We start from the raw sequence: 115,343 nt of genomic DNA on the forward strand, positions 1-115,343 counted from the left end.
CCAATCCAGCGACCGATTCCCCCGGAGCCAACAACAGATGAACATGATTGGTCATCAGGCAATAGGCGTAGACCTTTACGCCAAATGCATCCTTAAGCTCACGCAGGTCCGTGAGGTAGCGTTGATAGTCCTCAGCGACGGCAAACACCACTTGACGGTTATGACCACGTTGTACGATATGGTGTGGGTAATTCGGTAAAACAATACGTCCCATCCTGGGCATATGTGATTCCTCCTCCGTGGAAGCTTTCAGCGTAGCAAAGAATCAATAAATAAATCTGTCCCCTTTTTTTTACTTTTTTTAATACTCAGATCAATTGGTTAGCGGCTAAGTCAGTGCCATTCAAATCTGTCCCCTTTTTTATTGATGAGAAAACGGGTACGACGGGTTCAACCGAGCAGGTTGAGACAAAGGGGAACCCTACAGTTAAAAGCTGCAGGGCGAGTTGGCTTTTAGCCTTGACTTGAGACCGGCTAATGGGTGTCCCCTTTTATTCGTTATCTTTTCAGCAATTTTTCAAATCTTTATAGCACCGTGCAAAGCGGGTTTGAACCCATTGGGCCAAACAGTCTCGCTGTCATACTGAGCACCAGATAAGTCAGACTCTTCTATTTGTTCGACTAAAAAATTAGCACCACATAGATTAGCTCCTTTAAAACAAGCCCCTCGCACATCTACATTCTTTAGATTAGACATCGAAAGATTTGCACCAGCAAAAACCGCACCAACAGCAATAGCGCCCGAAAGATCTACACCTTCCATTTTTGCACAAGTCAATGTGGCATTCATTAATGCTGCATTGCTCATGCAGGAGCCACTCAAGATAGCAAAGTCAAAAATAGCATTTCTTAGATTTGCATTGGCAAAATTTGCATTACTGACATCCAGCCCTTGAAATATAGCACGATGCAAGCTGGCCCCATTAAAATTCAAACCAACAAAACTGTCACATGAATACTGCACAGCCTCACCGGTTTCAAAATACAAAGTAATCATTTATTACCCCAATCAGCCAAATCAACTTTGACATCAAATATAGGCTTAGTCATGCCCACTTTGTTAGGTGGTAGCACCCAAGGTACCACATCAGGCTCTAGCCCCAAAATTTTGGCAGCAATATATCGATGATTTCCATCAACAATTACATTACCGTCCATCTTGATTGCCGGAGCTATATCTCCAGCAAGAAGTCGATCAACGTATCTCTGAATCGCAGGTAGCGACACAAAATTTTGTGCACTAATAGTCGAGTCGCCGTGTAAAGCTTTTTGGATAATTTCAGGAGTTACATCCTCCCCCTTGGAAACCAGAGGCACTTGAACTGTCGCTTTTGCAGCAAGCCGCCTAGCCAGCAACGCCCTTAATACCGCAGGCGCGCCCGTAGCCGCAAGCGCAGCATCCAAATCCCAGGTGACGCTTTCGATCCCACCGCCAACGATGGTTGAAACCCTTTGCACCAAGTCGTTGAACTCGTCCCTGCTACTGGAAACTCCAGCGATTTCCCTCAGGTAAGTGACGGCGTCTCCACCGAATTGCTCCCTCCAAGCCGTGGGAACGATCTCAGGGTCATTGGCCCAGTTGTTGTTGCTGGACCATTGGGAAGCGGTATTGAACAAGGTGGGGTCAACGAACTGAGTCGTCGTCGCCTGAAACGCATGCACTTCAGCCCCATTGGCAACGATGGTACGCCCGTCGCTCCAGGTAAGCACAGTGTTCTGAGATGCCAAACCTTGGATACTTTTGGTCGCCGTTAACAAGTCTTGCGCAAGGTGCTGACCTTCAGGGTTGCCCGGGGGGAAGCTCTTCACAAGTGCCTGCAACCGCGCGTTTTCGGTAGCGTCAACTTGAGCATTGGCAGCAAGAAGCAGTACTTCTTCCCAAGACATATCCGACTGAGGCTTGCCCTTCTCTTCAAGAGCCTTGGCCTCATCAGCAAGCGCTTTCTTCTCCGACGAATGCAACAGCCGATTGTAGGAAGTCGCACTACCCGCTACCCATGACCCGGTCTGAAGGCTCTTTGCATCCCCTCCCTGCGCAGCGGCTGCAAGCACGCCTACTATTTGGGAGTTCATTACCAGAAGCCTGTCCTTTTGCTCCTTGGTCATTTTGGTGTACTGCTCGGCCAAGCTATCAATCAACAACTCGTTAGCACCCGCAGCCAGCGCGCCGGTTTTGAAATCACCGCCAGCCGCCTCAGCGGCCAGTCCGCCCATGACCGCGTGCAAGCCAACCTTGGCCAGCCCCCCTTCTTTCAAATCGAATTTTTTGCCAAGATCCCCAACGAGATTGAATCCCGCCGCAGCAAAGGTATTCGCCAAACTGCTACGCAGGGCATTATCGAACTGACTGTCGCCACCCAGCGCTCGGTCCAATAAGGTTGACGTACCGTTCTGCAGCAGTTGGTTAGCGCCGAACCGACCGATGCCTTCCAAACTCCCTAAGCCGCCTTCGGCAATTACCTTGCCTGCGTTAGGCAAGGCGCCCTCCACAGTGGTGGTGGTACTGGTCATCTTGTCGAAGATGCTGGCGGTCAATCCCGCCGTAACCCCCGACACCACATAACCGCGCAAGGCATCCGAAGAAGTTACATCCTTAAATACGGCGCCCAGGTTTCCGCCGTTATTGATAAAGCTGATGGTGGCGTTGCTCGCAGCGCCCGTTGCGATAGCCGTGAGCGCCACGTTCGCCCAACCGGCAGCCACTGTTGACCCGGCTGCAGCGCCGCCGGCTACTGCCGATGCGGTGGCTGTTCCGGCTGCTGCAAAGGCGGTACCTGAACCAGCAGCTGCGGTGCTCCCAGCCATAGTGCCGATCAGACCGCTGGCGGCACCTGCGGTGAAGTACACCACGAGGATCGCAATGATCATCTGCACAGCCGGCCCCATTCCAGAGTGGCTGTACTTATAGGAGTCATGAACTTCCTTGACCTGCCGCCAATCCACGTCACCGCGTTTCTCAGCTTCCGCCAACCAGGCCAGTTGCGGGTCTGCGTCGACCATTGCCTTGATCGACTGGTGGACGGTGTCTTGGTTGACCTGTTTGAGATCAATGTTCAACCCATCGACAGCTTTGATCGTGATGGCACCGGCAGCGACCATCTGTGTCTGACGCAAAGTTTCGTCGGTGTGACCTTTGCCCGACATCGAACTCCAGGCCATGCTGCTTTTGCTTTTTGAATGGTCTTCTTTATGCAGATCCTTCACACCTTCGAAGGTAATCGAGCCACCACTTTGTATCGTCAGGTCATTGCCACTGTTCAACTTGGCTACCTGATAATGCTGATCCTCACCGGAAACCAAGGTCAGATCGCCCCCAGTGGTGATCTCACTGCCCACATGAGTCACCTTGGTCAGCTCATCACGCCGACTCTGTTTTTTCCCCCAACTGCCCTTCTTCTTTTTCTCATACAGCGAATAATCGCTGTCCTGCGCGGCCAGAAGCGCCAGACTTTCTCCTGCCACCAGATAAGCCTCATCACCGGCGCTGATGCGGCTGGAGATAAGTGCCATGTCTTTTCCAGCATCCAACTTCACGTCACCACCAGCACTGATAGCGCTGCCGATCTGTTTGACGTGGTCCTCTTGGGCCGTGACCTTTTTCGACTTGTAGTAAGAGTGGCTTTCGTCGGCGCCGGAGGAGATTGTCATGTTCTCATCGGCGGCCAAGGCTACATTGCGGTCGGCACTGATCTGGCTCGCGATGGCGTTGAAGTCTCGACCTGCGTTCACAATCACGTCGCGACCTGCATCCACCTCCGAGCCCAGTTGAGTGATCGAACTTCTGCGGGTACCACCGGTGTTGGAGGTCTGTTGCTGCGCAGAGACGATATTTACATCCCGCCCTGCATCGATTTGCGTGTCGCGGCCGCTGACCATGACGCTGCCAACGCTGTTGACGTCTCTACCGACGCCCATGGTCAGGTCGTTAGCCGCCTCGATACGCGAGGCGTTATCCGCGTAGTCCTGCCGCTGCGTGTAGCCCTTGTTGCTGATACTTGCGGTGGTCAACGTGCGCTCGTTGATTATGTCGCCAACGATCGCATTCATGCTGATGTCACACCCGGCGATGATGCCGCCGGATTTATTGACAATGGTGTTGCCGGCCAACAGGTCGAGACGGTTGCTGGCTTCAATCAATCCGCTGTTGGTCAGGTTCTCGCCAGCGGATGCGGAGAGGTTTTTCGTAGCCCGAAGCGTGCCGGCATTTTCCAGATCCTTGCCGGCAATCAACGTAACGTTCTGACCGGCAATCAGCGCACCATTTGGCGCCAGGCGGTTATTGGCCTGGGCCATATACAGCACCGGCACCAGCACCTTTTCGCCGTTCACTTCGTGCTCTTCGAGCCAGACGATATCGTGTGTCAGCGCGGCGACTTGTTGGGCGGTGAGGGTGACGCCTACCGACAGGTTGAGGGCGTCCTTGCTGGCGATGGCGTTGTTCATCAGGTACTTGAACATCGCCTCGTCGGAGGTCTGGCCGTCGATGAAGCGTTGGCCGGTGCGGGCGACGACGGCCTGTTGGATCAAACGTTGTTCGAACAGGCCGTCGCCCAGGCGCTTGGCGCTGATGTCGGGGTCGTAGCCGAGGTTCGACAGCAAATAATCCGAGCTCATGAATGGCTTGAGGTCGGTGAGAACCGGATTGGTCTCGATCAGGTATTTTTGCGGTTTGGAAGTCACGGTTGTGCTGGGTAGTCCCGTGACCCGCGCCACCGTTTGGCCGGTGACAGGCACTGGTGCGCTTACCGAGGCATCGGTTGGGCGACTGACGCCGATCGGCGGGGTGCCCGAAGTGTCCAGTGCAATGTCGGCGCCACGGGTGATGGTGCCGTCAAGGGAATGCCCTGGCAGTTGCGGCGTGCCCGTGGATGAGTCCGTTGGGGGGGTGACCTGAATGGCGGACGCGCCGACAGTGACGCCGCCGCTCTCACGATTCAACAATTGCACCTGTCGTTCGGCGGCGGAAACCTGGGTGGCATCGGCGATCTGGATGTCGCGCACATTGGTGGTCGGGGCGGCGGTGGATCGATTCGATGCGCTCACGCTGGCGCCGCCGATTGTCCAGCTCTGCGACACGGCGGGTGTCTGGGAGACTGACGCGTCGCTGGCGCCCTGCCCGCTCAGCCGGAACAGACCGTTTTGCCCGGTGGGGAGGCTGAAGCCGGGGAGTGTCAGGGGGTTTATTTGTTGCTGGGCCAGGTCCGGTGGGAGTTGGCTGTTCAGGGTCACGACCGTGGTTTTGCCTGAACCTGAGGCGGCGGTTGTGGTACTGCGGGCCGAGGTGGCTATCCCAGTGAAATACGGGCGCTCCACACCGTTGGTGATTTTGGTTGTTGCGGTAATGGAAACGTTGCCGCCGGCTTGGATGATGGCGGGGACTAAACTATCGGACGAGGTCGATGAGACAACGACTTGATTGAATGGGGTAGCGTTATTGATGAAGTCCGGCTCCGCCATTCGTGTACCTGTCGAATATTGAGACTCCGTAAACTTGATTTCTGTACGCACCCTTTCCGCAAGCATGCCGATATTTATAGCGATAGGACCAAATCGTTGCCAATATTCCGTTTCACTCGGCTTAGCTCCGTCTCGACCTATTTGGGTATAGGTAGTTGACTCAATACCTGATGCATTCCAGAAATGCATACCCCCATTATAGTTGGCGTCATTGTATATATTGTAGTTTACGAGCGCAGCCATATCCTGATAAGTAGGGTTGGAGTACGTAATAGACCCTCTACTGACATAGTCACCTAAAGCAGATCCCGAATTTTCAAAACTGCCCACAGAAACATCTATATTACCTGCCGCAGAAACCGATGAATTCGAGTTTAAAAATACCCCACCTTTAATGCTCATATTTCCAGAGGCGTTCAACGACGCAGCTTTAGAACTGACATCTCCCGAAACCAATACACGATATCTCTGTTCATATACATAGTATGAGGCAGGTTGCCGCTCATCCATAAAATACTCAGGAAGCGCATCACAGCTGTAGCAACCAAACCCTATCGCCGACGAATACAACTCCGCCTCAGTCTTAAAATCCCCACGCTTATTAATAATCGAATCCGCATTAATAGAGAAATCCCGCCCACTCTCCATGGTGCCCGAGTCATTTTCCATCAACGCCGACTGTCCCCCAAGGTCATTGCGCGCTACATCAATGTTCCCTAACGCATAAACATCCGATTTACGGTTGGTAAAACTCCCCACCCGCAACTTCACATCCCCACCGCTGAACAAGAACCCTCCTTGGTCATTCAGCAAGGTCGAAGCCGTCAGTTTCAATCCATCCGCACCGGCAACCGTCCCATAGTTATTAACGGTGCCCGCATTGATATTCAGAGTACCGGCCGACGTCAGTCGCCCGTAGTTGCTCAGGCTACTCAGGCCGCCACGCCCACCGATCGTCGTGATCCCGCCGCCGGTAATACTCGCTACGTTGCTCAAGTCGATCGCAGCAGTATCTACCGTCATGTCGCCCAGGCTAGTGACCCGGCCATTGCCGCTATACCGTCCGGTCAATTGCAAGCCCAGGCCACCATCGCTGGCGATCAATCCGTTGTTGACCCAGTTCCCACCCTTGCCTTCCAGTTGCGTCGAAGCCAGCAGTTGTCCGATCTCGGTCTGGGTGAAGTTGTTGACGTCGACCGTCAGCCGTCCCGCCTGGATGGCGCTGGTGTTGGTCCAGGTGTCGGCTTTGAGTGTCAGGCCGCCACGGGTGACGATGTCGCCGCCGGCACCGGTGACGTTGGCCAGGGAGATGTCGAACGTGCCTTCGCCCAGGTGCAGCAATTGGCCGCCGCTGTTGAGGAAGCTGTTGGCGGACAGGGTCAGCTGACTGTTGGCGCTTTCCAGCTTGCCGTTGCGGTTGTCGAAGAGGCTGCCGATCTGGAAATCGGTTTTGCCCGTTGCCCCAAGGGCTCGCAGCTGACCGGTCTGGTTATCCAGACTCGCCGCCTTGATCCCCAGGGTGCTGTCACTCTCAATAATCCCCAGCCGGTTATTCAGCGCGCCGGCCAGGTCCAGGTCGATCTGGCTGCCGGCGATCTGGCCGTCGTTGTCGCCACTGTTATCGAAGTCATTACCGGTGACGTTGACCTTGCCTTTGGCATACAGGCCGCCGTTGCGGTTGTCGAAGTTGCGGGTGACGACGATGGCATCACCGCTTTGTGCGGAAATGCGTCCACCATAGTTGTCGAAGCCGCCCCGTGCGGTCAGGTTCAGGCGCTGGGCCTGGGTGATACCGCCTTGGCGGTTGTTGTTCAGGTCGTAGCCGTTTTTCAGCACCCCGGTCAGTTGCGTGGTGAGCAAACCCTGCAGGCTGGCGAGCACTCCGCCACGGTTATCGAGATGGCGACCCGTTACAGTCACATCGCCGGCCTTGGCCTGGATTCGACCGCTCTGGTTATCGATGTCCGTATCGACGGTGAGTTTCAGATCCCCTTGGCTTTGCACCACACCCTTGCCGTTGGTAAGGCTGGTCGCGTCGATTTCCACGCCGCCGTTCTGGCTGTAGATCAACCCATCGGTGTCGTTCTGGACTGCGCCAGAGGTATTCAAGACCAACAAATCATTGGCCGCGACGGTACCGCGGTTGCGGTTGTCCAGGCCATCGGTGAGCAAGGTCAACAAGCCCTGGCTGGCGATCTGGCCGCCCTGGTTATTGATCTGTGTGGCGCGCTCGACCCGCAATGGGCCAACGCTGGCGACTTTGCCATTGGTGTTGGTCAGCACACCAAGCAGGTCCAGAGTCACAGCGCCGTTACCGATCAGCTTGCCGCCGCTGTTGTCCAGCGTGGTGCCGGTAAAGTTCAAGGCTTTTTGCGCGTTGACGGTGCCGCTGGCGTTGCCCAGGGTCATGGCGTTCATGACCAGCAGGGCGCCGCTGTCGATCAAGCCGCCTTGGGCGTTGTTCAGCAAACCGCTGGTGACGGTCAGGGTCTGGTCGCTGCCGCTGGACAGAATCCCGCCGCTGCTGTTGTCCAGGCTGGCGGCGCGGACAGTGAGTTTTTTCTGGCCGACCAGCGCACCGGCAGCGCTGTTTAGCAGTGCCCCGCTGAGGGTGGCGCCGACGTCGCCATTACGACTGGAGAGTGTGCCGTTGTTGCGGTTGTCGAGGCTGCCGCCGTTGACCTGCAAGCCTTGCCAGCCAGAGATCAAGCCGTTCTGGTTGACCATACTGGTGGCGTTGAGGCTGAGCAGGTCGCTGCTGATCAGCTTGCCGCCCGTGTTATCGAGGGTGCGTCCGGCCAGGGTGAAGCTTTGGCTGCTGGAAACTTCACCGCCTTGGTTATTCAAGTCGCGCAGGCCGTTGAGGGTCAACGGACCTTTAGCGGTGATCAGGCCATTACGGTTGTTCAGGTCATGGCCGCCCAGGTTCAGCGTCATGGCCTTTTCGCCCAACAGACGGCCGCTGTTTTGGGTCAGCGCCGCCAGGGTCAGGTCCATATCGCCCTTGGCCGACACTTCGCCGCCATTGCTGGAGTCCAGGGAATCGGCCTCGAGGGTGAGGTCACCTTGGGCATTGATCAGGCCATTGGCGCTGTTGTTCAGAGCCATGGCATTGAGGACCAAAGCACCACCCGCCAGCACGCTACCACCCTGGTTGTTCAGGTCGCCGCTGTCGAGCGTGAGCAATTGCGCGGCGCTGATCAGTCCTTGGGTTTGGTTATCCAGTTGCTGATCGACCGTCAGGACCAGATTGCTATGGCTGGTGAGCGTACCGCCGTTGTTGTTCAGGCTTTGGGCGTGGGCATCGACGCTGACTGCGCCGATCAGGCCTTTGACGTTATTCAGCGCCTGGGCAACGCGCAGGGTCAGGCTCTGGTTGCTGAGCAGTCGGCCGCCATCGTTGTTGAAATTTTTAGCCGTCAGGGTGAGGGCTTGGGCGCTGGAGATTTCGCCGCCCTGGTTGTTCACACCGTTGAGGTTTTTCAGCAGCAACGCGCCGGGGGCGTTGATCAAGCCGCTCTGGTTGTTGAGCTGGCCGTTGTTCATGTCCAGGCTCAACGACGTGTTGCTGAACAATTGACCGCCCTGTTGATCCAGGCCGGCAACCGACGCGGTCAACGCGCCTTGGCTGCCGATGCGACCTCCCTCCTGGTTGTTGACCTGGGCGGCGGTGAGGTTCAGCGTGCTGCCACTGTTGAGCCGTCCTTTCTGGCTGTTGTCGAACGCACCGGTGGTGACGTTTACCGCGCCTTTAGCGCTGATGTTGCCCTGCTGACGATTGTCCAGTGCCGCGCTGGTGAGCAGCAATGCGCCGTCGGTGACCAGTTCGCCGCCCTGGTTGTCGAGACGCCCCAGGCTGTGCACGGTCAGGTCCGCCGCGCTGGACAGGCTGCCGCCAGTGTTGGTCAGGTTGGCGGCGCTGACATTCAGCGTGCCTTCACTGCTGAGCTGGCCTTGGGTGTTGAGCAGATCACGGCTCAGGTTGATGCGCTGGTTCTGCTGGCTGATCAGGTAGCCGCCGCTGTTATCGAGGGAGCCGCCGGCCAGCTCTAACTCGGTCTTGGCACTGAGCAAGCCCTTGGTGCGGTTGAGCAGCTTATCGACCGTCAGTTTCAGCGACTGCCCGGCAAATACCTGGCCGCCGTCGCTGTTGTCGAGATTCTGGCTGATCAGCGTGACGTCTGCGTTGCCCGACAGCTCACCGCCACGGTTGTCGAGATCGTCAACGTCGAGATCCAGCGCTTTTGTCGCGCCGATCAAACCGGCCTGACGGTTGTCGAGGCTGGCCGCCCTCAACGTCAGGGCGTCGGTGCTGATCAGCGTGCCCTGACGGTTATCGAAACTGTCGAGGGTGGCATCGAGCCCGGTCTTGCCGGCGATATTCCCGGCACGGTTGTCCAGGTGATCGGCAACCAGCAGCAGCGCACCGTCGGCAATCAACGAGCCGCGCTGGTTGTCGAGCACGGTTGCAACGTTCAGGTCGAGGCGGTCACGGCTGCTGATTAGGCCATCGCGGTTGTCCAGGCTGTCGCTGTGACTGTCCACCGAGGCCGCCGAGATGGCACCTCGAACGTTGTTCAGCACTTGGGCAACTCTGAGCACCAAGCCCTGGTTACTCAGCAATTTCCCGCCGCTGTTATCCAGGTTTTGTGCCAACAGAGTGAACGCTTGCTGGCTGGAGATTTCCCCGCCCTGGTTGTTGACGTCCTTGAGGTTGCTCAGCAGCAACGCACCCGAGGCGTTGATCAGGCCGCCCTGGTTGTTCAACTGGCCGTGGTTCAGGTCCAGGCTCAGACGGGTGTTGCTGAACAATTCACCTTGCTGTTGATCCAGCCCGGTGACCGATGCGGTCAGGGCTTGGCTGCTGGCAATACGGCCTGCGGCGTTGTTCACCTGCGTGGCGTTGAGCGTGAGCGTAGTGCTCGAGGTCAGGCGCCCGCCCTGGCTATTGTTGAGGACACCCGTGGTGACTTGGGTCGCGGCTTTGCCTGAGATCAGGCCTTTTTGGCTGTTATCCAGACTGGCGCTGTCGAGGGTCAACGCGGCGTCGGTGCTGATAGAGCCCCCCTGGTTGATCAATGCCCCAGCACTGATGATCGACAACAGGGCCGCGCTGCTCAGGCTGCCCGCTGTGTTATCGAGGCTGCCTGCGCCGACACTCAACTCGCCTTCGCTGCTGATCAAACCTTTGCGGTTCAACAGCGCGTGATCGAGGGTGATCACCAGGCCGTTGAGGCTGTTGAGCACGCCTTCGCTGTTGTCCAGCGTGGTGCCGCTCAGGGTCATGTGGCCTTGAGCATGGAGCAGGCCTTTGCTCTGGTTGATCAGCTCAGCGACTTTCACGTCCAGGTCAGTGCCGGCGATGAGTTTGCCGCCCGCGCTGTTGTCCAGGCGCTGGCCGCCCACCTTAAGGCCGAGACCTGCGGAGAGTTCGCCCGCGCGGTTGTCGATCTGCCCGACCTGCAAATCCAGCGCTTTTGTGGTGCCGACCAAACCACCGTTGCGGTTATCCAGCGTGTTGCCGGTCAGGCTCAAATTGCCTTGGGCCACCAACGCACCACCCTGTTGTTGCAAGGTATCGATAACAGCGGTGAGGTCGGTTTGGCTGGAGATACGACCGAGGCCGTTCTGTACTTCAGCGGCCTTCAAGGTCAGCACACCAACGCTGGTCAGCAGCCCGGCGCTGTTGTCCAGGCGCGAGCCTTCGAAGGTGACGCTGCTTTTGCCCGTGATGATGCCGTTATCACGGTTATCCAGTTGATCGACCGTCAATTGCAGCGCCTTGTCGGCGCGGATGTTCCCGCCACGGTTGTCGAGCGAATCGCTGTGCACGGTCAGCAGGTCATTGCCGAGCAGGCGACCACCGCGGTTATCGAGGCTGCCGGTTTGCAGGTCAAGCGCGCCTTTGGCAAGCACTTGGCCTTGGTTCTGATTGTCCAGCAGGCCGCTGATGCGCGCGGTCAGGCTGCCATCACTGATCAATTGGCCGCCGTCGCTGTTGTTCAGGCTGGCCGCCTTGATGTCCACAACCTTGCCCGAGCCGAGCACACCATTGCGGTTGTCCAGCGCGCCGCCGAGGTCAATGTTCAAGTTGCTGTCGCCGAGTACCTGGCCGTTGCTGTTATTCAGGGCCATCGCGTTGAGCCGGGTCAGGCTCGCGCTGGAGATTTCGCCATCGAGGTTGGTCAGCGTGCCGTCGACGTTTATGGTCAGGTCTGCATCGCTGCCCAGCTTGCCGCCGCTGTTGTCCAGGCTGGCTGCACGCACCTCCAGGCCGTTGGCCGAGATCAGGCCTTTGGCGTTATTCAATGCCTGGGCGACGACCAGATTGAGACGCTGCTGGCTGACGATCGAACCGGCGCGGTTGTCCAGGCTCGTGGCATTCAGGCTGAACGCCTGGTCGCTGGAGATTTCGCCGTCGCGGTTGTTCACCGCCGCCAGGTTCTTCAACAACAGACTGCCCGGGGCGTTGATCAGCCCGCCCTGATTATTCAACTGCCCATGGTTGAGGTCGAGGGATAGGCGGGTGTTGCTGAACAATTGGCCGTTCTGTTGATTCAGGCCGGTGACACTGACATTCAGGGCTTTGGTGCTGGCGATGCGACCGCTGGCGTTATTCACTTGGCCGGCCTTCAATAGCAACGTGTCGCTACTGATCACGCTACCGCCGACGTTGCTTAGGGACGCCGCGCTGTCGAGGTTCAACGCACCGATGCTGGAGATCTGGCCGCCGTCGTTATTCATCTCGGCCGCTTTGAGGTTGGCCGTGGTGTCGCTTTTCACGCTGCCCTGGGCGTTGAGCAGTGGTCCGCTCAGGCTCAGATTCAGGCCTTGCTGTGCATAAAGCGAGCCCTGGCGGTTATCCAGTCGTTGCGCGTCGATCGCCAAAGCCGCCCGAGTGGAGATCAATCCCTTGGTCTGGTTGGTCAAGCGTTCGAGGGTCAGGCGCAGGTCGCCATAGGCAATCAGCTTGCCGCTATCGCTGTTGTCCAGTTCGGTGCCGACCAGGGCCAGAACGCCCTGGCTCGACACTTCGCCGCCTCGGTTATCCAGCGTGCCTACGTTGAGGCTCGCTGCTTGGGTGGTGGTGACGACACCGCCCTGGCGGTTGTCCAGACTCGCCGCGTTGAGGGTCAACAGGCCAGCCGATGACAGCAACCCGGCCTGATTGAGCAACTGCGCCGAAATGCTGGAGGTGAGCGCTCCGTCGCTGAGCAATCGGCCTGCGGTATTGTCCAGTGACGCCGTCGTCAATTGAACGCTTTTGCTGGCGGAAAGACGCCCGCTCCGGTTGTTCACCTGGCCGCTGGCGTTGATGTCGAGCATTTGACCCGCCGCCATCAGACCAGCCACGTTATCCAGCGAGGCGACGCGTAACGTGACGTTGCTCAAGCTGTTGAGTTCACCGCTGCCGTTGTTCAACTGCCCGACATTGGCCGCCAGGGTGCCATTGCTGCTGACGAGCCCCTGGGTGTTGATGAGCTTATCGGCGGTGATGTTCAGCGTCGTGCCGCTCAGCACCCTGCCCTTGTTTTGATTGTCCAGGGTCTCGGCTTTGATCGTCGCGGTTTGCCCGGAGCTCAGGGTGCCGGCCTGGTTACTCAACGTCTGCGCAACATTGGCCGTCAGGTTGCGGCTGGCAATCACGCTGCCGCTGTTGCCGAGGCTCTGCGCCGTGAGGCTCACATCCCCCGTCGCATTGCGCGTCGTGTCAGCATTGACTCCCGCTTCAATAATCCCGTTATTTCTCAGTTGCCCAGCCGCATTCAGCGTGATGCTGTCCCGCGCCGCGAGGGTTTGCTGGTTGCTCAAGTTGCCCTGTGTCTGGGCGTTCAGCGTGGTCCCCGCGTAGGCGGCCCCCCGAGCATCGAGGCTGGCAGCCTTGACGTCGATGGCGCCGCTGGCCGAAGTCTCGGCCAGGCTCAAGTGACCATTGGCATCGAGCTGGATGTCGCCGCCGCTGGCGATCAACTTGCCGTCCAGCTTCACGCCGACGCCGGCCTCGGTGCCCACCAACTTGATGGTGCCTGCGTACATACCGCCCAAGGCCGAGGAATCGATAGCCAGTTCGGGTTTCGCACTGCCGTCGTCAGCACGGGCGGTGGCGTTGAGGGTGTCGGCATTGACGTCATTGCGCCCGGCGACGATGGTCAGGTTCTTGGCCTGGATCTCGGCGTTGATCTTGGCGCTGCGGGTGATGATTTCGAAGTGATCGACGTTATTGGCGTTCAGGCCAGCGCCTTCAATCGTGACGCTGCCCTGGTCCACCTGATAGCGACTCAACTGGCCGTTTTCCACCATCGGTTTGCCGGTGCTCAAGGTCACTTTCGGACTGTTGATAAAGCCGCAGCCGTTGCAGGTGATGCCGTAAGGGTTGGCAACGATGACGTGGGCCGACTGCCCCGCCACTTCGGTGTAGCCACGCAACTGGCTGGGGTTGCCGCCGTTGACTTCGTTGAGGATGGTGGTGGCGGCTGAACCCTGGAGGTTCGGGTTGCCGATAATGATCCCGCCCAACTGCGTGGACTGCGTGCGGGCGGTGGCGTTGTTGAGGATCACGCCATTGCTGCCGACGTTGTAGTCGGTGAACTGGTTGTGGGACAGGCCGCTGCCGTTGGGCTTGGCGATATTGACGATGGGCACGCCGTTGCCCGCCCGGTCCAGGCCGGTGCCCGGCGCGCTGACCACAATGCCTTCGGCCTGGGCCCACATGGGCTGCCAGAACATGACGTTGGCCAACAGGAACGCCAGGCCACGCTTGGGCATGCCCCAGAACTGCTCGCGGGTTTGCAGGGCAGCGGAGGGTTGGCGGGCCAGGAAGGCGTGTTGGCGGTCGTCCATGATCAGGTCTCGTTGCAGCAAAAATTAGATGGATACATCCACGCGGAAGTAGATCGGCGCTTCGCGCTCGGGCAGGGCATCCGGACGTTCCAGGGAATGGGCGAAAGTGACGCTGGCGCTCAGGTGCTCACCACGGGCGAACAGCTCCAGCGAGTTGCTCGACATGCGCCCGTGCTGGTCGCCGTTGTAGCGATCGCCACGAATCACGCCCTGGTCATAACCGAGGCTGGTGCCGTATTCACCGAACACCGGGCGCAGCCATTCCAGGGTGACCGGGCGGCTCCAGCGCAGGTCGTTGCGCCAATAGCCGCCGCTGTCGCCGGACAGCGACTGATCCTTGTAGCCACGAATCGACGATTGCCCGCCGAGGCTCATGCGCTGCGGGCTGAACAGCACGTCTTCGCTACGCTGGCCGGTCATCAGGCTGCTGAAGCTGAAGGACTCGCCCCACACCTGGAACGGTTGCAGGTAGCTGGCGGTGGCGGTGTATTTGCGGTAGCGGGCATCGGCCTGGCCGGGGCCCGGATCGTCGTCGCCCTGGGCATCGAAGGCGCCGATACCCTCTTGCATGCCCAGGTCGAGGTTGACGAAAGCATTGCCAACCCGCCGGCCATGGTTGATGCCGAACTGGGCTTCGCTGAGCCGATTGCTGCTCACCGCCAGCTTGCTGTCTTCGATGAAGTTGTTGGTGCGCAGGTACGCCAGGCCCGTGTTGAGGGAGGTCTTGCTCAGGGCGTCGCGATGGATCACCCGCTCGACCCGCAACTGATGGTTCTGGCTGTCGCCGGTCTGCTTGAAGTTGAAACCGTTGGCCGGGATCTGCGAACGGTACTCGCTCTGGCTGTAGGTGTAACTGACGTTCCACCAGCCAAACGGCAGGTTGTAATAGAGCATGGCGTTGCGGGAGGTGTGCTGGTGGTCGGTCATCGCGTCGTGACCGCCGCGCAACATCAACTGATCGGCCAGGCCCAGCGGGCTATCCCACTCGAAACTGCTGCCCCACTGCTGTTCGCCGGTGCTGCGCTGGCCGTCGTTGCTGCGCGACAGTCCGGCGCGCCAAGGCTTTTTCGGTTCATTGGTGACCCGCACCTCACTGCCACCGACGTTTTGGCCGGGGGTCAGCTCCATCTTTGCCTGGTTCGACGGCAGGCGATTGAGCTGATCGACCATCTGCTCGATTTCCCGCAGGTTGACCAATTCGCCGGTCGCACCGGGAAAAGCCATCGCCAATTCACGATCCGACAACTTACTGTCCTCGGCGCCCTTCAAACCCTCCAGCCGCCCCTCGACCACCAGCACTTGCAGGTGACCGCTGGAAAGATCCTGCTGCGGCAGGTAGGCACGACTGGTGACCAGGCCCTTTTCGATGTAGTGATCGGTGATGACTTTGAGCAGCTCGTTAAGCTGCGGCACGCCCAGGCATTGGCCGATGTAGGGCTTGAGCAACTGCTCGCGCTCGCCAGCGGAAAGACTGTCGGCGCCCTTGAGTTCGAGGGTCTTGATGGGGAAGCAACGGGTATCGACAGGTGCGGTGGGCTGGGTCGGCTTCGCCTCCTTGCCGGGCAAGTCCTTGAGTTCCTCCAGGCGACGGCGCTGCTCTTCGAGCAACCGATTCTGGCGCTCGCGGATCAGGTCCGTGTCGCCAGGCGTGGGGGCGGCATGAGCCAGGGTCAGTGGAGAAAGGCACAGCAAAGCCACGCACAACCTCGCCCAAAAGGCGGGTGAGGACATGTTCGATCCCTAGCTAAAAATGACATCAAAATAGTGGCGCGATATTAATGAGCCATCATTTTGACGTCAACTAAATGGATTTGGCTTTGAGGCTATTACCGGAACCATTCATCTGAAATCAGACGGCTCCGGTACGAGGGGGACGAAAGGTCCCGAGGCAGGTCTCGAAACTGGATCGGTGGAAAACTTGGCCTGGTTGGGACTGCTACGCAGCCCAGCGGGAGCAAGCTCCCTCGCCACAAAGGCAGGGCCCAATTCAGGTTGGGATTTCAATAAAAAACCGGACTCAAGGTCCGGTTTTTTATCGAAAGAGCCAGGCATCTGCCTCAGAAAGCAGGGATATCCTGCCTAGCAGAAGTTTGACGACTACTTGCTCGCCTCCTCAACGGCTGCCGCATTCTGAGGACCGAAAGAGTATTTCAGGGCCCGTGCCTTCATGGTCCGCGGATCAGGCAAGCCTACGGTCTCTGGACCCGCAAAGCCGGTGACACCTTTGGCGAACGTGGGATTGATCGCATCGAACAGGAAGCTGAAACCTTGTTTCAGCGAGCTCTGGGCGATGCCGTGACAGCCCATGCAGCCGCCCATGGTCAGGCTTTGAGTACTGTGGGCGTAGTCCGGCACCTTGATGTTCGGTTGGTTGCGCGCATTGGTCAGGGTGTTGTTATTCGGGATGGGGAACACGTTGCTTCCACGAAACAGCTGGATGCCCGGCTGGCTGCTTTCGACCATGATGTTGGCCAGGTAGTAATCCGGGTCGGTTGAGGTGCTCGACGGGATGGCCTGCACCCCCTTGAGCCGATAGTGCTTCCAGACCGAATTGTCGAATTCGCGGTTGCCGTCCATGAGCTGCCTGACCTGGTCGTTCACCGCCTGGACTTCTGAATGGATGGTCAGCGGTTGCACGACCTTGATCGGGCCGGCTTGTCCTTCGGGGATCCCGTTGCTGCCGGAGTAGACCGGCGGATCAAGTTTCGCGTTCGCGACCAGGCCCTCCGTTGGCAGGGAAACCGTATAGGTCTTGTTGCCGTCAGAGAAGGTGGCGGTCGGCGGCGTGGCTGAATCGAGGCCGGGGTAATCGATCTTGTTGTAGTTGGCGATGTAGTAGAGCCCGGTCGGCGATTTACCGTCGGGCAACGTCAGGGCATCTTCGTGCTCGAACGTAGCGAAGATGAAGGTCGGGTAGTTGGCCGTCTTATGGATGATATGCAAGGCGACCAGTGCGTAGTCTTCGTTCTGCGCCTGCGGGTCAGTGTCGGTGCCCGTATAGGTCACCACCGTCGCCGTATGGTAGCGCCCGCGATCCGGCACCGGAATGTCGGCCAGCTTGCGCCATGCCGCCTTGACCTCCACCGCGCCGCCGGGCAGCACAATATGATCCGGATAACGGGTCAGGCCTTTCGCATAGTTGTAAACGACGGGGTTGGCCTTGGCCTCGAACAGGATCTGACTGTCGTTTGAAGGGGCATAGTCCCCCCTTGCGTCTGTTGTCTTCGCCGCATTGGGCGGCTTAACCGGGAAGAAAATTGCGTTTTGTCCTATTTGAGTCGCCTCATCCAGATTGTTGTAAAGGGTAAAATCAGTGCCTGGCGCCATCCGTATCGGCTTCTTGAGGAACTGGGTATAGGTGTAGTTCGGATCAGAACCAAGCGAACGCGTAGGACCTCCAACGGGATTGAACCCTACCGCCGGAAACAACTCGCTGCGGTGGGCGAAGGTTTGCCACAACAAAGGGGTTGGAGACTGCGAGACCTTGCCCGAATCGGCAAAGCTGCTGGTGGGATTACCCATGCCACGGCTAGCCGGTAACGGCGTCATGGCGGTGTTGTTCAGCGCAAAAAAACTCCGCCAGGCAAAGGTCGCATAGTCGGTATGGCTAAGGCCTGTCGCCAGGTCAGCAGGCAATTGGGGGTTGTCCCCTGTCAGATCGTTTGTGGTAATGCCGTAGGAAACGCCCAATCCCGATGGGCCGGTCAAACTGTCAGAGAAAAGCCTTGAATAATAGGGACTCCAGTTGACCCCATCGCTTGAACCAAAAGTGGTAGGGCCACTGCTGATAAAAATGCGGTTACCGGTGATGGTTGCACGGTTCAGGAAAAGTTCGCTCTTTGCTATGCCCGACAGTCTTTGTTCATCTCCCCATTGACCGCCCCGGTCGTAACTGCGCACGGCAAAATTATTAAGATCATAAGAGTAATAGACCAACAGCTCACCATTATAGACCACGGGCACCAGACTCAGCACTCTGAGAGCATTTGCAGTGAACCCAGGATTTTCCTTACTCCACAGCAAGCCATCGTCCGAGGTCACATAGTTAATCGTGTGATCATCCTCCTCGCTATACAGGACAAATAATTTTCCGTTGTACACCACAGGACTGTTAGTCGCGGCGTCGCTGGAGACCGCGATAGGGTTAACATTGGACCAGGTTATGCCGTCCACGGAGCTGATAGTATTTATGTGGTTCTTGTCGGTAAAAGTAAGTACCAGCTTTTGCTGAAATACGGTCGCTGAGACATTACCCACGATGCCAGACACCGGAATGGACTGCGGGGGGGACCAATTACTGCCCTGCGCCGAAGTGGAAAAATAGATAGCGGAATCACTATCGTTGGCCCAAAACATATAAACCTTGCCCTTGAACGATTGCACCGCGGGTGTAGCCAACCCTACCGAGGGAAATGGCACCATGCCCGACGAAGAAGGTATGCCGTTTACGGCATCAGGGCTGTCAAACACATCAACTACGATCCCCTCATCGGGTCGCGACGTGGCGATGATCACACTTTCTGCATAAGCCGATGACAACGCGAATAAACCACACAGGCACAACATCAGCCGACTGAGTATCGCTCTAAGGCTCATAGATTTCATTCCTTGAATTAATAGCTATCGCAGGCCGTGGATACGTCCTGACAGGCGTAGTTGTTCCATTGCTCGAGTGCGAGCGGCACCGGGTGATCTAGAAGTTATTGACTGCATTGCGTCAGACATATTTCTAGCTTCCTGGCTAATAAAGCACTTACGTCCTGTGTGAAGGAGCGACCCGGCATTGCAGGCATAGGGCTACCAGTCACTTTCTCCATGGTAGACGACGGTTTCATATCGGCTAGGGAAACCCTGAAAAAGACTTCAATCCGTGTCTGGGCCCGCGCAGCGACGGAACGCCTGCCAAGCGGCAGGCTAATGAACTTTCCCCCCTGCACGAGCCTCAACCCATTACCTGCCCAACAAGGAATATGAGGCCCTGCCATGAAGACCCTCTTGAAACTCACCCTCGCCGCCGCCCTCACCTGCGCCCTGCCCGCCTGGGCCACTTGCACGCCTGACGAAGCGACCACCAAGCGTGAAGAATTAGCCCAGGAAGTAACCAAGCTCACCGAGCAGAACCCGGCCAAGGCCAAGGAAATCAACGATGAGTTGCAGGCCATGGACCTGGAGACTGCCAGCAAGGATGTGCCGGATAAGTGCCAGTTGATCGATGAACGCCTGAAAGAGCTGAAGAACGCGGAGAAGAAGGCTGGGTGATCAACCAAAGCCGCACAACCCGCTTTTGTGGCGAGGGGATTTGTGGGAGCAAGGCTTGCCCGCGATGAAGGCGACGCGGTCTTTCAGAAACCGAGGCGCCTGTGTCGCGAGCAAGCTTTGCTCCCACAAATGCCCATCGCCACAGGGGCCCTGCGCTGGACTTGAGTTTGAGTACTCACCCATAAAAAAACCGGACCCAAGGTCCGGTTTTTTCATACAACGCTAACGCCGACTCACTCAGCCGCCGGCGCCTCTGGCTTGCGGCGCTTGAGTGGGGCCATGCCGTCCTTGCTGACCAGCGACGGGGCGTCGGTCTTCGGGCGGTTGGCGGTCTTGCGTTTGGTCGGGGCCTTCGCGCCGGCCTTCTTCTTGTCGCCCTTGGCGTCGACCTTTTTCTTCTTCACGCCAACGGCCTTGCCCGAGGCCTTGACCTTCTTCGGTCCGCCGTAGGTGCCTTTGACTTCCTTGATGGTGCGGCGCTCGAAGCTCTGCTTGAGGTAGCGCTCGATGCTCGACATCAGGTTCCAGTCGCCGTGGCAGATCAGCGAGATCGCCAGGCCGTCGTTGCCGGCACGACCGGTACGACCGATGCGATGCACGTACTCATCACCGCTGCGGGGCATGTCGAAGTTGATGACCATGTCCAGGCCTTCCACGTCCAGGCCGCGAGCGGCGACGTCGGTGGCGACGAGGATTTTCACGCCGCCCTGCTTGAGACGGTCGATGGCCAGCTTGCGGTCCTTCTGGTCTTTCTCGCCGTGCAGTACGAACGCCTTGTATTCCTGGGCCACCAGGCGGCCGTAGATGCGGTCGGCCATGGCCCGGGTGTTGGTGAACACGATGGCCTTTTCGTAGGTCTCGTTGGCCAGCAACCAGTTGACGATCTGCTCTTTGTGCTGGTTGTGGTCAGCGGTGATGATCTGCTGGCGGGTGGTGGAGTTCAGCTGGCTGACCGCGTTGAGCTGCAAGTGCTCAGGGTTGTTCAGCACCTTGGCGATCATCTCGCGCAGGCCCGAGCCGCCAGTGGTGGCGGAGAACAGCATGGTCTGCTGACGGTTTGTGCATTCGTCCACCAGACGCTGCACGTCCTCGGCAAAGCCCATGTCCAGCATGCGGTCGGCTTCGTCCAGCACCAGCACTTCGACTTCCTTCAGGTCGAGGTTGCCAGCGTTCAACTGCTCGATCATCCGCCCTGGGGTGCCGATCAGAATGTCCGGCACCTTGCGCAACATGGCGGCCTGGACCTTGAAGTCTTCGCCGCCGGTGATCAGGCCGGACTTGATGAAGGTGAACTGCGAGAAGCGCTCCACTTCCTTCAAAGTCTGCTGGGCCAGTTCACGGGTTGGCAGCAGGATCAGGGTCTTGATGCTGACGCGGACCTTGGCTGGGCCGATCAGGCGGTTGAGGATCGGCAGCACGAACGCGGCGGTCTTGCCGCTGCCGGTTTGCGCCGTCACCCGCAGGTCACGCCCCTGGAGCGCGAGCGGAATAGCCGCTGCCTGCACCGGCGTTGGCTCGACAAATTTAAGCTCGGCCACGGCTTTGAGCAGGCGTTCGTGCAGGGCGAATTGGGAAAACACGGGTGCTACCTCGAAGAAATGCAAAAAAACAGCTGCATAGGGTAACGGTTTCGAGCGCGAAGGCCGAGTTTCTTTATACAAACGGCGGTAAATCAGTGCATTTTTATCAGCCGATATTGCATCAACGGTCACTTGACCGGGCTTAAATGCTCTAATCGCACCGTCGCGTCTTTATAGAAGAACCGTTTCGTCCATGGACATCAAACAACTCTGGGTCAACCTCCAAGACCTCTGGGGTGCCCTTGACCAGCACCCGATCCTGCATTCCAGCCTAGCCCTGATGGTGCTGCTGGTCATCGCCCTGGTGCTTGGCCGTGTGGCGCGCTACCTGATCCTGCACGCTGCCAAGTTGCTGGGGCGCCAACCGGCCTTGAACTGGGTCAATGACCTGCGCCAGAACAAGGTCTTTCATCGCCTGGCGCAGATGACGCCGTCGCTGATCATCCAGTTCGGCCTGCACCTGGTGCCGGAACTGAGCAAGACCAGCATGATTTTCCTGGGCAATGTCGCCCTGGCTTTCACCATCCTGTTCATGGTGTTGAGCCTCAGTGCCCTGCTCAGCGCCATGCTGGATGTCTACGCCCGCACCGAGCATGCACGTACCCGCTCGATCAAAGGCTACGTGCAACTGACGAAGATGGTGCTGTATGTGTTTGGCGCGATCATCATCGTTGCCACCCTGATCGACCGCTCGCCGCTGTTGCTGTTGTCGGGCCTGGGAGCGATGTCGGCGGTGATTCTGTTGGTCTACAAGGACACCCTGCTGTCGTTCGTCGCCAGCGTGCAATTGACCAGCAACGACATGCTGCGGGTCGGCGACTGGATCGAGATGCCCCAGGTCGGCGCCGACGGTGATGTGGTGGACATCACACTGCACACGGTCAAGGTGCAGAACTTCGACAAGACCATCGTCTCGATCCCCACATGGCGCCTGATGTCCGAGTCGTTCAAGAACTGGCGCGGCATGCAGCAGTCCGGCGGGCGGCGGATCAAGCGCAGCCTGTTCATCGACGCCAGCGGCGTGCGATTCCTGCACGACGAGGAAGAACAGCGCCTGACCCAGGTGCGCCTGCTGACCGACTACATCGGCCGCAAGCAGGCCGAACTCAAGGCCTGGAACGAGGCCCAGGGCAACGTCGCGGCGATGTCGGCCAACCGTCGGCGGATGACCAACCTGGGCACCTTCCGCGCTTATGCATTGGCGTATTTGAAAAGCCACGCAGAGATCCAGCCGAACATGACCTGCATGGTCCGGCAGTTGCAGACCACCGCCCAGGGCATCCCGCTGGAAATCTACTGCTTCACCCGCACCACCGCATGGGCCGACTACGAACGTATCCAGGGGGATATTTTCGATTACCTGCTGGCGGTGATGCCGGAGTTCGGGCTGAACCTGTACCAGCAGCCGAGCGGCACGGACCTGCGTTCGGGGCTGCTGCCGGCGGTGCTGGGAGCGAGCCAATTGCCGGAGCCGCAGAAGCAGGTGGTCTAAAGCCAACCCCCATTCCCCTGTGGGAGCGAGCTTGCTCGCGATAGCGGTGTGTCAGAAACATAGATGCTGACTGATACTCCACTATCGTGAGCAAGCTCGCTCCCACAGTGTTCAGGGCGAAGGCTGAGGTTGGCGTACCCCCAACCGGCTGATCCACACCGCCGCCAATATCACCGACCCACCCAGCAGCAACCGCCCCAGTGCCTCGTGCTGGTTCCAGATCAGCAGGTTCACCAGTAGCCCCACCGGCACATGCAGGTTGTTCATCACCGCCAGCGTACCGCCATTGACCAGGCACGCGCCCTTGTTCCACCAGTACAGCCCCAACGCGGTGGAGACCAGGCCGAGGAACACCAGCACGCCCCATTGCAGCGGCGCTTCAGGCCAGAAGTTGGCCTTGCCGAACAGCAGGAAAGCCGGCAACGCCGCCATCAGCGCACCAAGATAGAAATAACCGAAGCGCCGGTAATGCGGCAGGTCGCTCGGGTGGCGGGCCACCAGGTGTTTGTAGAGCACCTGCCCAGCCGCATAGGTGAAGTTGGCCAGTTGCAGCAGCAAGAAGCCCATGAAGAAATCCGGGTTGATCCGGTCGTAGCGAATCACCGCCGCGCCGGCCACGGCCACCAGCGCCGCGATCAGCGCCCAGGGATTGAAGCGACGGTTCAGCGCGTCTTCGATCAAGGTCACGTGCAGGGGCGTCAGGATGGTGAAAAGCAGCACCTCGGGCACCGTCAGCACTCGAAAGCTCAGGTACAGGCAGACGTAGGTCACGCCAAACTGCAAGGCACCGATCAACAACATGCCGCGCATGAACACCGGCTCCACCTGGCGCCAGCGCGTCAGCGGAATGAACACCACCCCGGCCAGCAACACCCGCACCAGCACCGCGAAATAACTGTCCACATGCCCGGCCAGGTACTCGCCGATCAGGCTGAAGGAAAACGCCTGGATCAATGTCACAAAAAGTAGATAGCCCATACCGCCCCTCGTTTCGAATGGCGGCGAAGATAGCGGTTTTAAACGGTGGGAGCGAGCTTGCTGGCGATGGCGGAGTGTCAGTCAGCCTCTGTATTTCTGACCCACCGCCATCGCCAGCAAGCTCGCTCCCACAGATTCCCCACTAACTTGGAATTTCATCCACGACCCAAGAAGTGGCCTGAGGCTGGTGCCGATGGCTGGCGGCACGCTGGAGCACTCGGGTCAGCGCCTGGAAGTTTGCCGGTTTGGTCAAGATGTCATCGGCACCAGCGGCCCTGAAACGCTCTATCTCGCTGGAGAAAACACTCGCGGTGAACGCGACGATGTAGCAAGTATCGCCCTGGGGCAATCCGCGGATTCTACGCACGGCCTCCATCCCATCCATCACGGGCATGTTGATATCCATCAGAATGATCGCTGGCATCGAAGCCATGCAACGATTGACCGCTTCCAGGCCATCTGACGCAAGGTCGGGTGCATAACCCAACTCTTGTAGCATCGCCATGGCCACTTTCTGGCTCACCGGATGGTTCTCCACCAGAAGGATATCGAGCGGATAATCCTCGGCAAAAGACGAGTCGAAGCCAACCGCCGCATGATCATCCTTGATGGGTATTTCCGAGACTGAAAAAAGCGCCAGGGGGAGAGAGAAGGAGAATGTCGAGCCGACACCAGGCTCGCTGGTGAACGATAAAGTCCCCTGCTGCGCCTCAAGCAGGTTCTTACAGATGGAAAGACCCAACCCACTCCCAGTGAAGCGTTGACTGGCCGGCCCTTTGAACTGGGCAAAGGGCTTGAACAGATTGTCTTGCCGTTCCGTGGGGATACCGATGCCGGTATCGCGTATGGAGAAGTCGAGCCATGCTTGGGAGCCGTAGCCGCTGGTGGTGACCAGGAGCGATATTTTTCCGGCTTCGGTAAATTTGCCCGCATTGCCCAGCAAGTTGATCAATATCTGGCGAAGGCAATCCATATCGGTTTTGACCAAAGGCGGTACGTCCGGGGAAAACTGCGCCTCCAGCACGATGGGTTTGTCCTGGATATTTTGCCGGATTAGTTCCATACAGGATGAAACCAGTGCTCTCACTTCGAAAACACGAGGTTTCAATTCAAGTTTGCCTGCTTCGATCTTGGCAAGGTCGAGAATGTTATCGATAAGAGACAGCAGGGTCCGTCCACTGGAATGAATCGTTGTAAGAAGACGGCGTTGCTCGGGATCCAGGGCAGACCGGGCCAGCAATTCGGTCGCACCAATGACACCGTACATCGGGGTGCGAATTTCATGACTCATGGTTGCCAGAAAGCTGGTTTTTGAACGATCAGCGTCCTCGGCGGCATTTTTCGCCTGATTCAATACCTGCTCATTGACCCGCAATTGCTGCAGATGAGTGCGCATGCGCAAAAGGAGGAGAGCGAGAAATACCAGGATGGCCAGGATGATGTGGTAAAGGGAGTCATGATTAAGTTGTTGGTAGTAGTCCGCCAAGGTAATTTCCGCCCCGACAACATACACCGTACCGTTTTGTGATTTTAACGGGACAAAGACCGCGCGAAAATCACCCCAATGATCCGAGTAGTCGATCCAGGTTGGCTCGGTACGCTTAAAACTATCGAGTAAAGCCTGGCTGGCATCGGGATAAGGGTCGAAAAAACGCACGAAATTCTTCTCTTGAATTTCTTTTTTCGATGCACTGGAACTGATCAGGTAGGCCTTTGCATCTCGCTTGATCACGCTATAGACAAAAGCAGTACCCATGGACTCGTTGAAGCCGGAAAGCCGCTGGATGGTATCCCAGTCCTGCGCTTGCGATTTGGATTGTTTATCGACCAGGTTGTCATGGTAACGGTCGCCGAGGATGGCTGAAGCGCCCAGCGCGGCATGCAGCAATTTATTATTGATGTTGTCAGTGAGGACGCTTTGCGTCTCGACATAGAGGTAGTAGATATAACCACTTGCCCCTATGAGATAGGCCAGGAATAAAGCCCATGTTTTCCGTCTGACTTTGAACATATCACAGTCTCCCTACTGTAATTGCGCGCATAAATTACCACAGCAGGCATCGAGAGACTTGCCAAATCCGGGAGAAGCCTGGGCCTGCACATCTTCCACCCCTCAAGGCTTTAAGGGCCGCTCATCTTAAAGGATCGTTGTTTCCATTTCCCCAAAAAAAAGCCCGATCTCGCTAACGCGTTCAATCGGGCTGATGCACTCAGGAGCAATAAGTGCAAAGGGAGGTTCGATGCGCAAAACGGTTTGAAGGGAAGCGCCAAGTCACTAGACCACCTGGCGATTATCCGAGGATTAACGGATCAGGCGACCTGCGCCAGTTTGGCGTTGGCCTGATTCAGGCCCTTCTCCTGGAAGTCGCCGCCCAGGTTCATGCCCTCGGCATGGATGAAGGTCACGTCGTGGATCCCGATGAAGCCCATCACCTGGCGCAGGTAGGGTTCTTGATGGTCAGAGCTGCCGCCAGCGTGAATGCCACCACGGGCGGTGAGCACGAAAGCGCGCTTGTCGGCCAGCAGGCCTTGAGGGCCGGTGGGGGTGTATTTGAACGTCACGCCGGCACGCAGCACGTGGTCGAGCCAGGCTTTCAGGGTGCTGGGGATGGCGAAGTTGTACATCGGCGCAGCCATCACCAGTACGTCGGCGGCCAGCAGTTCATCGGTCAGTTGGTTGGAGCGTTCCAGCGAGGCGTTTTCAACGTCGCTGCGCTGCTCGGCCGGCTTCATCCAGCCCCCCAGCAGATTGGCATCCAGATGCGGCACCGGATTGATGGCCAGGTCGCGAACGCTGATTTCGTCGGCCGGGTGCGCCGCTTTCCACTGGCTGATAAAGGTTTGGGTCAGTTGACGGGACACCGAGTCTTGCTGGCGGGCACTGCTTTCGATGATCAGAACGCGGGACATGGCTTGTAGGCTCCATCTGAGAATGTTGTCAGTCGATGGAGTGAAGATTAAACGCGAGCATATCGATGAAAAAGCGCAAATAACTGCTGTAAAGCATCGATAAATTCGTTTATAAGCGGAGCAAGCAATATTGCCTGCCCCACTGCCGGGCTATTTCGGCTGACAGGTCAGCTTGATGCGCAGCTTGATGATGTTGCGGTTGAACTTGGCCGTGGCGTTCTTGAACTTGCCGGCGGCGACTTCGATCTTGCGGGTGCGAGGTGCTTCAGGGCCATTGCTGAAGACCACGGTACAAGCCGCGTCGGTGCTGCCGTAGTTGTTGACCTGGATGGAACCGATATCGGCATCGGTGTCATAGGCGTTGTAGTCGATGCTCAGGCCGTTGAGGTGTTTTTCCACATCGATCGGGTAGGCAAACGCAGTCAGTGGCAGCAAGGCCAGCACCACACAACAGATTTTCTTCATTCGGCAGTCTCCACCAAGGGACTGCCAGCTTAGGACAAGAGGAGCTCGATATGAAAGCGCCCCGCGTGACCCTTGATCAATGGCGCACCTTGCAGGCCGTGGTCGACCACGGTGGCTTCGCCCAGGCCGCTGAAGTGCTGCATCGCTCCCAGTCGTCAGTGAGCTACACCGTGGCCCGCATGCAGGATCAGCTCGGCGTACCGTTGCTGCGCATCGATGGTCGCAAGGCCGTGCTGACCGAGGCCGGCGGCGTACTGCTGCGCCGTTCCCGGCAACTGGTGAAACAGGCCAGCCAACTGGAAGACCTGGCCCACCACATGGAGCAAGGCTGGGAAGCGGAAGTGCGCCTGGTGGTCGACGCGGCCTACCCCAACGCCCGCCTCGTTCGCGCCTTGACGGCGTTCATGCCACAAAGCCGTGGCTGCCGGGTGCGGCTGCGCGAAGAAGTGTTGTCGGGTGTCGAAGAAGTGCTGCTCGAAGGCGTGGCCGACCTGGCCATCAGCAGCTTCAGCATTCCTGGCTATCTGGGGGCAGAATTGAGCGACGTTGAATTCGTCGCGGTGGCCCATCCCGAACACGCCCTGCATCGCCTCAACCGCGAGCTGACGTTCCAGGATCTGGAGAGCCAGTTGCAAGTGGTGATCCGCGACTCCGGACGCCAGCAACCTCGCGACGTGGGTTGGCTCGGCGCCGAGCAGCGCTGGACCGTCGGCAGCCTGGCCACCGCCGCGACCTTCGTAGGCAGCGGCCTGGGCTTCGCCTGGCTGCCCCGGCACATGATTGAGCGGGAACTCAAGGAAGGCACGCTTAAACAGCTACCCTTGGATCAGGGCGGCAGCCGCAACCCGAGCTTCTATCTGTATTCGAACAAGGAAAAACCCCTGGGCCCGGCCACGCAGATCCTGATCGAATTGCTGCGCACCTTCGACACCGCGCCACTGGATGCGCCGTTCGCAGCCCCTGAACAAGCCTGACAAGGAGTTCACCGATGGCCTATTTCGAGCACGAAGGTTGCAACCTGCACTACGAGGAATACGGCCACGGCACGCCCTTGGTATTGGTCCACGGGCTGGGTTCCAGTACCCAGGATTGGGAAAAACAGATCCCGGTGCTGTCCACCCACTATCACCTGATCGTGGTGGATGTGCGCGGCCACGGTCGCTCCGACAAGCCGCGCGGGCGCTACAGCATCGAAGGTTTCAGCGCCGACCTGAGCGCCCTGATCGAACACCTGGGCCTGGGCCCGGTGCATCTGGTGGGCTGGTCCATGGGCGGCATGATCTGTTTTCAACTGGCAGTGGATGACCCCGGACGGCTCAAGAGCCTGTGCATCGTCAACAGCGCGCCCGAAGTCAAAGTCCGCACGCCCGACGATTGCTGGCAATGGTTCAAGCGCTGGAGCCTGATGCGCCTGCTCAGCCTGGAAACCATCGGCAAGGCCCTCGGCGCCAAGTTGTTCCCCAAGCCCGAACAAACCGAGTTACGCCTGGAAATGGCCCGGCGCTGGGCAAAGAACGACAAACATGCTTATCTCGCCAGCTTCGATGCGATCGTAGGCTGGGGCGTTCAGGAACGACTTTCGCAGGTTGCCTGTCCAACCCTCGTCATCTGCGCCGACCACGACTACACCCCGGTGGCGCTGAAAGAAGCCTATGTAAAACTGCTGCCCGACGCACGGCTGGTGGTCATCGCCGATTCACGGCACGCTACCCCGCTGGATCAACCCGAACGCTTCAACCAAACCCTGCTCGACTTTTTGACCGCAACCGATTCCACCACTCAGGATCACTGACCCCATGCGAAAAAAAATCGCCCTTGCCGCCGGCACCGTACTGTTTGCCGCCAACCTGATGGCTGCGACACCCGCCAAGGCACCGCATGTATTGCTGGACACCACCAACGGCCAGATCGAAATCGAACTGGACCCGGTCAAGGCCCCCATCAGTACCAAGAACTTCCTTGAGTACGTAGACAGCGGCTTCTACAACAACACGATTTTTCACCGCGTGATCCCGGGCTTCATGGCCCAGGGCGGCGGCTTTACCCAACAGATGCAGCAAAAAGACACCAAGGCACCGATCAAGAACGAAGCCAGCAATGGCCTGCACAACGTTCGCGGCACCTTGTCGATGGCGCGCACCTCCAACCCGGACTCGGCCACCAGCCAGTTCTTCATCAACGTGGCCGACAACGCGTTCCTCGACCCGGGCCGTGACGCCGGTTACGCGGTGTTCGCCAAAGTGGTCAAGGGCATGGACGTAGTGGACATCATCGTCAACTCCCAGACCACCACCAAACAAGGCATGCAAAACGTGCCGATCGACCCTGTGCTCATCAAGTCGGCCAAGCGCGTCGACTGAAGAGGCACACGGCAAGCCTGGGTGGCGCGGTGATCCCGCGCCGCCCATAGCAAAAAGGAGAGCCCTTGCCAGGGCATTGACTGATGGTTTATCGCCGTTTCGAAACACTGATCGATATCTTCCGCGACGCCCCGACCTCGGCCCCACCGAATCGCGTCCTGCCCTTCTACACCTATTACCTGAAACAGGTCTGGCCCAGCTTCGCCGTACTGCTGGTGGTGGGCCTGATCGGCGCGTTGATCGAAGTGGCGCTGTTCAGCTACCTGAGCCGCATCATCGACCTGACCCAGGGCACGCCCAATGTGGACTTCTTCAAGGTCCATGGCCTGGAGCTGGCCTGGATGGCCGTGGTGGCGCTGATCTTCCGGCCGATCTTCGTGGCCCTGCATGACCTGCTCGTGCACCAGACCCTGAGCCCCAGCATGACCAGCCTGATTCGCTGGCAGAACCACAGCTACGTGCTCAAGCAGAGCCTGAATTTCTTCCAGAACGACTTCGCCGGGCGCATCGCCCAGCGCATCATGCAGACCGGCAACTCCCTGCGTGACTCGGCGGTTCAGGCCGTGGATGCCCTGTGGCACGTGCTGATCTACGCCGTCAGTTCCCTGGTGCTGTTCGCCGAAGCCGACTGGCGCCTGATGATCCCGCTGCTGATGTGGATTGCCGCCTACATCGGCGCACTCTGCTATTTCGTGCCACGGGTCAAGGAGCGCTCGGTGGTGTCGTCCGATGCCCGCTCCAAACTGATGGGGCGGATCGTCGATGGCTACACCAACATCACCACCCTGAAGCTGTTCGCCCATACCAATTTCGAACAGCAATACGCCCGCGAAGCCATCCAGGAGCAGACCGAAAAAGCCCAGTTGGCTGGCCGGGTGGTGACCAGCATGGACCTGGTCATCACCAGCATGAACGGGCTGCTGATCGTCGGCACCACCGCGCTGGCATTGTGGCTCTGGACCCAGTCGCTGATCAGCGTCGGCGCCATCGCGTTGGCCACCGGGCTGGTGATACGCATCGTCAACATGTCCGGCTGGATCATGTGGGTCGTCACCGGCATCTTCGAAAACATCGGCATGGTCCAGGATGGTTTGCAGACCATCGCCCAGCCGGTCAGTGTCACCGACCGCGATCAGGCCAAGCCTCTGGCCGTGGCCCGGGGCGAGGTGCGTTTCGAGCACGTGGATTTCCACTATGGCAAGAAAAGTGGCGTGATCGGCGACCTCAACCTGACCATCAAGCCCGGCGAGAAAATCGGCCTGATCGGCCCGTCCGGCGCGGGTAAATCCACCTTGGTCAACCTGCTGCTGCGCCTCTATGACGTGCAAGGCGGGCGCATTCTCATCGATGGCCAGGACATCGCCGAAGTCGGCCAGGAAAGCCTGCGCGAACGCATCGGCATGATCACCCAGGACACGTCGCTGCTGCATCGTTCGATTCGCGAGAACCTGCTCTACGGCAAGCCCGACGCCACCGATGCGCAACTCTGGGAAGCCGTGCGCAAGGCCCGGGCCGATGAGTTCATCCCACTGCTGTCGGACGCCGAAGGCCGCACCGGCTTCGATGCCCATGTGGGTGAGCGCGGCGTGAAACTGTCCGGCGGCCAGCGCCAGCGCATCGCTATCGCGCGGGTACTGCTCAAGGACGCGCCGATCCTGATCATGGACGAAGCGACGTCAGCGCTGGACTCGGAAGTCGAGGCGGCGATCCAGGAAAGCCTCGAGACCTTGATGCAAGGCAAGACCGTGATCGCCATCGCCCACCGCCTCTCCACCATCGCCCGGATGGACCGATTGGTGGTGCTGGAGAATGGCCGCATCGCCGAAACCGGCAGCCATGCCGAACTGCTGGCCCATGGCGGGTTGTATGCCCGATTGTGGCAGCATCAGACCGGGGGGTTTGTGGGGATCGACTGAGCTTCTACAGACAGGTGGTGTGGGGTCGTGTGGGAGCAAGACTTGCCCGCGATGAAGATAACGCGGTCTCCCGGATGGCCCGAGGCGCCTGTATCGCGAGCAAGCTTTGCTCCCACAGCCCAGTGTCCGAGCGCCATTCTGAAAAATTCTGTCCAGGATCCATTTAGCCCGCACCGCAACGACATACTCCCCTCGACCACGGCCAAAACCGCCACCGTCCATGACGCTGGCGGTTTTTTTGTCGCTGGATTTGTTGCAGCACTCTGCTGTACTCAGCCCAGGTTCTGGAGATGAACCTGTCGTAATACTGCTGGATGCATAACCGATTATCACGACTGTTTTATCAAGGAAGCTTATGTCTTTACTCAAACGTTCAACGACTGAGTTGTTGGGTACGTTCTGGCTGGTATTGGGCGGCTGCGGCAGCGCGGTATTGGCCGCCTCCGGGATTGGCGTGCTGGGGGTTGCCCTGGCGTTCGGCCTGACGGTGTTGACCATGGCATTCGCCATCGGGCATATCTCGGGTTGCCACCTGAACCCGGCGGTGTCGGTGGGCTTGTACGTGGGCGGGCGGTTTCCGGCCAGGGAGTTGCCTGCCTACATCGTTGCCCAAGTCATAGGGGGTGTACTGGCCGCCGCATTGATCTACTTCATCGCCAGCGGCAAGGAAGGCTTTGACCTGGCCGCGTCCGGCCTGGCAGCGAACGGTTATGGCGAGCATTCGCCGGGTGGGTATTCGATGGCGACCGGTTTTGTCATCGAGCTGGTCATGACGGCAATGTTCATCCTGATCATCCTCGGCGCCACCGATAAACGTGCGCCCGCCGGGCTGGCACCGATTGCCATCGGCCTGGCCCTGACGCTCATTCACCTGATCTCGATTCCGGTCACCAACACGTCCGTCAACCCGGCCCGCAGTACCGGTCCGGCGCTGATTGTCGGTGGCTGGGCCATCGAGCAACTGTGGCTGTTCTGGGTAGCGCCGCTGCTGGGTGCCGTCATCGGCGGTGTCTCGTACCGCTGGCTGGGCCAGGAAAACCGCTGAGTCACACCCGCGAAAATCAGCACTGCCGATAAGGCAGTGCTGTTTTCGCCTCTTCGGCATACGCCAGCACACCCTCCTGTTCCCGGGCGAGAAAATCTTCGACCGCCGCTTTCAAACCAGGGTGGCGCAGGTAATGCCATGAGCGGGTAATCACCGGCTCGAACCCGCGAATCAATTTGTGCTCACCCTGGGCGCCGGCGTCAAAACGCTGCAAGCCATGGGCAATCGCGTAGTCCATGCCTTGATAGAAACAGGTCTCGAAGTGCAGGCGGTCGAACTCCGCCAGACAGCCCCAATAACGTCCGTAGAAACTGTCGCCACCCACCAGGCTGAACGCCATCGCCACCGGCCGCGAACCTTGCTTGGCCAGCACCACGCGAATGGCCTCGGGCATGCGTTCGGCCAGCAGGCTGAAAAACGCTCGGGTCAAGTAAGGCGCCTGCCGTCGTATCGCGTAGGTGTTGGCGTAACAGGCGTAGACAAAATCCCACTGCGCCTCGTCCAACTGATGACCTTCGAGCCATTCGAACGCGATGCCCTGCCCCGCCACTTGCTCACGCTCCTTGCGCATCTGCTTGCGCTTGCGGGAACTGAGCGCATCGAGAAAATCCTGGAAGTCGCGATAACCGCGATTCTGCCAGTGATACTGGCAGCCGATCCGCTGCAGCCAGCCTTCTTGCCCGGCAAGCGCCGCGTCGGTGAAGGCATCGGTGAAGTTGATGTGGGCACTGGAAAGCCCTTCGATCTCCAGGTACCCCGGCAAGCTGCCCAGCAGCTCCAGGCCATCTTCCCCGCGCGCCGCCAGCAACCGCGGGCCACTGACCGGGCTGAACGGCACCGCCGTCAACAGCTTGGGGTAATAGTCGATGCCAGCGCGGGCGCAAGCGTCGGCCCAGGCGTGGTCGAACACGTATTCGCCGTAGGAATGCCACTTGCGGTAACTGGGCAAGGCCGCCAGCAGATGACCGTCTTCAATGTGCAGCAAATGCTCGGCTTGCCAACCGGATTGCGGGCCCAGGCTGGCACTGTCTTCCAGGGTGCTCAGGAAGGCGTGGCGCAGGAACGGTTGATTGGCGGGCACCAGCGCGTCCCACTCGGGCGGCGCGATGGCGGACAGGCTGTCCAAGACGTGAAGCGGCATGCGATTCCTCGATAGCCAGACGACGGAGGGAGCGAGTATCGCCGATCCTGACCGGGCGCACATAAAAAAACCCCGCCAGAGGCGGGGTTCAAAGGAGCGCTTTAACGGATGAAGTCAGAGCGGTGTATCAAGTCAACGCGATTTAGAACACGTACTGGGCACGCATCACAAAACCGTCGCCATCGTCGTCGCCATTGGCGTTGGTGACTTTGTCGGTCTTGGCCTTGATGTAGGCAGCGGAGATTTTCACCGCTTCGTTGGCGTACCAGTTCACGCCCAGGTTGTGCACCTTGGCTTCGGCATCGCCTACTTCACGAGTCGCCGAGGCAGTGGTGATGTTGTCGTCTTCGACGGTCATGCTGTCGAAGCGGTAGAACACTTCCCAGGCGCCGATGGATTTGTTCTGAGGCTTGATCGCGTCAAACTTGCCGACTTTATAGCCGCGGGATTCACCGGTGAGGGTGTAGGCACCCTGGACGTAGAAGCCGTGGCCTTTGATGTCTTCGAAGGCGGCGCTGTCAGCCTTGGTCTTGCGGGAGATGTACTCACCCTGGATCGACGCAGGCCCCATGGCGAAAGCGGCTTCCAGGCCGAAGGCGGTGTCAGTGTCGTACGAACCGGCCGGCGAGTTGTTGGCGCCGCCCAGGACCGGACGGTTGCCGTTAGGGCCGGCGTCGTTGCCACCCAGGGTTTCAACGCCACGCATGCCCAGGCGGGAGCGGTAACGTGCGTCGAACGCGGTGTCCGAAACGTCACGCGAGGCCACGTTCAAACCGAAGTGCAGCACGTTGCCGGCTTCGTGCATCGGTGCGAATACAAAGCGACCGTTGACTTGCTTGACGCTGTCGCCGTCGGTGTCGTCGGTGTCCTTGCTGAACACGCCAGCCGAGGCATAGAACGAATCGGCGAAGGTGCTGGAAGCTTGGATGCCCAGGCCGTTCTGATGGCTGTTGGCCCAGTCGATCAGGTCGTAGGCGGCGTTACGCTCAGGTGCAGTCACCCACTTGGAGCTGGTGGCTTTTTCCAGGCCGAAATCGGGGTCAAAACGACCGACCTTGATCGAGACCGGCTTGAAGCCGTTATAGGCCAGGGACGCTTCGTCGAAGTAGCCGTTATCGGAGTCGCCACTGTTGTGGGACATGTCGTAGTTGATGGTGTAGGCCCAATCCGTGTACAGCACGCCGGACAGTTCCAGGAAGGCGCGACGGATGTAAGCGGCGTCGGCCGATTTACCGTTGTCGGTGTAGATACCATCGAACTGGCTGTAGTCAGCCTGCAGACGACCACCGAGCTTGAAGCTGAACTCTTTGTCAGTGGTAGCGACCTCAAGGCCGCCCTTGGTTTTGACTACGATATCGGCGCCATCGGTAGTGACGGTGCCGGCGAAAGCCTGGGCGGTTACTGCCATTGCCAGTGCGCTGGCGGCAACACCTGCGAAGTGCTTGCGGATCATCGAAGAATTCCCCTGTTGGTAGTCTATGCGTTAGAAAACACGCGGAACTGGGCCCGCTGGTGTTGGGAGGGGATCTTGGCGATGGGTTGTGTCAGGCGAGTTGCTATCACATAAAGATTTTATGACAGCGGAACTTTTTACTTCGAATGGGAATAACAAATCCAGCCATGGAGAACCTGTGGGAGCGAGCTTGCTCGCTCCCACAGGGGGTTGGTGTGTATCGCGGTTTAGCGGATGTTTCTGCGGCGCTCGGCGGCGAGTTTCTCGGCGAGGTGATCCAGGTCGGGGATCGGCGGTTGCGGCAGTTTCCTGAGGGTCGCCTGCATCAGGCGCATCTGGCGGATAAAACGCCGGCAGTTGGGGCAGAACATCAGGTGATGACGCACCATCAGGCGTTCACGAAAACTTAACTGGCCGTCGAGATAATCGCTGGAGCGCGCCACTTGTTCCTTGCAGGTCAGCATTCGCCGGTTTCCTCGAAATGTTCAACGGTCGCGAAGACTTTCAGCCGGGCGCGATGCAACAGCACTCGCACATTGGAGAGCGAAATATCCAGAAGATTACAGATTTCTTCCAGCTCCAGCCCCTGGCGTTCCCGCAGGTTCAGCACGCTGCCTTGCAGTTCCGACAGGCTGAGCAATGTGTGCTCCAGGCAATCGCGTAATTCCTCCATCGTGAGCAGCGCCTCAGGCGTGTCCTGGTGCCAGGCGAACGGCGCCAGCAGCCAATGACCATCGGCGGCGAAACGATCATCGCCGAGGGTGCCATGGGGTGACGGCAGATCGTCGAGCAACACCTCCCGACGGTTCTGCTTGTAGCGCCCTTTGGCGGCGTTGGCGGTGATGGTCAACAGCCAGGTCTTGAGGCTGGAACGCCCCTGGAACCCACTGAGATTGCGCACCACCGACAGCCACGCGTCCTGCACCACTTCGTCGACATGGCGACTGCCGACAATGGCATAGGCCACGGCGCGCATCGGGCTCTGGTAGGCGCTGACCAGTTCCCTGTAGGCCTGCTGCTCACCGGCCAGGAGACGTTGGAGCAGGAGGCTGTCATCGGTGACCGTCATTCAATGCCCTATTGCTGGATAGATCGCGGTTGTTGCAGCTTGTGGGAGCAAGGCTTGCCCGCGATGAAGGTGACGCGGTCTTCCGGGAAACCGAGGCGTCTGCATCGCGAGCAAGCTTTGCTCCCACAGGTTCCACAAGCCATAGGCCATAGGCCAGCAGGAATAAATCCTCTGGCCGCTAAAGTGGATCAACGCTTGCGCAAAATCACGCTGCCAATCGAATAACCGGCGCCGAACGAACTGAGCACGGCGACCGAGCCGCTGGGCAGGTCATCCTGGTATTTGTGGAACGCAATCACCGAACCGGCCGAACTGGTGTTGGCGTAGCGGTCGAGGATCACCGGTGCTTCCTCTTCGGTGGCTTCGCGTCCCAGCAGTTTGCGCACGATCAAGTGGTTCATGCTCAGGTTGGCCTGGTGCAGCCAGAAGCGCTTCACCTCGCCTACGTTCAGCTGGTTTTCTTCCAGGTGGGCGCCGATCAGCTCGGCCACCATCGGGCAGACGTCGCGGAACACCTTGCGGCCTTCCTGGACGAACAACTTGTCGCGGCTACCGGCGCCCTCTTGCGCGGCGCGGTTGAGGAAGCCGAAGTTGTTGCGGATGTTGTTGGAGAACTTGGTCAGCAGCTTGGTGCTGACCACGTCGAACTGGTACGGCGAAGTCGCCAGGTCCGCCCGCTCGATGATCACGGCGGTGGCCGCGTCGCCGAAGATGAAGTGGCTGTCGCGATCGCGGAAGTTCAGGTGACCGGTGCACACTTCCGGGTTGACCATCAGGATCGCCCGGGCCTGGCCCAGTTGCACGCTGTTGGCCGCTGCCTGGATGCCGAAAGTGGCCGAGGAACAGGCCACGTTCATGTCGAAACCGAAACCTTCGATACCCAGGGCTTCCTGGACCTCGATGGCGATGGCCGGATACGGGCGCTGCAGGTTGGAACAGGCGACGATCACCCCGTCGATGTCGGCGACGGTGCGGCCGGCGCGCTCCAGGGCCTGCTTCGCGGCACCGATGGCCATTTCGCACAGCACCGACCACTCGTCGTTGGAGCGCTCGGGCAAGCGTGGGGTCATGCGTTGTGGATCGAGAATGCCGTCCTTGTCCATGACAAAGCGGCTCTTGATGCCGGAGGCCTTTTCGATGAACGCCGCGTTGGATTCGGTCAAGGCCTCGACTTCACCGCGCGCGATGGCGTCGGCGTTGTCGGCGTTGAATTGCGCGACATAGGTATTGAAAGATTGCACCAGCTCTTCGTTGGAGATGCTGTTGGCCGGGGTGTACAGGCCGGTGCCGCTGATGACGACGTTATGCATGGTCGTGTCTCTGATCTGTTCAGGCAGAAAGCATTGGCACCGACGTACCAATACACAAAGGGACTTTTCCCATCCGGGGAAGCAGCCCTGGCATCGCTTTATTCCGATCCGCCCGGGGCATTGAAGCTCAAAACCACGGGACCGGCATTTATAGCCGCGAAGTTTGCCATAAACGCTGGCGTTTGGCCCATTCTCCCTTCACTACAACACCATACCCTGTGGGAGCGAGCTTGCTCGCGATAGCGCTGGTTCAGCCAGCATTGATGTTGACTGATACACCGCTATCGCGAGCAAGCTCGCTCCCACAGGGGTTTCACAGGAGTTGACGGGTTTTGCCATCAACCCTCCACCTGCCCCCACTGCTTGCCCAGGCGCTTGTCCGAAATCGGCACCTTGGTCCCCAGTTGCTGGGCGAACAGCGACACCCGGTATTCCTCCAGCCACCAGCGGTACAGCTCCAGTTGCGGATCGCGCTTGCCTTCCTGGGCGTGTTTGCTGGCGCGGGCCTGGTATTGGGCCCAGAGGTTCGACAGCTCGCCGCTCCAGACCCGGTCCTTCTGCACCTGGCTACCGAGCTTCTCGAAGCGTTGCTCGATGGCCTTGAGGTAGCGCGGCAGTTCCTTGAGCCATTGATGTGGGGTTTCGCGGACGAAGCCCGGGTACACCAGGTGGCTGAGTTGCTGCTTGATGTCGTTCAGCGCCACGGCCTGGGCCAGGTCGATCTTGCCCTTGAAGCGTTTTTGCAGGCCATGCCAGAGCTTGAGGATGTCCAGGGTCAGCTTCGCCAGGCGTTCGGCGTGCTCGGTCCAGCCGCCGCGCTTGCGCTCGGCCAGGGTGGCCAGCGCGGCGCCGTCACGGGGCAGGCTCGCTTCGCCTTCAAGCACACAACTGTCGAGGCTGGCGAGCAGGATGTCTTCCACCAGGCTGTCGATGCGGCCCAGGTCGCGGTACAGCAGGCCCAGCTCCGTCAGCCCGGGCAGCTTGCCGCGCAGGAACTTGGCCGACTCGGCCAATTGCTGCATCAACAAGCGCTGCAAGGCGCGGCGATGCTGGAACTCGGCTTCGGCCGGGGTTGGGAAACGCCCTTCCTTGACCACGCCGCCCTCTTCCACCAGCGCCGGGTAGACCGTCATCGACAGCCCGGCGATCTTCTGTTGGGTTTTCTCGGCCACCGGGGCGAAGACCTTCGCCTCCACCGGTGCCTGGCTTTTCGCCGTTTGCGGTACGGCCAGGGCGGCCTGGCTGGCTTCGGCAAAACGCGCCGTCAGCTCGGCCAGGTCACGACCCTCGCCGAGGAACTTGCCTTGGCCGTCGACGATTTCCAGGTTCATGCGCAGGTGGCTTTCCACCTGCTGGGCCGCTTCGGTCCAGGCTTCGTCACTGACCCGCGCCCCGGTCATGCGCAGCAGCTCACGGCCCAGGGACTGCGGCAAAGAGCCCTCGGCGAAGGTGATGCGCTGCAGCGCCGCCTTGACGAAATCCGGCACCGGCACGAAGTTCTTGCGCAAGGCCTTGGGCAGGTTGCGCACCAGGGCGATGCACTTGGCTTCGATCACCCCCGGCACCAGCCATTCCAGGCGTTCCGGCGGCAGCATCGGCAGCAGTGGCGCCGGCACTCGCAGGGTCACGCCATCGCGGGGATGGTTGGGCTCGAAGTGATAACTCAGCGGCAAGGTCAGGTCGCCGACGCGCAAGGTGTCCGGGTAATGCGCGGCGGTGACTTCGCTGGCTTCGCGGGCCAGCACGTCTTCTTCGCGCATGATCAGCAGTTGCGGGTCTTTCTGGCTGTTGATCCGGTACCAGCTGTCGAACGTCGCGGTCTGATGGATCTCGGCCGGCAAGCGCGCGTCGTAGAAGGCAAACAGGGTTTCCTCGTCCGCCAGGATGTCGCGGCGACGGGCCTTGGCTTCCAGCTCGTCGAGTTGTTCCAGCAGTTTGGTATTGGCACTCAGGCACTTGGCCCTGGACTGGATCTCGCCGCGCACCAACGCCTCGCGGATGAACAGTTCACGGGAGACCACCGGGTCCACCGGCCCATAGTGCACCGGTCGACGACCAACGACGATGAGCCCGAACAGAGTGATTTGCTCATAGGCCACCACCTGCCCGCGCTTCTTCTCCCAATGGGGTTCGAAGTGGTTTTTCTTGATCAGGTGCCCGGCCAGCGGTTCGATCCAGTCCGGTTCGATCTTGGCGACCATGCGCGCATACAGCTTGGTGGTTTCCACCAACTCGGCGGTCATCAGCCATTGCGGACGCTTCTTGCCCAGGCCCGACGAGGGGTGGACCCAGAACCGCCGCTGGCGAGCACCGAGGTAGTCGCCATCTTCGGTTTTCTGGCCGATCTGGCTCAACAGGCCCGAGAGCACCGCCTTGTGCAATTTCGGGAAGTCGGCCGGTTCTTTGTTGAGGCTCAGCTGCATGTCGCGGCAGATCAGGCTCAACTGCCGATGGGAATCACGCCACTCGCGCAGGCGCAGGTAATTGAGGAAGTTCTTGCGGCACCAGTTGCGCAGCGGGCTGGCGGTCAGGGCCTGGCGCTGCTCTTCGAAACCGCGCCACAGGTTGACCAGCCCGGCGAAGTCCGAATCCGCGTCCTTCCACTGGGCGTGGGCCTGGTCCGCCGCCTGTTGGCGCTCCGGCGGACGCTCGCGCGGGTCCTGGATCGACATGGCGCTGGCGACGATCAGCACTTCCTGCAAACTGCCCAGCTTCGCCGCTTCCAACAGCATGCGGCCCATGCGCGGGTCCACCGGCAGGCGCGCCAACTGGCGACCGAGCGGGGTCAACTGGCTGTTGCGGTCCACCGCCGACAATTCTTGCAGCAGGTTGAAACCGTCACTGATGGCCTTGCCATCCGGCGGCTCGATGAACGGGAAATCGGTGATCTCGCCGAGACGCAGGTGCAGCATCTGCAGGATCACCGCCGCCAAGTTGGTGCGCAGGATTTCCGGGTCGGTGAATTCCGGCCGCCCAAGAAAATCTTCTTCGCTGTACAACCGCACGCAGATCCCCGGCTCGACCCGCCCGCAGCGGCCCTTGCGCTGGTTGGCGCTGGCCTGGGAAATGGCTTCGATGGGCAAGCGCTGGACCTTGGCCCGATAGCTGTAGCGGCTGATGCGCGCGGTGCCGCTGTCGATCACGTAGCGGATGCCCGGCACGGTCAGCGAGGTTTCGGCGACGTTGGTCGCCAGCACCACGCGACGGCCCGGATGGGACTGAAAGATCCGCTGCTGTTCAGCCGGCGACAGGCGCGCATACAGGGGCAGAATCTCGGTGTGCTTGAGCTGGGCCTTGCGCAGCATCTCCGCCGCGTCGCGAATTTCCCGCTCGCCCGGCAGGAACACCAGCACGTCCCCAGGGCTGCGCCGCTCGCTGCGCTCGTAGGCGGCGATTTCGTCGAGGGTGGCGAGGATTGCCTGGTCGACGGTCAAGTCGTCTTCGACCCGGTTGCCTTCCTCGTCTTGCTCCAGGGTCAGCGGGCGATACCAGGTTTCCACCGGGAAGGTGCGGCCCGAGACTTCCACAATCGGCGCGTCATCGAAATGCTTGGAGAAGCGCTCCAGGTCGATGGTCGCCGAGGTGATGATGACTTTCAGGTCCGGACGGCGCGGCAGCAGGGTCTTGAGGTAGCCGAGCAGGAAGTCGATGTTCAGGCTGCGTTCGTGGGCTTCGTCGACGATGATCGTGTCGTAGCGCTCGAGGTAGCGGTCGTTCTGGGTCTCGGCCAGCAGGATGCCGTCGGTCATCAGCTTGATCAGGGTGTTGGCGTCGCTCTGGTCCTCGAACCGCACCTGATAACCCACCAGCGCGCCCAACGGCGTGGCCAGTTCCTCGGCCACCCGGCTCGCCACACTGCGCGCGGCGATCCGCCGCGGCTGGGTGTGGCCGATCAAGCCATGCTGGCCACGACCGATTTCCAGGCAGATCTTCGGCAACTGCGTGGTTTTGCCCGAGCCGGTTTCGCCGGCAATGATCAGCACCTGGTGCTTGAGCAGTGCGTCCTTGATTTCGTCGCGCTTGGCGGCAATCGGCAAATTATCGTCGTAGCGAATCAGCGGCAGGCTCGCCTTGCGCGCCAACACCTGATCGCACGACGCCTGCATGCGCGTCACCCACTGGGCCAGCTTGGCCTCGTCGGGCTTCTTGCGCAGCTCGAGCAACTGGCGCCGCAACCGGTGACGGTCGGCGAGCATGGCGTGGTCGAGGTTTTTCAGCAGCTTGTCGATAGCGGGGGCTTGGTCAGTCATCAGGTACGCAAGGGTCGTCGGTTTGAGCAGGGGGCGATTGTCGCAGATTTGCGTACATGTGGGAGCAAGGCTTGCCCGCGATGAAGATGACGCGGTCTCCCGGGGGACCGAGGCGCCTGTATCGCGAGCAAGCTTTGCTCCCACAGGTTTTGGCTCGTTCCCACGCTCCGCGTGGGAATGCCTCAACGGACGCTCTGCGTTCGGCCCTTTGGGACGCGGAGCGTCCCAAAGGGTTATTCGTTGTCCAGGTCCTTGCGCCGATACGGGAACACATCGATCACCTTCCCCGCCCGGATCGCCTCTTGCAGGCCTTTCCAATAGTCGGCGTTGTACAACTCGCCGTGCAACTGGTCGAACAGCTTGCGCTGCCCGGCGTCGGCGAACAGGAACGGCGGGAACTCTTCGGGGAAGACGTCCAGCGGGCCGATGGAATACCAGGGCTCGGAGGCCATTTCGTCTTCCGGTGTGCGGGGTTGGGGGATGTGGCGGAAGTTGGCTTCGGTCAGGAAGCAGATTTCATCGTAGTCGTAGAACACCACGCGGCCGTGGCGGGTCACGCCGAAGTTCTTGAGCAGCATGTCGCCGGGGAAGATATTGGCCGCCGCCAGTTGCTTGATGGCCAGGCCATAGTCTTCCAGCGCCTCGCGCACCTGGTCCTGGTTGGCGTTTTCCAGGTACAGGTTCAGCGGCGTCATGCGTCGTTCGGTCCAGCAGTGACGAATCAGCACCGTGTCGCCTTCCACCGACACCGTGGACGGCGCCACTTCCAGCAGTTCCTCCAGGCACGCCGGCTCGAACTTGCTCAGGGGAAAACGAAAATCGGCGAATTCCTGGGTATCGGCCATGCGCCCGACCCGGTCGACGCTTTTCACCAGGCGGTACTTCTCGATCACCGTGGCCCGGTCGACGTTTTTCGACGGCGAGAAACGGTCCTTGATGATCTTGAACACCGTGTTGAAGCCCGGCAGGGTGAACACGCTCATGACCATGCCGCGCACACCCGGGGCCATGATGAATTGGTCGTCGGTGTTCGCCAGGTGGTTGATCAACGCTCGGTAGAACTCGGACTTGCCATGCTTGTAGAAACCGATGGAGGTGTACAACTCGGCGATGTGCTTGCCCGGCAGGATGCGCTTGAGAAAGCCGATGAATTCCGCCGGCACCGGCACGTCCACCATGAAGTACGAGCGGGTGAACGAGAAGATGATCGACACCTGCGCCTCGTCGGTAATCAGCGCATCGATCTGGATACCCCGGCCCTCGCGGTGCAACAGCGGAATCACCAACGGCCATTGGTCCTCACGGGTGTAGATCCGACCCACCAGGTAGGCGCCCTTGTTGCGATAGAGCACTGAAGAAAACAACTCAACCGTCAGCTCAGGGTCCTTGCAGACCCAGTCCGGCAGGTTCTCGCGCAACTGCGCTTCGAGGCGCCGCAGGTCACCCGGCAGGTCGGCGTAGTCCTCGCTGAAACGGTAATCGGCGAACACGCTCGCCAGCATCCGATCCAACTGCCCCTGGGGTTTGTAGGTGCGGGTCTGGGCGGCACGGGCCCGGCGCAGGCTGGGCCGGGTGGTATGGATGAACATGGTGCCGTCGCTGATCAGGTCGTGGCTGAACAACCCGCAGAAGATCGAGTTGTACCAGGTTTCCGACAGCTCATCGTCGAAGCGCAGGTCGATCAGGCTGATGTAGGCGCTCTTGACCAGCGGCCAGCAGCTCACGTCCATCAGGGTTTCGTCATCGAAGGCCTTGTGCAGCCTGGCAACGGTTTCGAAGACTTTTTCTTCATACAAGTTGATGCGCGCCGCCGAAGCCGCTTGCGCCTCCAGCCACAGCGCCTGCTCGAACCGGGCGCGGGCGCCGTCGGTGATCTGCCGGAAATGCTCACGATAATCGTCGAAGCCGTCGAGGATCGAACGGGCGATTTCGATGGCGGGCCATGGCTGCGGCATAGGGTAAACCTCGGCGGGTCATGCTTGTTATTGGCGACTGAGCTTAGAGGCCAATCACGCGGCAACGCAACCATTGCCATCGCTATTCAGGGCGGCGACACTTGCCGCCCAATCAAGGAAGGAATGACTCGTGAACCTCGTCGATATCCTGCGTTTACTGTCACTGGCCGCTATCTGGGGCGCCAGTTTCCTGTTCATGCGCATTATCGCCCCCGTCATTGGCACAATCCCCACTGCTTTTTTTCGCGTGTCCATCGCCTTCGTCGGGCTGTTGGTGATCCTGGCCCTGATGCGCGTCGACTGGAATTTTCGCGGCAAGCTCAAAGTCGTGATGGGGCTGGGCCTGATCAACTCGGGCATTCCGGCCACGTTCTATTCGTTGGCGGCCCAGGTGCTGCCGGCTGGTTACTCGGCGATCTTCAACGCCACCACGCCGTTGATGGGGGTGTTGATCGGCGGCTTGTTCTTCAGCGAAAAACTCACCCCAGCCAAGGTCAGCGGTGTCTGCCTGGGCCTGTTCGGCGTCGGCATCCTGACCCGCGCCGGCCCGGTAGCGTTCGACCTGCAACTGCTGATGGGCGCCCTTGCCTGCCTGCTGGCCACGACCTGCTACGGCTTTGCCGGTTTCCTCACCCGGCGCTGGCTCGATCAGCAAGGTGGCTTGGACAGTCGTCTCTCGGCCCTGGGCAGCATGTTCGGCGCCACGGTGTTCTTGCTGCCGCTGTTTGGCTACAGCGTCATCAGCCAACCACCGGCCAGCTGGGGTGGCTGGAGCGTCTGGTTGTCGCTGCTGGGGCTGGGTCTGGTGTGTACTGCGCTGGCGTACATCCTTTATTTCCGCCTGCTCAGTTCCATCGGCCCGGTCAAATCCATGACCGTGACCTTCCTGATTCCGCCGTTCGGCGTGCTGTGGGGGGCGTTGTTGCTGGATGAGCCGTTGGGGATGGCGCATCTGTATGGCGGGGTGTTGATTGCGGCGGCGTTGTGGTTGGTGCTCAAGCCTGGGGTGGTGAAACCGGCTGAGGTGTCTGCCCGGTAATTCATCGGCGCGGCGCAAGATGCCATCGCAGGCAAGCCTTGCTCCCACAAGGACTACACATAACCTGTGGGAGCAAGGCTTGCCCGCGATGGCGGTTGCTCAGTCAACGAGCAGCCAAAGCTCAGCGACTTTTACGAAACACAAACACCAACCCCACGATGATCAGCACCATCCCCAGCAAGCTCAACAACGCCAGCCGGTTGCCAAACACCAGGTAGTCCATGATCGCCGTCACCGCCGGCACCAGGTAGAACAGGCTGGTGACATTCACCAGGTTGCCGCGGGCGATCAGTCGGTACAGCAGCAATGTCGCCAGCACCGACACCACCAGCCCCATCCACAACACCGGCACGAAAAACCCCATGCTGTACTCGAAGTGAAACGGTTGGAACGGCACGAACACCGCGCACAGCACCAGCCCGGCCAGGTACTGCACCGGCAGCGTGCCCAGGGGGTTGTCGGTGATGCGCTTCTGCATGATCGAACCGGCCGTCATGCTCACCAGTGCCAGCAACCCGCAGATCATCCCGGCCAGGGACATGCCGGCCAGGCCGATGCCCTGGTACACCACCATGATCAACCCGACCAACCCCAGCATCAAGCCGAACATCCGCGACCAGGAACGCTGCCGTTCCATGAGCACCACGGTCAGGATCGGTTGCACGCCCATCAGGGTTGCCATGACCCCCGGCGTGACACTCATTTGCAGCGCCAGCAGATAAAAAATCTGATAGGCGCCCAGCAGCACCAACCCGGTGGTCGCCGCGTACAGCATCGGCTTGCCGGTCTTGGGCAGCTTGAACTTGAGCAACGGAATCAACAGCACCAGCGCCGACAGCGCAATGGCAAAACGGATCAGCAAAAAGGCGAAGGGAGAAGCGTGGGCCAGGCCCAGCTTGGAAAAGATCGCCCCACTGCTCCACAGCAAAACGAACAGGCTCGTGGAAGCCGCCGCCAACAAGGCGTTTTTGGAAAGGGAAAACATGGATACCACCTGTAGTCAGGCAAAAAGCCAACTCAGCCGAGGCTGAAGTCCAGTAGTTTTTTTCAGGCGGGCACAGGGGATAGGCAACCGTTGCCGATCAGCCCTGAATGCCAACACCCGGCGGTGATACGACGGCGTACACCGATGAGCTACGGACAGGTGGAGGGTATTGACCGATCTGCGCAGGCTGCTGGCTCCCACACGGCACGACGCCAGCGTTGAACGCTGGAACCACGACCGCGATGACAGGGGATGCAGGCATGAGCCGATCTCTTGAAGGAGCGGGTTCGAAAACCCGAAGAGCGCTGACTATAACCAGCGCCCGATGGACAACGCAATATTTAACCGAACAACCAATAGCCAAGCGCCGTCAGCACCACCACTGCCAACACGGGCCGCATCACCCGGTAGGCCTTGGGATGCTTGCGTTTGAATTGCTTGACCCGGCCACTGATGCCGTCGCTGAACGATTTGCTCCAGGCATAGGCCCGGTTGATGCCACCGACGTGTTCATCATCCAGGTTCTGTGGCGCGGTGGCGCGGCCGAGGAACGCGCTGATGGTGCGGTTGAGACGGGTCATCAACCGGCTTTTCAAGGGTCGCTCGACATCACAGAACAGAATCACGCGGGTCTGCGGGGTTTCGTTCTTGACCCAGTGCACATAGGTTTCATCGAACATGACGTCTTCGCCGTCGCGCCAGGCGTAGATCTGACCATCGACGAAGATCCGGCAGTCGTCGGAATTGGGAGTGGACAGCCCCAGGTGATAACGCAACGAACCGGCGAAAGGGTCTCGGTGGGGATTCAGATGGCTGTCACCCGGCAGCAGGGCAAACATGGCGCCCCGGACATTGGGGATCTGGCTGACCAGCGCGACCGTCCTGGGGCACAGCAGCTCGGCCGACGGCAGCGGTTTGTCGTACCACTTGAGGTAAAAACGTTTCCAGCCCTTCTTGAAGAACGAGCCGAAACCCGCGTCGTTGTTCTTCTCGGCAGCGCGAATGTAGCCCTCGTCGAACAGGTGCATGGCCTCATCGCGGATGACTTGCCAGTTGTCCTTGAGCACATCCAGTTCGGGGAACTTGCTGCGGTCCAGGTAAGGTCTCGAGGGCACGCCGGAGAACAGGTACATCAAGGTGTTATAGGGGGCGAACAGCGCCGAGTGGTTGACGAACTGACGCAACACCGGCAAACGCGCCTTGCCACGCAAATGCACATACAGCGTACTGCCCAAAAACAGCAGCAACACCGAGGCCTTGGCGACGAACGAAACGGTCATTTTATAACTCCTTGTCCAAAAACACCTTACGCAACACCACCAGCCCAGCGCAGCGGCCGGCCATGTTATAGATCATGGCCTGGCCAGGAAACCGTCTGGCGCAACATTCACTGTTGAGGATCACGCAATAATTTCCTTCTTACCATGCGTGACCTGAACTGTGGCTGACGCCCGTCAACACCCTTTCCAAATGCGATTTAACCGCCTGCCACATCCTGCAGACAGTTACTGCTGGATCTCCTGCTCGGTAAACAGATCACTGAACAACATGCTCGACAAGTACCGCTCGCCCGAATCCGGCAGGATCACGACGATGGTCTTGCCCTGCATCTCCGGTTTTTCCGCCAGGCGCACGGCCACGGCCATCGCCGCGCCACAAGAGATCCCGCAGAGGATGCCCTCCTCCTGCATCAAGCGCAGGGCCATGGCCTTGGACTCGTCGTCAGAGACCCGCTCGACCAGGTCAACGATCGACAGGTCAAGGTTCTTCGGCACGAACCCGGCGCCGATCCCCTGGATCTTGTGGGGGCTGGGCTTGATCTCCTGGCCCGCCATCGCCTGGGTAATCACCGGCGAAACCTCGGGTTCGACTGCCACCGACAGGATCGGTTTGCCACAGGTGTTCTTGATGTACCGCGAAACGCCGGTGATGGTGCCGCCGGTGCCCACGCCGGCCACCAGCACGTCCACCGCGCCGTCGGTGTCGTTCCAGATTTCCGGGCCGGTGGTTTTTTCGTGGATCGCCGGGTTCGCCGGGTTATCGAACTGCTGCGGCATGAAGTATTTGGCTGGATCGCTGGCCATGATCTCGGTGGCTTTGTCGATGGCCCCTTTCATGCCCTTCGCCGGCTCGGTGAGCACCAGTTCCGCTCCCAGGGCCTTGAGCACCTTGCGTCGCTCAATGCTCATGGAGGCGGGCATGGTCAGCATCAGCTTGTAGCCACGGGCGGCGGCGACGAACGCCAGGCCGATCCCGGTGTTGCCAGAAGTTGGTTCGACGATGGTCATGCCCGGCTTGAGTTTGCCCGAGCTTTCAGCGTCCCAGATCATGTTCGCGCCGATCCGGCACTTGACCGAATACCCTGGGTTACGCCCCTCGATCTTGGCCAGGATGGTCACACCGCGCGGGGCAATGCGGTTGATCTGCACCAGCGGCGTATTACCGATGGAATGGGCGTTGTCAGCGAATATACGGCTCATGGCTGGGTCCTTGATGCAGCGGGAATGTAAGCCTTTAAAGGTATGCCTGTTGCCCATGGGCGTCCAGTTGCACCGAACGTTCCCGTTGTTGCAGCAGTCAATGGCATTAGAAGGCGCTCCCTCAACAAACGCTGGAGACTGACTGACATGAAGCGTCGATACCGTTGGCCATTGTGGGTTTTCGCCGCCATCGCCGCGGTGCTGGTGGCCCTGCATTTCACCTTGCCTTATCTGGTACGCGACTACCTGAACGACAAACTGGCCGACATGGGCGATTATCGCGGCCGGATCACCGACGTGGACCTGGCCCTGTGGCGCGGTGCCTACCGGATCAATGGCCTGGAAATCGTCAAGGTCGACGGCAAGGTCCCGGTGCCGTTCGTCAGCGCACCGCGGGTGGACCTGTCTGTGAGCTGGCACTCGCTGTGGTACGACCATGCGGTGGTCGCCGAGGTTGAATTCGCCCGCGCCGAAGTGAACTTCGTCGACGGCGGCGCCAACCGCCAGAACTCCCAGACCGGCCAGGGCACCAACTGGCGCGAACAATTGAGCAAATTGCTGCCCATTACCCTCAACGAAGTGCGCATCCGGGATGGCAAGGTCACCTTTCGCAATTTCAACTCCAAGCCGCCGGTCAACCTGCGGGCCACCGAGGTCAACGCCAGCTTCTACAACCTGACCAACGTGGTCGACACCAAAGGCAAGCGCGACGCCCGTTTCGAGGGCAAGGCCCTGGTGGCCGAACACGCGCCATTGGAAATGCAGGCCACCTTCGACCCCTTGAGCAACTTCGAGGAGTTCGATTTCCGCCTGCGTGCCAGGAACATCGAACTCAAGCGCCTGAACGACTTCGCCGGGGCTTATGGCAAGTTCGATTTCAATGCCGGCCACGGCGACCTGGTGATCGAGGCGCAAGCCGACAACGGCAAGCTCAGCGGCTACATCAAGCCACTGCTGCGCGATGTCGATGTGTTCGACTGGCAGCAGGACGTGGAAAACCAGAACAAGAACATCTTCCGCTCGGTCTGGGAAGCCTTGGTCGGCACGGGCGAAACGGCCCTCAAGAACCAGCGCAAGAACCAGTTCGCCACCCGGGTGGAACTCAGCGGCAATGTTCACCAGCAGGACATCAGCGCCTTCGAAGCCTTCCTGCAGATCCTGCGCAATGGTTTCGTCGAGGCCTTCAATGCCCGTTATGAACAACCGCCGCCGTCGACCGACTAGGGCTTGCGCGTGACGGTGTAGCGGCCGGGCGCTTCTGCTGCCGCTATTCCCGCTCCATGCTGCAATGAGTCCCAGCCCAGGCATGCCAAGGCCAGCGAACGCGGCACAGCCTCGCGACCGCTGCTGTAGCGAGTGATGCTGCGAGCGCTGACCCCAAGCGCTTCGGCGGCCTTGTTCAAAGACAAGCCGGTGCGGGCGCGCCAATTGATGAAAATGCGGGTATTTTCATCCACGGCGTTCTGCGCCAGTGCATCCAGATAAAGGGTATCGGCACCGATCTGGATATCCGGTTCGGGCCATTCCACGCTCCAGCCATCGTCCCCCAGACTCGCGCCTCCAAACGCGCCCTCTTCAAGCAAAGGCTGCAAGCCCGGATAACGTTGCACATCGGCGCTCATGTCCAGTGTCAGCCGCTGCCCATCAATGAACGTCAATTCGAGACTGAACGGTAATAAGACCTGCACAGCCGACAGCCGCGGCCGTTTCATGGGTAGCATCGTTGCCAATCCTCCAGCAGTTGCGCTTGATGGGCGCTGACCCAGTCCAGCGCTTCCTTGATGATCAATGGCAGCACCCGGCCCGTCATCACTTCGAATGTGGTACCCCTGTGGCGAGGGAGCTTGCTCCCGCTGGGCTGAAGCGGCCCCAAAAGTCTGCGAGCGCTGCGCACTCGAGCGGGAGCAAGCTCCCTCGCCACAAGAGCGGCTGACCGTAAGTAAAAACATGAACCCGGAAGCGTATCGCCAAATTGGCGATACGCAATACTGGCAAGGCGCCGAAACCGAGTCAACATGTGACGCCCCATTCAGAGACTGAATACAGCGTCTGCGTTCACAGTCGGCGGGGCGCCGCGTTATAGTCGGGCACGATATTTATTTCGCGCGCCCCGCCTCGCCGGGCCGGCGACACCGTTCGAGGAATTGCAGATGAAGTTCGAAGGCACCAGCGCCTACGTGGCCACCGATGACCTGAAACTGGCCGTGAACGCCGCCATCACCCTGGAGCGACCATTGCTGGTCAAGGGCGAACCGGGCACCGGCAAGACCATGCTGGCCGAACAACTGGCCGAGTCCTTTGGCGCGCGCCTGATTACCTGGCACATCAAGTCCACCACCAAGGCCCACCAGGGCCTCTACGAGTACGACGCGGTCAGCCGTCTGCGGGACTCGCAGCTGGGCGTGGACAAGGTCCACGACGTGCGCAACTACCTGAAGAAGGGCAAGCTCTGGGAAGCGTTCGAGTCCGAGGAGCGGGTGATCCTGCTGATCGACGAAATCGACAAGGCCGACATCGAGTTCCCCAACGACCTGCTGCAGGAACTCGACAAGATGGAGTTCTACGTCTACGAGACCGACGAAACCATCAAGGCCAAGCAACGGCCGATCATCATCATTACCTCCAACAACGAAAAGGAACTGCCGGACGCGTTTCTGCGCCGCTGCTTCTTCCACTACATCGCCTTCCCCGACCGCGTCACCCTGCAGAAAATTGTCGACGTGCATTACCCGGACATCAAGAAGGACCTGGTCAGCGAAGCGCTGGACGTGTTCTTCGACGTGCGCAAGGTGCCGGGCCTGAAGAAAAAGCCTTCCACTTCCGAACTGGTGGACTGGCTCAAGCTGCTGATGGCCGACAACATCGGCGAAGCGGTGCTGCGCGAACGTGATCCGACCAAGGCCATCCCGCCGCTGGCCGGCGCCCTGGTCAAGAACGAACAGGACGTGCAATTGCTCGAGCGCCTGGCGTTCATGAGCCGTCGCGGCACTCGCTGATCCTCTTCGTCTAACAAGAGCGAGGGCGATTGCCATGCTGCTTAACCTGTTCAATGAGATGCGCGCCGCCAAGGTGCCCGTGTCGGTGCGCGAACTGCTGGACCTGATCAACGCGCTGAAACAGCGGGTGATCTTCGCCGACATGGACGAGTTCTATTACCTGTCCCGGGCGATCCTGGTGAAGGACGAACGGCATTTCGACAAGTTCGACCGGGCGTTCGCCGCCTACTTCAACGGCCTGGAGAAACTCGACGATCACCTCCAGGCGCTGATTCCAGAGGACTGGCTGCGCAAGGAATTCGAGCGTTCGCTGACCGACGAAGAGCGGGCACAGATCCAGTCCCTCGGTGGCTTGGACAAGCTGATCGAAGAGTTCAAGAAGCGCCTGGAAGAGCAGAAGGAACGCCATGCCGGCGGCAACAAGTGGATCGGCACCGGCGGGACCAGCCCGTTCGGCTCCGGCGGCTTCAACCCCGAAGGTATCCGGGTCGGCGACGCCGGCAAGCGCCAGGGCAAGGCCGTGAAGGTCTGGGACCAGCGCGAGTACAAGAACCTCGACGACCAGGTGGAATTGGGCACCCGCAACATCAAGATCGCCCTGCGCCGCCTGCGCAAGTTCGCTCGCCAGGGTGCGGCCGAAGAGCTGGACATCGACGGCACCATCGACCACACCGCCCGCGATGCCGGTCTTCTGAACATCCAGATGCGCCCGGAACGACGCAACACCGTCAAGTTGTTGCTGCTGTTCGACATCGGTGGCTCGATGGATGCCCACGTGAAGATCTGCGAAGAACTGTTCTCGGCCTGCAAGACCGAGTTCAAGCACCTGGAGTATTTCTACTTCCACAACTTCGTCTACGAATCGGTGTGGAAGAACAACCTGCGCCGCACCTCGGAGCGCACCTCGACCCAGGACTTGCTGCACAAGTACGGCGCCGACTACAAAGTGATCTTCATCGGCGATGCCGCCATGGCGCCTTATGAAATCACCCAGGCCGGCGGTAGCGTCGAACACTGGAACGAAGAAGCCGGTTATGTGTGGATGCAGCGCTTCATGGAGAAGTACAAGAAGCTCATCTGGATCAATCCGTACCCCAAGGACACCTGGGGCTATACCGCCTCGACCAACATCGTGCGCGAGTTGGTCGAGGACCGGATGTACCCGCTGACCTTGCGGGGGTTGGAGGAAGGAATGCGGTTTCTTTCCAAGTGATCTTTGGTGCCCTTTAGGGCCTCATCGCGAGCAAGCTCGCTCCCACAGGGATCTTGTGTATGACGAAGATCCAGTGTGGGAGCGAGCCTGCTCGCGATGCTTTTAGCAGTCGAGAAAAACGTGCAGGCACTCCACCTGCAGCCGATGCGCCACCTCCTGCACCACCGGCCGCAACCGCACCTGCGCCCCCGGCAGGCATTGCGCCAGCCGGGCCAGGGCCAACGGAGTCAAGGCGCCCAGGCGTGGATAACCACCAATGGTTTGCCGGTCGTTGAGCAGCACAATCGGCTGGCCATCCGGCGGCACCTGCACGGCACCGAGCGGGATGCCCTCGGAAATCATCGCCGACCCCTGATACTCCAACGCCGTGCCCAGCAAGCGCATGCCCATGCGGTCGGCGCGACTGTCCAGCGTCCATGGGGTGTTGAACGCGTCGAACAGACTCTGCCCGCTGAACGCACCGTTCTGTGCTCCCAGGATCAAGTCCAGCGGCTGCGCTTGCTGGAAGTCCGGAATCCGTGTGTGCGGCATGGGCCGAGGCGTCACCGCGCCTGAATAGCTCAGGTGCTCGCCGCGACTCAGCGCCCGCCCTCGCCCATCCAGGCCACCGAGCTCCTCACGCACCACCGTCGCCCGACTGCCCAGCACCGCAGGCGCATTGAAACCGCCCGGAGCTGCCAGGTAGGCCCGGGCACCGAGCACGGGCTGGGTGAGCGCCAGCACCTGACCTTTGCGCAAGCTGAAGAAGCGCCACGACGCCACCCCCTGGCCGTCTATCCGTGCGCCCAGGTCCGCCCCGGCCAGCGCCAGCACGCAATCCTCTTCGGCCATCACGGTGAAACCGCCGAGGGTAATCTCCACCACCGCGGCCCCCAGGGCATTGCCGAGCATCCAGTTGGCCCAGGCCATCGACAACCAGTCCGCCGCGCCACCCTGGGTCACGCCCAGATGCCTCACGCCGAAACGGCCGGCGTCCTGCAACAGGCACAGCGGGGTGCTGGCCTCGATCAACAACCGGCTCATGCCTGGGCCTCCAACGGTGTATCGTCGCCACCCAGCGCGATGAATTCGGCATGGTCCACGGGAGCAAAACGCACCGTGTCTCCCGGCTGCATCAGGCTGTAGCCATCGCGCTCGCGATCAAACAGTTTGGTCGGGGTGCGACCGATCAGGTTCCACCCACCGGGCGATACCACCGGATACGCCGCGGTCTGGCGCTCGGCGATACCAACGCTGCCCGCTGCCACGCGCTTGCGCGGCGTGTCGAGGCGCGGTGCGGCCAGTTCCTCGTCCACCAGCCCCATGAAGGCAAAGCCGGGAGCGAAGCCCAGGGCAAACACCTGGTACTCGCGTTCGCTGTGGCGGCGGATCACCTGGGCGACCGTCAACCCGCTGCGGCTCGCCAGCAGCTCCAGCTCCGGCCCGACACGGAGGTCGTACCACACCGGCAGCACGTGACATTGGCCGGCGGACCGGGCATCCGGTGAAAGGTTATTCAACGCCTCGTCGATCAATTCACGAGCCTGCACCGGGTTCAGGGCGAGCAAATCGTAGTGCACCATCAACGTGGTATAGGACGGCACCAGGTCAATCAGATGCTCGGCAAACACCGCTCGCAGACGCTCGCTGGCGGCGAGCATCCAGGGCATGTTGGCCTCGGCGATCTCATCGAACAGGCGCACCATCAAGCAGTCCACTGCCACCACTTCCAAGCGTGGTCTCATGGCGCACTCTGCCGGTCCAGGGCTTCGCGGATGCGTTGCACGGCCGCCACGGAGCTGGCGTTGTCGCCGTGTACGCACAAGGTGTTGGCCATAAGGTTCAAGGCGCTGCCGTCACTGGCGGTCAACGCATCGCCGCGGGCGATGGTCAGGGCCTGCCCGATAATCACCTCGGGATCGTGGTGCACCGCACCCGGCGCTTGCCGCGAAACCAGGCGACCGGCACTGTCATAGGCGCGGTCGGCAAAGGCTTCGAACCACAAGGTCAGGCCGTACTCGTCGCCCAGGGCCTGGGCGGCGCTGTTGTCCCGGGTCGCCATGAGCATCAGCGGCAGTTGCCGATCATAGGCCGCGACGGCCTGGATCACCGCGCGCAGTTGCGCCGGATTGGACATCATGTCGTTGTACATCGCGCCGTGGGGCTTGACGTAACTGACCCGCCCGCCTTGCGCCCGGCAGATGCCGTCGAGGGCGCCGATCTGGTAGTGCAGCAAGTCCTGCAATTCCTGGGCACCGTAGGCCATGGAACGCCGGCCGAAGCCAGCCAGGTCCTGATAAGCCGGGTGCGCGCCGATTCGTACACCGTGGCTCAGGGCCAGGCTGACGGTCTTGCGCATGATGCTCGGGTCGCCGGCATGAAAGCCGCAGGCGATGTTGGCGCAATCGATGAAGGGCATCACCTCGGCGTCCAGACCCATGGTCCAGCTGCCGAAGCTTTCGCCAATGTCGCAGTTCAATAGCAGGCGGCTCACGGTGAACGCTCCTGTAGGTTCTTTCTTTTGATCATGGGGCCAAGCCATGAAGCCCAGGCCCCACAAGTTATCAGTTACTCGGCTTCCAACTGCTTGCCTTGGGTTTCCGGCAGGCTCAACGCCGCGAGGATCACCACGCCATAGGACACTGCGGCGAACGCTCCGATACCCACGCTCAGCGGCACTTTCTGGCTCAGCAGGCCAATCAACAGCGGGAACAATGCTGCCACCGCCCGGCCAATGTTGTAGCAGAAACCCTGCCCCGAACCACGGATGCGCGTAGGGAACAGCTCGGTGAGGAACGAGCCCATGCCGCTGAACATACCCGAAGCGAAGAACCCCAGGGGAAAGCCCAGCCAGAGCATCACGTTATTGCTCACGTGCAGTTGGGTATACAGCAGCACGATGGTGAAAGAGCCGACGGCATACAGGACGAAGTTCTTTTTCCGACCCAGGATGTCCGACAGGTACGCGCTGACGACGTAACCGACGTAGGAACCGACGATCACCATCGCCAGGTAGCCACCGGTGCTCAACACGCTCAAGCCACGCTCATTCTTGAGGAACGTTGGCAACCAGGAGGTGATGGCGTAGTAACCGCCCAAGGCACCGGTGGTCAGCAACGAGGCACGAAAGGTGGTGAAGAGGATGCCGGGGGCGAAGATCTCGTAAAATTTCGCCGGATTGCTCGGCGTTTGCCGGGCCTTGGCCTGGCTATAGACTTCCGGGTCCTTGACCAGGCGCCGGACGAATATCACGAATATCGCCGGGACAATGCCCAGGATAAACAAGGCGCGCCAGGCGTCTTCCGGCGGTAATACCGAGAACAGCAGCGCATACAGGATCGCTGTCATGCCCCAGCCCAGGGCCCAACCCGACTGCACCATGCCCACCGCCTTGCCGCGGTCCTTGGCGCGGATCACCTCGCCCATCAACACCGCGCCAGCAGTCCACTCGCCGCCGAAGCCAAAGCCCATCAGTGTGCGGGAGATCAACAGTTGTTCGTAATTCTGGGCAAAGCCGCACAGGAAGGTGAAGAAGGCGAACCACAGCACCGTCAGTTGCAGGGTGCGCACCCGACCGATGCGGTCCGAGAGAATGCCCGCCACCCAGCCGCCAATGGCCGAAGCGATCAAGGTACTGGTGTGGATCAGGCCTGCCTGGCCAGTGGTGATACCCCACATCGCGATCAGAGTCGGCACCACGAAACTGAGCATCTGCGTGTCCATGCCGTCCAGGGCGTAGCCGATCTTGCAGCTCCAGAAGGTGCGACGTTCCTGCTGGTTGATGTTGCGATACCAGTCAAATGGGCCGGAACGGGCCTGGGGTTGGGGGACGCCGAGCGTGTCGGGTGCACTCATGGTGGTTCTCCGCAGTTTTATTGTTGTAAGTCTCGACGACGCTGACGTGGAGACCGATGCGTCGATTCTTGAGCGCGCGGCCGATCCCGTCCAACGAATAAAACCTTGGCTGGGTCATAAGAAAAACTTGATTGGGGGAACAGAGATAAAGAAACGACATTGCCGGAACTGAATGAACACAGTTGTGGCGAGGGGATTTATCCCCTCGCCACAGAGGCTCGCTGCGGCGCTACAGCCCGCGCAGGTCGCGCTCTTCAATCGGCCGGCCCTGGCGCAGGCGCTTGCCGCCCAGCACCACCCAGTCGATCAGGCGGAACAGGCATTCCAGGCCGAACGACAGCAACAACGCACCGCTGATGCCCCAGATCATGGCCTCGGGGGTCAACAGGATCTGGTAGCTGTAGCCATTCCAGGTTTCCTTGCGGATGTCCGGATCGGCGGCCAGTGCCACTTGCAGCATGCGGATGTACCACGGGCCTTGCATCGCCTGGAATTGCTTGTCCAGAGCCTGCTGGCGCACGAGCAAGGTGTTCAGGCTGTCGGCGTCGCTGCGAAAGATCGGGTCTTCGCTGGCGCGGTAATGGGCCACCAGGGCTTGCATGTCGCCCTTGAAGAACTGGTTGGCGGTGCCCTGGAACCCTTGCAGGCCGGTCTGCGCCTCGATCAGGTGCGCCTCGACCCGCTTGGCGTAATCATTGATGAAGCCCGGCACCTGGACCCCAACCAACAGGCCCACCGCGAACAACACCAGCCGTAGATAACTGAGCAACATAACGTGACGTCCTTATTCGGTCCGGCCGTGGCTGACGCATTCACCGCGTCGCCACAGGCTCCATTGACCAGGTTCGTAGCGGGTCCAGGTTTCGTTTTCGGTCAACGGTTCGGTGGCGATCACCGTGACCACGTCGTTGGGCGTGGTTTCAGCCTGGAAATCGACAATCACATCCACATCCTTGAGCCGCGCCGGGCCGAACGGCGCGCGACGGGTGATCTGGGCCAGTTTGGTCGAGCAATAGCAGAACAGCCAGTCGCCATCGCTGAGCAAGCAGTTGAACACGCCTTTGCTACGGTATTCGGCGCAGGCCTCGATCAGCGACGGGAGCAATTGCTCCACCTCCACCGGTTCGGGGAAGGCCTGGCGCACGCGGTTGAGCAGATCGCAGAAAGCCGCTTCGCTGTCGGTATCGCCCACCGGGCGGTAGAAGCTCACGCCCGGCTGGAAATCGGCGAGCTGGCCGTTGTGGGCAAAACACCAGTTGCGGCCCCACAACTCACGCACGAACGGGTGCGTGTTGGACAGGCAGACCTTGCCGACGTTGGCCTGGCGAATATGTCCGATCACCACTTCGCTCTTGATCGGATAGCGCTGCACCAGGTTCGCCACTTCCGATTCGCTGCTGGCGGCCGGGTCCTGGAACAGGCGCAGGCCACGGCCCTCATAGAAGGCGATGCCCCAGCCGTCCCGGTGCGGCCCGGTCTTGCCGCCGCGCTGCATCAGCCCGGTGAAGCTGAACACGATGTCGGTCGGCACATTGGCGCTCATGCCCAATAACTCACACATGCTCGAACTCTCGCTTCAAGGGGCAGGCCCGGTTACAGGCGCGGTTCGATACGCGAACGCTGGGGGTTGCTCGGCACGGGCGGGCGACCGTAACGGTCATCACCGGCCACGCCAAACGGTGGCTCGTCCTCCGGCTCATCGGCCGCGGCGGCGGCTTTTGCGGCGGCGGCCCGTTCCTTGCGAGCGTTGGCGGCCCGCTCGATAGGGAAGCGGATCAGCACCAAAATGAAGTAGAGGCCGAAGGCGATCATGCCGTACATGAGCAGATCGGAGGCCGCCCGCCAGACGTTGTTGCCGACTTTGAACAGCACGTCCAGGGCAACAATGGCCAAGGCCGGGGCGACCCTGTCCTTCACCGGATCAACGATGGTCGGGCAAAACAGCAGCACCGCCATCAGCAACCGCAGCGGTTCGCGCAACCAGCGCCACATCCAGCGGGTCATGCGCATCCACACCAGCAGGCAGCCCAGGGCGGCAAAGGCGTAGAGGCCCCAGGCGATCAGATAGTCATTCTCGGTCATGGTGTCCATGGCAAGGCAGGCAAAGAGACGCTTATAGTAACGGCTTTTCGCTCGTCAGGCTGCCCCGGCGTCTGGCGAATGGCCCGCGTGGTTGATTCTGTCCGGGCCATGTGTCCCTTTTCGTACAACGTTCGAGAGCCTTTCATGTCCCTATCTGCCCACGTTTCCAACGCCCCGATTGCCCGCAGGGACCCCGGTGTTGACCCATACGCCTGGCTGCAGGAACGCGACACCGACGCCGTGCTCGACTACCTCAAGGCGGAAAACAGCTATCAGGAAGCGCAACTCGCCGACCAGGCCGAACTGCGCGAAACCCTGTTCCAGGAGATCAAGGGCCGGATCCTCGAGACCGACCTGTCGCTGCCCTCGCCCTGGGGCCCGTACCTGTATTACACCCGTACCACAGCCGGTGACGAATACCCGCGCCACTACCGCTGCCCGCGTCCGGCCGATGACAGCCTGAGCGTGGATGAAAGCCGCGAACAACTGCTGCTGGACCCGAACGTGCTGGCTGGCGGCGGCTTCTTTTCCCTGGGCGCTTTCAGCATCAGCCCCGACCACCAGCGCCTGGCCTACAGCCTGGACACCACGGGCGACGAGATCTACACGCTGTTCGTGAAGGAATTGTCCAACGACAAGGTCAGCGAACTGTCCTTCGCCGATTGCGACGGCAGCATGACCTGGGCCAATGACAGCCTGACGCTGTTTTTCGGCGAGTTGGACGACACCCACCGCCCCCACAAACTCTGGCGCTATCGCCTGGACGGCACTGCCGCCGAGGAAGTGTTCCATGAGCCGGACGGGCGTTTCTTCCTGCACTGCTACCGTTCAAGCTCGGAAAAGCAGTTGATCCTGTCCCTGGGCAGCAAGACCACCAGTGAAGTCTGGGTACTGGACGCCGCGCAACCGCAGCGCCCCTTTACCTGCCTGGCGCCCCGCGTGGAAAACCATGAATACGACGTCGACCACGGCCTGCTCGATGGCCAATGGACCTGGTTGATCCGCAGCAACCGCGACGGGATCAACTTCGCCCTGTACCAGGCCGCCGACACAGGCGTGGCGCCGACCGAGGCCGACTGGCAGAACCTGATCCCCCACAGCGACACGGTGATGATCGACGGCCTGAGCCTGAACGCCGGAGCCATGACCTTGAGCCTGCGCGAAGGCGGCCTGCCAATCATCGAGGTGCACCCACAGGGCTTGCCGGCCTATCGGGTGCAACTGCCGGACGCGGCCTACAGCCTGCATGTGCAGAACAGCCTGGAGTTCGTCAGCGATCGCATCCGCCTGCGCTACGAGGCCCTGAACCGTCCGGCGCAGATCCGCCAGTTGGACCTGGCCAGCGGCGCACAGGTCGTGCTCAAGCAAACCCCGGTGCTGGGCCCGTTCGACGCCGATGCCTACGTCAGCCAGCGGCTTTGGGCTACAGCGCCGGACGGCACCCAGGTGCCCATCAGCCTGGTGGTCAAGCGCGAAGCCCTCGGCCAGCCGGTACCGTTGTACCTGTACGGCTACGGTGCCTATGGCGAAAGCCTCGACCCGTGGTTTTCCCATTCGCGGCTGAGCCTGCTTGACCGCGGCGTAGCATTTGCCATCGCCCATGTGCGTGGCGGCGGCGAGTTGGGGGAAGCCTGGTATCGCGCCGGCAAGCAGGAACACAAGCACAACACGTTCAGCGACTTCATCGCCTGCGCCGAACATTTGATCAGCAACGGTTTCACCACCGCCGAGCAACTGGCAATCAGCGGCGGCAGCGCCGGTGGCCTGCTGATCGGTGCGGTGCTCAATCAACGCCCGGAGCTGTTCAAGGTTGCGATTGCCGAGGTGCCGTTCGTCGACGTGCTCAACACCATGCTCGACCCGGACTTGCCGCTGACCGTCACCGAATACGACGAATGGGGCAATCCGGAGGAGCCGGACGTTTATGATCGGATCCGGGCCTACGCCCCGTACGAAAACGTCAGCGCCCAGGCCTACCCGGCGCTGCTGGTGATCGCCGGTTACAACGACAGCCGTGTGCAGTACTGGGAAGCGGCCAAGTGGGTGGCAAAATTGCGTGCCACCAAAACCGACGACAGCCCCCTGCTGCTCAAGACCGAACTGGGCGCAGGCCATGGCGGAATGAGTGGGCGCTACCAGGGATTGCGTGACGTAGCGCTCGAATATGCATTTGTCTTGAAGGTTTTGAGGGTGGCCTGAGGAACTCTGTGGGATGGCCGGGTCTTAGCTCCATGCGCCGGGCCCAGATAAACCCCAGTCCAATGTAGGAGCAAGACTTTGTGGGAGCAAGGCTTGCCCGCGATACAGGCGACTCAGTTCTGTCTGTCAGATCAAGCTGATGCCATCGCGGGCAAGCCTTGCTCCCACAAGAGTCTGTCCCAGAGGTCTGCTTACACCCGGGCCAAACTGAACCTGCAACAAACACAAGAAAAAGACCGTGCCAACATGTCAGAACCGACCTTACTGAACAAAGAAATCCGCGACTGGTTGATGGACTGCGGTCTGTTCGACCAGTTGCTGCCTGTCGACTTCGCCGCGGCGTCGGGCTATTTCAGCATCAGCGCCATCGCCGCGGGTGAAGCGATTTTCCGCGAGGGCGATGCCGGCAGCTTCATGTGCATCATCCACACCGGCCAGGTGGCCGTGCAGAAAACCGGCCCCGACGGCCAGCCCGTGACCATCGCCACGCTGCGCAGCGGCCGGGCATTCGGCGAAATGGCCGTGCTCGACGGCGAACGGCGCTCGGCCAGTTGCATCGCCGCCAGCGATTGCCAGTTGCTGAACCTGGGCAAGGACTCCCTGGAAAAAATGCTCAACGACGCCCCCAAGATCGCCGCCAAGATCATCCGCGCCCTCGCCGTCTCCCTGTCCAAGCGCCTGCGCATGGCTGATGGGCAGTTGTTGTCGCAGCAGGTCTGACCTCCCTCTGTCAGTTGAAACACAGAACCTGTGGGGAGCCTGTGGGAGCAAAGCTTGCTCGCGATAGCGGTGTTGCATATGTCGACGTCATCGCGAGCAAGCTTTGCTCCCACAGAGTCCACCTCAATGCCCGAACTCACAGGTTTTTACCATTCAGTTGTTTCACCGACGGGCTTCAGGTCTACCCCCCCGGCGACTTGGCCTTCACCGGCTTGGGCTCCATGCCCGGTATCGGCTGGTCCTTGGGCGGCTTGGGCATTTCGATGGGTGGCAGCAAGGGCGGCCCGCCGCCTCCGGGGCCAGCCTTGGGCACACCGTTGGGCGTCACCGGCGGATAGGGCATGGGAGTGGCGGTGCCAGGCGACCCGGGGATGCTGGGCGGGTTGACCGGAATCGTCGGTTGTTGAGCCTGGGCGCAACTAATTGAGAGCGCCGCCAGGGCAATGGCCGTTAGAATGATGCACTTCATCAATGGCTCCGTGGCTATTGTCTGCTTTAAGGCTAGTCGTTACCGCGCGGTTTGCCCTCCTACGAGATTTCCATGAAACGTTTCGTTCTGCTCGACACCACACCCATCCCTGATAACGGCGGTGCCCTGTGCCTGTTCGAGTACGGCGAAGACTTCGTCATCAAGATCCAGGGCGGCGACGGCGGGCAGTTGATGAACACCCGCATGCACGGTTCCGAAGACGCCCTGGCAGAGATCCCCTGCCGCAAGGTCGCCGGTCGTCCTGGCTCGCGCGTGCTGATCGGCGGCCTCGGCATGGGGTTCACCCTCGCCTCGGCCCTCAAGCACCTGGGCAAGACCGCCGAAGTGGTGGTGGCCGAACTGGTGCCCGGCGTGGTGGAGTGGAACCGTGGCCCACTGGGTGAAAAAGCCGGGCGGCCGCTGTCGGACCCGCGCACGGTGATCCGCATGGAAGACGTGGCCAAGGTGCTGCAAGCCGAACCCCAGGGTTTCGACGCGATCATGCTCGATGTCGACAACGGCCCGGAAGGCCTGACCCAGAAAGCCAACAGTTGGCTGTATTCGGCGGGAGGCCTGGCCGCCTGCGCCAAGGCCCTGCGGCCCAAGGGCGTGCTGGCGGTCTGGTCGGCCAGCGCTGACCGGCAGTTTTCCGACAAGCTGAAGAAGGCCGGCTTCAAGGCCGAAGAGGTGCAAGTGTTCGCCCATGGCAACAAAGGCACCCGCCACACCATCTGGATTGCCGAGAAGCTCAAGGGCTGAGCTAAACTCTGTCCAACCGTCATCCGTCTTGTCTACAAAGGTGAACCCATGAGTTCGTCAACGCCACCGTCCAACACCGCCAAGCTGGACCGCATCCTCGCCGATGCCCAGCGCGACCGGGAGATGGGCTACCGCGACAAAGCCCTGAAAATGTACCCCCATGTCTGTGGCCGCTGCGCCCGTGAGTTTTCCGGCAAGCGCCTGAGCGAACTGACCGTTCACCACCGCGACCACAACCACGACAACAACCCGCAGGACGGTTCCAACTGGGAACTGCTGTGCCTGTACTGCCACGACAACGAACACTCGCGCTACACCGACCAGCAATATTTCGGCGACGGCTCCCTGAGCACCCCGAAAATCGCCAAGGCGACCCACAACCCCTTCGCCGCACTGGCCGGGTTGATGAAGAAGGACGAGTAACTGGCCGTTGTGGCGAACCGGTCTATCTTGCGCTGCAAAGTGTTGCTCCACAGATCCAGTCCCCTCACTCGACTGTGGAGCGGCTGCCTGGGCCGCTTTCATGGCCTCGCTGACAAATCTGCAATGCCCCCGTCAGGTCGCTGACAGCTTCGCACCTTTAGCATGCCCGCTACTTCCCTCATTTGCAGGTGAAGTAAGCCAAGGTTGATGAATATCAATCTGCCAAAGCCCTCCCTGCCTATGCTGGGGTTATCGGTGGCGGTGGCTCGCCCGGCCTGAAGGAGCGACACCATGAACACTCATCAACCCCCGACTGGCGCAACGTCATTCTGGCGGGGCAAGACCGGCATTGTCTTGATCATGTTGTTGGCCATTGGCCTCTTCTATCTGGCGCGAGAACACTTCAGCCACATCGCGGCGAATTGGCCGTACCTGATTCTCCTGATATGTCCCTTGATGCATGTCTTCGGACACGGACATGGCCATGGCCATGGCGGTCATGGACGACATGGCGAGCCACCCGTCAACCGCAGGGATCAGGAAGGTTCCTAGCCATGCCCGACACTCCAGCGCACGTTCACCACAGTGCTTCAGCGCCCAGCGGCGACATGGCGACTGAATACACCTGTCCCATGCACCCGGAAATACGCCAACCCAGCCCCGGCATCTGCCCCAAGTGCGGCATGACGCTGGAGCCGGTGATGCCCGCGCTGGAAGAAGAGGACAATCCAGAACTCAAGGACTTCACCCGCCGCTTCTGGTGGTCCCTGCCGTTGACGGTCATCGTCACCGTGCTCGCCATGGCGGGGCACGCCTTGTCGCTGTTTCACGGTGCAACACAAAATTTCGTCGAGTTTTTCCTGGCGACACCCGTGGTCCTGTGGGCAGGCTGGCCGTTCTTTGTGCGGGCAGTGGCCTCTGTTCGCCAGCGTAGCCCGAACATGTGGACCCTGATTGGCCTGGGCACCGCGGCGGCCTATCTCTACAGTGTCGCAGCCACGTTTTGGCCCGGAGCTTTTCCCGCCACGTTCATGCAGGAGGGGCGGATCGGCGTCTACTTTGAAGCCGCCGCGGTGATCATCTCTCTTACCTTGCTGGGGCAGATGCTGGAGCTCAAGGCTCGCTCGCAGACGTCGGCCGCCATCAAGTCGCTGCTGGGGCTGTCCCCCAAAACCGCGCGCCGGATCAATGCCGACGGCCAGGAACAGGACATCCCCCTGACCCACGTCCATCAGGGTGACCACCTGCGGATCAGGCCCGGTGAAAAGGTCCCGGTCGACGGTGCGGTGCTCGAAGGTGAAAGCGCCGTGGACGAGTCGATGCTCACTGGCGAGCCGGTTCCGGTGATCAAACGCGCCGGGGACAGCCTGATCGGCGCCACGATCAACACCCACGGTAGCTTGGTGATGACGGCGCAGAAGGTCGGCGCCGAGACCGTCCTGGCGCAAATTGTCCAGATGGTCGCCCGGGCCCAGCGCTCGAAAGCCCCTATGCAGCGCATGGCCGACGTGATCGCGGGCTATTTCGTCATGGGCGTGATTGCCATCGCCGCACTGACCTTTTTCGGCTGGGGGCTGTTAGGTCCCGAGCCCGGTTGGGTCTTCGGGCTAATCAATGCTGTCGCTGTGCTGATCATCGCCTGCCCCTGTGCGCTAGGGCTCGCAACCCCCATGTCGATCATGGTGTCCACCGGCAAGGCTGCCAGCCTGGGCGTGCTTTTCCGGGACGCCAGCGCCATCGAGAACTTGTGCAGGATCGACACGCTGATCGTCGATAAGACTGGCACCCTGACCGAAGGGCGCCCGGCCTTTCACAGCGTGAAAGCCACCCAGGGCTTCGACGACAGCCAGGTGCTGCTGTTGGCCGCCAGCCTCGACCAGGGCAGCGAACATCCCCTGGCCCACGCCATCGTCGATCACGCACGAGTTGAGCATCTTGAACTGATCAAGCCGGCTTCATTTGAATCCGGCAGCGGTATCGGTGTCAGTGGCCAGGTGGACGGCAAGCAGGTCCACTTGGGCAATACCGCCCTGATGAACGCCGCCAGCATCAGCGTCAGCCCACTGCAACAACAGGCCGAGCAGCTACGCGCGCAAGGCATCAGCATTATCTACATGGCCATCGACGGTGCGCTGGCCGGGCTGCTGGCCGTCTCGGACCCGATCAAGCCGACCTCCAGGGAAGCGGTCAGCCGGCTCAAGGCTCACGACATAAAAATCATCATGGCCACCGGCGACGGCCTCACCACTGCACGCGCCGTGGCCAGGGAGATGGGCATTGAAGAGGTCCATGGCGAAGTCAAACCCGAGGACAAGGAGCGCCTGGTGGCGGACCTGCAGCGCGATGGTCGCCAGGTCGCGATGGCGGGTGACGGAATAAACGATGCGCCCGCCCTGGCTCGGGCGAACGTAGGCATTGCCATGGGAACAGGTACGGACGTGGCGATGAACAGCGCCCAACTGACCTTGGTAAAAGGCGATTTGATGGGGATCTTGCGGGCCCGCACCCTTTCGGTGGCAACCGTTAGAAACATGCGCCAGAACCTCGGTTTTGCCTTCCTCTACAACTCGATGGGTATTCCGTTGGCTGCCGGCCTGCTGTATCCCCTGACCGGTCACTTGCTCTCGCCCATGGTTGCCGCGATCGCCATGAGCGTGAGTTCAGCATCGGTGGTGTTCAATGCCTTGAGGTTGCGTAACACGCCAGCACAATAATCCGCGCAAAAAACAGGCGCCACCAGGGCGCCTGACCGTCTCAAAACCAAAGGAGAACAAACGAGACGGTAATCAGCCGCCATTCGGACAGTTATCACCCAGGAGCCTATATTCCACAGTATTGAGCTTGCCGCTCGAGTCTTCGTAAGTCATGCGCGACGGTCCGACACCACAGCCTTTATTGGCCGGCGTAATGCTCACCACTTTTTTTACATCGAGGTTCATGCCGTATTCGTAATGAACGATTTCGGCGACGGCTTTGCCGTTTTCGGCGGCGTATCGCGCCATGGCCAGTTGATTGTTCTGGATCATCTGGCCATAAACCCGGTCACCTCCGCCTTCCGCCAAGGCAAGGGAAGAAAGAGACAGGATCGAAACGGCGAGCAAGGCATCAAGGGTCTTCATGAGGAACTCCGGCAGTCATTTGTCAGGCAAACCATAACGACTGGTGCCTTTCACGACGCTGGCGGGGACGTTACCGATTGGTCAGGTTCGTGAATGGGTAACCGACCATCAGCCCCCACTCACAAACTGAACACGCAGCCCCATTCCCCGTATAATCGCGCCTTTTCCCCAAAGGCACCCCGCCCGTGGCCAACAAACGCTATAGCTGCATCGGTCTGTTCAACCCCAAGTCACCGGAAAACGTCGGTTCGGTCATGCGTGCCGCCGGCTGCTACGGCGTGGCGTCGGTGTTCTACACCGGCAAGCGCTATGAGCGTGCCGCCGACTTCGTCACCGACACCAAGAAAGTCCACTACGACATCCCGCTGATCGGTATCGACGACCTGAAGAAAATCCTGCCCCTGGGCTGTGTGCCAGTGGCCGTGGAACTGGTGGAGGGCGCTCGCCCACTGCCCGAATACACTCACCCGGACCGGGCGCTGTATATCTTCGGCCCGGAAGACGGTTCGCTGGACAAGGACATTCGCGACTGGTGCGAAGACGTGGTGTACATCCCCACCACCGGCTGCATGAACCTGGCCGCCACCGTCAACGTCGTGCTGTATGACCGCATGGCCAAAGGCAACAACACCCGTTCGGGGCCGCAATTCCGCTGATCGGTGCAACATTCGATTGAACAAGGCAATCGCTCGGGCAGTCAGTTTTATACCAATTCCCACACTGGAGACAGATCATGAGCGATAACAATCCGTTCGAGCCGATTGAGACCACCCCTTTCCAATCCCATCCGCCACAAAACGTGCATGGCTGGGAACGCATTGGCTCACTGGCTGGCGGTGTGCTGATGATGGGCAAGGGCTTGCGCCGTGGCGGTGTGCTCGGCCTGGCTCAACTGGCGATCGGCGGCATGGCGCTGGCGCGGGGGATCACCGGGCATTGCTCGGCCAAGGCCTTGTTGGAAAAGAACCGGCAGAACCTCAGCAACGCCCGCGCTCGCATCGAACAGGCCGGTGATGAGCTGAGTCGCCTGAAGGCCAATGCCGAGGCGGCGACTGGTACGGCTACGGTGACGGGGAATGATTCGCTGGATTCGCCGAAGGTTGGGCTCTGATTTTTTGTGGTGAGGCTGATGGCCTCATCGCGGGCAAGCCTTGCTCCCACACTGGATCTTCGCCGGATGAGATATTTGGTACGACTCAATCCTGTGGGAGCAAGGCTTGCCCGCGATAGCGGTATTACTGAATTAACTTGGTATCCAGCACAGTAGAGCTCCCATCCAGGACACTTTCACTGAGCTGAACGAACTCCTTGGTATCCACTGTCTCCAGCCGCATCGCCCCCTGCAACACATCATCCAGCGAACGCTTGTTACGGGTTTTCAGGCGAATCTCGCGGTCCAGTTCCTGCAATAGCAACACCGCCTTGGCCACTGCCCCGGGGCTGATCTGTTCGCCGCGCAAGGTGGTGACGCCCTTGCTGTCGCGGGCGAGCCGGTCATTGAGGGTCTGATAGCGCTCATCACTCAGGCCACCGGCGCGGCGCAGCAGTTCGATGGCGTAGTACTCGGTCAGCCCCTCGCTGATCCAGTCGCTGCGATCATGATCATTGACCCGAGCCAGCGCCTGCACCAACTCCCGCAACAACGGGCTACTGCCCCGCTCGCTGACCAGCGGCGGACGGCTGTGCAGGTAGATCGAGTCGTGACCGGCCTGGGCGCCACGCCACAACGGATCACCGGCACCGACAATCAGCAACTTGGCCGGATGGCGCGGCACCAGCGCTTGTACCTGCGGCCAGACGAATGTCAGCAGCGTCAGCACATCCATCCGGCGCATGCCCTGGCCTTGGGGCGAGGCCACCGTCACCTCCGTTTCGCCCAGGCGGGTGCGGCGGCTGCCCAGTTTGCCGGCGAGCATCCAGCCCGTGGGGCGGTCGAACAGGCGCGAGGAGTTGTCGATGCGAAAACGTTGCTTGCCGATGCGCGGCCAGGGCGTCTCGATGCTTTTCCAGCCATTGGGCAATTCAACTTCAAGACGGGCTACCAGTTCGACGCCGTCCTGCTGGTCGAGCTTGGCCGACGGGACCAGGTCGTCGCCGCGCAGTAACGCCCACGTCGGGGTCATGCGGGTTTCGAAGGTGGCGTTCTTGCGCGCATGGCTGATGCGCACGCGGTAGCTCAGGCTGGCCTTGTCGGCTGCCGGCCGCCAGACACCTCGCGCCTCTTTGCCGGGGGTGAGTTGCCACTGGCCGTCGGCCTTGAAATCGCTGTAGCGACTGCCGTCGCCGAGGTCAAAATCCAGGCTGCGCACCGCCGCTCCCCGGGCCAGTGTCAGGCGTACTTCGGCCTGATCGCTCTGGGGCAACAGGTGCACGTGATAATCCAGATCGACTTTCTGCGCCGCCCACAGCGGCCCGCACATCGCCAGCAGCCCGGCGGCCAGCATCCGTTTCAATCCTGCAGCCATGGGTTCTCCCTGGGGCGCGCCACCCGACGGCTCAGCCGGCGCGGAAAATCAGATGATCTTCCCAATCGTCTTCCGGCACGCTGCCTTCGGCCAGCATACGCCCGGACTGGGAAATGCGTTCGTGGTGCACGGCATCGCGATCACCGCAGACCAGGTGGTGCCACAACGGCAAGTCCTTGCCCTCGCTGACCAGCCGATAACCGCAGGTCGGCGGCAGCCATTTGAACTCATCGGCCTTGCCCGGCGTGAGCTGGATGCAGTCGGGGACAAAGTCGCGGCGGTTGGGGTAGTCGGTGCACTGGCAGGTTTTCAGGTCCAGCAGTTTGCAGGCGATGCGCGTGTAGTAGACGCTGTTGTCGTCTTCGTCTTCGAGTTTTTGCAGGCAGCACAGGCCACAGCCATCGCACAGCGATTCCCACTCCTGCGGATCGAGCTGATCGAGGGTTTTGCGTTTCCAGAACGGTTCGACTTTGGCGGCCATGGCTCAAGCATCAACATCAGGTGGTGAAAAGGCCGACAGTCTAGTGCCCGGGCCTCTTCAGGCCAAGCATTGGCGACTGTCGGTAGGCCGGGGCTTGTCAGGCCGGGCGGCGGGACGTAGGTTGCGTCATTGAGTTTCCAAACCCCAGCCAGGTAAGCCCATGAGTGCCAATCCCCGCATTGCCGATTACGCGATTCACCCTCAATTCATCGAGCGCTGGTCGCCCCGCGCCTTTACCGGCGAAACCATTGCCGAAGAAACCCTGCTGGGCTTCTTCGAGGCCGCACGCTGGGCGCCGTCGGCGTACAACTCCCAGCCGTGGCGTTTCCTGTATGCACGTCGCGACACGCCGAATTGGGAGCGTTTCCTGGGCCTGCTCAATGAATTCAACCGCGGCTGGGCCCAACACGCCTCGGCATTGGTGATCATTGTTTCGAAAACCACCTTCGCCGTGCCCGGCGCCACCGAAGAAACCCCAGCGCAGTCCCATACCTTCGATACGGGCGCGGCCTGGGGCCACCTGGCGCTGCAAGCCAGCCTCAGCGGCTGGCATACCCACGGCATGGCCGGTTTCGACCAGGAGTTGACCCGCAAGGAACTGAAGATCCCGGAAGGCTACGCCCTGCACGCCGCCGTGGCGATTGGCAAGCTGGGGGACAAATCGACACTGGCCGAATACCTCCAGGCCCGCGAAACCCCAAGCCCGCGCCGGCCGTTGAGCGAACTGGTGGCAGAAGGCGATTTCAGCCTGTAACCCTGTTTTGTGATCACTGAAATAACCACTGTGGGAGCGAGCTTGCTCGCGATGGCGTCAGGTCAGCCAACATTGATGTCGACTGATGCACCGCTATCGCGAGCAAGCTCGCTCCCACAGTTTGATAGGGGTTAGCTTCAGTAGCCCCGGGTGAAGTCCACTTCACCGCGCAGCGCGTCGCCCGCCTGGTAGGCCCGCAGGTTTTCCAGGAACAACTGCACCATCATCGGCGGCGAGGTCGGTGCCGAGCTGTGGCCAGTCAACAGCAGGCCCCAGGCGGTCCAGAAGGGGTGGCGCTGCGGCAGCGGCTCCTGGCGGCAGACGTCGATCACCGCACCGGCCAGGTGCCCTTCCTTCAGGGCTTGCACCAGGTCCGCATCCACCACCGCGACGCCACGGCCGACGTTGATGAACAAGCCGGTCGGCTTGAATTGCTTGAACAGCGCCGCGTCGTACACATCATGGGTATCGGGTGTGTTGGGCAGCAGATTGATCACGTAATCCGCCTCGCCCACCAGACGTGGCAGATCCTTCAGCGCCCCGACCTCGATGAACGGCGCCAACGCCCGGGCTTCGCGGGCAACGCCATACAACTGCACACCGAACGGCACGAGGAACTGCGCCACACGCTGGCCGATATCCCCTGTCCCGACGATCAACACCTTGCGCCCGGCCAGCCCTTGCCCCTGGCGGTTGTCCCACTTGCGCTCGACCTGGCTGACCAGACGTGCCAGCACCTCGCGCTCATGGCCAAGCATGTAGGTCAGCACGTACTCGGCCATCACCTGGCCGAAAATGCCCACCGCACGGGTCAGGCGGTAATTGCGCGTCAAACCCTCGGCCAGCAACGGCGTGATGCCTGCCCAGGTCGATTGCAGCCAGCTGGGTCTATGGCCCTGACGCAACAGGGTGGCCAACAGATCAGGCTGGCCGAGCCAGACCGGGCAATCGGTGGCCAGTCGCGACAGTTCGGCGGAGTCGCCGCTGGTCAGGACTTCAATATCGGGTGCCGCCTGACGCAAAAGCTGGGCGTACACCGGGTGGTCGTGTTCGGCAATCAGAACGCGCATGAATCAAACCTTTCAAAAACAGTGCAGACAATCGCCGACAGAGTGTCGCTCCATCCCTGCGATCGTCGTCAATAAACCATTCCAGTGTGTTTAAGGAGGCACCCAGGACAGATGCCTCCAATACCGTCAGACCGGGTCGTTGCGGCGCAGCAACTCTTCGGGCAAATGCTCGATGTACTCGTCTTCGGCCGGCGGCATCTGCAAGTGATAGCCCTGGGTGTCGAGGTTTTCCAGCACTTTGTTGATGTCTTCCCGGGACAGCGCCCGCTCAGGGCTAAGCACCAGGTCGAAGGCATGGATCGCCTTGCCAAAGGCGGCCATCAACGGCTCAGGTACACGCTCCAAGGCATCGCTCTTGAGCACATACAGGTACATCTCGTTTTTCTTCGAGCTTCGGTAGATGGAGCAGATACGTTTCAAGGCTGTTCTCCGGCAGTGGCCAGGCTGTCGAGCAGCGCCTGGCCCATCAATTCGCGGCGCCAGCCACGCAACGAATCGGGCAATTGGTAAGGGCCCTCGGGGAAGCCGCTCTTGATCAGCGCTTCGAGGGTTTTCTTGCGCAGCATCAGCTCCGGGGCAATTTCCAGGCGCTCGGCTTCTGCCTGCCCCAGCGCCCGCAGACGCTTGACCAGGGCCGAGGCCTCGATGGGCAAGGGCTCGGCCACGGCCGGCGGCCATTGCTCGGGCGGCACGCTGGCGGCGCGCTGGATCAGGTCCAGCAGAAACTGGCCGTCCTGGCGCACGGTGCGCGGGTGCATGTCTTCGATCTTCGCCAACGCGCCGAGGTTGTCCGGCTGGGTACGGGCCAGGGGCCACAGCGAATGCTCACGAATGATGCGATTGCGCGGCAGGTCACGGGCCCGCGCCTCGCGTTCGCGCCAGGCGCACAGCTCGCGCAGCACGGCCAATTGGGCGCGGGACAGTTTCCAGGCGAGCTTGGCCTCGCGGTAGACCTCGTACGGGTCGACTTCGCGACGCAGGTTGGCCACCAGTTCGGCGCCGTCTTCCAGGACCCAACGGTATTTTTCGTCGGAAAGCTTCGGGCGCAGCAGTACGAAAACTTCTGCCAGGTGCACGGCATCCTCTGCCGCGTAGCTGATCTGCGTCTCTGACAGGGGCCGTTGCAGCCAGTCGGAACGGGTCTCGCCCTTGGGCAACTCGATACCCAGCACTTCCTGCACCAGCCGCGAATAGCCCATGGAGAAACCCAGGTTCAGGTAGGCAGCGGCCAATTGAGTATCGAACAGCGGCGCAGGCAGGCTGCCGGTCAGGCGCAGCAGCACTTCAAGGTCTTCGCTGCAGGCGTGCAACACCTTGAGTACCGCCGGGTTTTCCAGCAGTGCGGCCAAGGGTTGCCAATTGTCGATGGTCAAGGGGTCGATCAGGTAGGCGCGCTTGCCGTCGCCGATCTGCAATAAACCGGCAATCGGGTAAAAAGTGTCGACCCGCATGAATTCGGTGTCGAGGGCGACGAATGGCAACTGCTGCCACTCGGCGCAAAACTGACCGAGGCTATCGTTGTCGCGAATCCAGTGAATATCGATGGCCACACGGCTCTCCCTTGAAGAATGGCGCGCAGTATATATCGCCGCCGGCGATTGCGAGCATCCATAGAGCAGCAGCCTAAGAGAAATCGCCTGCGAAAAAGCAAGAATAGTCCTACATCAGGACTTAACCGGTCTTACGCAATACATAAACACGCGTTAGCGCGAAACCGGGCAGGAAATCCTGATACCAGAGCACGTTAAAACCGGCCTGGCGAAACTCGGCTTCGAGATTGGCCTTATCGGCCAGGCTCCGTTGCGGCGCCTGGCCGATCTTGAAGCGTCCTTCGATTTGCACCGAAACGATCACCGTGTCGCGACTGACCCGATGAAATTCGCGCAACAGCGCCAGGCGATGCTCGCTGGCGCTGACGTGGCGAAACAGTTGCAGACAACAAATACAATCCACCGCGTTGGCCGACAGCCCGATGGTGAACGCCGAACTCGGGAACGTCTTGACCCGTTGGAGCAACGCGCCGCCATGGTGGGTGAGCGCATGTTCGAGCATGTCCGGCGACGGGTCCGCCGCCAGGATCACCCGGTTGGCGTGCTCGGCCAGCACCGGCCAGAACCGCCCCGCGCCACAGGCTACATCCAGCACCAACCCGGGTTCGCCCGCCACCTTCAGGGCGTTGCGCACCATGTGTTCGTCGCGCCAGAACGCCAGGCGCAACCGACGAGGCGCCGGCCGACAGCAGACCTGTGCATGTTCCTGGTCATGCTGCCTGGCGAACTCAAGCTCGACGGTGGATGGGGGTAGCCCGGACATACGAACGGCTCTTGGGATTGGATGGATGACAGGTTAAACAACGCTGCGTGAAAAAAAGGTCCAGGCCATCACTCTCGCGCCAGGACACCGTCAATCACCGCACCGCGGCAGTTGGCGAACAGATCCAGGTCCCGGTTGTAGACCTGGCTGTTGACTTCCAGCAACCCGATCATCGAATGAAACAGGTTGTCCTGGCTCAAGGGCTTTTGCCGACTCAGTTGCAGGCAATGGGTGTCGACCGAGAAAGACTTCTGATAGCTGTCGGAAAACCACGCAAGCATCGCCACGTGTTTCTGTTGCTCCGGGGCAAGCATGTAGGGTGTGCCATGGAGAAACAGGTTGTATTCGCCCAGGGATTCACCATGGTCCGACAGGTACAGCATGGCCGTGTCGACCTTGTCCTGGTTGGCCCGCAGCAGATCGATAAGGGTCGAGAGCACATGGTCGGTGTACACCAGCGTGTTGTCGTAGCCGTTGACGATGCTCTCGCGACTGCAATTGTCCAGCGCGTTGCTTTCGCAGACCGGGGTGAAATGCTCGTACTCCTTGGGATAGCGCTTGAAGTATTCCGGCCCGTGGCTGCCCATCTGGTGCAGCACCAGCACCGTGTCCTTGTCGAGCGTGTCGATGAAATGCTGCAGCCCCTGGAGCAGGATTTCATCACGACATTCGCTGCTCGCACACAGGGTTGGATCCTTCAGATTGCTCACATCCTGCACGGTGACCCGGTCGCAGGTGCCCTTGCAGCCAGACTGGTTGTCCCGCCAGATCACCTCCAGCCCGGCGCGCTTGAGCACATCCAGCAACCCCTCTTCATTCTTGGCGACGCTGGCGTCGTAGTTCTTGCGCCCCATGTTGGAAAACATGCAAGGCACCGACACGGCGGTTTCAGTGCCGCAGGACTGCACGTCGGTGAAGGCGATCAGGCCGGCCTCTTTGTCCAGTGTCGGTGTGGTGTCGCGGTTATAGCCGAGGATGCCGAAGTTCTCGGCCCGGGCACTCTCGCCCACCACCAGCACGGTCAGGGATTTGCGGCCGTGGGTTTGCCAGGCGGGATTGCGGCTCGCGTCCTCGCCCAGGGTGATGAACGGCTGCTTGGCCGACGCGACCTGCTCACGCAAGTAGCCGAACGAAGCACCGATGTAATTGCTCGGCACGACCATCAAGCGCAACTCGTGGTGGTTGCGAAACAACGAAGACAGGCCTTGGTAGTTGGCCAGGGCGACCACGCCAATCACCGCGGCCGACGCCACGCCGACCAGCAACTTACTTAATAATTCCTTGGGCCAACGACGGTAGTTGATCGGGGTCTTGAACAATAACCAGCAAGGCAACACCCCCAACAACCCGATATAAACAAACAACTTCAGCGACAACAGATCACGAACTTCCGTGGCATTGGTTTCAGCAAAGTTGCGCAACATGCCAGCGTCGATCAATACGCCGTATTGGGCCATGAAATACGCCACGCCAGCGCTGATCAGGAACAACAGCATCAGCACGGGCTTGAGCAGCGGACGGAAAGCCACGAGCGTCAACACCAGGTTGAACGCGCTGAAAATCATCAGGCCAAACGCCAGGCACATCAGCAGGCCACGAGCATCAGCCGTGGTGATCGCTAGCAAGTGTTGCCAGAGAACGATGTTGAAGCCCACTAATAAAAAGGCACTGGCGACCAGTGTCACCCACTCGGGGCGCACGGCTTTAATGGTCAGCATGATGGTTGACGGCTTCCTGAAAGTTGCTCTTTGAAAAAGAAGTGCCGTAGAAAATGTGAAAATTTCATTTCCTACGGCAGCACAAACTTTAGGTAGCTCACCATCAATTTTTCGTGAAAAACTTGCTACTAAATAATTATTTAAGAAACCACTGGCCAGCCGATTTCACGCCTGATTCAGATACCAGCGCCAGTCCTGCTCTCCGACTTCCCCCATGAATTGACGGTATTCGGCGCGCTTGACCGCCAGATAAACGCCAAGAAACTCATCGCCAAACGCTTCCCGGGCCCAGGCCGATGCCTCAAGGGCACGCAGGGTGGTGAGCCAGTCGGTGGGCAACAGCTCGGTCGCCTGGGCGTAGCCGTTGCCTTCGACAGGCTTCCCGGGATCGCACTGTTCACGCAGGCCGCGATGAATGCCGGCCAATATCGCCGCCGCAGCCAGGTAAGGGTTGGCATCGGCGCCGCAGATACGATGCTCGATGTGCCGCGAGAACGCCGGGCCGCCCGGCACCCTCAGGCTCACCGTGCGGTTGTCTACGCCCCAGGTCGCTGCCAGCGGCGCGTAGCTGTTGCTTTGGAAGCGCCGGTAGGAGTTGGCGTTCGGACAAAACATCAACAGCGAATCGAGCAAGGTGTCGAGCATCCCACCTACTGCCTGGCGCAACAGCGGCGTGCCGTCGGCGGCTTCACTGGCAAACAAATTGTGGCCATCGCGGTCCGCCAGGCTGACATGCATGTGCATGCCGGAGCCCGCCAAGTGATCGAACGGCTTGGCCATGAAGCAGGCCTGCATGCCGTGCTTGTGGGCCACGCCCTTGACCAGTCGCTTGTAGCGCACCGCCTCATCCATGGCTTGCAAGGCATCGCTGCGGTGCTCGAGGGTGATCTCCACTTGTCCCGGTGCGTATTCGGAAATGGCGGTCCGGGCCGGAATGCCTTGCACCTTGCACGCAGCGTACAGATCGGCCAGGAACGGCTCGATCTGCTCCAGCTCGCGCAAACCGTAGACCTGGGTAGCACGCGGTCGGCCACCGTCGGCATCGCGCGCCGGTTGTGGCCGGCCTTGGCTGTCGCGTTGCGCGTCCAGCAGATAAAACTCCAGCTCCGCCGCCATCACCGGGTAATAACCATCGGCCTGCAAGGCTTCGATCACCTGGCTGAGCAGATAACGTGGATCGGCGATTGTCGCCGGCATTCCTTCCCGGGGATGCATGCTGACCTGCACGGCGGCCGTGGGAATCAATCGCCACGGCATGCGCTGCAAGCTGCCGCTGAGGGGATAGGCACGGCAATCGATGTCACCGACGTCCCACACCAGCCCGGAATTTTCCACATCATCGCCATTGACCGTCAGCCCGAGAATCGTACTGGGCAGTGGCCGGCCACTTTCGAAGACCGCCAGCAACTCGTCCCGATGCAACAACTTGCCCCGGGGCACGCCGTTGTTGTCGAGAATGAACAGCTCGAACAGTTCGATATCGGGGTTCTGCGCAAGAAACGCCTGGGCGTGTTGCACGGGTGCGAAAGAAATCTTGGCAAGGCTCATGAGAAGGCTCGTATTTCCATGTCGGACGGGCGACAAGGCACCGTCAGTCTGTGCTCGCCATTGAGCGAACACTGCGAATGATCAACAGGTAATACGAGTATCTGGAGGACGGGCGTGACGGCAATGCCAGAGCGCCCAAAAGGCTAGCTCGGAAGGCAACGCACTAAGAGTTGGGGCCATGGCAGGCGTGAACCGGCCAACCGGATCGACCGCGGCAGATGAAGGGTATTGGAATGCCAGGAGCCAACCGTCCATGAGCGCATCACAGAAAACACATCGAGCAAGCGTCCCACGGCACCCTGGGAGGTTAAACCTGGATTTGATGGAGCTTGGATCGCAGCGAACTAAACATAGGCAAACCAAACAGTCGTTGATCGACACGTCGTGTTCCCTACATTATCTGTCCCGTTCCCGACCATGAAAGCGCCTGCCCGGCATTCTCTTGGCACCATCGTTCCGTTAGGATCGTCAGCCTGGTTTGCGCAAAATCGCGCAAGGAGCACAGCGAGAGACAGAACGGATGCTGAACAGTAACTCCCTCAGAAAGCTCGACATGCAAGACCTCATGGTGTTTAGCGCCGTGTACGAGCAAAGCAGTGTCACCGGCGTGTCCGAGGCATTGTGCGTCAGTCAGTCAACCGTCAGTTATTGCCTCAAGAAACTGCGAACCTGTTTCGAAGACGAGCTATTCATCAACACCCGCACCGGCATGCGCCCCACCTATAAGGCCGAGGGCATGTACGACCATGTGCGCGCCATTTTGCAAAGCATCAACCTGTGCCATGCCGGTACACCCACCTTCGATCCGACCCGGCAGGCCATTACCTTCAATATCTGCGCGCCGGAATACTTCGAGCAGTTGATCCTGCCGCAACTGCTGCAAGGCTTCGATTACGCCAATCTGCCGGTGGTGGTGAACGTGCACAAGCTTGAAGCCGACATTCCCGCCGAAGAGTTGCGCGACGGCAGCCTGGACCTGGTGATCTGCTTCGGCCCGAACTTCCACAGCAACCATGCCGATTTCAAATCCCGGCAGTTGCTGGAGGAAGACCTGGTTTGTGTCGTGGATAAACGGGCGACGCCACTTGAGCCGCAACTGAGCCTTCAGTCTTTCGTACGGCGTCGACACGTGTTTCCGACGCCCTGGTCGTCAGCGACCAACATGGTGGACGGCTGGCTGTCGCAGCAGGCGCATCAACGCCAGATTGCCGCCCGCGCCAACAGCTACAGTGCCGCACTGAAGATGATCACCGGCACCGACTTCATCCTGACCCTGCCCCGTCGTATCCAGAAACTGCTGGCCAACGAGGCGATCTTCAATCATCACGAAGTGCCCCAGGGCCTGCCGGGGTTCACCCTGAACATGCAGTGGAGCCTGGCCGTCGATCAGGACAGTGCCAACGCCTGGCTGCGCGAACAGATCATCAAGGCCTGCGGCGCCCGCGACACCTGATCGTCATTGACCGATCAAGGCCTTGGCATACGGGCCTCGATCGATGTCGAGGATTTCCACGCACAGTTGCACGCTAACGTCGGCCGGCCATGGCCCCAGTTCCTGGATCACGGCCAGCAGGCTATCGGCCAGTTGCTTCTTGATTTCCGGCGAGCGACCGCTCAGCAAGGCCAGCTTCACGTGGACGAAACCCCGCTCGCCCAGCCCCGTGCCCACCCGGAAAGTCTCGAGTTTCACGGCCCGGCTCTTGATGTCCAGCTCGGCGGCGAATTGGCCAGAGGCCACCAGCGCATTGTTCAGGCGCAGCAATGCGACATCGGCCTTCAGCTCGGGCAGGTTGGCGGTGTACTCCATGTGCAGGTGAGGCATGTGTTCGACTCCGATTCGAAAATATGACAAGGGGATTTCAGCCGTCACAACCTTACCTCGACTTTAAACGTTGGGGCAGGTTTTGTTTCGCTGCGGGCCGGGTCAGGGTTGCGCCAAGACCCCACGCTCGCCCATGAAGGCCTCCAACCGCGACCGCAACCAGCGCTCGGCCGGGTCACTGTCGACATGGCTCAGCCAGACCATGGACAAATCCAGGGTTGGGGTCTTGAAAGGAAAGGGTTCGTTGAACAGTTGCCCCGAAGCCGCCATGGCGGCGGCGGTATAGTCCGGCAGGCTGGCGATCAGGTCCGTGCCGGCCAGCAACGCCGGCAATGCGCTGTATTGCGGCACCGATAGCACGACCTGGCGCGTGCGTCCGATCTCGGCCAGCCATTCATCGGCAAACCCGGCAACGTTCGCGGTATGGGACACCAGCACATGGGGTCGCGCGCAATACTCGTCCAGGGTCAGCGGCGTGTCCGAGGCATCGGCGCGCAACACCCGGGGCTGGATGTGTCGCAACAATTTGCGCTTGGCGTTGGCCGGCAGACCGCGCGTCTGGCTGATGCCCACGGTGATGTCGCCCGATGCCAGCAAATCGGGGATGCGCCAGTAATCGACGTGCTGCACCACGAACACGATTTGCGGCGCTTCTTGCCGCAGGCTGCTCAACAGGGGCGGCAACAGGCCGAACTCGACGTCATCCGACAGGCCGATGCGAAACGTCATGGTGCTGTTGGTGGGATCGAAATCGTGGGTCAGGCTCAAGGCCACAGACAGCGAATCGAGCGCCGGAGATAGATGCCGGATGATTTCTTCAGCCCGGGCCGTCGGCTCCATGCGGTGGCCGACGCGAATGAACAACGGGTCGTTGAACATCTTGCGCAAACGATTGAGGGCCGAGCTGATGGTTGGTTGGCCCAGGAACAGTTTTTCCGCCACCCGTGTCACGTTACGCTCAAGCATCAGCGTTTCGAAAACCACCATCAGGTTGATGTCGGCCTTGCGCAATTCGTTGCGGTTCATCCACTGCCCTCGATCCTTGATTGGATGCAGTGTAGAAACGCCAGGGGCTGCGCGTCTATGCGCCCCTGCTTTTGTGGCGAGGGATTCATCCCCTCGCCACAATAGTCATTGCGCCTGCAAGCGGTTTCAGGCGCCCCTATAAAAACTTACTTCACGGTCAATGATTTCAGCCCCAGCGCCATGACGCGCTCATCCCCCCCCAACCCCAGCGCCTTGGGACTGATGGCATCGGGCAAATGGAAATGCACGCGCAACGGCCCATCCACGCCCATCGCTTCACGAATGGCCGGTGTCAGGGGCAGTTCAAAGGTGTTGTCCTGCAGGCGCGTGAACTGCGTCGACAACGCCGCCACACCGTTGATCGAGACGTCCACTCGCTGGCGCGCGTGCTGGGGCTGCACGAACGCCGCCGCTTCGATCGAAAGGGCGCGCGCCTCTGGCGGTATGCGCAAGACAATCTCAGCCTCGGTCCCTTCCGACCAGGTGCCCCACTCCTCGACGCGTCCCCAGCCGTCGGCCAACATCGGGTTGATTCGGCTGAACACCTGGCGCTCGCCGAGCTTCATCTGCACATCCAGCGTCTCATCGGCAAACGGTGGGCATTGGGCACATGACTTCCAACCCGGCGCCAGCACCACGAGGCCATCGATACGGGTCAACAGGTCGGTCTGGCGCTTGACGGTCTTCGCTGCCTGAAGCGCGGTGCCAGGGTCGAGGATGTACAACGAATCCGCTGCATACTCGCCGCTGGCAAGCATCTGCGCGGCGCGGCGCTGGGCTTGTTCGATCTCCCGGGTGCCCATGCGTCCCAGGTAGACGCCATCGGTTTGCAACCCATGCGTCAGAGCGTATTGGCTGGTCAGCAGCCAATTTTCCGGCTGGTTCTGCGGCAGCAGCGTCCGGACTTTCGAATAATGGCTGGCCGCACTGGCCCAGAACGGATCCGTCATGGACGTGGGCCAACTGGAGGCGGCCGGCATCATCCGGCTCTGGCGCAGGCCTGCCCATCCAGCGCGGGTATCCAGGACTTGCACCAGCAGGGCAATGGCCAGCAGATACACCGCCGCCCGTGGTTTATTGCCGCGGATCACCAGGAAAATCACGGCAAATACGATGGCGTAGAACACCGGCCAGAACATCCGGCCAGCCGCGCGAAAGACGTTCGCCAGCAGCTCAAGGGGCCTGGGCAGCCAGTAATGCAGATTCAGCATGCCGATGCCGAGGTTGTTGGTCAGCGAAAACAGCGTCAGCCCGATCAATGCCAACAGCAACAGTCGCCTGTGGCGTACGGCATTCGCCAAACCGGTGTTGCCTTGCAGCAACGCCACGCCGGCGCAGATTGCCAGCATGAGGATGCCCAATCCCAGGTAATTGAAACCTTCGTAGTCCCCGGGGCCCTGGGGCATGTCGCGCAAGGTGTGTGACCAGCCGCTGGGGTTGACCAGCGACATCACGTTCAGGCGATACAACCCATAACCGCCCGCCACGGTCCCGCCGCCCACGCTGAAATAACCCGCCTGCCAGCAGCAGAACGCAACCAGCAAAAACAAGCCACCCAGCTCGATCAAGGCATCGCGCCGGGACAACCGGCCCTTGATGGCCTGACTGGCAAGGTCAGCCAGCCAGATCAGCGCCACCATGGCCAACAGGTAGGCATGCACCAGTGCCGTCACGGCCAGCAGCACGCCCCAGGCCAGCCGCCGCTTCTGCAAGCCCGGCCGCAGCGCCAGGTACAGGGCCGCCAGGATCAGGAAATGCCCGGACAACGACAGATGCCCACCCATGCGCAGAAACATCGGCGGCGAAAACACAAACAACCCTGTCCCCAACAGCCTGATCCACAGCGACGGCGTCAACAGGCCGACCAATTTCCAGGCGAACCAGGCTTGCAGGATGAAACAGGCCAGCAACCACAGGCCAAAATACTGGAACGTCTCGGGCAGCCAGGAGCTGAAGGGTTTGAACAGGAACGCCAGCAGCGGGTTGGAGTCGGAAAAAATGATGCCGTTGCCCAACTCCAAACCATAGGAAGGGTTCATGCCCAACGGAAAGGTCCAGGGTGAATTGCGGAAAAACGCCCAGCCCATGTAGTGGGTCGCCGCATCGCCCTCCCCCAACCAGCCGATGTTCGTCGGATCCAGGACCCGCGGGCCGATCACCAGCAGGAACGCCAGCGCGCCCAACAGTATGGGCAACAAGCAAACCCAATAACGCTCACCACGAACGGTCATCGATACGTCCAGAAATTATGCAGGATGAAGGTAAACACCGGGATAATCAGTGCCACGGCCGCGATGCCCGCCAGGTAATCCAGGCCGACACGCTGGGCCACCCAGGCCACCAGCATCGCCAGCCCCAACCCGCCGATCGAGACCACCACGAAACGGCCGAGGGTGCGGCCATGCAAGCGGCTGGAAAAGCTCCAGAGGGTGTTGACCAGGTACGACACCACGGTCGCCACGACAAAGGCGAAACCATTGGCCAGTGGCGGGTTTGCCAGGATCAGGTGCACGAACAGCACCGCAGCCAGCACATGCACCGCCGTGACGAGCAGGCCTGTCATGGCAAAGCGCAGGGCACGTCGCAGCAACGGCGAGTGCGTCCAGATCACGGCTTCTGCGCCAGGCAGAACACCGTCAGGCCGGCCATACGATTGGCGCCCATGAACGGACGCTCCAGGCTGCAAAGAGACTTCAACACGCCATTGACCAGCGGATGATGCCGCGCCAGCTGCGACTTGGCCGGGGCTCCGGACGCCTTGCGCTGCAACAGTCGCAGACCGGCGGCAATCGGAAATACCAGGCCGAAGTAATACGCACCTTGCTGGACCTGCAGACCGGCCTGCGCCACGACACTTTCCAGCTGCTTGAGGGTGTAGCGGCGCTTGTGCTCGAGAAAATCATCATGCCCGCTCCAGAGAAACTGGAACGCCGGCACGGTGATCAGGAAGCGGCTGCCGGACGGCACTTTGTCGACGTAGGCCTTGAGCAGCCCCACGTCATCGTCCACATGCTCCAGCACGTCCATCAGCAACACCAGGTCCGCGTCCAGCGTGTCGATGGCACGGCGGTAGCGGACCGGTTTACCGGCGGTGCTGGCGTCGGAGTCGGCCGGATAACTGATGTCCACGCACCAGGCCTGGGCCGTTGCGGTATGGGTCAGCAGGTGATGGGAAAAAAAGCCCGACCCAGCCCCCACGTCCAGTAGCGTACTGGCCGAGAAACCCTTGAGCATGTGCAGCATGGCGCGTGCTTTCGACCGGTAGTACCAATGCTGCTCGATATCGGGACCGAGGATATCGGTTTCCTTGAGGTCCATGGTCAGTCCTTGGCGTCATAGATGCGCCGCACCAGGAAAACCGGTCGGCGCTTGGATTCGATGTAGGTGCGGCCCAGGTATTCGCCCAGCACGCCGATACCGATCAGTTGCAACCCGCCCAGGAACGTGACCGCCACCATCAGCGAGGCATAGCCCGGCAGGTCCACCCCGGAAATCAGCGTTCGCAGCACGATAAAGATGGCGAACGCAAAGGACACCAGCGAGACGCAAAGCCCCAGGTACGTCCAGATACGCAGCGGTTCGGTGCTGAAGCTGGTGATGCCTTCAAGGGCGAAATTCCACAGGCGCCAGCCATTGAACTTGCTTTCACCGGCGGCCCGTTCAGGCCTGACGTAATCCACGTGGGTGGTGCGGAATCCTACCCAGGCAAACAGCCCTTTCATGAAGCGGCGCGATTCGGGCAGGGTTTGCAGGGCATCGACCACGCAGCGATCCATCAAGCGAAAATCGCCGACATTCTCCGGCAGCTTGTGGTCGGCGATTTTATTGTGCAGCCGGTAGAACCCGTTGGCGGAAACCTGCTTGGCCCAGGAGTCGGAGTCGCGGTTGATCCGATGGCCCAGCACCACTTCGGCACCGTTGCGCCAGTGGGCAATCATTTCCAGGATCACTTCGGGAGGGTCTTGCAAATCGACATCGATCGGCACCACCGCCTGGCCACGGGCGGCTTGCAGGCCGGCACTCAACGCCGCCTCCTTGCCGAAGTTGCGACTCAGGTCGACGACCCGGATGCGCGGATCGGTCTTCTGCCGTTCCAGCAGCAGCACCAATGTGTCGTCCACGCTGCCATCGTTGACGAACACCAGTTCCAGGCTCACCAGCGCTTCATGGGCAAAGACCTGGTCGATCCTGGCCATGAACACATCGATGGACTGGACTTCGTTGTAGACCGGAATGACAAGCGAAAGCGCTAGATGACCCTGCAGATCCGTTCCTGGATATTCAGTCACTTGATGGCTCTTTTTCTTATAGTGTTTTCAGTCCCATTGGCTTGCGGCCCTAGGCGTCGAAACGTATTAAGCAGGACCGGGCAGGGCAACGCAAGGATCAAACCGGAACTTCAGCGGACTGCATGTTCGCAACATGACTTTTTTCCAACAGAAAGTCGAACAGCCTCTCCGGGCTCATGCCCCAGCAATATTTGATAACCAATGGAAACGAATTTCCCGTAGCCAAAACCACCCACTTGGCTAGGCTGGCAGCCACATGCCCAACGCATGTCTTGACTGAATGAATCGCAGGGAGCGAACCGATGTATTTTGAAATCTATCGACAGACCCGAGGCACCCAGAGCACCGGCAAAGGCCAGTGGCGCTGGCGCTTGAGAGCCGGCAACCACGAAACGATCGCCAGCGGCGAATCCTATGTGAACAAGAGTGACTGCCTTCATGTCATCGGGCTGATCAAGAATGTCCAGGGTGAAACGCCTGTAAAGGAGATCTAACAGCGCCACGAGGGCTCTGTAGGAGCTGGCGAAGCCTGCGATCTTTTGGTCTTGATCTTTCGCTTGAGATTCAAGTGTCTGGGGAAAGATCGCAGCCTCGTTGCACTCGACAGCTCCTACACCGGTTCAGCTTTTTTTGCGGTAGGGTATGCGGACAAAAGCAGGAGGCTGGTGCAATGACTCGATCAATCCATAATCGCGACTGGCTGGTACGAGCGCCCGATTCGAGGAAAATGGAACGCATCGAGGCCTATTTCAGCGGGCATGGCTACACCACCCATCGCCACGACACCTACGCCATCGGAATCACACTTTCCGGCGTGCAGAGCTTCAACTATCGCCACAGCAAACGCCACAGCCAGCCCGGCGGCACCGTCGTCCTGCACCCAGACGAGGTGCACGATGGCGAAGCCGGGACGAGCGAGGGTTTTCGCTACCGGATGCTCTACATAGAACCGTCGGTGATCCAGCAAGTGCTGGGGGGCAAGCCATTGCCCTTCATCGAAGGAGGATTGTCCAACGACCCTCGCCTCAACATCGCGACCCGTCGACTATTGAACGGCCTGGATCATCCCCTCGATCCGCTGGAGGAAGAGGACGCCATCTACGATGTGGCCCAGGCGCTCGACATCGCGGCCGGCAGCCGACGTGGGCGGCGGCTGATCGACTACCCGGCAGCGGAGCGTGCCCGCCTGTTCATCCACGATGCCCTCCACCAGGCGATCACACTGGACGACCTGGTGCAGGCCAGCGGCCGGGATCGATGGAGCCTGTCCCGGGATTTCCGGGCACTGTACGGCACCAGCCCCTATCGCTACATCACCCAGCGCCGCTTGAACGAAGCCCGGCGCCTGGTATTGCATGGCATGCCGTTGAGCGAAGCAGCCCTGGCCTGTGGTTTTTTCGATCAGAGCCACATGACCCGACTGCACACCCAGGCCTTCGGTATTTCACCGGCACGCTGGCTGAAAATGCTGCGCTGAAGGCTGAGGCTGCGCACGGCAAAAAGCTGCACGATCATCCAATACGCACCCAGGCTCCGACAGTAAGGTACAGCTCACCACCCACCTGAGGAGCATGCCTCGATGACCCGCTACGCCCCCATCAACTTCGCTCAGAAATACGCACTGTTCCACGAACAATGGGCACCGAAAGTCGTGGCCGAAATGAATGACTACCAATTCAAGATCGTCCGGCTCGAAGGCGAATTCATCTGGCACACCCACGCCGACACCGATGAAACCTTCATCGTGCTGGAGGGCGAGTTGCGTATCGACTTTCGCGACGGTGCGGTAACCATAGGGCCGGGCGAAATGTACGTGGTCAAAAAAGGTGTCGAGCACAAGCCCAGCGCCGCACACGAAGTGAAACTGCTGCTGATCGAACCCCGTGGTGTCCTCAATACCGGCGAGGAAACCAACGAGCGAACGGCGGTCAATGATGTGTGGATCTGACTGAGCCAGGCTCAATCGTATTCAGCTTCCTGGTGATCGCCCAATAACCGCCGCTGACGAGGTGTCGCGGCGGCCAAGACCACAGGGTTGAACTGCCAGTGCAGATAAGGTGAGAACTTCTGCGCGACCATCCGCCGGCCGTAGTGCACCTGGAGCATGTAGCGCGTGCGGTCGGCGGTGCGGTTGTCGCTACCGGCGTGCCATAACTCACTGCGCAGTATCAACACATCGCCCGCCCGGCACAGCACCGGCTGCGCAGAGCGCCCTTGCCACTGCGTTTCGCCCTTCACCGGCGCCCGGCCGGCCTTGTGACTGCCCGCAATGACCTGGGTCGGACTCAAGTCGGCGTCGATGTCATCCAGGTAAAACTGCGCGGTAAAAACCTGCATCGGCAGTTCAAAGACAGGGTCGGCCAACAGCCCTGGCGGCAATTGCATCGCCAGATAATCCAGGTGCAACGGCGCCCCGGTAAAACCGGGATGGCAGCGCCAGGCTGTCTGGCCAATGACATGGCAATCATCACCCAGGGCCGCCTCGGCCAGCTCGATCACCCCGGCCACATCCAGGAACGGCAGCCAGAACGGATTGCGATTGAACACGCATTTGTAATGATCAATGACGCCGCTGTAGTCCCAATGCTGGGGCTTCAACTGGTCGATGGCATGGCGCAGGTCGGCGATCTGCCGGGCATCCAACACACCGGGCATCAGGACGAAACCGTCCTGATGCAGGGCTTGCAGCTGCTCGTCAGTAGACACGACACCCCCTGTTTCAGGTGCGGAAGCGGCCGGTCAGTTCTGCCAGGTTTCTCGACAGGCTGGACAGCTGTTGGCTGGCCTGCATGCTCTGGGCAGAGTTCGCTGCCGCTTCGTTGGACAAGTCGCGGATGTCGGAGATGTTGCGGGCGATCTCTTCGGTGACGCTGCTTTGCTCCTCGCAGGCGTTGGCGATCTGCGCAGCCATGTCGTTGATCCGCAGAATCGAGCCGCTGGTGCCACTGAGCACCTGATCGACCCCCGCCGCACGTTCGACACTGTCACGGGCCTTGCTGCTGCCGACCTGCATGGCTTGCACGGCCTTGGCGACACCGCTTTGCAGCCGTTCGATACGCACCTGAATGTCCTTGGTCGAATCCTGGGTGCGCGCCGCCAGGGCCCTGACTTCATCGGCCACGACAGCAAAACCGCGGCCTTGCTCGCCCGCCCGGGCCGCCTCGATGGCAGCGTTCAGTGCGAGCAGGTTGGTCTGTTCGGCAATGCCCCGGATGACCTCAAGCACGGCACCGATGCTGGAGGTTTCCAGGGCCAATGCCTCGATGGTGCCCGAAGCGCTCTCCACTTCCTGGGCCAACTGACGGATCGATTCGATGGTGCTGTTGACAACCGCGGTGCCGTCGCGAGACTGACTGCTGGCTTGCTGGGCGGCGTCCGACGCGTTCACGGCATTGTGTGCCACCTCATGCACTGCGGCACTCATCTGGGTCGCCGCCGTACTGACCTGGTCAAGCGCCGCGTGTTCGCTGCTGATCAACTTGTCATTGGTCGCGGCCATATTGGCCATGGCCCGCGCGGCGGCATCCACCTCCCCGGTCACGCGGCCCACTTCGGCAATCAACGGCTGCAGCTTATCGAGAAAACGGTTGAACGCACTGCCAAGCTGGCCCAGCTCGTCAGCCGAACGCACCTCGAGACGGCCCTTCAGATCCCCACCGCCCTCGGCGATCTGTTCGACACGGTGCAGCAGTCGACGCATTGGACGCAGCACGACCATTGGCAAGGCCACAATCAGCAGGATGCAACCCAGCAGCCCCACCAACAAGATACCGCCCTGCTGCACCCCAACCGCCTGGCCATGGTCAATCGCCGCTTGCCCCTCGCGCAGAGACGCTTCGTCTTCCAGTTCACCGAGCTTGTCGATGGCATCGCGCATGGTGTCAAACTTACTTTCACCGTCACCAAAACTCAGCGCACTGGCCGCCTGGGGATTGCTCGCGGCCTGCTCGACCACCTGCCGCGAAACCTGCGACCACTGTGCGAAACGGTCATTGAACTGACTGACCAGCGCCAACGCCTCGGCACTTGGCTGCATCGCGGCATATTTCTGCACACGATCATAAGCTTGCTTCAGATTGTCCCGATGACTGGCACGCAGCGCCTCGGCATGACTGCCCGCATTGCCCCCAAGCAGGCTGCGCTCAGCGACAAAGGCCTGGTAGAGGTCACGATCCGCGTTGAGCAACAGGCTGATGGCCGGCAGGTAGCGCTTGGTCAACTGCGTGCTGGACTCCGTCACCTGACCGATGCCACGCATGCCCGACCACCCCATCAGCACCAACAGCAACGCCAGGAACCCAATGGGCAGGGTGATTTTCCAGCGAAAGCCCAGATCGGCAAAAAACCGCGGCATGGGGTGACACTCCTTTCATGGGGATTAACTTGCCTATCGGCAGCCATGCCTTGAGCTATAGACCATTAGTCCAATTGTTACAAAGCTTTGAGAGTTGGGAAGGCTGTGGTTATGCGGGTTATGGGGGGGTGGGCGGGATAAAAAAGAGGGGAACGCAATTGCAGCGGGGAATTTTCTGACATTTCCCGCCCACATAATTTAGGGAGTTTTCTGACTCATCATCTGATTGATGATTTCTCCAGCGAGGCCCTATAGTCCAAATGTCGCTCGTAAGAACGGCTTGGGTTTGGCGACCCATGACAAATGGTAAGAAGGCCCTCAATCCAGCGGAGTTTGAAATGAATAGATACATGGCTCTTACCAGTAATGCCGACGATCAACCCCTCTTCGTCGATACCTGCGCGCCTTTGCACATCCTGCTCGACACGGCGGGCTATAGAATTCGCGCGGTTACCCAGCTTTTAGAGAACCTCGCCATGCGAGGGGACATTCCGAGCAACTCAGTGGTCCTTCAGGACTTTGCACAGCTGTGCTGCATTCCCTTGAGGGATGGTTGCGACGTGCTCGACGTCATCGCCCGGCGCTTGGATGCAGAGCCGGACTAGCATTGAAGGGCCTCAACGAAGTGATGCCGATCAGTTAATCGACGCAGCCCCTGTGGCGAGGGGATTTATCCCCGCTGGGCTGCGTGAAGCAGTCCTAAAAGCCAGACACCCTGTGTGCCTGGTTGATTGAGTTGGTGTTGGGGCCGCTTCGCAGCCCAACGGGGCGGTGCGACTTTTCGCTAACTCCCCTCACCAAAAGACTCGATCACTCTTAACTGACTGGCATTATCTCTCACGAGGCCCATTTCGTTGGAGACGAGCATGAATCCCTGGCGCTGAAATCCTCCCCTTCCTGTTTGCCCAGACTCGATTAATCACATCTCAGAGGCTGAGATGGCCACAATAAAAAAAGTCAACAAGACACCCAAAAAAGTCGTTCCCAATGAGCTGACATTTCTAGATGTTCGGCAAGCTGCGCGTGATGGTCAGAAGGTGTTCGATAAGTTTTTAATCACTGGCAAGCTTCCTATCAACTAGCGATGAATTCCTACCCCCCTCAGCCAACCTGCTCGAACCGCCGCAGCTTCAAGAACAACCCCGTTCCCAGCGCCACGGCAAAAATCGAGAGGAAACGGAGGACAGACCACGATTTTGAATTCACTTGTAATCGCCCCGCCTCATAATCATGGTCTGTCCCGTTTTCCCCACACGTTCTTTCGGGTGAACATGGACGCGCTGTACGCCGGAGGTTTTGACGAGATTGTCACTGCCCCGAACGATGAGATTGTCCTTTTTTCTGAAACCAATAAGCACCTCACGGCTCATTGAGCCGCTATGGCTCAAGGCTGGATGGACGATTGTGCATATCGAAGCCGAGGCACTGAAATACAAGGCTGAACTGAAAAATAAACGAAGCGAGGTTCAATGATGTTCTGTAGTAATGGAGATAACTCGTTCCGCGCTTACCTGAATGCCGGCACTGAGAATCTGGACGAGATTCTCAGTGCCGGCTCACCCTTCCTGACCATGATGGATGACCTTGATTCGTACCTCACACAGCATGTCAGTGGACCTGCCGTCGCGCCCGATGAGTTGGTCGTTCACTCCATACTGATCAATTCCCGCTTCCTCCTGATGACCGCCTTCCGAGTAGGTCTGACTGGCCACGCGGCTGGTGTTTACCCTATCCTCAGAACGGCATTGGAAACTGCCTGCTATGCCCTTCTGATGACCGAAGACGAATCTCAGACCCTTACCAAGATCTGGATGAGCCGCAACGACTCACCAGATGACCTGAAAACCTGCAAAAAAGCCTTTCAGGCTCCAATCAAAGCAGCTCAGAAAATAGCCAATAAACGAGGACCGGGATTGGGCGATTGGATGTACAAGCTATACGAAAGTTCTATCGACTTTGGTGCTCATCCCAACGCCAAGACTGTCACTCTCCACACAAGAATGTACGATGATGAAGCGGGACTGACCCAGTTCGAAAATGTGGGGTTGTATGCAGTTGGAAATCACGGATATGAATGGGGTTTACTCGCATGTGTGGAGATGGGATTAGCAACGGCAATCATCCTTTCTATGACGCACCCAGTCGCTCTGTCCGAATCTATTCAGGCGCTTCAAGCCCTGAACGACCAAAAGAACTCGCTTGAGGTTCTGATCCGCGAGAAGCACTCACAGAGCGAATGATACAGAGCTGACAGCCACGAACACGCTAGGCGACACCCTGAGGTGTATTGAACGCCCGGAATGAAACGGGAGGACAGGCCACGATTTTGAGTTCACTTGTAATCGCCTCGCTTCATAATCGTGGTCTGTCCCCGTTTCTCCGCTCTCCACACAAGAATGTACGATGATGAAGCGGGACTGACCCAGTTCGAAAATGTGGGGCTGTATGCAGTTGGAAATCACGGATATGAATGGGGTTTACTCGCTTGTGTGGAGATGGGATTAGCAACGGCAATCATCCTTTCCATGACGCACCCAGTCGCTCTGTCCGAATCTATTCAGGCGCTCCAAGCCCTGAACGACCAAAAAAACGCGCTTGAGGTTCTGATCCGCGAGAAGCACTCACAGAGCGAATGATACGGAGCTGAAAGCCACGAACACGCTAGGCAAGACCCTGAGGTGTATTGGACGCCCGGAGTGAAACGGGAGGACAGGCCACGATTTTGAGTTCACTTGTAATCGCCTCGCTTCATAATCGTGGTCTGTCCCCGTTTCCCCAAATCACTTTTCGCTTTATCTCGTCCTATCTCGCAGACGACATTCGCACTCACACCAGCCGAGACAATAAAAAATGTAGTAACAACAAACAGCTTCATTACATTTCGCATTTTGTATCTTGCCTCAGTACGAGTTCATTTTGTCATATCCCTGCTTCTCGTTCTTCATACAGACATCCTGCAATTGAAACTGTCCACTGAATGTACGCTCACATCTATCCTTTGCTTTTGAAGCCAAGTCGTGAGGCATGCCGTAGTCTTTTTGTAATGCCTTATAGCCATTTTTCTCATTCTGCATGCAAACTGCTTGAAGCTGATAGTCTTGGAACGTGGATTGGCATTGCTCAATGGAAAGTTTCTTTACTGAGTCCCAAGACTCCTGCCAGTCAGCCGCCATAGTTGAGCTGGCTACAACAGCGAAACATGCCAATGTAGCTAAGTGCTTAAAACCAGTCATATTGTCTCTCCCTAGAACATCTTTTAATTAACGTAGCACACCAGCAAACAACACCATTACTCCTCTGCATTACTGCCGCTTGATAGTGGTGCATCACTGTGCCACTACTGACGAACTAGAGGCAAGCGCGGGTAATCTGGAGATTGCCGCCAGCTTCTGGGCAGGGCTCGCCCCCTTCGAATACACATCGTGCGTCTCGCACCGATCCTGCCACACTCTCAGGAACACAGCTCCGTCATCCCGTACAGCTCCCCAAGACCGCCTCATCATGTGCAGTGGAGCCTTCAGGGCAGCGAAGAACTGTGTGATAGACCTTTCGCTGATACGCCATCTCCATAGGAGGCCAGTAATGCTTTACATGATGCTACCGCTAGATAGGCATTTTGACTCAGGTTTTGGTGCAGTCGCAGACTCGTTTAGGGACGCTGCTGACGCTCTTGAAGACTCCAGAGAGAGCACCCCAACCTTGAATGCTCATCTGCCTGTGAGCTTTCTCTACCGGCACGCTATAGAGCTTTTCCTGAAGTCAGCGATCATCATTTTTCACAGGAAACTCAACATCCCGTACGGCGCCATACCAGCAAGCGGCGAACCTCAAATCCCTATCGGGGAGAAGTGGAAGCCCATGCATAACGTCCACGGCCTGCAACCGCTCTATCAACACTTCTGCTCGCTTTTTGAAGACCACGCCGAGTACCTGGCTAGCCACACAAACACAGATTGGAGCTTACCCACCGAGCTAGGGCAATGGATCAGTGAAATCGAGGCAACGGACTCATCAAGTACGTTCTTCCGCTACCCAGTTACAAAGGACAAGGAAAAAGACAAACAGAAGTCCGTCATCCGGGAGGACGATTACGATGCCCTGCTTTCAAGAATGGAACAGAGATACGGGGGGACAGACCACGATTCTGAGTTCAGTTGTAATCGTCCCGCCTCAAAATCGTGGTCTGTCCCCGTTTTCCTCTATGCCGACGATCACCCCCTCTTCGTCGATACCTCTGCGCCTTTGCACATCTTGCTTGACACGGCAGGCTATAGAATTCGCGCGGTCACTCAGCTTTTAGAGAACCTCGCCATGCGGGGGGACATTCCGAGTGACTCAGTGGTCCTCCAGGACTTTGCACAGCTGTGCTGCATTCCCTTGAGAGATGGCTGCGACGTGCTCGATGTCATAGCGCGACGCTTGGATGCGGAACCTGCCTAGGGATAATACTTGTCAGCTAGGGATAAAGTCTGTGGGAGCAAAGCTTGCTCGCGATAGCGGTAGAGTCGCCAATATCGTTGTTAGCTGGCTTACCTCAATCGCGAGCAAGCTTTGCTCCCACAGGATTTACGCCAGACTGACAGATGACGAAAACGAAAAAGCCCCTGAAATGTTCAACCATTTCAGGGGCTTAGTCATACACAATAATGGCGGAGAGATAGGGATTTGAACCCTAGGTACTGTCGCCAGTACAACGGATTTCGAATCCGTCCCGTTCGGCCACTCCGGCATCTCTCCAGTGGCGCGCATCATACCAGCACATTCGCCGGAAGCGAACCCCCGAGCGAAATTTTTTCCGTGCTATCAGATGCTTGCGTCGATTACAGCGGCACACCCAGACGCTGGGCGACTTCTTCGTAGGCTTCGATGACGTCACCGAGGCCCTGGCGGAAGCGGTCCTTGTCCATCTTCTTCTTGGTGTCCTTGTCCCAGAGGCGGCAGCCGTCCGGGCTGAATTCGTCGCCCAGGACGATGGAGCCGTCACTGAACACACCGAATTCAAGCTTGAAGTCCACCAGCAGCAGGCCGGCGTCGTCGAACAGCTTGGTCAGCACTTCGTTGACCTTGAGGGACAATTCCTTCATGCGGGCCAGTTGCTCGGTGGTGCCCCAACCGAATGCCACGACGTGGGATTCGTTGATGAACGGGTCGCCCTTGGCGTCGTCCTTCAGGAACAGTTCGAAGGTGTAAGGGTTGAGCTTCAAGCCCTCTTCCACGCCCAGGCGCTTGACCAGGCTGCCGGCGGCGTAGTTACGCACGACGCATTCGACCGGGATCATGTCCAGCTTCTTGACCAGGCATTCGTTGTCGCCCAGCAGCTTGTCGAACTGGGTCGGCACGCCGGCGGCTTCGAGTTTCTGCATGATGAAGGCGTTGAACTTGTTGTTCACCATGCCTTTGCGGTCCAACTGTTCGATGCGCTTGCCGTCGAACGCCGAGGTGTCGTTGCGAAACAGCAGGATCAAGCGGTCAGCGTCGTCGGTCTTGTAAACCGACTTGGCTTTGCCGCGGTAGAGTTCTTCACGTTTTTCCATGATGGGCTCCGCTTGCTAAGTAGTGGGCTAGGCGATATGTCGCCAGTCGAGCCCTGAATCTTGATCGGCCAGTTGCAGCCAGTCCGGGTCGCACCCGAGGGTGTCGACAAAACATTGCCGGGCCAGCTGCGGCAGGTTGTTCTTGCTGCTCAGATGGGCCAGGACCAGGTGTTGCAGGCCTTGCCAGCCCAACTCGGCCACCAGGAACGCTGCCTGGTGGTTGTTCAAATGTCCGTGTTCCCCGCCTACCCGCTGCTTGAGGAAGTACGGGTAGTAACCACGCGCCAACATGTCGCGGCAGTGGTTGGACTCGATCATCAACGCATCGAGGTCCCGGTAACTGTCCATCACCCTGTCGCAATACGACCCCAGGTCGGTCAGCAGCCCAAAGCGCCGCTCGCCGTCACTGAACACATATTGCGTCGGTTCCCGGGCATCGTGCGCCACGCTGACCACGCTGATATCCAGGCAACCGATGCGCAGTTGCTCGCCACCGGCCACGAACCCGGCCGGCTCGATGGGCTTGCGCAGGCCTTCCAGTGTCCCACGGCTCAGGTACACCGGCAGATTGTAGCGCCGAGACAGCAAACCCACGCCATGCACGTGGTCGGCATGTTCGTGGGTCACGAGTATCGCGCTCAATTGCGCCGGGTGCACACCCAGGCGCAACAGGCGCTTCTCGGTTTCCCGCAGGGAGAAACCACAATCGACCAACACATACGTGCCGGCGCTGGCTACCAGCGTGCCGTTCCCCTGGCTACCGCTGCCGAGAACGGCAAAACGCATCGGATCAGCCCAGGTTGTCCTGAATCACACTCAACACCTTGCGGGCCACATCGGCCGGCGCCACGGTGTTGATGTTCTTCTCGACGGTGACCTGGACGCTGTCGCCGACCTTGCTCAGGCGAACCTGGTAACGCTCGGCGCGGGCTTCGATTTCTTCCTTGTCCGGCTTGCTGCCGAACAGGCCACTGAAGAAGCCAGGCTTCTCGTCTTTCTTCTCGGCCTTTTCAGCGAGGTTGATGTAGTACAGGCCCAGGCTGCGGTTGATGTCTTCAACGCGCCACTCGCCCTGCTCCAGCGCACGGCCAACGCTCGACCAGGCACGGTCCAGGTCGGAGCCGACGTTGAGCACCGGGTTGCCGCTGCCGTCTTCGCTCAGGCTGACGCGGCTCGGCGCATCGAACTCCTTGGACGCCAGCATCGAGACCGAACCGCCCTGCTCCGCGGTACGACTCATGCTGGCAAGCATGTCGTCCACCAGTGCAGCGTCGAGGCCGGTATTGACCGAACGGTTGGTGAAGGCCACGTCGGCGGTGCTGCCAGCAGGTCGCTCGGCGCTGACCACATAGACTTCACTGGTGTTGCGCTGCACGCCCGGCTCGATACGCACCCGCACGCGGGTTTCGCTGTCGGCAGCAACGCCGGCGGCGCTCATGCGCTTGGCCATGCTGGCGGACAGTTCATCCGAACGCTGCCAGGTGGTGGTGAACTCGCCAGTTTGCGGGCGCTGTTCGTCCAGGCGGAAACCGTTGTCCTGGAAGAACTGGATCGCCACAGGCCAGACTTCGGCCGGTGGATGCTGGCCCATGACCCAGCTGGAGTCGCCACTCTTCTGCAGGGTGTAGTCGCTGGCATCGGCCACGGCCGACAGCGGCTGTGGACGTGGGACGATGTATTCGCCCTTGACGCTGTCGTCGGCTACGTTGCGCGGGATCGGCAGCAGCGGATCCAGACGCTTGGCAACGTTGACGTCTTGCGGCATTTGCATCGGTGCAGTCTGTTGCGCCTGCAGGTAATCGCTACCACGGTCGCGGAAGTAACCTTCCGGTCCCCAGATCCATCCGCAGCCGCTGGTGCTGGAGATAATCAAGGCAAGTGCGGAAAGTCCGGCCATTCGCTTCATGCGTTGTACTTCCTCAATTAAACCAGGACGCCGGACTGGCGCATGGCCTGCCGCAGCGGTTCTTGACAGGGGGTGCTCAGCCAGGTCAGTGGCAGGCGGATGCCTTCGTGCATCAGGCCCATTTCAACCAAGGCCCACTTCACCGGAATCGGGTTGGCCTCGATGAACAGGTCCTTGTGCAACGGCATCAGTTTTTCGTTGATTGCCCGTGCAGTCTCGGCGTCGCCCTTGAGCGCGGCCTCGCACAGGTCGGCCATTTCACGTGGGGCAACGTTGGCGGTGACGGAGATGTTGCCCTTGCCGCCCATCAGGATCAGCTCGACCGCTGTCGGATCATCGCCAGACAGCACGATGAAGTCCTTGCTCACGCCATCGAGAATGGCCTTGGCGCGCTTCATGTCGCCGGTGGCTTCCTTGATACCGATGATGTTCGGCACCGTGGACAGGCGGATCACGGTCTCGGCCAGCATGTCGCAGGAGGTACGACCGGGAACGTTATAGAGGATCTGCGGGATGTCGACGGCTTCGGCAATGTGCTTGAAGTGCTGGTACAAGCCTTCCTGGGTCGGCCTGTTGTAGTACGGGACGACCAGCAGGCAGGCGTCGGCACCGGCTTCCTTGGCGTTGCGGGTCAGCTCGACGGCCTCGCGGGTCGAGTTGGCGCCAGTGCCGGCGATGACGGGAATGCGACCGTTGACCTGCTTGACCACGGCACGGATGACTTCGATGTGCTCATTGACGTCGAGGGTTGCCGACTCGCCGGTGGTACCGACGGCGACAATGGCATGGGTGCCGTTCTCAAGGTGGAAGTCCACGAGTTTGCTGAGGCTGGCCCAGTCAAGATGCCCTTGTGCATCCATGGGTGTGACCAGTGCCACCATACTGCCCGCAATCATGAAACCGCTCCTGCCGGAAAAAGAGAGCGGTAATGGTACTGGCGCCAAGATGCTTGTACAAGCGAACTACCATTCCCCTTGGCGATGGTTTTCGCTACCCTTCAGGCTTTGATCGGTACCGACAAGCTCATACGCCGGTTTCCAGCCTCCGTTTTCGTCGCCGCAAGCCCCGATCCCGGGTTTGTCCTGGTGCGTTCCTGCTGTCGCGGAATGCAGCGCAACCCTGGGCACAAGGCTTGAGCCGTTCGTTTTTCCGGGCCTGGCGCTGTGTCGAGCGGCAAAAGTACCGACCGCTCATCGCTTTAGGAATGCTGCATGTCCACCCCCACAGTCCGCGAACAATTCCTTGTTATCAGTGCCCTTGGCGCCAACCCCATGGAGCTGACTAACGTCCTGTGCCGCGCCAGCCATGAAAATCGCTGCGCCGTCGTGACCTCACGCCTGACCCGTCATGGCGAATGCAGTGCGCTCGTGCTCGAGATCTCCGGCAGCTGGGACGCCCTGGCTCGCCTGGAAGGCAGCCTGCCGGTGCTGGCCAAGAAGCATGCCTTCACCGTCAACGTGGTGCGTAGCGCCGCGCTGGAGAACCGTCCCCAGGCCCTGCCCTACGTGGCCTATGTGAGCTCGGCCTACCGTCCGGACATCATCAACGAGCTGTGCCAGTTCTTCATGGACCACCACGTCGAGCTGGAAAACCTGACCTGCGACACCTACCAGGCCCCGCAGACCGGCGGCACCATGCTCAATGCCACGTTCACCGTGACCCTGCCCGCCGGCACCCAGATCAGTTGGCTGCGCGATCAGTTCCTGGATTTCGCCGATGCGATGAACCTGGATGCCCTGATCGAACCGTGGCGCCCACAAAACCCAATGTAAGGAAGCGTTCATGGCCGTTGCAGTCGACCAGCCGGTTACCGATTTCCAGGCACCCGCCACCAGCGGGCAGACCGTCAGCCTCGCCGCCCTCAAGGGCAAGCAGGTGGTGATCTACTTCTACCCCAAGGACAGCACCCCGGGCTGCACCACCGAAGGCCAGGGTTTTCGGGACCAGTATGCGCAGTTCCAGGCCGCCAACACCGAAGTGTTCGGCGTCTCCCGGGACAGCCTCAAGTCCCACGAGAACTTCAAGTGCAAACAGGAGTTCCCGTTCGAGCTGATCAGTGACAAGGACGAGGCCGTCTGCCAGCTGTTCGACGTGATCAAGCTGAAAAAGCTCTATGGCAAGGAATACCTGGGCGTTGATCGCAGTACATTCCTGATCGACAAGAACGGCGTGCTGCGCCAGGAATGGCGTGGCGTGAAGGTGCCGGGGCATGTGGATGCGGTGTTGGCGGCGGCTCAGGCACTCAACAAGGCCTGAATCTTTCACTGCCTGTCCTGGCCCCTTCGCGAGCAAGCTCGCTCCCACAGGGATTTGATTAACACCCTCAATCCAATGTGGGAGCGAGCTTGCTCCGGGCGGCGTTCCGACGATGGGGCCATAAGCCTCACCCTATTACTCAAACTACAACAATGGCGCCACAATCGGCTCCTTGCTCGGCCACGCATCCAGCACCGCCTTGAACAGCGTCGCCAGGGGAATCGCGAAGAACACCCCCCAGAACCCCCACAGCCCACCAAACAGCAGCACCGCACAGATGATCGCCACCGGATGCAGGTTCACCGCCTCGGAGAACAGCAGCGGGACCAGCACGTTGCCGTCCAGCGTCTGGATGATCCCGTAGACCGCCATCAGATAGATGAACTGATCGCTCCAACCCCACTGGAACAGCGCAATCAAGGCCACCGGCACGGTCACCACCACGGTGCCGACATAAGGCACCACCACTGAGATGCCCACCAGTAGTGCCAGCAACGCGGCGTAATTGAGCCCCAGGGCGACGAAGCCGATGTAGGTCACGCCACCGCAGATGAAAATCTCGATGACTTTGCCGCGAATGTAGTTGGCGATCTGCCGATTCATCTCCTGGGCCACCCGGGTAATCAGCGCCCGCTCACGAGGCAGGTAGCCACGGACCCAACGGCCGATCATTTCCCGGTCCTTGAGGAAGAAAAACACCAGGATCGGCACCAGCACCAGGTAGATCATGATGTTGACCAAAAGCGGCAGGCTGGACAGCGAAAACGTCAGCGCCCACTGGCCGAACTTGCCGATCTGGCCGCGCACGACTTCAATGGCTTGCAACACCTGCTCGTCGGACACCAGGTGCGGATAACGCTCGGGCAACAGCAACAGCACGGACTGCCATTTGGCAAGCATCCCCGGCAACTCGTTGAAGAGTGTCACCAATTGGTGCCAGAGCAGCGGCACGATCACGATTATGAACACCAACAACAAGCCCATGAACAGGGCGAACACCAAGCCCACCGCCACCGCACCCGGCAACCGCAAGCGTTCCAGGGTCGTGACCAAGCCTTGCATCAGGTACGCCAGCACCATCCCCGCCAGCACCGGCGCCAGCATGCCGCCCAGGGTGAGCACGGCGGTAAAGGCCAGGAATAGCAGCACTGCCAGGACCACAGCCTCTTCATCGGAGAAGTAGCGCTGGATCCAGTCGCGTAACACTTTGAACATTAAAAATCCTTAAGAGACGCTGTCGGTTTTCAGGCCTTTTTCAGCCAGTAACGGTAGACGCCGTTATCGTCTTCTTCATGCAGCAGCGTATGACCGGCCAATCGGGCGAAGGTGCGGAAATCGCGCTGGGAACCCGCATCCGTGGCGATCACCTTGAGCACACTGCCGCTGGCCAGGCGATTGAGTTCCAGCTTGGCCTTGAGCAGCGGCAACGGACAGTTCAGGCCGCTGGCGTCCAGTTCGGCATCGTGGGCTACAGCATCAGTCATGGGTTCACTCCGCGGCAGATCGTTGAGCGGCCTAGAATATCTGGTCCCGGGCCCGGTGTCCGGCTACAGTAAGGTCTTTGTCGACTAAGGCTTCGTGCATGACATTTCTGCGCCCCACCCTGCTGACGCTCGCTTGCCTGCTTGCCTCACCGGGCTTCGCCGACGACCTGCCGTCACTTGGCGACGCCAGTTCTGCCATCGTCTCGCCAGAACAGGAGCACCAACTGGGCCGCGCCTGGCTGGCCCTGCTGCGCAGCCAGGTTTCACAGCTCAACGACCCACAGCTCAAGGACTACGTCGAATCCAGCGTCTATAAACTGGTGGAAACCAGCCAGGTCAATGACCGACGCCTGGAGTTCATCCTGATCAACAGCCCGCAGCTCAACGCCTTCGCCGCACCTGGCGGAATCGTCGGGGTCAACGGCGGCCTGTTCCTCAATGCACAGACCGAAGGCGAATACGCCTCGGTCATGGCCCACGAACTGGCGCACTTGTCACAACGCCACTTCGCCCGCGGCGTCGAAGCCCAGCAGCGCATGCAAGTGCCAATGATGGCCGCGTTGCTGGCCGGCATCGTGATTGCCGCCGCCGGTGGCGGTGACGCCGGGATCGCGGCCATCGCCGGGACCCAGGCCGCGGCCATCCAGGAACAACGGCGTTTCTCGCGCCAGAACGAACAGGAAGCCGACCGCATCGGCATCCAGAACCTGGAAAAGGCCGGCTACGACCCGCGGTCCATGCCGACCATGTTCGAACGCCTGATGCGCCAATACCGGTTCGACGCCAAGCCCCCGGAATTCCTGCTGACTCACCCGGTGACCGAATCCCGGATCGCCGACACCCGCAACCGCGCCGAACAGGCCAAGCCGGGCGGTATCGAGGACAGTGTGCGCTATCAACTGATCCGCGCACGGGTCCAGTTGATCTATGAAGAAACCCCGGGCCTGGGCGCCAAGCGTTTCCGGGCACAGCTGGATGAGAATCCGAAGAACGACGTGGCGCGCTACGGCCTGGCGATCGCGCAGATCAAGGGTGGCCAGTTGAATGAAGCACGGGAGAACCTCAAGCCGTTGCTGGCCAAATCGCCCAACGAGATCATCTATAACCTCGCCCAGGTGGACCTGGACATCACCAGCAACAAACTGGCCGACGCTCAATCGCGCGTCGACCGGATGCTGAGCCAATACCCGGGCAACTATCCGCTCAACCAGGTACGCGTCGACCTGCTGCTCAAGCAGAACCGCCCCGCCGATGCCGAGAAGGCCCTGGAGAACCTGCTCAAGACCCGCCCGGACGATCCGGACGTCTGGTACATGGTGGCCGAGACCCGCGGGCTGTCGGGCAACATCATCGGCCTGCATCAGGCTCGTGCCGAGTACTTCGCACTGGTGGGCGACTACCGTCAGGCCATTCAGCAGCTGGACTTCGCCAAACGGCGCGCCGGCACCAATTTCCCCCTGTCGTCGCGCATCGACGCCCGGCAGCGGGAACTCATGGAGCAGGAACGCATGGTCAAGGACATGATGGGCTGAGTATTTGCCAGGCAATAAAAAACCGCCTCTATCGAGGCGGTTTTTTTTCAGCCGCTAACCGGTCATTCGGCCAGCTTGAAGGTGATGAAGCTTGCACGTCCCTGGCGCAGGACCCGCATCGAGACCGAACGATTCTTCGGCAACGCCTTGGCGATGTCGGTGAACTCCTTGGCGGAACCGATGGCCTGGTTGTTCAGGTGCGTAATGATATCGCCCGGCTGAAGGCCGATCAGGGCGGCAGGACCATCCTGCACCTCCTTGATCACCACACCGCCCTGAAGCTCCAGGGTGCGCTTCTGCTCTTCGGTCAGCTCGGCCACAGCCACGCCCAGACGGTTGCTGCTGCGCTCGACGCCAGACTTGGGCAGCGAATCCAACTCCTTGCCTTCTTCAGGAATGGCGCCGACGGTCAATTCGACGTTCTTGCGCTTGCCCTCACGAATCACTTCCAGATTGGCCTTGGCACCAGCCTTGAGGGCACCCACCAAGTGCGGCAGGTCGGCGGACATAACGATCGGCTGACCATTCATGCTCAGGATCACGTCCCCCACTTGCAGGCCGCCCTTGGCAGCCGGGCCACCTTCCTGGATCTGCGCCACCAGCGCACCGGCCGGTTTTTCCAGCCCGAACGACTCGGCCAGGTCCTTGTTCACTTCCTGGATGACCACGCCCAACCAGCCACGGCTGACCTTGCCTTCGCTTTTAAGTTGGTTGGACACGTCCATGGCAACGTCGATCGGAATCGCGAAGGACACGCCCATGAAGCCGCCCGAACGGGTATAGATCTGGGAGTTGATGCCGACGACTTCACCCGCGAGGTTGAACAGCGGGCCACCGGAGTTACCCGGGTTGATCGGCACGTCGGTCTGGATGAACGGCACGTAGTTTTCGTTCGGCAGGCTGCGACCGATGGCGCTGACAATACCCTGGGTCACGGTGTGGTCGAAGCCGAACGGCGAACCGATGGCCACGACCCATTGGCCGGCTTTCAGGTCCTGGGATTTGCCCAGCTTGAGCACGGGCAGGTCCTTGCCTTCGATTTTCAACAGCGCCACGTCGGAACGTGGATCGGTGCCGATCAGCTTGGCCTTGAGCTCGCTGCGATCGGCCAGGCGTACCAGGATTTCGTCGGCATCGGCGATCACATGGTTGTTGGTCAGGATGTAGCCATCAGGCGAAATGATGAAGCCCGAACCCAGGGATTGCGCTTCGCGCTGGCGACCGCCACCGGGCGAACGGGGTTGTTGCGGCATGCCACGCTCGAAGAACTCACGCAGCATCGGCGGCAAACCTTCCAGGTCCGGCATCTGCTGGTCCGAGACGCGGCGATCCGGCAGCTTCTGGGTCGTGCTGATGTTCACTACAGCGGGCGAAGCCTGCTCGACCAATTGCGTAAAGTCGGGCAACTCGACCGCCACGGCAGGAACGGCCTGGCCGAGCACAAGCACGGTGGCAAGGATAGAAAAATAGGTTTTCAAGCGTGGTATCGACATACGGCTCCCGTTACGACGAGCATGGTTAAGCGATATGGAACAAGGCATACCAGGAAAAGATACGCCGGTATTTTTGTTCCGGAAACAGACAAGGCCAGGGCCGAGCGGCTCTGACCTATAGAAAAAAAGCTGAGTTTTTGCAAATGAAAATACTGACAGGAAGTTTCGGCATTTCGATCAAGCCCTGGCATCATCAGCCTCTCGCGCAATCGAACCACCCATGCAGCCAGCAGGTTATTGAGTCGCCGTGACGTCGGAGCGCATGGAAAGCGCAATCCGTTCCGCCGTGCCTATAGGAATCTCGCCGACCACCGTGACCATCATTTCGCCCTGGGGCGTCGTGAGCCTGCGGGAGACGGCAGCCGTCGGGCCGAGCTGAGTACGGGTATCGGTGGCGTTGGCACCGTTCAGCGGCTCCAGGAACACCGAGAAGCGCGCCAGGCCATCGTCGTACATCAAGCTGTTGACCTGGACCTGGGTGTCCGGGTCCTTGCGCACGACACTGCTGGACAGTTCGAAACCAGGCGGAAGCCAGTCCGAGTGCCAGGCGGCTTTCACCGCGACGACCTTGGCGGGATCCTGCGCGACAGCCTTGCATTCGGCGCTGGCTTGCAGATCACCGTCTGTCGGCGCGGCGACATTCAAGCGGGTGAACTGGAAACGTTCGAGCAACTGGCCCTTGTCGTTGAGCAACAGGGACTTGAGCGGCAAGCCGGTCTCTTTGTCCAGGTGCAGCTCGAAGCCATAGCGATGCTGGTCCTTGGGCGTCAACGCCACAATGACCGCTTGACGCCCGGCCACGCGCGACTTGCCAATGACGGCCAGGTCATACCAATTCTTCAGTTTTTGCGGATCGAGCGTACGTGAGGTGCCGTCAGGCGTATTGCCCAGCCCTGCGATCAAGGAGCCACTGACGCATTGAGTATGCCCATCAATGCGCAGGACTTCCTGTGCCGAGCCGTCAAGCTGGAGTAACCGCTCGCGGACTTTGCCATCCTGGACGCGATGCCAGATGTTATGGGTAGAAAAACTACCGTTGCGCTCGTAAACGAAAGTGCCCTGGAAGCTCTGCTGCTGCTCGGCTTGACTCAGGCGGTTCAACCAATCCTGAGCCTCATCGGCATGGGCTGGAATCGCACACCAGCCACCAAGCAGAAGCATGAATAGAGGTATGGCGCGCAATGGTTTTCCTTAATTAACGGTTTTCCATGCTGGCTGCACGGGCGTAAGGCAGCGCGCTTTCAGTACCTTTCAGGGCAGCTTGCTGAGCATGCTGACGCAGGTAGTTGGGCAGACGCTGATCATGCCAGCCAGGTTGGCCTTGCAGAACACCATTGACCATTGGGCCTGCGGTTTCCGAGCCTTCGCTGTAGCCGGCCAGTACCGCTGGACCCTTGACCTGTGGAGCGCTCAGGCCTGGCTGGTTGGACTGCTGCGCCATCTGCACGCCAGCAATCTCATCCTGGTTGTACAGGCGCACACCGGCCAGTACGGCCACGGTGACCGAAGCGGCTACTGCCAGGCGACCCAGGCTGCGCCATGGTCCGCGAGAAGCTTTTGCCGGTACGGCTTCGTCAGCCAATGCAGCGGAAACGGCCGCAGCGATGTCCAGGCGTGGAAGCAACAAGTCCTTGTGCATCACGGCCCGGGCGATCTGGTAACGAGCCCAGGTCTCACGGGTTTCAACATCGTCGAAGGCATTCAATACCCGACGCAATTCCAGTTCGTCCGCTTCGTTATCCATCACTGCGGACAGCGATTCCTGCAGGGCTTCACGACTCATGGCGTTCCTCTCTTGGCTGTCGCCGCTGTCTCTAGTTTTCCTGCAACAAAGGTTGCAGGGCTTTATCAATGGCCTCCCGGGCGCGGAAGATCCGGGAGCGCACGGTGCCTACAGGACATTGCATGACGCTCGCAATGTCTTCGTAACTCAGACCGTCGAACTCACGTAAAGTTAAAGCCGTACGCAAATCTTCGGGCAGTTGCTGGATGGTTCGATGGACGGTGCCTTCAATCTCATCCCGCAGCAACGCACGTTCCGGTGATTCGAGATCCTTGAGGCCATGATCGCCATCATAGAACTCGGCATCTTCAGAACTTACATCGCTATCCGGCGGCCGACGGCCGCGTGAAACCAGATAGTTTTTCGCCGTGTTGATGGCGATGCGGTAAAGCCACGTATAAAACGCGCTGTCCCCGCGAAAATTTCCAAGTGCGCGGTAGGCCTTGATGAAGGCTTCCTGAGCGACATCCTGCGCTTCATGGGTGTCGTGCACGAAACGCACGATCAACCCGAGAATTTTGTGCTGGTATTTAAGCACTAGCAGATCGAAAGCTCGCTTGTCGCCGCGTTGGACGCGCTCGACCAGCTGCTGATCCTCTTCCTGGGTTAGCATGAACACTCCTCGATAAGCTCGAAGGAGGCTTGCATTACTAATTGACCGGGCTTGCAAACATAGACTCGGGCTTTTCGCAAAAGTTCTCCCCCTTCCAAGCAAGTTTCCGGCGCGCTCTGATCTCGGCACGCACGAAAAACGCAGCAGGAGATTCCCCGGCTGCGCGAATAATCTGTCACCGGGCCTGACGGCAGAGACTCCAATCGAAATCTTGCACCAACCCGACGCTGCTCCCTTTTGCAGACAACCGTCTATTGAACGTAGGCGCTTGGCAAAAGTTCCCACTATTTATAGCGCTGTACACTGAATATCAGGCAACCGTGACGAGATAAACAGCGTTCTGTCCTCGAAACGGCGGCCTTATCGACGTTGTACCAAAAACGGCGATCCGACGAAGCGTGTCGCTTTTCTGTCACGCTGGTTTCACATTGCCATGAATGCCCGGCTATTGTGCCGATCCCCCCCTCTATATACTAGTGGGCTGCGTGGCTGCATGACCCGTTGAAGCGGTGTCTTGCGCCAACCCCGACCCGGGTCGCCTTGAGCGGAAACCATTCGAATGAGCCAACAGTTTCAACACGATGTTCTGGTAATCGGCAGCGGAGCCGCCGGATTGAGCCTTGCACTGACTTTGCCTGCGCATTTGCGCATTGCAGTACTGAGCAAGGGCGACCTGGCCAACGGTTCTACCTTCTGGGCCCAGGGCGGTGTCGCAGCCGTGCTGGACGATACCGACACCATTGAATCCCATGTCGAGGACACCCTCAACGCCGGCGGTGGCCTTTGCAATCCAAAAGCGGTGCGTTTCACCGTGGAACACAGCAGGGAAGCCATCCAGTGGCTGATCGATCAGGGTGTACCGTTTACCCGTGACGAACAATCGGGCACCGAAGACGGCGGTTTCGAGTTCCACCTGACGCGCGAAGGCGGTCACAGCCATCGGCGCATCATCCATGCGGCCGACGCCACTGGTGCCGCGATCTTCAAGACCCTGCTCGCCCAGGCGCGACTGCGGCCGAACATCGAACTGCTGGAACAGCGCGTCGCGGTCGACCTGATCACCGAAAAACGCCTGGGCCTGGACGGTGATCGCTGCCTCGGTGCCTACGTGCTCAATCGCGGCACCGGTGAAGTCGACACCTACGGCGCGCGTTTCGTCATCCTGGCGTCCGGCGGCGCAGCGAAAGTCTATCTGTATACCAGCAACCCCGACGGCGCCTGCGGCGATGGCATCGCCATGGCCTGGCGTTCGGGTTGCCGGGTGGCGAACCTGGAGTTCAACCAGTTCCACCCCACCTGCCTCTATCACCCGCTGGCCAAGAGTTTCCTGATCACCGAAGCCTTGCGTGGCGAAGGTGCCCACCTGAAGCTGCCCAACGGCGAACGCTTCATGCAGCGCTTCGATCCGCGCGCCGAACTGGCACCGCGCGACATCGTCGCCCGGGCCATCGACCACGAAATGAAGCGCCTGGGTATCGATTGCGTTTACCTGGACATCAGCCACAAGCCCGAAGCGTTCATCAAGAGTCACTTCCCGACGGTGTACGAACGCTGCCTGGAGTTTTCCATCGACATCACCAAGCAGCCGATCCCGGTGGTGCCGGCGGCGCATTACACCTGCGGCGGTGTGATGGTCGACCAACAGGGCCGTACCGACGTGCCTGGCCTGTACGCCATTGGCGAAACCAGCTTCACCGGCCTGCACGGCGCCAACCGCATGGCCAGCAACTCGCTGCTGGAATGCTTCGTCTACGCCCGCTCGGCGGCGGCAGACATCCTGGCGCAATTGCCGCAGATTGCCGTTCCTGCCGCCCTGCCCTCGTGGGACGCCAGCCAGGTCACCGATTCGGACGAAGACGTGATCATCGCGCACAACTGGGACGAACTGCGGCGATTCATGTGGGACTACGTGGGCATCGTGCGCACCAACAAGCGCCTGCAACGGGCACAACATCGGGTGCGCTTGCTGCTGGATGAAATCGACGAGTTCTACAGCAACTACAAAGTCAGCCGCGACCTGATCGAGTTGCGCAACCTGGCCCAGGTGGCCGAACTGATGATTCGCTCGGCCATGGAGCGCAAGGAAAGCCGGGGGCTGCATTACACGCTGGACTACCCGAACCTGCTGCCCGAGGCACTGGACACTATCCTGGTGCCGCCCACCTACGCCGACTGAACCTGAGCTGTACCCGCAGGCGCCGATGGATATCCGGCGCCAGCGCGTCGCGCGGCACACACAGCGAGCGGACCCGCCGTTCACCCTGCACGCGAAAGCGCAGCACGACGATCATCGGCAGCGCCAGGCTATCGGGGCGCAGCTGCACAGCCCGCCACCCGTCGGCCCGACTCCAGAGTTGCCAGCCAGCGGCATTACGACGCAACCGGGAAATGGCCCGGCGATGAGTCAGCAATAAATGTCGGGGGATCACCCAGGCGCCATGGGCCAGGCACAATACGACGCCAAGCGCCGCGAACCAGGATGGGACGGACAACAGGAACAACGACCCCAGGGCGAACACCTGGGCCAGCAGATAGGCCGCCAGCAGTTGCCCGGAGGCCTGCCAGCGGCATTCGAAGCGATTACTTGGGTTGGACACGGTCCAGAATCATCCGGACCATGCGCTGCAACTCAGGGTCTTCGGATTCGCTGCGCTCCATGAACCAGCCGAACATGTCCTGATCCTCGCATTCGAGCAGGCGGACATAACACGCGCGGTCCACTTCATTGAGATGGGGATAAACCTCTTTGACGAATGGCACCAGCAACACGTCCAGCTCAAGCATGCCGCGGCGGCTGTGCCAGTAGAGGCGATTCAGTTCAACATCTTCCACCATGGAGCACTCCTCAAATAGAGCGCAAGTATACAGGCCCCGCCGCAGCGGAACAGACAGCTTTGGCAGGGCACCATCGATCCTTTGTGAACTACCCATTTCAAGGGCGCCCCCTTATGATGTCTACCAGACCTTTTACCCTGCGATGACCCATGGCTGATTCCGCTTTTTTCTGCACCCTGTCCCACGAAGGCGTCCTTGCGGTCCGCGGCGTGGATGCCGGCAAATTCCTGCAAGGCCAATTGACCTGCAACCTCGACTACCTGAGTGACAGCCGGGCCAGCCTCGGCGCCCGCTGCACCCAGAAAGGCCGGATGCAATCGAGCTTCCGCATCCTGCTCGAAAGCGACGGCGTGTTGATGGCCATGGCCGCCGAACTGCTAGAACCGCAACTGGCCGACCTGAAAAAATATGCCGTGTTCTCCAAATCCAAGCTCACCGACGAAAGCTCGGCCTGGGTTCGCTTCGGCCTGGAAAACGCCGACAAGGCGCTGGCCGGCCTGGGCCTCGAACTACCGGACGACACCGACAGCGTGGCTCGCCATGAAGCCTTGATCGCCATCCGCGTATCTCCCGGTCGCGCTGAACTGTGGGCGCCCGCCGAACAAGCGCAAACGCTGCGAACCCGCCTGGGCACAGAACTGGCCGAAGCGGATCTGAACCCCTGGCTGTTGGGCCAGGTCCGCGCCGGAATCGGCCAGGTCATGCCGGCCACCCGCGAGCTGTTCATCCCACAGATGCTCAACCTGCAAGCCATCGGCGGCGTCAGTTTCAAGAAAGGCTGCTACACCGGCCAGGAAATCGTCGCCCGCATGCAATACCTGGGCAAGCTCAAGCGACGCCTGTACCGCCTGCAGTTGGACGCCAGCGAACTGCCAGAGCCTGGCACCGCGCTGTTCTCCCCCACGCATGGCAGCTCCATCGGCGAAGTGGTGATTGCCGCCCGCGGCGAGGGGAATATTGAACTGCTTGCGGTATTGCAGGCCGAAGCAGCAGAAGACGACAATTTGCACCTCGGTAGCCTGGAAGGCCCACGCCTTCAATTGTTGGACCTGCCTTACGAACTGGATCGCGACCGCGAAATCCAGCGCTGATCGCAGCATTTGCCGCAATACCCTAGAGAACCGAAATGAGCGATTTGGCGGATAAGGTCCAACGGGATTTGGTGCAAGCCATCGATAACGATGACTTGGTTCTGCCAACATTACCGGAAGTGGCCCTGCAGATTCGCCGGGCCGCCGAAGACCCGGAAATCAGCGTCAGCAACCTGAGCAAAGTGATCGGCCGCGATACGGCTCTCTCGGCACGCCTGATAAAGGTGGTCAACAGCCCACTGCTGCGCGCCACCCAGGAAGTCACTGACCTGCACACGGCCATCACTCGATTGGGCGTCAACTACAGCAGCAACCTGGCCATCGGCCTGGTCATGGAGCAGATTTTCCACGCCCGCTCCGAAGTGGTGGAGCTGAAGATGCGCGAAGTCTGGCGCAAGAGCCTGGAGATCGCCGGCGTCAGCTATGCGCTGTGTCGCGGTTACACCCAACTCAAGCCCGACCAGGCCGCGCTGGGTGGGCTGGTGCACCAGATCGGCGTGCTGCCGATCCTGACGTATGCGCAAGACAACAATGAATTGCTGTCGGACCCGGTCAGCCTCAACCACGTCATCGAAACGATTCACCCGGTGCTGGGGGACAAACTACTCAGCGTCTGGGAGTTTCCGGAGCGGTTGGTGAAACTGCCGGGGCTGTATCTGGATTTCACCCGGGACTCCAAGCAAATCGATTATGTCGACCTGGTGCAGGTCGCAGCGCTGTATTGCTACAAGGACACCGACCATCCCCTGAGCAAGGTTGACGTGTTCGGGGTTCCCGCCTTCAAGAAACTGGGCATCGACCCGGAGAACAAGGCACGGTGTGCGGATATCGAAGAAGCGCGGTCGATGTTCTATTAAGCAGGTCGGACACCTACGAACGCGTAGTCAAGCCTGAATCTGTGACCTGTGGCAACAGGATTTGTGGGAGCAAAGCTTGCTCGCGAAACAGGCGCCTCGTTTTATATAAAGACCGTGTCGCCATCATCGCGGGCAAGCCTTGCTCCCACAGGATCAGTCTGCGCCTGGGATAAAACTCACCCGCACCTTCAACCCGCGCTCCTGCCCGTCGTGCAAGGTGATCTGCGCCAGGTGCGCACGGCAGATTTCGCCGACGATCGCCAATCCCAGCCCCGAACCCGCCACTTGCTGGTTGCGTCGATAGAAGCGCTCGAACACCCGGTCCCGCTCGTGCAGCGGAATGCCGGGGCCATCGTCCTCGACCTCCAGCACGGCCGGCGCAGAAACCCGCAGGATTACATTGCCACCCGACGGGGTATGGGCCAGGGCGTTGTCCACCAGGTTGCTCAACAACTCGTTCAACAAGGTCGGCTCGCCCCGCAGCCATACCGGTTCGTCGGCTTCCAGGGCCAGCGCCACCCCTCGGGCATGGGCCAGCGGGGCCATGGCCATGCCCAACTCACGGGCCAACTGACTGAGATCAAGCAACTGCGCGCCGCCCTCGGCAATGGCCCGGGCGCCGTTTTCCACACGCGCCAAGGACAGCAGTTGGTTAGCCAGATGGGTTAGCCGGTCAGTGCCCTGGGCCGCCGTTTCCAGGGTTTCACGCCAGGTCGCCGGTTCACTGGCACGCAAGCCCAGCTCAAGACGCGCCTTGAGCGCGGCCAAGGGCGTGCGCAGCTCATGGGCGGCGTCGGCGATGAACTGCGCCTGACGCTCGAATTGCCCCCGCAGGCGCTCGGTGAAATGGTTGAGGGCCCGCACCAGCGGCCATAATTCGTGCTGCACTTCCACCAACGGCAACGGCCGCAGATCGTCCGGCTGGCGCTCCTCCACCGCCGTGCGCAAGCGCTCCAGCGGGCGCAACGCCGCGCTGACCGCAAACCACACCAACAGCAGCGCGCCCACGGCCAGCATGCCCAGGCGCAACAGCGTGTCGGCCATCAGCCCACGGGCCATGCTGACCCGCGCCTCTTCAGTCTCCGCTACACGAATTTCCGCCATGCCGTTCATGTTCGGCTCGCTCACGGCCTTGAGCAGGCTGACCACCCGCACGTTCTGCCCCTGATAGCGAGCGTTGTAAAAGCGCGCCAGGGCTGGATAATCGTCCGTGCGCGGCGTGCCGGGCGGCGGGCCGGGGAGGTTTTCGTAGCCGGAAATCAGCTTCTTGTCGATGTCATTGACCTGATAATAAATGCGTCCGGCGCTGTCGTAGGCGAAAGTATCCAGGGCCACGTAGGGCACATCCGCGCTGAGGCTGCCGTCACGCGCCGAAAGGCCCGCGGCGATGGTCCGGGCCGAGGCCAGCAGGGTCCGATCGTAGGCGGTGTCGGCAGCCTCGCGACCGTTCCAGTAGGCGCTCAAGCCGCTGGCGAGCATCAATACCACCAGCAGCAGTGCGAGGTTGCGAAGCAGCCGCCAGCGCAGACTGTCGGGCTTATGCATTGCGATTTTCCAGCAGGTAGCCCAGGCCGCGGAACGTTACGATCGCCACCGCATGACCATCGAGCTTCTTGCGCAAGCGATGGACGTAGATTTCGATGGCGTCGGGGCTGGCCTCTTCGTCCAGGCCGAACACTTGGGCCGCCAGTTGCTCCTTGCTCATCACCCGCCCCGGCCGGGCGATCAACGCCTCCAGCACGGCTTGCTCGCGGGACGTCAGGGTCAACAGTTCATCGTCGAGGGTAAAGCGGCGGGTGTCCAGGTCATAGACCAGCCCGCCACAGCGCTGCTGGCGTTCGCCACCCAGCACGCTACGGCGCAACAGCGCCTTGACCCGGGCCTCCAACTCAGTGAGCTCGAATGGCTTGGCCAGGTAATCGTCGGCGCCGAGGTTCAGGCCATGGACGCGGTCCTTGACGTCGCTGCGAGCGGTCAGCATCAGCACCGGCAAGGTCTTGCCACGGGCCCGCAGACGCGCCAACACCTCGAAACCGTCCATGCGCGGCAGCCCGACATCCAGGACCGCCACCGCGTATTCCTCGCTGCTCAAGGCCAGGTCAGCCGCGACGCCGTCGTGCAACACGTCCACGGTCAAACCGGTGCTCTTGAGCGCCTGGGCAACGCTTTCGGCGAGCTGCAGATGGTCTTCTACGAGCAGGACACGCATGGGTTATTCCTCGATTCAGGGATGGCCGACGCCATTCTTTGGCGCGGAGTTTACAGCCGCATCCGCCACTGTGAAGGCAAAAAACACGCTGAAAGCTTTTGAAAGGTTAGCGAAAGGTTGGGCCGTTAGAGTCCCTTTACGGATAGTTTCGACTGACCGCCGCGACGCCCGATCGCGAATCGAAAAATGCCACGAAGCGTTTTCGTCCTAAATAAGAAGAATAAAAGCGGAGTATTCACCATGCTGTCCATGCAGCTCCAGGCCCCAGCGCCTGCTCGCCCTTCTCGCTTCAACCAGACCGCCCTGGGCGGTGTCGCCCTGTATTCAATCCCGGTAACGACCTGCGCACCCCGTCAGCGATGACCTGGACGGAATCCGTCAACGACACATTTTCACCACACATAACAACAATCCTGTGGAGACAACAATGAACCTATCACTGCGTAAAGTAGCCCTGGCCGCCGGATGCCTGATGTTTGCCGGGCAGTTGCTCGCCGCTGATCCATCCAAAGAGCCCAAGCGCCCCGAATGCATCGCCCCGGCGGCACCGGGCGGCGGTTTCGACCTGACGTGCAAACTGGCGCAAAGCGCGCTGGTCAACCAGAAACTGCTGACCAAGCCCATGCGGGTGACCTACATGCCCGGCGGTGTCGGCGCGGTGGCCTACAACGCAGTGGTCGCCCAGCGTCCGGCCGACGCCGGTACGCTGGTGGCCTGGTCCAGCGGTTCGCTGTTGAACCTGGCGCAAGGCAAGTTCGGTCGTTTCGATGAAAACGCCGTGCGCTGGCTAGCGGCCGTTGGTACCAGCTACGGCGCCATCGCAGTGAAGAGCGATTCGCCCTACAAGAACCTCGACGATCTGGTACAGGCCCTGAAGAAAGATCCAGGCTCGGTGGTGATCGGCTCCGGCGGCACCGTCGGCAGCCAGGACTGGATGCAAACCGCCCTGATCGCCAAGGCTGCCGGTATCGACCCGCGCAAACTGCGCTACGTGGCACTCGAAGGCGGCGGTGAAATCGCCACTGCCCTGCTCGGCGGTCATATTCAGGTCGGCAGTACGGACATTTCCGACTCCATGCCGCACATCCAGAGTGGTGACATGCGTCTGTTGGCGGTGTTCTCCGATAAACGCCTGGACGAGCCGGAAATGAAAGACATCCCGACCGCTCGCGAACAAGGCTACGACATCCTCTGGCCAGTGGTCCGTGGCTTCTACCTCGGGCCAAAGGTCAGCGATGAAGACTACGCCTGGTGGAAAGACGCGTTCGACAAACTGCTGGCTTCCGAAGAGTTCGCCAAGTTGCGCGACCAGCGCGAGCTGTTCCCGTTCGCCATGACCGGCCCGGAACTGGACGCCTATGTGAAGAAACAAGTGGCTGATTACAAGGTGCTGGCCAAAGAGTTCGGCCTGATCCAGTAACCGTCTCTGTTCTCGCGGCGGCGCTGGCACTGTCGGCGCCGCCCAGGAGTTAGTCATGCTCACCATCCAACGTATTTTTGCCGCGGTGCTGCTACTGGTCTGTATCGGCCTGGCGCTGATGGCTTGGCCCTATCAAGCCGCCTTTTCCTACGAACCGGTCGGCCCCCGCGCCTTTCCCTTGCTGATGCTCGGGCTGATGGGGCTGGCATTGCTGTACATGCTGTTTCGCCCTACGCCCATCGTGCACAGCGACGAAGACCCGCACCTGGACCGCGAAACCTTGCAGAAAATCGGTATCTGCGTGGTGCTGCTGCTGGTCTTCGCCGGGACCTTCGAACCCTTGGGCTTCATCCTTGCCAGCATCCTGATCGGCGTGCCGATGGCGCGCCTTTACGGCGGTCGCTGGGTGCCGAGCGTGGTGATCATCAGCCTGATGGCCATCGGTCTTTATCTGTTGTTCGACAAGCTGATGGACGTGCCGCTGCCCCTGGGCCTGCTCGACGTCCTGGAGAATTGATATGGATACCCTGAATTATCTCGGCCAGGGTTTTGGCGTTGCACTGACCCCCTACAACCTCGTCACGGCACTGACCGGCACCCTGATCGGCACCGTGGTCGGCCTGCTGCCGGGCCTGGGCCCGATCAACGGCGTGGCGCTACTGATCCCGATTGCCTTTGCCCTGGGGCTGCCGCCGGAATCGGCGCTGATCCTGCTGGCCGCGGTGTACCTGGGTTGCGAATATGGCGGACGTATCAGCTCGATCCTGCTCAACATCCCGGGTGAAGCCTCCACCGTGATGACCACCCTCGACGGCTACCCGATGGCCCGCCAAGGCCTGGCCGGCGTGGCGTTGTCGCTGTCGGCGTGGAGTTCGTTCATCGGCGCGTTCATCGCCACCTGCGGCATGGTGTTGTTCGCACCCTTGCTGGCCAAATGGGCGATTGCCTTCGGGCCGGCGGAATATTTCGTCCTGATGGTGTTTGCCATTGTCTGCCTCGGCGGCATGGCCGGCGACCGACCGCTCAAGACCTTCATCGCGGCGCTGATCGGCCTGTTCCTGTCCAGTGTCGGGATCGATGCCAACAGCGGCGTGTACCGCTTCACCGGTGACAACATCCACCTGACCGACGGCATCCAGTTCGTCGTGCTGGTGCTGGGCCTGTTCTCCATCAGCGAAATCCTGTTGCTGCTGGAAAAAACCCATCGCGGCCAGGAGGCAGTGAAAGCTACCGGGCGGATGATGTTCAACTTCAAGGAAGCCGCGTCGGTCTTCACCGTGAACCTGCGCTGCGGCGTACTTGGTTTCATCATGGGCGTGCTGCCGGGTGCTGGTGCGACCCTGGCCAGTGCCGTGGCCTACATGACTGAAAAACGCATTGCCGGCGCTGGTGGCACGTTCGGTCAGGGTGACAAGCGCGGCCTCGCCGCCCCGGAAACCGCCATTGGCGGCGCGGCCTGCGGTGCGTTGGTACCGATGCTGACCCTCGGCGTTCCCGGCTCGGGCACCACTGCGGTGATGATCGGTGCGTTGTCGCTGTACAACATCACCCCTGGCCCGCTGCTGTTCCAGCAACAACCGGACATCGTCTGGGGCCTGATCGCGTCGTTGTTCGTCGCCAACGTCATGCTGGTGATCCTCAACATCCCGATGATCCGCATCTTCACCCGCATCCTGGCCGTGCCGAACTGGGCGCTGGTGCCGGTCATCGCAATCATCACCGGCATCGGTGTCTATGCGGTGCATGCCACCACGTTCGACCTGTTCCTGATGATCGGTATCGGTATCTTCGGCTATATCCTGCGCAAGCTGGACTTCCCGCTGTCGCCGGTGCTGCTGGGCTTCATCCTCGGTGGCCTGATGGAGCAGAACCTGCGGCGCGCGCTGTCGATTTCCAACGGTGCGCTGGAAATCCTCTGGTCGAGCCCGATCACCTTCGGCTGCTGGGTGCTGACGGCGATCATGCTGTTCATGCCACTGGTGCGGATCTGGCGTCGCCGCGCCGCACAACGTCGCGCCCTGGCCAATGTCTGAGGCGATATTCAGACAATGGTGGGGAACACCGCTGGTCGGCCTGGCCGGCGGTTACCTGGCCAGCCTGATCGGCTGGCCTTTGCCCTGGATGGTCGGCTCGTTGCTGGCGATCATCCTGGTGCGCTGTCTTACGCCGTGGCAACTGATGGAAATCCCCGGCGGCCGTAAATGCGGCCAATGGGTGGTGGGCATCGGTATCGGCCTGCACTTCACTCCGGTGGTGATGGAGCAGGTCCTGAGCCACTTCGGCCTGATCTTCTTCGGCGCGCTGATCACCAGCGTGTCCAGCGTGGTGAGTGTCTGGCTGATGCGTCGCACCGGCGAGGACCGCGCCACCGCATTCTTCTCGAGCATGCCGGGCGGTTCCGGCGAAATGGTCAACCTCGGCGCCCGCAACGGCGCGGACCTCAGTCGTGTTGCGGCGGGCCAGAGCCTGCGAGTGCTGGTGGTGGTGCTGTGCGTGCCGGCGGCCTTCAAGTACCTGTTGGGTGAAGGCCCACCGGTGCAACACGCCACGACGGTGGACTGGCTGTGGCTGGCGGTGCTGTTCCCGGCGGGCGCCCTGCTCGCCTGGGTCTGGGAGCGCTTGCGCCAACCCAATCCCTGGTTGTTCGGACCATTGCTGGTGAGTGCGGCGGTGAGCGTCGGTTGGGACCTG

99 protein-coding genes, 1 tRNA gene and 2 pseudogenes (1 of these 102 running past the window's edge) are annotated in these 115,343 nt (G+C 60.2%); 38 read left to right on the plus strand and 64 right to left on the minus strand.

Annotated elements, in window-relative coordinates:
- The 5 genes from F7R20_RS27225 to F7R20_RS27245 all read right to left on the minus strand — a co-directional run.
- Positions 1-223: transposase (locus tag F7R20_RS27225; protein WP_212613443.1), on the minus strand; the 223-nt coding region annotated here is incomplete at its 3' end.
- 294 nt (positions 224-517) lie between these two features.
- A complete protein-coding gene (locus F7R20_RS27230; RefSeq protein WP_080756109.1) occupies positions 518-997 on the minus strand; it encodes a pentapeptide repeat-containing protein in 480 nt (159 codons plus the stop codon).
- Positions 994-14,298 (minus strand): two-partner secretion domain-containing protein, encoded by a 13,305-nt coding sequence (locus F7R20_RS27235; RefSeq protein ID WP_081352621.1) that lies wholly within the window; start codon positions 14,296-14,298, stop codon positions 994-996. The genes F7R20_RS27230 and F7R20_RS27235 overlap by 4 nt, the downstream gene beginning before the upstream one ends.
- A 24-nt stretch (positions 14,299-14,322) precedes the next feature.
- Entirely contained in the window at positions 14,323-16,029 is a 1,707-nt protein-coding gene (locus F7R20_RS27240) for a ShlB/FhaC/HecB family hemolysin secretion/activation protein (RefSeq protein ID WP_003198944.1), read from the minus strand.
- Between the two features lie 366 nt (positions 16,030-16,395).
- Positions 16,396-18,894: a sialidase family protein gene (locus F7R20_RS27245; RefSeq protein WP_081352620.1), complete on the minus strand. Its 2,499-nt coding sequence runs from the start codon at positions 18,892-18,894 to the stop codon at positions 16,396-16,398.
- 387 nt (positions 18,895-19,281) lie between these two features.
- On the opposite strand from F7R20_RS27245, the gene F7R20_RS27250 reads away from it, so the two are divergent.
- Entirely contained in the window at positions 19,282-19,557 is a 276-nt protein-coding gene (locus tag F7R20_RS27250; protein WP_003198939.1) for a hypothetical protein, read from the plus strand.
- 233 nt (positions 19,558-19,790) lie between these two features.
- Here the strand turns inward: F7R20_RS27250 and F7R20_RS27260 are convergent, their stop codons facing one another.
- Positions 19,791-21,137 carry a DEAD/DEAH box helicase gene (locus tag F7R20_RS27260; protein ID WP_003198936.1) on the minus strand — a complete coding sequence of 449 codons (1,347 nt, stop codon included), beginning with the start codon at positions 21,135-21,137 and terminating at the stop codon, positions 19,791-19,793.
- Between the two features lie 193 nt (positions 21,138-21,330).
- Here F7R20_RS27260 and F7R20_RS27265 point away from each other — a divergent pair, with 193 nt between their 5' ends.
- Positions 21,331-22,629, plus strand: coding sequence for a mechanosensitive ion channel family protein (locus tag F7R20_RS27265; RefSeq protein ID WP_003198934.1), 1,299 nt, complete (start codon positions 21,331-21,333; stop codon positions 22,627-22,629).
- Between the two features lie 111 nt (positions 22,630-22,740).
- Here the strand turns inward: F7R20_RS27265 and F7R20_RS27270 are convergent, their stop codons facing one another.
- The 4 genes from F7R20_RS27270 to F7R20_RS27285 form a co-directional block, all read right to left on the minus strand.
- Complete coding sequence (locus F7R20_RS27270) at positions 22,741-23,607, minus strand: carboxylate/amino acid/amine transporter (RefSeq protein ID WP_003198932.1); 867 nt, start codon at positions 23,605-23,607, stop codon at positions 22,741-22,743.
- Positions 23,608-23,749: 142 nt separating this feature from the next.
- Positions 23,750-25,618 carry an ATP-binding protein gene (locus F7R20_RS27275; protein WP_003198929.1) on the minus strand — a complete coding sequence of 623 codons (1,869 nt, stop codon included), beginning with the start codon at positions 25,616-25,618 and terminating at the stop codon, positions 23,750-23,752.
- Between the two features lie 299 nt (positions 25,619-25,917).
- A complete protein-coding gene (locus F7R20_RS27280; RefSeq protein ID WP_003198927.1) occupies positions 25,918-26,517 on the minus strand; it encodes an FMN-dependent NADH-azoreductase in 600 nt (199 codons plus the stop codon).
- A 150-nt stretch (positions 26,518-26,667) separates the two neighbouring features.
- Complete coding sequence (locus F7R20_RS27285) at positions 26,668-26,982, minus strand: hypothetical protein (protein WP_003198925.1); 315 nt, start codon at positions 26,980-26,982, stop codon at positions 26,668-26,670.
- Positions 26,983-27,032: 50 nt separating this feature from the next.
- Here F7R20_RS27285 and F7R20_RS27290 point away from each other — a divergent pair, with 50 nt between their 5' ends.
- The 5 genes from F7R20_RS27290 to aqpZ all read left to right on the plus strand — a co-directional run bounded on the left by F7R20_RS27290 (position 27,033) and on the right by aqpZ (position 32,303).
- The gene (locus F7R20_RS27290) at positions 27,033-27,956 is read left to right on the plus strand and encodes a LysR family transcriptional regulator (protein WP_003198924.1); all 924 of its coding nucleotides are present in this window, start codon (positions 27,033-27,035) and stop codon (positions 27,954-27,956) included.
- Positions 27,957-27,970: 14 nt separating this feature from the next.
- The gene (locus F7R20_RS27295; RefSeq protein WP_003198922.1) at positions 27,971-28,774 is read left to right on the plus strand and encodes an alpha/beta fold hydrolase; all 804 of its coding nucleotides are present in this window, start codon (positions 27,971-27,973) and stop codon (positions 28,772-28,774) included.
- A gap of 4 nt (positions 28,775-28,778) precedes the next feature.
- Positions 28,779-29,342: a peptidylprolyl isomerase gene (locus F7R20_RS27300; protein ID WP_081352619.1), complete on the plus strand. Its 564-nt coding sequence runs from the start codon at positions 28,779-28,781 to the stop codon at positions 29,340-29,342.
- Positions 29,343-29,425: 83 nt separating this feature from the next.
- Positions 29,426-31,258: an ABC transporter ATP-binding protein gene (locus tag F7R20_RS27305; RefSeq protein ID WP_003198918.1), complete on the plus strand. Its 1,833-nt coding sequence runs from the start codon at positions 29,426-29,428 to the stop codon at positions 31,256-31,258.
- Between the two features lie 355 nt (positions 31,259-31,613).
- Complete coding sequence (gene aqpZ / locus F7R20_RS27310) at positions 31,614-32,303, plus strand: aquaporin Z (RefSeq protein ID WP_003198915.1); 690 nt, start codon at positions 31,614-31,616, stop codon at positions 32,301-32,303.
- Positions 32,304-32,319: 16 nt separating this feature from the next.
- Here aqpZ and F7R20_RS27315 read toward each other — a convergent pair whose 3' ends face one another.
- From F7R20_RS27315 to aceK, 7 genes are all read right to left on the minus strand, one after another.
- The gene (locus F7R20_RS27315; protein WP_003198914.1) at positions 32,320-33,444 is read right to left on the minus strand and encodes a GNAT family N-acetyltransferase; all 1,125 of its coding nucleotides are present in this window, start codon (positions 33,442-33,444) and stop codon (positions 32,320-32,322) included.
- 142 nt (positions 33,445-33,586) lie between these two features.
- Positions 33,587-34,897, minus strand: a complete 1,311-nt coding sequence (locus F7R20_RS27320) for an OprO/OprP family phosphate-selective porin (protein WP_003198912.1) — start codon at positions 34,895-34,897, stop codon at positions 33,587-33,589.
- A gap of 227 nt (positions 34,898-35,124) precedes the next feature.
- On the minus strand, positions 35,125-35,361 hold the full coding sequence (locus tag F7R20_RS27325; protein ID WP_003198910.1) for an anti-sigma factor family protein: 237 nt from the start codon (positions 35,359-35,361) through the stop codon (positions 35,125-35,127).
- The gene (locus F7R20_RS27330; RefSeq protein WP_003198907.1) at positions 35,355-35,966 is read right to left on the minus strand and encodes an RNA polymerase sigma factor; all 612 of its coding nucleotides are present in this window, start codon (positions 35,964-35,966) and stop codon (positions 35,355-35,357) included. The genes F7R20_RS27325 and F7R20_RS27330 overlap by 7 nt, the downstream gene beginning before the upstream one ends.
- A gap of 188 nt (positions 35,967-36,154) precedes the next feature.
- Positions 36,155-37,276, minus strand: coding sequence for a beta-ketoacyl-ACP synthase III (locus F7R20_RS27340; RefSeq protein WP_003198905.1), 1,122 nt, complete (start codon positions 37,274-37,276; stop codon positions 36,155-36,157).
- A 338-nt stretch (positions 37,277-37,614) separates the two neighbouring features.
- On the minus strand, positions 37,615-41,526 hold the full coding sequence (gene hrpA / locus F7R20_RS27345) for an ATP-dependent RNA helicase HrpA (RefSeq protein ID WP_013692499.1): 3,912 nt from the start codon (positions 41,524-41,526) through the stop codon (positions 37,615-37,617).
- Between the two features lie 233 nt (positions 41,527-41,759).
- Positions 41,760-43,481: a bifunctional isocitrate dehydrogenase kinase/phosphatase gene (gene aceK / locus F7R20_RS27350; protein WP_003198900.1), complete on the minus strand. Its 1,722-nt coding sequence runs from the start codon at positions 43,479-43,481 to the stop codon at positions 41,760-41,762.
- 130 nt (positions 43,482-43,611) lie between these two features.
- On the opposite strand from aceK, the gene F7R20_RS27355 reads away from it, so the two are divergent.
- Entirely contained in the window at positions 43,612-44,520 is a 909-nt protein-coding gene (locus F7R20_RS27355; protein ID WP_003198898.1) for a DMT family transporter, read from the plus strand.
- A gap of 121 nt (positions 44,521-44,641) precedes the next feature.
- On the opposite strand, the gene F7R20_RS27360 is transcribed toward F7R20_RS27355, so the two are convergent.
- From F7R20_RS27360 to cysK, 3 genes are all read right to left on the minus strand, one after another.
- Positions 44,642-45,505, minus strand: coding sequence for a DMT family transporter (locus F7R20_RS27360; RefSeq protein WP_003198896.1), 864 nt, complete (start codon positions 45,503-45,505; stop codon positions 44,642-44,644).
- Positions 45,506-45,846: 341 nt separating this feature from the next.
- On the minus strand, positions 45,847-46,785 hold the full coding sequence (locus F7R20_RS27365; RefSeq protein ID WP_003198894.1) for an aspartyl/asparaginyl beta-hydroxylase domain-containing protein: 939 nt from the start codon (positions 46,783-46,785) through the stop codon (positions 45,847-45,849).
- 225 nt (positions 46,786-47,010) lie between these two features.
- Positions 47,011-47,985: a cysteine synthase A gene (gene cysK, locus F7R20_RS27370; protein WP_003198893.1), complete on the minus strand. Its 975-nt coding sequence runs from the start codon at positions 47,983-47,985 to the stop codon at positions 47,011-47,013.
- Positions 47,986-48,132: 147 nt separating this feature from the next.
- Here cysK and F7R20_RS27375 point away from each other — a divergent pair, with 147 nt between their 5' ends.
- On the plus strand, positions 48,133-49,209 hold the full coding sequence (locus F7R20_RS27375; protein ID WP_003198892.1) for a DUF748 domain-containing protein: 1,077 nt from the start codon (positions 48,133-48,135) through the stop codon (positions 49,207-49,209).
- Here the strand turns inward: F7R20_RS27375 and F7R20_RS27380 are convergent.
- Both F7R20_RS27380 and F7R20_RS32145 read right to left on the minus strand, forming a co-directional pair.
- Positions 49,206-49,706, minus strand: a complete 501-nt coding sequence (locus F7R20_RS27380; RefSeq protein ID WP_003198890.1) for a DUF2442 domain-containing protein — start codon at positions 49,704-49,706, stop codon at positions 49,206-49,208. The genes F7R20_RS27375 and F7R20_RS27380 overlap by 4 nt on opposite strands.
- A pseudogene (locus F7R20_RS32145) lies at positions 49,694-49,807 on the minus strand (DUF4160 domain-containing protein); the annotation flags it as partial. The pseudogene F7R20_RS32145 and the gene F7R20_RS27380, both read right to left, overlap by 13 nt.
- A 328-nt stretch (positions 49,808-50,135) precedes the next feature.
- Here F7R20_RS32145 and F7R20_RS27390 point away from each other — a divergent pair.
- Together F7R20_RS27390 and F7R20_RS27395 are read left to right on the plus strand one after the other, a co-directional pair.
- Entirely contained in the window at positions 50,136-50,981 is an 846-nt protein-coding gene (locus F7R20_RS27390) for an AAA family ATPase (RefSeq protein WP_003184225.1), read from the plus strand.
- Between the two features lie 34 nt (positions 50,982-51,015).
- Positions 51,016-52,194, plus strand: coding sequence for a vWA domain-containing protein (locus F7R20_RS27395; protein ID WP_003198888.1), 1,179 nt, complete (start codon positions 51,016-51,018; stop codon positions 52,192-52,194).
- A 102-nt stretch (positions 52,195-52,296) separates the two neighbouring features.
- On the opposite strand, the gene F7R20_RS27400 is transcribed toward F7R20_RS27395, so the two are convergent.
- The 7 genes from F7R20_RS27400 to F7R20_RS27430 form a co-directional block, all read right to left on the minus strand.
- A complete protein-coding gene (locus F7R20_RS27400) occupies positions 52,297-53,217 on the minus strand; it encodes a 5-oxoprolinase subunit C family protein (protein WP_003198885.1) in 921 nt (306 codons plus the stop codon).
- Positions 53,214-53,918, minus strand: a complete 705-nt coding sequence (pxpB, locus tag F7R20_RS27405) for a 5-oxoprolinase subunit PxpB (protein ID WP_003198883.1) — start codon at positions 53,916-53,918, stop codon at positions 53,214-53,216. The genes F7R20_RS27400 and pxpB overlap by 4 nt, the downstream gene beginning before the upstream one ends.
- Positions 53,915-54,667 (minus strand): 5-oxoprolinase subunit PxpA, encoded by a 753-nt coding sequence (locus F7R20_RS27410; RefSeq protein ID WP_003198881.1) that lies wholly within the window; start codon positions 54,665-54,667, stop codon positions 53,915-53,917. The genes pxpB and F7R20_RS27410 overlap by 4 nt, the downstream gene beginning before the upstream one ends.
- 74 nt (positions 54,668-54,741) lie before the next feature.
- Positions 54,742-56,028 carry an MFS transporter gene (locus F7R20_RS27415; protein ID WP_003198880.1) on the minus strand — a complete coding sequence of 429 codons (1,287 nt, stop codon included), beginning with the start codon at positions 56,026-56,028 and terminating at the stop codon, positions 54,742-54,744.
- Positions 56,029-56,257: 229 nt separating this feature from the next.
- Positions 56,258-56,800: a DUF2937 family protein gene (locus F7R20_RS27420; RefSeq protein WP_003198877.1), complete on the minus strand. Its 543-nt coding sequence runs from the start codon at positions 56,798-56,800 to the stop codon at positions 56,258-56,260.
- A gap of 12 nt (positions 56,801-56,812) precedes the next feature.
- Positions 56,813-57,589, minus strand: a complete 777-nt coding sequence (locus tag F7R20_RS27425; RefSeq protein ID WP_003198875.1) for a class II glutamine amidotransferase — start codon at positions 57,587-57,589, stop codon at positions 56,813-56,815.
- Between the two features lie 32 nt (positions 57,590-57,621).
- The gene (locus F7R20_RS27430) at positions 57,622-58,119 is read right to left on the minus strand and encodes a hypothetical protein (protein ID WP_003198873.1); all 498 of its coding nucleotides are present in this window, start codon (positions 58,117-58,119) and stop codon (positions 57,622-57,624) included.
- A 135-nt stretch (positions 58,120-58,254) separates the two neighbouring features.
- Between F7R20_RS27430 and F7R20_RS27435 the strand changes: the two genes are divergently transcribed.
- Complete coding sequence (locus tag F7R20_RS27435) at positions 58,255-60,309, plus strand: S9 family peptidase (protein ID WP_003198871.1); 2,055 nt, start codon at positions 58,255-58,257, stop codon at positions 60,307-60,309.
- Positions 60,310-60,555: 246 nt separating this feature from the next.
- Positions 60,556-61,029: a cyclic nucleotide-binding domain-containing protein gene (locus F7R20_RS27440; protein ID WP_003198869.1), complete on the plus strand. Its 474-nt coding sequence runs from the start codon at positions 60,556-60,558 to the stop codon at positions 61,027-61,029.
- A gap of 181 nt (positions 61,030-61,210) precedes the next feature.
- Here F7R20_RS27440 and F7R20_RS27445 read toward each other — a convergent pair whose 3' ends face one another.
- A complete protein-coding gene (locus F7R20_RS27445; protein WP_003198868.1) occupies positions 61,211-61,498 on the minus strand; it encodes a hypothetical protein in 288 nt (95 codons plus the stop codon).
- A gap of 72 nt (positions 61,499-61,570) precedes the next feature.
- Here F7R20_RS27445 and F7R20_RS27450 point away from each other — a divergent pair, with 72 nt between their 5' ends.
- From F7R20_RS27450 to F7R20_RS27465, 4 genes are all read left to right on the plus strand, one after another.
- On the plus strand, positions 61,571-62,257 hold the full coding sequence (locus F7R20_RS27450) for a spermidine synthase (RefSeq protein ID WP_003184244.1): 687 nt from the start codon (positions 61,571-61,573) through the stop codon (positions 62,255-62,257).
- Positions 62,258-62,305: 48 nt separating this feature from the next.
- Positions 62,306-62,680 (plus strand): YajD family HNH nuclease, encoded by a 375-nt coding sequence (locus F7R20_RS27455; RefSeq protein WP_003184246.1) that lies wholly within the window; start codon positions 62,306-62,308, stop codon positions 62,678-62,680.
- Positions 62,681-62,971: 291 nt separating this feature from the next.
- A complete protein-coding gene (locus F7R20_RS32015) occupies positions 62,972-63,232 on the plus strand; it encodes a DUF2933 domain-containing protein (RefSeq protein WP_033028066.1) in 261 nt (86 codons plus the stop codon).
- A gap of 2 nt (positions 63,233-63,234) precedes the next feature.
- On the plus strand, positions 63,235-65,394 hold the full coding sequence (locus F7R20_RS27465; protein WP_003198866.1) for a copper-transporting P-type ATPase: 2,160 nt from the start codon (positions 63,235-63,237) through the stop codon (positions 65,392-65,394).
- 72 nt (positions 65,395-65,466) lie between these two features.
- Here the strand turns inward: F7R20_RS27465 and F7R20_RS27470 are convergent, their stop codons facing one another.
- On the minus strand, positions 65,467-65,799 hold the full coding sequence (locus tag F7R20_RS27470) for a DUF2790 domain-containing protein (protein ID WP_003198864.1): 333 nt from the start codon (positions 65,797-65,799) through the stop codon (positions 65,467-65,469).
- A 185-nt stretch (positions 65,800-65,984) separates the two neighbouring features.
- Between F7R20_RS27470 and F7R20_RS27475 the strand changes: the two genes are divergently transcribed.
- Both F7R20_RS27475 and F7R20_RS27480 read left to right on the plus strand, forming a co-directional pair.
- A complete protein-coding gene (locus tag F7R20_RS27475) occupies positions 65,985-66,455 on the plus strand; it encodes an RNA methyltransferase (RefSeq protein WP_003198862.1) in 471 nt (156 codons plus the stop codon).
- A gap of 77 nt (positions 66,456-66,532) precedes the next feature.
- Complete coding sequence (locus F7R20_RS27480) at positions 66,533-66,910, plus strand: YgaP family membrane protein (RefSeq protein ID WP_003198860.1); 378 nt, start codon at positions 66,533-66,535, stop codon at positions 66,908-66,910.
- Positions 66,911-67,034: 124 nt separating this feature from the next.
- Here F7R20_RS27480 and F7R20_RS27485 read toward each other — a convergent pair whose 3' ends face one another.
- Positions 67,035-68,264, minus strand: coding sequence for a hypothetical protein (locus tag F7R20_RS27485; protein WP_003198859.1), 1,230 nt, complete (start codon positions 68,262-68,264; stop codon positions 67,035-67,037).
- 31 nt (positions 68,265-68,295) lie between these two features.
- Positions 68,296-68,745 (minus strand): YcgN family cysteine cluster protein, encoded by a 450-nt coding sequence (locus F7R20_RS27490; protein ID WP_003198858.1) that lies wholly within the window; start codon positions 68,743-68,745, stop codon positions 68,296-68,298.
- 160 nt (positions 68,746-68,905) lie between these two features.
- On the opposite strand from F7R20_RS27490, the gene F7R20_RS27495 reads away from it, so the two are divergent.
- Complete coding sequence (locus F7R20_RS27495; RefSeq protein WP_003198856.1) at positions 68,906-69,499, plus strand: nitroreductase family protein; 594 nt, start codon at positions 68,906-68,908, stop codon at positions 69,497-69,499.
- A 137-nt stretch (positions 69,500-69,636) separates the two neighbouring features.
- Here F7R20_RS27495 and F7R20_RS27500 read toward each other — a convergent pair whose 3' ends face one another.
- The 6 genes from F7R20_RS27500 to F7R20_RS27525 all read right to left on the minus strand — a co-directional run bounded on the left by F7R20_RS27500 (position 69,637) and on the right by F7R20_RS27525 (position 76,133).
- The gene (locus F7R20_RS27500; RefSeq protein ID WP_003198855.1) at positions 69,637-70,569 is read right to left on the minus strand and encodes a D-2-hydroxyacid dehydrogenase; all 933 of its coding nucleotides are present in this window, start codon (positions 70,567-70,569) and stop codon (positions 69,637-69,639) included.
- 126 nt (positions 70,570-70,695) lie between these two features.
- On the minus strand, positions 70,696-70,989 hold the full coding sequence (locus tag F7R20_RS27505; protein WP_003198853.1) for a YcgL domain-containing protein: 294 nt from the start codon (positions 70,987-70,989) through the stop codon (positions 70,696-70,698).
- Complete coding sequence (gene rnd / locus F7R20_RS27510; protein ID WP_003198851.1) at positions 70,986-72,119, minus strand: ribonuclease D; 1,134 nt, start codon at positions 72,117-72,119, stop codon at positions 70,986-70,988. The genes F7R20_RS27505 and rnd overlap by 4 nt, the downstream gene beginning before the upstream one ends.
- A gap of 121 nt (positions 72,120-72,240) precedes the next feature.
- Complete coding sequence (locus F7R20_RS27515) at positions 72,241-72,882, minus strand: class I SAM-dependent methyltransferase (RefSeq protein ID WP_003198849.1); 642 nt, start codon at positions 72,880-72,882, stop codon at positions 72,241-72,243.
- A 68-nt stretch (positions 72,883-72,950) separates the two neighbouring features.
- On the minus strand, positions 72,951-74,600 hold the full coding sequence (locus F7R20_RS27520) for a phosphoethanolamine transferase (protein ID WP_003198847.1): 1,650 nt from the start codon (positions 74,598-74,600) through the stop codon (positions 72,951-72,953).
- A 165-nt stretch (positions 74,601-74,765) separates the two neighbouring features.
- A complete protein-coding gene (locus F7R20_RS27525; protein WP_161796643.1) occupies positions 74,766-76,133 on the minus strand; it encodes a glutamine synthetase family protein in 1,368 nt (455 codons plus the stop codon).
- 535 nt (positions 76,134-76,668) lie between these two features.
- Here F7R20_RS27525 and F7R20_RS27530 point away from each other — a divergent pair.
- A complete protein-coding gene (locus tag F7R20_RS27530; protein ID WP_003198843.1) occupies positions 76,669-77,601 on the plus strand; it encodes a LysR family transcriptional regulator in 933 nt (310 codons plus the stop codon).
- A gap of 3 nt (positions 77,602-77,604) precedes the next feature.
- Here F7R20_RS27530 and F7R20_RS27535 read toward each other — a convergent pair whose 3' ends face one another.
- From F7R20_RS27535 to F7R20_RS27560, 6 genes are all read right to left on the minus strand, one after another.
- The gene (locus tag F7R20_RS27535; protein WP_003198841.1) at positions 77,605-77,970 is read right to left on the minus strand and encodes a 5-carboxymethyl-2-hydroxymuconate Delta-isomerase; all 366 of its coding nucleotides are present in this window, start codon (positions 77,968-77,970) and stop codon (positions 77,605-77,607) included.
- Between the two features lie 102 nt (positions 77,971-78,072).
- Complete coding sequence (locus F7R20_RS27540; RefSeq protein ID WP_003198839.1) at positions 78,073-78,996, minus strand: LysR family transcriptional regulator; 924 nt, start codon at positions 78,994-78,996, stop codon at positions 78,073-78,075.
- Positions 78,997-79,142: 146 nt separating this feature from the next.
- On the minus strand, positions 79,143-81,227 hold the full coding sequence (locus F7R20_RS27545; RefSeq protein WP_003198837.1) for a DUF6311 domain-containing protein: 2,085 nt from the start codon (positions 81,225-81,227) through the stop codon (positions 79,143-79,145).
- Positions 81,224-81,559: a GtrA family protein gene (locus F7R20_RS27550; RefSeq protein WP_043042647.1), complete on the minus strand. Its 336-nt coding sequence runs from the start codon at positions 81,557-81,559 to the stop codon at positions 81,224-81,226. The genes F7R20_RS27545 and F7R20_RS27550 overlap by 4 nt, the downstream gene beginning before the upstream one ends.
- Before the next feature lie 44 nt (positions 81,560-81,603).
- Complete coding sequence (locus tag F7R20_RS27555) at positions 81,604-82,314, minus strand: class I SAM-dependent methyltransferase (protein WP_003198834.1); 711 nt, start codon at positions 82,312-82,314, stop codon at positions 81,604-81,606.
- Positions 82,315-82,316: 2 nt separating this feature from the next.
- Positions 82,317-83,285 (minus strand): glycosyltransferase family 2 protein, encoded by a 969-nt coding sequence (locus F7R20_RS27560; protein WP_003198832.1) that lies wholly within the window; start codon positions 83,283-83,285, stop codon positions 82,317-82,319.
- A 302-nt stretch (positions 83,286-83,587) separates the two neighbouring features.
- Between F7R20_RS27560 and F7R20_RS27565 the strand changes: the two genes are divergently transcribed.
- The 3 genes from F7R20_RS27565 (at position 83,588) to F7R20_RS27575 (ending at position 85,233) form a co-directional block, all read left to right on the plus strand.
- Positions 83,588-83,779: a YegP family protein gene (locus tag F7R20_RS27565; RefSeq protein WP_003198830.1), complete on the plus strand. Its 192-nt coding sequence runs from the start codon at positions 83,588-83,590 to the stop codon at positions 83,777-83,779.
- A 176-nt stretch (positions 83,780-83,955) separates the two neighbouring features.
- Entirely contained in the window at positions 83,956-84,762 is an 807-nt protein-coding gene (locus tag F7R20_RS27570; protein WP_003198828.1) for an AraC family transcriptional regulator, read from the plus strand.
- A 102-nt stretch (positions 84,763-84,864) separates the two neighbouring features.
- Entirely contained in the window at positions 84,865-85,233 is a 369-nt protein-coding gene (locus tag F7R20_RS27575; protein WP_003198826.1) for a cupin domain-containing protein, read from the plus strand.
- An 11-nt stretch (positions 85,234-85,244) separates the two neighbouring features.
- Here the strand turns inward: F7R20_RS27575 and F7R20_RS27580 are convergent, their stop codons facing one another.
- The 3 genes and pseudogenes from F7R20_RS27580 to F7R20_RS32425 all read right to left on the minus strand — a co-directional run.
- Positions 85,245-85,991 (minus strand): phytanoyl-CoA dioxygenase family protein, encoded by a 747-nt coding sequence (locus F7R20_RS27580; protein ID WP_003198824.1) that lies wholly within the window; start codon positions 85,989-85,991, stop codon positions 85,245-85,247.
- 13 nt (positions 85,992-86,004) lie between these two features.
- Positions 86,005-86,793: a methyl-accepting chemotaxis protein gene (locus tag F7R20_RS32420; RefSeq protein WP_373557672.1), complete on the minus strand. Its 789-nt coding sequence runs from the start codon at positions 86,791-86,793 to the stop codon at positions 86,005-86,007.
- A 69-nt stretch (positions 86,794-86,862) separates the two neighbouring features.
- Positions 86,863-87,639, minus strand: a pseudogene (locus F7R20_RS32425) (MCP four helix bundle domain-containing protein); the annotation flags it as partial.
- 338 nt (positions 87,640-87,977) lie between these two features.
- Between F7R20_RS32425 and F7R20_RS27590 the strand changes: the two are divergent.
- The 3 genes from F7R20_RS27590 (at position 87,978) to F7R20_RS27600 (ending at position 90,275) form a co-directional block, all read left to right on the plus strand.
- On the plus strand, positions 87,978-88,244 hold the full coding sequence (locus tag F7R20_RS27590; RefSeq protein WP_033028174.1) for a hypothetical protein: 267 nt from the start codon (positions 87,978-87,980) through the stop codon (positions 88,242-88,244).
- 864 nt (positions 88,245-89,108) lie between these two features.
- Positions 89,109-89,879 (plus strand): hypothetical protein, encoded by a 771-nt coding sequence (locus tag F7R20_RS27595; RefSeq protein WP_003198819.1) that lies wholly within the window; start codon positions 89,109-89,111, stop codon positions 89,877-89,879.
- 156 nt (positions 89,880-90,035) lie between these two features.
- Positions 90,036-90,275 carry a hypothetical protein gene (locus tag F7R20_RS27600; RefSeq protein WP_003198817.1) on the plus strand — a complete coding sequence of 80 codons (240 nt, stop codon included), beginning with the start codon at positions 90,036-90,038 and terminating at the stop codon, positions 90,273-90,275.
- Between the two features lie 264 nt (positions 90,276-90,539).
- Here the strand turns inward: F7R20_RS27600 and F7R20_RS27605 are convergent, their stop codons facing one another.
- Complete coding sequence (locus F7R20_RS27605; RefSeq protein ID WP_028236980.1) at positions 90,540-90,872, minus strand: hypothetical protein; 333 nt, start codon at positions 90,870-90,872, stop codon at positions 90,540-90,542.
- 1,009 nt (positions 90,873-91,881) lie between these two features.
- Between F7R20_RS27605 and F7R20_RS27620 the strand changes: the two genes are divergently transcribed.
- Positions 91,882-92,079, plus strand: coding sequence for a hypothetical protein (locus tag F7R20_RS27620; protein WP_050516665.1), 198 nt, complete (start codon positions 91,882-91,884; stop codon positions 92,077-92,079).
- Positions 92,080-92,286: 207 nt separating this feature from the next.
- Here F7R20_RS27620 and F7R20_RS27625 read toward each other — a convergent pair.
- The 5 genes from F7R20_RS27625 to dapA form a co-directional block, all read right to left on the minus strand.
- Positions 92,287-92,376: transfer RNA gene (locus F7R20_RS27625), tRNA-Ser, on the minus strand.
- Between the two features lie 83 nt (positions 92,377-92,459).
- Positions 92,460-93,173, minus strand: a complete 714-nt coding sequence (gene purC / locus F7R20_RS27630) for a phosphoribosylaminoimidazolesuccinocarboxamide synthase (RefSeq protein WP_003198813.1) — start codon at positions 93,171-93,173, stop codon at positions 92,460-92,462.
- A gap of 27 nt (positions 93,174-93,200) precedes the next feature.
- Positions 93,201-93,959, minus strand: a complete 759-nt coding sequence (locus tag F7R20_RS27635) for an MBL fold metallo-hydrolase (protein WP_003198811.1) — start codon at positions 93,957-93,959, stop codon at positions 93,201-93,203.
- Between the two features lie 4 nt (positions 93,960-93,963).
- The gene (bamC, locus tag F7R20_RS27640) at positions 93,964-95,079 is read right to left on the minus strand and encodes an outer membrane protein assembly factor BamC (protein WP_003198809.1); all 1,116 of its coding nucleotides are present in this window, start codon (positions 95,077-95,079) and stop codon (positions 93,964-93,966) included.
- A 17-nt stretch (positions 95,080-95,096) separates the two neighbouring features.
- Entirely contained in the window at positions 95,097-95,975 is an 879-nt protein-coding gene (dapA, locus tag F7R20_RS27645; RefSeq protein WP_003198806.1) for a 4-hydroxy-tetrahydrodipicolinate synthase, read from the minus strand.
- Between the two features lie 315 nt (positions 95,976-96,290).
- On the opposite strand from dapA, the gene F7R20_RS27650 reads away from it, so the two are divergent.
- Both F7R20_RS27650 and F7R20_RS27655 read left to right on the plus strand, forming a co-directional pair.
- Positions 96,291-96,851: a glycine cleavage system protein R gene (locus F7R20_RS27650; RefSeq protein WP_003184325.1), complete on the plus strand. Its 561-nt coding sequence runs from the start codon at positions 96,291-96,293 to the stop codon at positions 96,849-96,851.
- A gap of 10 nt (positions 96,852-96,861) precedes the next feature.
- Positions 96,862-97,335, plus strand: a complete 474-nt coding sequence (locus F7R20_RS27655; RefSeq protein ID WP_003198804.1) for a peroxiredoxin — start codon at positions 96,862-96,864, stop codon at positions 97,333-97,335.
- Positions 97,336-97,479: 144 nt separating this feature from the next.
- Here the strand turns inward: F7R20_RS27655 and F7R20_RS27660 are convergent, their stop codons facing one another.
- Both F7R20_RS27660 and F7R20_RS27665 read right to left on the minus strand, forming a co-directional pair.
- Entirely contained in the window at positions 97,480-98,550 is a 1,071-nt protein-coding gene (locus tag F7R20_RS27660; RefSeq protein WP_003198803.1) for an AI-2E family transporter, read from the minus strand.
- A gap of 29 nt (positions 98,551-98,579) precedes the next feature.
- Positions 98,580-98,819: a sulfurtransferase TusA family protein gene (locus F7R20_RS27665; protein ID WP_003198801.1), complete on the minus strand. Its 240-nt coding sequence runs from the start codon at positions 98,817-98,819 to the stop codon at positions 98,580-98,582.
- Positions 98,820-98,917: 98 nt separating this feature from the next.
- Between F7R20_RS27665 and F7R20_RS27670 the strand changes: the two genes are divergently transcribed.
- Positions 98,918-100,351, plus strand: coding sequence for a M48 family metalloprotease (locus F7R20_RS27670; RefSeq protein ID WP_003198799.1), 1,434 nt, complete (start codon positions 98,918-98,920; stop codon positions 100,349-100,351).
- Between the two features lie 62 nt (positions 100,352-100,413).
- Here F7R20_RS27670 and F7R20_RS27675 read toward each other — a convergent pair whose 3' ends face one another.
- The 4 genes from F7R20_RS27675 to rpoE form a co-directional block, all read right to left on the minus strand.
- Positions 100,414-101,844 carry a DegQ family serine endoprotease gene (locus tag F7R20_RS27675; RefSeq protein ID WP_003198797.1) on the minus strand — a complete coding sequence of 477 codons (1,431 nt, stop codon included), beginning with the start codon at positions 101,842-101,844 and terminating at the stop codon, positions 100,414-100,416.
- Between the two features lie 234 nt (positions 101,845-102,078).
- Positions 102,079-103,026, minus strand: a complete 948-nt coding sequence (locus tag F7R20_RS27680) for a MucB/RseB C-terminal domain-containing protein (RefSeq protein WP_003198795.1) — start codon at positions 103,024-103,026, stop codon at positions 102,079-102,081.
- A 13-nt stretch (positions 103,027-103,039) separates the two neighbouring features.
- Positions 103,040-103,627, minus strand: coding sequence for a sigma-E factor negative regulatory protein (locus F7R20_RS27685; RefSeq protein WP_003198793.1), 588 nt, complete (start codon positions 103,625-103,627; stop codon positions 103,040-103,042).
- Between the two features lie 31 nt (positions 103,628-103,658).
- Complete coding sequence (gene rpoE, locus F7R20_RS27690; protein ID WP_003172477.1) at positions 103,659-104,240, minus strand: RNA polymerase sigma factor RpoE; 582 nt, start codon at positions 104,238-104,240, stop codon at positions 103,659-103,661.
- Between the two features lie 559 nt (positions 104,241-104,799).
- Between rpoE and nadB the strand changes: the two genes are divergently transcribed.
- The gene (nadB, locus tag F7R20_RS27695) at positions 104,800-106,416 is read left to right on the plus strand and encodes an L-aspartate oxidase (RefSeq protein WP_003198791.1); all 1,617 of its coding nucleotides are present in this window, start codon (positions 104,800-104,802) and stop codon (positions 106,414-106,416) included.
- Here the strand turns inward: nadB and F7R20_RS27700 are convergent.
- Positions 106,385-106,837 carry a protein YgfX gene (locus F7R20_RS27700; protein ID WP_003198789.1) on the minus strand — a complete coding sequence of 151 codons (453 nt, stop codon included), beginning with the start codon at positions 106,835-106,837 and terminating at the stop codon, positions 106,385-106,387. The two genes, nadB and F7R20_RS27700, sit on opposite strands and share 32 nt — an antisense overlap.
- Positions 106,821-107,075 carry an FAD assembly factor SdhE gene (locus tag F7R20_RS27705; RefSeq protein WP_003184348.1) on the minus strand — a complete coding sequence of 85 codons (255 nt, stop codon included), beginning with the start codon at positions 107,073-107,075 and terminating at the stop codon, positions 106,821-106,823. Before F7R20_RS27705 ends, F7R20_RS27700 begins: the two co-directional genes overlap by 17 nt.
- Before the next feature lie 149 nt (positions 107,076-107,224).
- On the opposite strand from F7R20_RS27705, the gene ygfZ reads away from it, so the two are divergent.
- Positions 107,225-108,166, plus strand: coding sequence for a CAF17-like 4Fe-4S cluster assembly/insertion protein YgfZ (ygfZ, locus tag F7R20_RS27710; RefSeq protein ID WP_003198787.1), 942 nt, complete (start codon positions 107,225-107,227; stop codon positions 108,164-108,166).
- A 35-nt stretch (positions 108,167-108,201) separates the two neighbouring features.
- Positions 108,202-109,023: an HDOD domain-containing protein gene (locus F7R20_RS27715; RefSeq protein ID WP_003198785.1), complete on the plus strand. Its 822-nt coding sequence runs from the start codon at positions 108,202-108,204 to the stop codon at positions 109,021-109,023.
- A 153-nt stretch (positions 109,024-109,176) separates the two neighbouring features.
- Here F7R20_RS27715 and F7R20_RS27720 read toward each other — a convergent pair whose 3' ends face one another.
- Together F7R20_RS27720 and F7R20_RS27725 are read right to left on the minus strand one after the other, a co-directional pair.
- The gene (locus tag F7R20_RS27720) at positions 109,177-110,568 is read right to left on the minus strand and encodes a sensor histidine kinase (protein ID WP_003198782.1); all 1,392 of its coding nucleotides are present in this window, start codon (positions 110,566-110,568) and stop codon (positions 109,177-109,179) included.
- Positions 110,561-111,232, minus strand: coding sequence for a response regulator (locus F7R20_RS27725; RefSeq protein ID WP_003198779.1), 672 nt, complete (start codon positions 111,230-111,232; stop codon positions 110,561-110,563). Before F7R20_RS27725 ends, F7R20_RS27720 begins: the two co-directional genes overlap by 8 nt.
- A 427-nt stretch (positions 111,233-111,659) precedes the next feature.
- Here F7R20_RS27725 and F7R20_RS27730 point away from each other — a divergent pair, with 427 nt between their 5' ends.
- The 4 genes in view from F7R20_RS27730 to F7R20_RS27745 are tightly spaced (at most 55 nt apart) and all read left to right on the plus strand, a layout consistent with a single transcriptional unit that may run on beyond the window.
- Positions 111,660-112,652: a Bug family tripartite tricarboxylate transporter substrate binding protein gene (locus F7R20_RS27730; RefSeq protein ID WP_003198777.1), complete on the plus strand. Its 993-nt coding sequence runs from the start codon at positions 111,660-111,662 to the stop codon at positions 112,650-112,652.
- A 55-nt stretch (positions 112,653-112,707) separates the two neighbouring features.
- Positions 112,708-113,169, plus strand: coding sequence for a tripartite tricarboxylate transporter TctB family protein (locus F7R20_RS27735; protein ID WP_003198775.1), 462 nt, complete (start codon positions 112,708-112,710; stop codon positions 113,167-113,169).
- A 1-nt stretch (position 113,170) separates the two neighbouring features.
- The gene (locus F7R20_RS27740) at positions 113,171-114,685 is read left to right on the plus strand and encodes a tripartite tricarboxylate transporter permease (RefSeq protein WP_003198773.1); all 1,515 of its coding nucleotides are present in this window, start codon (positions 113,171-113,173) and stop codon (positions 114,683-114,685) included.
- A protein-coding gene (locus tag F7R20_RS27745) for an AbrB family transcriptional regulator (protein ID WP_003198771.1) crosses the window boundary here: on the plus strand, positions 114,678-115,343 show its 5' portion. Its footprint extends 375 nt past the window's final position; 666 of the gene's 1,041 nt are visible here — the first part of the coding sequence; its start codon is at positions 114,678-114,680; the stop codon falls past the right edge of the window. The genes F7R20_RS27740 and F7R20_RS27745 overlap by 8 nt, the downstream gene beginning before the upstream one ends.

The sequence above is a fragment of the Pseudomonas brassicacearum subsp. brassicacearum genome (assembly GCF_008801605.1).
GTDB classification, from domain to species: Bacteria; Pseudomonadota; Gammaproteobacteria; order Pseudomonadales; family Pseudomonadaceae; genus Aquipseudomonas; species Aquipseudomonas brassicacearum.

What these genes read in the sequence shown, in the direction of transcription:
- F7R20_RS27565 (WP_003198830.1), top strand. Translation starts at nt 83,588, where the DNA reads ATGTATTTTGAAATCTATCGACAGACCCGAGGCACCCAGAGCACCGGC.
- F7R20_RS27400 (WP_003198885.1), bottom strand. Translation starts at nt 53,217, where the DNA reads ATGAGCCGGTTGTTGATCGAGGCCAGCACCCCGCTGTGCCTGTTGCAG.
- F7R20_RS27660 (WP_003198803.1), bottom strand. Translation starts at nt 98,550, where the DNA reads ATGTTCAAAGTGTTACGCGACTGGATCCAGCGCTACTTCTCCGATGAA.
- F7R20_RS27415 (WP_003198880.1), bottom strand. Translation starts at nt 56,028, where the DNA reads ATGAGTGCACCCGACACGCTCGGCGTCCCCCAACCCCAGGCCCGTTCC.
- F7R20_RS27715 (WP_003198785.1), top strand. Translation starts at nt 108,202, where the DNA reads ATGAGCGATTTGGCGGATAAGGTCCAACGGGATTTGGTGCAAGCCATC.
- F7R20_RS27675 (WP_003198797.1), bottom strand. Translation starts at nt 101,844, where the DNA reads ATGTCGATACCACGCTTGAAAACCTATTTTTCTATCCTTGCCACCGTG.
- F7R20_RS27730 (WP_003198777.1), top strand. Translation starts at nt 111,660, where the DNA reads ATGAACCTATCACTGCGTAAAGTAGCCCTGGCCGCCGGATGCCTGATG.
- F7R20_RS27720 (WP_003198782.1), bottom strand. Translation starts at nt 110,568, where the DNA reads ATGCATAAGCCCGACAGTCTGCGCTGGCGGCTGCTTCGCAACCTCGCA.
- F7R20_RS27635 (WP_003198811.1), bottom strand. Translation starts at nt 93,959, where the DNA reads ATGCGTTTTGCCGTTCTCGGCAGCGGTAGCCAGGGGAACGGCACGCTG.
- F7R20_RS27380 (WP_003198890.1), bottom strand. Translation starts at nt 49,706, where the DNA reads ATGCTACCCATGAAACGGCCGCGGCTGTCGGCTGTGCAGGTCTTATTA.
- F7R20_RS27315 (WP_003198914.1), bottom strand. Translation starts at nt 33,444, where the DNA reads ATGCCGCTTCACGTCTTGGACAGCCTGTCCGCCATCGCGCCGCCCGAG.
- F7R20_RS27325 (WP_003198910.1), bottom strand. Translation starts at nt 35,361, where the DNA reads ATGCTGACCTGCAAGGAACAAGTGGCGCGCTCCAGCGATTATCTCGAC.
- F7R20_RS27320 (WP_003198912.1), bottom strand. Translation starts at nt 34,897, where the DNA reads ATGATCCGCAAGCACTTCGCAGGTGTTGCCGCCAGCGCACTGGCAATG.
- F7R20_RS27515 (WP_003198849.1), bottom strand. Translation starts at nt 72,882, where the DNA reads ATGTCCGGGCTACCCCCATCCACCGTCGAGCTTGAGTTCGCCAGGCAG.
- F7R20_RS27235 (WP_081352621.1), bottom strand. Translation starts at nt 14,298, where the DNA reads ATGGACGACCGCCAACACGCCTTCCTGGCCCGCCAACCCTCCGCTGCC.
- F7R20_RS27300 (WP_081352619.1), top strand. Translation starts at nt 28,779, where the DNA reads ATGCGAAAAAAAATCGCCCTTGCCGCCGGCACCGTACTGTTTGCCGCC.
- F7R20_RS27295 (WP_003198922.1), top strand. Translation starts at nt 27,971, where the DNA reads ATGGCCTATTTCGAGCACGAAGGTTGCAACCTGCACTACGAGGAATAC.
- F7R20_RS27530 (WP_003198843.1), top strand. Translation starts at nt 76,669, where the DNA reads ATGCTGAACAGTAACTCCCTCAGAAAGCTCGACATGCAAGACCTCATG.
- F7R20_RS27245 (WP_081352620.1), bottom strand. Translation starts at nt 18,894, where the DNA reads ATGAGCCTTAGAGCGATACTCAGTCGGCTGATGTTGTGCCTGTGTGGT.
- F7R20_RS27665 (WP_003198801.1), bottom strand. Translation starts at nt 98,819, where the DNA reads ATGACTGATGCTGTAGCCCACGATGCCGAACTGGACGCCAGCGGCCTG.
- F7R20_RS27550 (WP_043042647.1), bottom strand. Translation starts at nt 81,559, where the DNA reads ATGACAGGCCTGCTCGTCACGGCGGTGCATGTGCTGGCTGCGGTGCTG.
- F7R20_RS27455 (WP_003184246.1), top strand. Translation starts at nt 62,306, where the DNA reads ATGAGTTCGTCAACGCCACCGTCCAACACCGCCAAGCTGGACCGCATC.
- F7R20_RS27600 (WP_003198817.1), top strand. Translation starts at nt 90,036, where the DNA reads ATGTACGATGATGAAGCGGGACTGACCCAGTTCGAAAATGTGGGGCTG.
- nadB (WP_003198791.1), top strand. Translation starts at nt 104,800, where the DNA reads ATGAGCCAACAGTTTCAACACGATGTTCTGGTAATCGGCAGCGGAGCC.
- F7R20_RS27425 (WP_003198875.1), bottom strand. Translation starts at nt 57,589, where the DNA reads ATGTGTGAGTTATTGGGCATGAGCGCCAATGTGCCGACCGACATCGTG.
- aqpZ (WP_003198915.1), top strand. Translation starts at nt 31,614, where the DNA reads ATGTCTTTACTCAAACGTTCAACGACTGAGTTGTTGGGTACGTTCTGG.
- F7R20_RS27270 (WP_003198932.1), bottom strand. Translation starts at nt 23,607, where the DNA reads ATGGGCTATCTACTTTTTGTGACATTGATCCAGGCGTTTTCCTTCAGC.
- F7R20_RS32015 (WP_033028066.1), top strand. Translation starts at nt 62,972, where the DNA reads ATGAACACTCATCAACCCCCGACTGGCGCAACGTCATTCTGGCGGGGC.
- F7R20_RS27555 (WP_003198834.1), bottom strand. Translation starts at nt 82,314, where the DNA reads ATGGACCTCAAGGAAACCGATATCCTCGGTCCCGATATCGAGCAGCAT.
- F7R20_RS27740 (WP_003198773.1), top strand. Translation starts at nt 113,171, where the DNA reads ATGGATACCCTGAATTATCTCGGCCAGGGTTTTGGCGTTGCACTGACC.
- F7R20_RS27435 (WP_003198871.1), top strand. Translation starts at nt 58,255, where the DNA reads ATGTCCCTATCTGCCCACGTTTCCAACGCCCCGATTGCCCGCAGGGAC.
- rpoE (WP_003172477.1), bottom strand. Translation starts at nt 104,240, where the DNA reads ATGCTAACCCAGGAAGAGGATCAGCAGCTGGTCGAGCGCGTCCAACGC.
- F7R20_RS27590 (WP_033028174.1), top strand. Translation starts at nt 87,978, where the DNA reads ATGAATAGATACATGGCTCTTACCAGTAATGCCGACGATCAACCCCTC.
- F7R20_RS27445 (WP_003198868.1), bottom strand. Translation starts at nt 61,498, where the DNA reads ATGAAGTGCATCATTCTAACGGCCATTGCCCTGGCGGCGCTCTCAATT.
- F7R20_RS27280 (WP_003198927.1), bottom strand. Translation starts at nt 26,517, where the DNA reads ATGTCCCGCGTTCTGATCATCGAAAGCAGTGCCCGCCAGCAAGACTCG.
- hrpA (WP_013692499.1), bottom strand. Translation starts at nt 41,526, where the DNA reads ATGACTGACCAAGCCCCCGCTATCGACAAGCTGCTGAAAAACCTCGAC.
- cysK (WP_003198893.1), bottom strand. Translation starts at nt 47,985, where the DNA reads ATGAGCCGTATATTCGCTGACAACGCCCATTCCATCGGTAATACGCCG.
- F7R20_RS27240 (WP_003198944.1), bottom strand. Translation starts at nt 16,029, where the DNA reads ATGTCCTCACCCGCCTTTTGGGCGAGGTTGTGCGTGGCTTTGCTGTGC.
- F7R20_RS27465 (WP_003198866.1), top strand. Translation starts at nt 63,235, where the DNA reads ATGCCCGACACTCCAGCGCACGTTCACCACAGTGCTTCAGCGCCCAGC.
- purC (WP_003198813.1), bottom strand. Translation starts at nt 93,173, where the DNA reads ATGGAAAAACGTGAAGAACTCTACCGCGGCAAAGCCAAGTCGGTTTAC.
- aceK (WP_003198900.1), bottom strand. Translation starts at nt 43,481, where the DNA reads ATGCCGCAGCCATGGCCCGCCATCGAAATCGCCCGTTCGATCCTCGAC.
- F7R20_RS27605 (WP_028236980.1), bottom strand. Translation starts at nt 90,872, where the DNA reads ATGACTGGTTTTAAGCACTTAGCTACATTGGCATGTTTCGCTGTTGTA.
- F7R20_RS27655 (WP_003198804.1), top strand. Translation starts at nt 96,862, where the DNA reads ATGGCCGTTGCAGTCGACCAGCCGGTTACCGATTTCCAGGCACCCGCC.
- F7R20_RS27490 (WP_003198858.1), bottom strand. Translation starts at nt 68,745, where the DNA reads ATGGCCGCCAAAGTCGAACCGTTCTGGAAACGCAAAACCCTCGATCAG.
- ygfZ (WP_003198787.1), top strand. Translation starts at nt 107,225, where the DNA reads ATGGCTGATTCCGCTTTTTTCTGCACCCTGTCCCACGAAGGCGTCCTT.
- F7R20_RS27725 (WP_003198779.1), bottom strand. Translation starts at nt 111,232, where the DNA reads ATGCGTGTCCTGCTCGTAGAAGACCATCTGCAGCTCGCCGAAAGCGTT.
- F7R20_RS27540 (WP_003198839.1), bottom strand. Translation starts at nt 78,996, where the DNA reads ATGAACCGCAACGAATTGCGCAAGGCCGACATCAACCTGATGGTGGTT.
- F7R20_RS27495 (WP_003198856.1), top strand. Translation starts at nt 68,906, where the DNA reads ATGAGTGCCAATCCCCGCATTGCCGATTACGCGATTCACCCTCAATTC.
- F7R20_RS27685 (WP_003198793.1), bottom strand. Translation starts at nt 103,627, where the DNA reads ATGAGTCGTGAAGCCCTGCAGGAATCGCTGTCCGCAGTGATGGATAAC.
- pxpB (WP_003198883.1), bottom strand. Translation starts at nt 53,918, where the DNA reads ATGAGACCACGCTTGGAAGTGGTGGCAGTGGACTGCTTGATGGTGCGC.
- F7R20_RS27265 (WP_003198934.1), top strand. Translation starts at nt 21,331, where the DNA reads ATGGACATCAAACAACTCTGGGTCAACCTCCAAGACCTCTGGGGTGCC.
- bamC (WP_003198809.1), bottom strand. Translation starts at nt 95,079, where the DNA reads ATGAAGCGAATGGCCGGACTTTCCGCACTTGCCTTGATTATCTCCAGC.
- F7R20_RS27395 (WP_003198888.1), top strand. Translation starts at nt 51,016, where the DNA reads ATGCTGCTTAACCTGTTCAATGAGATGCGCGCCGCCAAGGTGCCCGTG.
- F7R20_RS27480 (WP_003198860.1), top strand. Translation starts at nt 66,533, where the DNA reads ATGAGCGATAACAATCCGTTCGAGCCGATTGAGACCACCCCTTTCCAA.
- F7R20_RS27735 (WP_003198775.1), top strand. Translation starts at nt 112,708, where the DNA reads ATGCTCACCATCCAACGTATTTTTGCCGCGGTGCTGCTACTGGTCTGT.
- F7R20_RS27250 (WP_003198939.1), top strand. Translation starts at nt 19,282, where the DNA reads ATGAAGACCCTCTTGAAACTCACCCTCGCCGCCGCCCTCACCTGCGCC.
- F7R20_RS27595 (WP_003198819.1), top strand. Translation starts at nt 89,109, where the DNA reads ATGATGTTCTGTAGTAATGGAGATAACTCGTTCCGCGCTTACCTGAAT.
- F7R20_RS27470 (WP_003198864.1), bottom strand. Translation starts at nt 65,799, where the DNA reads ATGAAGACCCTTGATGCCTTGCTCGCCGTTTCGATCCTGTCTCTTTCT.
- F7R20_RS27290 (WP_003198924.1), top strand. Translation starts at nt 27,033, where the DNA reads ATGAAAGCGCCCCGCGTGACCCTTGATCAATGGCGCACCTTGCAGGCC.
- F7R20_RS27420 (WP_003198877.1), bottom strand. Translation starts at nt 56,800, where the DNA reads ATGTTGCTCAGTTATCTACGGCTGGTGTTGTTCGCGGTGGGCCTGTTG.
- F7R20_RS27670 (WP_003198799.1), top strand. Translation starts at nt 98,918, where the DNA reads ATGACATTTCTGCGCCCCACCCTGCTGACGCTCGCTTGCCTGCTTGCC.
- F7R20_RS27545 (WP_003198837.1), bottom strand. Translation starts at nt 81,227, where the DNA reads ATGACCGTTCGTGGTGAGCGTTATTGGGTTTGCTTGTTGCCCATACTG.
- F7R20_RS27390 (WP_003184225.1), top strand. Translation starts at nt 50,136, where the DNA reads ATGAAGTTCGAAGGCACCAGCGCCTACGTGGCCACCGATGACCTGAAA.
- dapA (WP_003198806.1), bottom strand. Translation starts at nt 95,975, where the DNA reads ATGATTGCGGGCAGTATGGTGGCACTGGTCACACCCATGGATGCACAA.
- F7R20_RS27305 (WP_003198918.1), top strand. Translation starts at nt 29,426, where the DNA reads ATGGTTTATCGCCGTTTCGAAACACTGATCGATATCTTCCGCGACGCC.
- F7R20_RS27650 (WP_003184325.1), top strand. Translation starts at nt 96,291, where the DNA reads ATGTCCACCCCCACAGTCCGCGAACAATTCCTTGTTATCAGTGCCCTT.
- F7R20_RS27575 (WP_003198826.1), top strand. Translation starts at nt 84,865, where the DNA reads ATGACCCGCTACGCCCCCATCAACTTCGCTCAGAAATACGCACTGTTC.
- F7R20_RS27570 (WP_003198828.1), top strand. Translation starts at nt 83,956, where the DNA reads ATGACTCGATCAATCCATAATCGCGACTGGCTGGTACGAGCGCCCGAT.
- F7R20_RS27535 (WP_003198841.1), bottom strand. Translation starts at nt 77,970, where the DNA reads ATGCCTCACCTGCACATGGAGTACACCGCCAACCTGCCCGAGCTGAAG.
- F7R20_RS27485 (WP_003198859.1), bottom strand. Translation starts at nt 68,264, where the DNA reads ATGGCTGCAGGATTGAAACGGATGCTGGCCGCCGGGCTGCTGGCGATG.
- F7R20_RS27285 (WP_003198925.1), bottom strand. Translation starts at nt 26,982, where the DNA reads ATGAAGAAAATCTGTTGTGTGGTGCTGGCCTTGCTGCCACTGACTGCG.
- F7R20_RS32420 (WP_373557672.1), bottom strand. Translation starts at nt 86,793, where the DNA reads ATGGCCAATATGGCCGCGACCAATGACAAGTTGATCAGCAGCGAACAC.
- F7R20_RS27440 (WP_003198869.1), top strand. Translation starts at nt 60,556, where the DNA reads ATGTCAGAACCGACCTTACTGAACAAAGAAATCCGCGACTGGTTGATG.
- F7R20_RS27430 (WP_003198873.1), bottom strand. Translation starts at nt 58,119, where the DNA reads ATGGACACCATGACCGAGAATGACTATCTGATCGCCTGGGGCCTCTAC.
- F7R20_RS27360 (WP_003198896.1), bottom strand. Translation starts at nt 45,505, where the DNA reads ATGTTTTCCCTTTCCAAAAACGCCTTGTTGGCGGCGGCTTCCACGAGC.
- F7R20_RS27340 (WP_003198905.1), bottom strand. Translation starts at nt 37,276, where the DNA reads ATGCATAACGTCGTCATCAGCGGCACCGGCCTGTACACCCCGGCCAAC.
- F7R20_RS27230 (WP_080756109.1), bottom strand. Translation starts at nt 997, where the DNA reads ATGATTACTTTGTATTTTGAAACCGGTGAGGCTGTGCAGTATTCATGT.
- F7R20_RS27330 (WP_003198907.1), bottom strand. Translation starts at nt 35,966, where the DNA reads ATGACGGTCACCGATGACAGCCTCCTGCTCCAACGTCTCCTGGCCGGT.
- F7R20_RS27500 (WP_003198855.1), bottom strand. Translation starts at nt 70,569, where the DNA reads ATGCGCGTTCTGATTGCCGAACACGACCACCCGGTGTACGCCCAGCTT.
- F7R20_RS27375 (WP_003198892.1), top strand. Translation starts at nt 48,133, where the DNA reads ATGAAGCGTCGATACCGTTGGCCATTGTGGGTTTTCGCCGCCATCGCC.
- F7R20_RS27365 (WP_003198894.1), bottom strand. Translation starts at nt 46,785, where the DNA reads ATGACCGTTTCGTTCGTCGCCAAGGCCTCGGTGTTGCTGCTGTTTTTG.
- F7R20_RS27275 (WP_003198929.1), bottom strand. Translation starts at nt 25,618, where the DNA reads ATGTTCAAAGTCAGACGGAAAACATGGGCTTTATTCCTGGCCTATCTC.
- F7R20_RS27705 (WP_003184348.1), bottom strand. Translation starts at nt 107,075, where the DNA reads ATGGTGGAAGATGTTGAACTGAATCGCCTCTACTGGCACAGCCGCCGC.
- F7R20_RS27450 (WP_003184244.1), top strand. Translation starts at nt 61,571, where the DNA reads ATGAAACGTTTCGTTCTGCTCGACACCACACCCATCCCTGATAACGGC.
- F7R20_RS27520 (WP_003198847.1), bottom strand. Translation starts at nt 74,600, where the DNA reads ATGCTGACCATTAAAGCCGTGCGCCCCGAGTGGGTGACACTGGTCGCC.